Consider the following 112448-nt stretch of genomic DNA (forward strand, 5'->3'; position numbering starts at 1 on the left):
TGACGGGTTTCGTGAAGAACCGATTCAATCGCAGACATCGACTACCCCTTGGTGAACATGAATCCTCTGCATGGCGGCGCGATCATGCGCGCCGCGTGTCTTGGCCGGCGCATGCGCGCCGCTGTCTCCCACCCACCCGCACGCGGCCACGAAGGCTGCGCACGATGCTGCACCGCACCACATCACGCGAACGTGACCATGCGGCCCGGCAGTGTCCACGATAAGCGCTCGAACTTACCCGTCACTTACGCGGCAAGGTCGTTTCGTGCACCGGACGACATCGCATGACGGCCAGCTTTACGCTGTTACAACCGCGACCCTACAATCGTAACTGAACTCGCCTTCCGGATTCCAGCTTGAATCGCTACGCCCTCTTCCTCATCCTGTCGATGCTGTTCGTCGGCAGCAACGTCGGTATCGGTAAATCCATCGTTGCATTCGTCCCCGTCGCCATCCTCGCCACGCTGCGCTTCGTGATCGCGATCGCCGTGCTGTGGCCGCTGTTCAGCCCCGTGAAGATGCGCGCGGTCAAGCGCGGCGAGTGGCTGAACCTGTTCCTGCAGGCCTTCTTCGGCACCTTCATGTTCACGCTGCTGATGCTCAACGGCGTGCAGCGCACGAGCGCGGTGGCGGCCGGCGTCATCACGAGCACGATCCCGGCGATCGTCGCGCTGTTCGCGTGGCTGATCCTGCGTGAAAAACCGAACGGCCGTGCGCTCGTGTCGATCGCGCTCGCGATCGCCGGCGTCGTGACGATCAACCTCGCCAACGGCGGTGCAACCGGGCATGGCGCCCACGGCGACGCTTCCGGCTCGCTGACCGGCAACCTGCTGATCCTCGGCGCGGTGTGCTGCGAATCGATCTACGTGATCCTGTCGCGCCGGCTCACGCAGACGCTCGCGCCGATCGACATCTGCGCGTATACCCATCTGTTCGGGCTGTGCCTGATGCTGCCGCTCGGCGCGACGGCCCTGTGGCATTTCGATTACGCGAGCGTGCCGGCCAGCACCTGGGCGCTCGTGGTCTGGTACGGCCTGTCGGCCAGCATCTTCTCGTTCTGGCTGTGGATGAAGGGCATCCGCCACGTGCCGGGCAGCCTCGCCGGCGTGTTCAGCGCGGTGCTGCCGATCGCCGCGGCCGCCTACGGCATCGCCTTCCTCGGCGAGCGCCCGACGCTCGCGCACGGCATCGCGCTCGCCTGCGTCGTCGCCGGCATCGTGCTCGCGAGCCTGCGCGTGAAACGCGTGCCGGCCGCCGCGTCCTGATCCGTCCCCGGCACCGCCGGCGCGTCGCTGCAGCCGCGCCGGCCGACGCGTTACAATAGCGCGCCTTTTCAAGATTACCCCCGATACCTGCGCACCGCGCCCGCACCGCCATCATGTCCGCCCCGCATTCGCCCGGCCGCCCCGCCCGTCGCCCGCTTCGTCCGCTTCCCGCCTTGATTTTCATGAGCCGCTGGCTCCAGGTTCCGCTTTACCTCGGCCTGATCGTCGCGCAGGCCGTCTACGTGTTCCTGTTCCTGAAGGAAGTCTGGCACCTGCTGTCGCATGCGACGGGCCTCGACGAAATCAGCGTCATGCTCGCAGTGCTCGGCCTGATCGACGTGGTGATGATCTCGAACCTGCTGATCATGGTGATCGTCGGCGGGTATGAAACGTTCGTGTCGCGCCTCGGCATCGAGGGCCATCCCGACGAGCCCGAGTGGCTCGACCACGTGAACGCGGGCGTGCTGAAGGTCAAGCTGTCGATGGCGCTGATCAGCATTTCGTCGATCCACCTGCTGAAGACCTTCATCAACCCCGACCAGCACACGATGCACGCGATCATGTGGCAGGTGATCATCCACGTGTCGTTCCTCGTGTCGGCGCTCGTGATGGCGTGGGTCGACCGCCTGACGACGCACACGCACCCAGCCCATTTCCACGAGACGCATGCGCCCGTCGCGGCTGCGTCCCGCAAGACGGCCGAAGCAGCCGTCAACGCATAAACGCATTCCCCACAGTCCTCACAGAGTCTCAGCCATGACCGTCATCAAACAGGAAGACCTGATCCAGAGCATCGCGGATTCGCTGCAGTACATCAGCTACTACCACCCGCTCGACTACATCCAGGCCCTCGGCCGCGCGTACGAGCTGGAAGAGAGCCCGGCCGCGAAGGACGCGATCGCGCAGATCCTCACGAACAGCCGCATGTGCGCGGAAGGCAAGCGCCCGATCTGCCAGGACACCGGCATCGTCACGATCTTCGTGAAGGTCGGCATGGACGTGCGCTGGGACGGCGCGACGATGGGCCTCACCGACATGATCAACGAAGGCGTGCGCCGCGGTTACACGCACCCGGACAACGTGCTGCGCGCATCGATCGTCAATCCGCCGGAAGGCGCCCGCAAGAACACGAAGGACAACACGCCGGCCGTGATCCACTACGAGATCGTGCCGGGCGACAAGGTCGACGTGCAGGTCGCGGCGAAGGGCGGCGGCTCGGAGAACAAGTCGAAGTTCGTGATGCTGAACCCGTCCGACTCGATCGTCGACTGGGTGCTGAAGACGGTCCCGACGATGGGCGCCGGCTGGTGCCCGCCCGGCATGCTCGGGATCGGCATCGGCGGCACCGCCGAGAAGGCGATGCTGATGGCGAAGGAATCGCTGATGGAGCCGATCGACATCCAGGAAATCATCGCGCGCGGCCCGAAGGACTGGGTCGAGGAACTGCGCGTCGAGCTGCACGAGAAGGTCAACGCGCTCGGCATCGGCGCACAGGGCCTCGGCGGCCTGGCAACCGTGCTCGATGTGAAGATCATGGCGGCACCGACGCACGCGGCCTCGAAGCCGGTCGCGCTGATCCCGAACTGCGCGGCCACGCGCCACGCGCACTTCGTGCTCGACGGTTCGGGCCCGGCCAAGCTCGAAGCGCCGTCGCTCGACGCCTGGCCGAAGGTCCAGTGGGAACCGAACACGGAAACCAGCAAGCGCGTCGACCTGAACACGCTGACGCCGGAAGAAGTCGCCAGCTGGGCACCGGGCCAGACGCTGCTGCTGTCGGGCAAGATGCTCACCGGCCGCGACGCCGCACACAAGCGCATCGCCGACATGCTCGCGAAGGGCGAGAAGCTGCCGGTCGACTTCACGAACCGCGTGATCTACTACGTCGGCCCGGTCGATCCGGTGCGTGACGAAGTGGTCGGCCCGGCCGGCCCGACGACGGCCACCCGCATGGACAAGTTCACCGAGACGATGCTCGCGCAAACGGGCCTGATCTCGATGGTCGGCAAGGCCGAGCGCGGCCCGGTCGCGATCGACGCGATCAAGAAGCACAAGGCTGCATACCTGATGGCGGTCGGCGGCGCGGCGTATCTCGTGTCGAAGGCGATCCGCGGCGCGAAGGTGCTCGCATTCGAAGACCTCGGCATGGAAGCGATCTACGAGTTCGACGTACAGGACATGCCGGTGACGGTCGCCGTCGATTCGTCGGGCACGTCGGTGCACCAGACCGGTCCGAAGGAGTGGCAGGCGAAGATCGGCAAGATCCCGGTCGCGACCGCTTAAGCGCGATCGAACGAAAGGCCGGACGGAAGTCCGGCCTTTTTACTTCTCATTCTCATTATTGTGTCCGGCCGGTCATTCGAGGCTGATTCTCATTACACGCAAAAGGCAGGCCAGACAAGGCTTTGAGGCTTGGCTTTTCTCGTTCGAGCGATTATCGTTCGGTTTCTGAAGCCCCACTGAACAAGGAACAGCCATGCAAGGCGACAAGAAAGTCATCGAATATCTGAACGCCCAACTGAAGAATGAGCTCACGGCGATCAACCAGTACTTCCTGCATGCCCGCATGTACAAGCACTGGGGCCTCGAGAAGCTCGGCAAGCACGAGTACGACGAGTCGATCGGCGAAATGAAGCATGCCGACTGGCTGATCGAGCGCGTGTTCATGCTCGACGGCCTGCCGAACCTGCAGGATCTGCACAAGCTGCTCGTCGGCGAGGAAACCGAAGAGATCCTGAAGTGCGACCTGAAGCTCGAGCAGATCTCGCAGTCCACCTGCAAGGAAGCGATCGCCTACTGCGAATCGGTTCGCGACTACGTGTCGCGCGAGATCTTCGAAAAGATCCTCGACGACACCGAAGAGCACATCGACTGGCTGGAAACGCAGATCGACCTGATCGGCAAGGTCGGCCTGCAGAACTACCAGCAAACGATGATGGGTTCGGCCGAGTAATCGGCCCGTCCGCCGCGCACCGTCCGCATGACGATGACGAACCATCCAGCCGCTCCCGCGATGCGCGCCGCCGCTCCTGTCGGAATCTTCGACTCGGGGATCGGCGGCCTGTCGGTGCTGCGCGCCGCGCGCGCGCACCTGCCCGGCGAGTCGTTCGTCTATACGGCCGATACGCGCTACATCCCGTACGGCGAACGTGACGACGCGTTCATCACCGAGCGCACGCTCGCGATCGGCGAATGGTTCGTCCGGCAGGGCGCGAAGGCGCTCGTGGTCGCCTGCAATACGGCGACGGCCCAGTCGATCGCGGCGGTACGCGAGCATCTCGCGATTCCGCTCGTCGGCGTCGAGCCGGGCATCAAGCCGGCCGTCCAGCAATCCGCGAGCGGCGTCGCCGGCGTGCTCGCCACCCAGTCAACGCTGCGCAGCGCCCGGTTCCAGACGCTGCTCGAGCGCCATGGCGCCGGTTGCCGCTTCATCTGCCAGCCGGGCCACGGGCTCGTGCAGGCGATCGAGAGCGGCGACACGGACTCGCCCGCGCTGCGCGCGCTGCTCGACAGCTATCTGCAACCGATGCTCGACGACGGCGCCGATACGGTCGTCCTCGGCTGCACGCACTACCCGTTCCTCACCGCAACGATTCGCGACATTGTCGGCGACCGCATGGCGATCATCGACACGAGCGACGCGATCGCACGCCAGCTCGTGCGCGTACTCGACCAGCATGGCCTGCGCGCACCTGCCGGCACGCCGGTCGCCCCGCCCCGCTTCTGCTCGACCGGCGACGGCCGGCAGTTGCAGGCGCTCGCGTCGACATTGCTCGGCCTCGATGCGCCGGTCGAATCCGTCACCATTTCCTCGCCGAACGCGCAAGCCTGCGCAACCGCCTGACGCGGGCCCGCACGCCCGCTCCTGCCGCGGCTCCGCCGCTCCCCGCCGTTTCAAGGGTCCGATGACCTTAAAAAAAGCCCGACCCAGGCTTGTCAACGCCCGCAAATTTAATGATAATAATTCGCATTAACGTTAGCTATCGCAACTCACCATGATCGTCTGCGTGTGCAAGTCTGTTTCCGATCGCAAGATTCGCGCGTCCCTCGCAGAGGGCGTGAACTCTTTCGATGAACTCCAGTTCGAGCTCGGCGTGGCCACGTGCTGCGGCAAGTGCGAGGAGTCCGTACGCGACCTCATGGCCGAACAAGGCGTCTGTGCGAGCCGGTGTGGCGTCGAGCATCACGCTCATCCGATCCCGGTCACCTTCTACGAACGCAAGGCTGCCTGACCCGCGCCGAGTGTGCGCATGCGGCCCAGGCCGCATTTTTTGTCTTGACCGTCAGCAAGCCATCGTCTGCGCGAGCCAGCGGCTTACCTGCCAAGGAGCCTGTCATGGAATTGCTGATCGGATTTGTGACCACCGTTTGCATCTCGCTGCTGATCTTCCGCAAGTGATGCCGATTCACCCGCCGCGCCCCGGGTGCGACATCGTTCTTTCAAGCTAACATGCAGGCTTCGCATCTCGCTCCTGCCGGCGCCTTGCCGGCTGCACCACGTATGAATCCCCGAGTGATCGTCGTCGCGGTCGGTGTGCTTGCCGCACACGCGATCATGCTGACGGCCGCCTGGCTCCATCGCAACGCGCCGCCACCGAAATCGGTCGAGGTCCAGACGATCACCGCGCAGCTCATCACGCCGGCGCCGATCGCCCAGCAGGTCGCGGCCGAATCGATTCCGCAGCCTACGCCGCCGAAGCCGACACCCGTCAAGCAGAAGGTCCAGCCAAAGCCGGTACCGAAAGTCGCAAAGCCGACGCCTCAGCCGGTCACCCCATCGCCGACCCCGTCGCCGACGCCCGCACCAGCGGCCGCCGATCCGACGCCTGCCCCGGCCGCCCCCGCTCCTGCGGCGCCGGCCGCGACGCCCGCCCCGGCACGCGAAACGATGCAGGTCAGCGCGCCGAAGAACGTGCCGACGCTCCAATGCAACTTCGTGAAGCCCGACTACCCGTCGATGTCGCGCCGCCGCGGCGAATCGGGTACGGCCTATGTCCACTTCGTCGTCGGCGTGACCGGCAAGATCGAAAGCATCGATCTGCAGAAGAGCAGCGGCTACCCGCGCCTCGACGATGCCGCACTCGACGCGATGCGCTCGACCACCTGCCGTCCGTACATCGAGAACGGCCAGGCGATCCGCGCCGCCCGCACACAGCCCTACAGCTTCGGGCTCACCGACTAACCTGCCTCATCCGGAAGATTCAAAGGAAACAAAAAAATGCAAAGCTACGGTATCGCGCACGTCTGGGCGCAAGGTGATTTCGTCACGCGCGCCATCGCGATCACGCTGCTCGTGATGTCGGTCCTGTCGTGGATGGTGATCGTCATCAAGGGCTGGAACGTGATCCGCCTGAACCGCCTCACGAAGAATGCCGAACAGGCGTTCTGGCATTCGGACGATTTCGACGACGGCATCAAGAAGCTCGGCCTCGCCGCGTCGACGCCGAACGACAACCCGTTCCTCGCGCTCGCGCTGTCGGGCAAGGAAGCCGCCGACCATCACCACCAGACGCAACCGCACCTGCACGACCGCATGGACGTGTCGGACTGGGTCACGCGCTGCCTGAAGGACACGATGGACGAAGGCATCTCGCGCATGCAGAGCGGTCTCGCGATCCTCGCATCGATCGGCAGCACGGCACCGTTCGTCGGCCTGTTCGGCACGGTGTGGGGCATCTATCACGCGCTGCTCGCGATCGGCGCCACCGGTCAGACGTCGATCGACCAGGTTGCGGGCCCCGTCGGCGAGTCGCTGATCATGACGGCCTTCGGCCTGTTCGTCGCGATTCCGGCCGTGCTCGGCTACAACGCACTGACCCGCGCGAACAAGGGTATCGTCAGCAAGCTGCGCCGCTTCGCGCACGGCCTGCACGCATACTTCGTGACGGGCGCGAGCCTCGCATCGTCGTCGACGCGCGACGGCCTGCGTCTCGCGACGCGCGCCAGCTGAGACGAGGTGAACCATGGCCATGAACACCGGTTTCAGCGACGATGACGACGATGCCGTGATGAGCGAGATCAACATGACGCCGCTCGTCGACGTCATGCTCGTACTCCTGATCATTTTCCTCGTGACGATCCCGGCGATGCAGCATGCGGTGAAAATCGACCTGCCGCACGCCAGCAGCCAGCCCGTCGACGAAAAGCCGCAGACAGTCGACGTCGCAATCCAGGGCGACGGCACGATCCTGTGGGACGACCACACGGTCACACGTGAACAGCTGCAAGCCCGCATCGCGGAAGCCGCGAAGCGCACGCCGCAGCCCGAGCTGCACCTGCGCGCGGACCGCAAGGTTGCCTACGAGCACGTCGCGGAAGTGATGTCGGATGCGCAGGCCGGCGGCCTGACGAAGCTCGGCTTCGTGACGGAGCCGGGCGCGAAAGCGAAGTAACGCGCGCACGTCTTGCGGTGACGCACGCCGGCCGCACCTCGCCGGCCGCACCTCGCCGGCCACACACAAAGTAAAAGGCCTTCATCGCCAGATGAAGGCCTTTTTTCATGCGCACGCGGGCGCCTTCGGGCGGCGGGCTCTTTGGCGGTATCGGTTGCGCCTCGAGCAACGCAAATGCGACTCTGCCGTGGTCTGCACGGACTGCGCGTTCTGCCCTATCTGGCTCACAATATATGCGGCCACCTGATTTCGCTCAGAACTTCCTTCACGAAATGGGATTTCAATATAGGCCCGCGCGCGCGCGCATTCAAGGTTCCGGCGATTGAAACTTGCGATTGCAGGCGACGCTTCAATGACAAAACAAATTTGCGTCGCCGTGCACGCCGTGTTCAGGTCGCCGAAACATCGGCCGCAGCTTCCTTCTTCGCGCGCTCGGGGCAACCGGGTTCCTTGTACGCGCCGTGGTCGAGCTTCTCGACCAGGTAGTCGACGAACGCACGCACCGCGGGCGGCATCCCCTGCCGCGACACGAACACCGCATACAGCTGCGGCACCGGCAACGTCCAGCCCGGCATCACGGGCGACAGCTGCCCCGCACGCAGCGCGTTGCCGTACATCATCTCCGGCAGTGCCGCGATGCCCAGGCCGTCGAGCACGGCCTCGCGTATCGTCATCAGGTCGGCCGTCACGAGCCGCGGCTCGTGCTCGTGCACGTGACGCGTCCCGTCCGGTGCAATCAGGTTGAACACGTGCCGCCCGTCGACGCTCGGCGTATCGAGCGTCTCGAAGCCGGTCAGATCATCCGGCACCAGCGGCGGCGCATTCTGGCTCAACAGGCTCGGTGCGCCGACCAGCATCTGCTCGGTGCGCCACAGCGGCCGCACGACGATGTTGGCGTTCTGCGGCGGCTCCGAGCGCACGCGCAACGCAACGTCGATCGAATCCTCGAACAGGTCGATCACGCGATTCGTCACGCGGACGTGCACCCTCACCTCGGGATAGCGGCGCAGGAATTCGGGCAGGATGCGCGACAGCATCGTCTGCGACAACGTCACCGGCACGCTGACCCGCACCGAGCCGCGCGGCGACGCGCGCAACTGCTGCACGGCGTTCATCGCGGCCTGCGCTTCGGCGAGCATCGCCTGGCAATGCTGGTAGAACAGTTCCCCCGCCTCGGTCAGCGCGAGCTTGCGCGTCGAGCGCTGTAGCAGGCGCACGCCGAGCGCCGCCTCGAGCTCGGTCAGGCGCCGCGACAGACGCGATTTCGAGATGCCCAGCACGCGCTCCGCGGCCGAGAAGCCGCCATGTTCGACGACCTGCGAAAAGTACATCAGGTCGTTCAGGTTATGTGCATCGATATTCATCTCATCGTTCCAATTTCAGAACAATCCATTGCGGAGCACCGCAAATCGAACGGTAAAACGCCCAATATAATAGCGCTATGTTTCAAAAATAACGCTATTCCGACGATTTCGAGGGCTTCCCCATGACGACCGCTCGCTCGCTTGACCGTACCTACCCCGCCCTTCGCACGACCGAAGGCGGTGGCTTCGTGGTTCACCGTCCGTTCCCGACGCGGCTGCTGATGGATTTCGATCCGTTCCTGCTGCTCGATGAAATGGGCCCCGTCGACTACGCGCCCGGCGAAGCCGTGGGCGCGCCCGACCATCCGCATCGCGGCTTCGAGACCGTGACCTATGCGCTCGACGGGCGCTTCCGTCATCGCGACTCGTCCGGTCATGCGGGCACGCTCGGCCCCGGCGACGTGCAGTGGATGACGGCCGGCGCCGGCGTCGTGCACAGCGAGATGCCCGATCCCGCGTTCGCGCAGACAGGCGGCCGCTCGCACGGCTTCCAGCTGTGGGTCAACCTGCCGCGCCGCGACAAGATGATCGCACCGCGCTACCAGGAGATCCCGGCCGGCCGCATCCCGACCGCGACGTCACCGGACGGCCGCGCGCGCGTCCGCGTGATCGCCGGCGAAGCATTCGGCGTCCAGGCCGCGATCGAGACGCGCACGCCGATCCTCTACCAGCATTTCACGCTGGAACCCGGCGCAACGGTCACGCAGCCCGTGCCGGCCGGCTATCGCGTGTTTGCCTATCCGATCGACGGAACGGGCCTCTACGGGCCCGACAGGCAGGCTGTCGACGCACGGCACATGATCGTCTACGGTGACGACGGCGACACCGTCGCGTTCGCCGCTGGCGACACGTCGCTCGACCTGTTGCTGATCGGCGGCGTGCCGCTCAACGAACCGATCGTCCGCTACGGCCCGTTCGTGATGAATACCGAAGAAGAGATCCGGCAGGCTGTCGTCGACTACCAGACGGGCCGCATGGGCCGCATCGAAGCATGACGCCCGATCGGGGACGGCAGGTGCCGCGAAACGAGTCGTTTTGCGTCACAATAACTTCTTGAACCATGTGGCCGCCCGCCACCAGAAGGAACCCGTCCCCTTGAACTTCGAACATCTGATCCAGATCAACGCCGACGATCCGGCCGTGCCGACCCTCACCCGCGACCAGCTCTGGGAAGGCCTCGTGCTGCGCGCCGAACAGCCGCAGCTGTTCGTGCTCGGCCTCGACAGCTGCGTCGTCCTTGAACGGACGGACACGACGCTCGAACGTGAACTGCACTACGGCCATGCGACCGTGCGCGACCACGTGACGTTCACGCCGAACCAGCAGGTCCGCTACGACATCCTTGCGGCCGACGGCGAGATCGGCGGTTCGCTGACGATGACGATCGAGGAGCGCGACGACCACGAGCTGTTCCTGCGCTTCGAGTACCGCACGACGCTGACCGTCACGGACGACAGCGAGGACGCGCGACAGACGCACGGGATCGTCAAGGAGGCGTACCGCACGTCCGACATCGACACGGTGCGCCTGATCCGCGAATACGCGCAGGGCCGCAAGGCGCCCGATCCGCTGCACTGAACCCGGCGGCGGCCTGCGGGCCGCCCCTTTGATTCAAACTATCAAGTCTGATGTTTCGATCGATAAAGAGTTTTTGTAAATGGGAATAGTTATCATTTAGAATTCATTCCATCGTATCGACAGTCACCGATCAAACCGAATGACCGACACCATGCGCCCGACCACGCTGACCCTGCGCCGCACGACCGGCACTGCAGCCAGCAGCCGTCAGAAGACGGCAGCGGTCACCACGCCGGCGAAACCCGCCGGCAACCGCGATACAGGCACGCGGGTCGTGAACAGCGACGCGCTGTTGCAAGGCCACAGCCACATCAGCATCGCGCATAACGGAGAGACGTATCAGTTGCGCGCCACACGGCTCGGCAAACTGATCCTGACGAAGTAAGACAGCGTATTGTGGGGACCACCTCCCTGAGAGGTGTTGGGCAGTAGCCAGCGTAACGGCTTGCACGCGAGATCTAGACCCCTTCGTGCAAACACACTCAAGCAGCCGTTGCAGCAAGCCAAGCCACTTTTTTTGGTTCTCGCACAAGGTAGGAAAAAAAGCGGCACGTCGAAGGACGTGCCGCTTTTTTGTTTGGGCGGCCCATGCGTGAAGCATGCCGCCCGTGTGCGTTACTGCATCGATGCGTGACAACCGAAGCGGCATACGAGCCGCTTCAGAACCCCCAGAACATCAACCACCATGCGCTGTCGACGACGGCCAACCCGGCGGCAAAGCACGCGAATGCCGCCAGCCGGCGCGGCCATGCCGCGTAGCGCCCCGTCACTTTCCACGCGAGCCACGCACTCCACGTGTTGGCGCCGACCAGGATCGCGACGCGCACATCGGTTGCCCAGCCGAGCGGCACATGCTCGGCGCGCAGCAACGACAGCGTCGTGGCCGACAGCCCGAGGAACACGCCTGCGCCCGCGATCGGGATCAGCGCCTGCGCGAGGTGATGCAGCCGCACGCGATCGAAGCGGCCGAGCATCAGCGTGGCGCCGGCCAGCAGCACCAGCAGCGCCGTGCCGTACACGAGCCCCGTCCCGACGATGTAGCTGACGACCAGCCCGCCATCGAGCCAGGAGAACACGTCGTTGCGATCCGGATAGTGCGTGAGCAGGAACCACGGTGCATTGGTTTCGAGCGGCCACGTGATGTCGCGGTCGATCAGCCAGCCTGCGAGCCACTGCTTGATCTGCACGAACCACGGGCTGACGGTCCAGTGGAATGCGCCGATCGCAACGCCGAGCAGGCCGTACAGGATCAACGCGGTGTCCCACGGGTTCGCCTGCTGCGCACCGAGGTTCACGACTTCGTCGGACGGCGAGCGCAGCGACAGCGAGATCGCGTCGCGGTGCCCGCTGCAGCGGCCGCACATATGGCAATCGGCCGCGCCCTTCATGTTGCGCAACGGCACGAGCGGCGCGCAGTTGATCGGAATCACGCGATGGCCATGCTCGCCGTTCTTGTACGAACGGCGCCACGCATCCTCGTCGACCTTGTAGCGCATCGGCGCGAGCCGCGCGAGCAGCCCGAACACGCCGTTCACGGGGCACAGGTATTTGCACCACACGCGCTTCTCGCGGCCGTACAGCACGCCGATCACGATCGCGCCGACGGTCGAGCCGCCGAGCACGAACAGCACCGCGAGCGGGTACTGGTACACGCTCACCATCTGCCCGTAGATCGTCGTGATCCCGAACGCGACGAACGGCCAGCCGCCCCACCGGATCCAGCGCGGGATCGGGCCGCCGCGGCCGAACTTGCTCGCGTATTCGGTGAGCGCGCCTTCCGGGCACAGCACGCCGCACCAGACGCGGCCGAGCATCACCATCGACAGCAGCACGAACGGCCACCAGATGCCCCAGAACGCGAACTGCGCGATCAGCGTGAGGTTGTTCCACAGATGCGCGGAATCGTCCGGCAGCGGCAACACCGCCGGCACGATGATCAGGAATGCGTAGACCGCGACGACGATCCACTGGATACCGCGGATCAGCGCGCCGTGGCGCTGCATCCACTGGCCGGCCTGTGCAAGCCAGCCCGGCTTGGCTGCGGCGACTACGCTCATGCCGCGCGGCCTGCGGCAACGGCCGGACGACGGCTCGCGCGCTTCATCAGCAGCCAGACGACGGCCCAGTACACCGCATATGCGACCAGGTTGGTCAGCGCCGGGTGCGCGCGATAGCCGGTCAGCGTCGCGACGAGCGAGCCGAAGGTGCCCGAGTCATCGAGGATCGCGGACGTATCCCACACCTGCGAGATGCCGAGCGGCAGGATTTCCTTGTCGATCAGCTTGTCGACACCGGTCTGGAACAGGCCCGCGCCGAGGAACAGCAGCATCACTTCGGTGACGCGGAAGAAATGCCGCCACGAGAAGTACTTGCCGCCGAGCTGCAGCAGATAGAACGTGAAGAACGCCAGGCCGAGACCGATCAGCACTGCGAGCATCTGGCTGCCGTCGACGTGACCCGACTGGCCGAAACCGAGGCCGTACAGGAAGATCACCGTCTCGCTGCCTTCGCGCGCGATCGCGAGCGCGACCAGCACGGCGACGCCCCACCAGTTCGAATCGCGCGTGCTCTGCTGCAGCGATTGCTCCATGTCGCGCTTCAGCGTGCGGCCGTGCCGGCGCATCCACAGCACCATCTGCACGATCAGCACGCATGCGATCAGCACCATCGCGGTCTGGAAGTAGTCCTGCGCGTCGCCGGACAACACTTCGGTGAACCCGACCAGCGCGGCGCCGAGGCCGACGGCCATCAGCAGGCCGACACCGACGCCGGCCCACAGGAAAGGCAGGCCGCGGCGCGCGTCGTCGTCGCCGTTTTTCAGCCATGCATAGAGAATGCCGACGACGAGCAGCGCTTCGACGCTCTCCCGCCAGACGATGAACAAGATCTGACCCATCGATACCTCCTGACGCGCGGAGCAAGGGACTGGTGCGCCCGCGCGCAGATAAAACGCGTTACTTCGCGACGATCACGCCCTGTGCCTGCTGGTGGAAATCGTCGAAAAACTTGTATTCGCCCGGCGACAGCGGAGCGACGACCACGAACGAATCGGCACCCGGTGCGAGCACCTTCTCCTTGCGCAACTGCACGCTCTCGAATTCGGCGGCGCCCTTGCCGGTGTTCTTGATCTCGATCTTGAAACGCTGGCCGGCCGGCACTTCGATGCGGGCGGGATTCAGCTTGCCGTCCGTCATCTCGAGCTTGAACGTCGGCAGGTCGGCAGCATGCGCTGCGCCGGCAAGCCACAGCGCAGCGGCTGCGGCAACGATTTTCTGGGGAATTTTCATTCTGGGTTCTCTACGCCAACGGCGCGCCGAAGCGCGCCGTTCGTGATGCCACCGATCAGTAACCGCCCTTCTTGCCGATACCGGCGAACGGGAAGTCGTACTCGAGCGTAACGGGCTTGAACCACGCGCCCACGCCCGTTTCCTTGTCGATGTGACGGCCGAACGCCATGTGGCCCGACTGCATCGGCGGCTTGACGACCATCGTCAGGTGATACTTGCCCGGGCCGTTCAGCTTCACGTTGTCGCCATAGTGCGGGCCGTCGCTCGCGACCATGCCCATCAGGTCGCCTTCAGCCTTCCACTTCGTGTCGCCCTGCTTCGTCAACTTGTACGTGACCTGCAGGTACGGCATCCAGTCGCCTTCCGCGAAACCCGTCGGGTTGTTCTTGACCGCATGGATGTCGGCCTCGAGGTGGATGTCGGAATCCGACGCCTTGCGCATCATCCCTTCCGGGTCCATCGTGATCGGCTGCAGGTACACCGCGCCGATTTCCATGCCGCCCTGGATCTGCTGCTTGCCGATCGGATATTCGGCAGCCGAGGCCGACATCGCGGCAAGCGCCGCCGCTACCGCAACCGTCGTGCGGATGAACGAAGAACCCAACATGGACACTCCTTGTTATTTGTCTGACTATCTTGACGACACGCGGGCCGCCGCCGGGGCCGCCCGCTGGAAACACTAACGCGACGAAGAACGTTAATGCGAACAATTCTCAATAATTGCGAAGTTTAGCACCGAACCGGTTTCGGAACAAACGAAGAGCCGTGTAAACCCCTGATCCGACAAGGCTTACAGGCTCGTTACCAACCCGTTTCGGTGACGCTTGGACAGATTTACCGGCCGCCGCTGATGTGGTCGCCGACGTTCGCGCCGAACACGCGCTCGCGCAGCACCGCAAGCTGGTCGCGGGTCGCGGCCGCCTTCTCGAACTCGAGGTTCTTCGCGTAGTCGGCCATCTGCTTCTCGAGACGCTTGATTTCCTTCGCGAGCTGCTTTTCCGACATGTCCTCGAATTTCGCGCGCTGCTGCGCCTCCTTCAGCTCCGCGCGCGCCTCGTCCGCGTTGTAGACGCCGTCGATGATGTCCTTGATGCGCTTCACGACGCCGCGCGGCGTGATGCCCATCTTTTCGTTGAAGGCCATCTGCTTCGCGCGGCGGCGCTCGGTCTCGCCGATCGCGCGCGTCATCGAATCGGTCATGTTGTCCGCGTAGAGGATCGCCTTGCCGTTCACGTTCCGCGCGGCCCGGCCGATCGTCTGGATCAGCGAGCGCTCGGCGCGCAGGAAGCCTTCCTTGTCCGCGTCGAGGATCGCGACGAGCGACACTTCCGGAATGTCGAGGCCCTCGCGCAGCAGGTTGATCCCGACCAGCACGTCGAACGTGCCGAGCCGCAGGTCGCGGATGATCTCGACGCGCTCGACCGTGTCGATGTCGCTGTGCAGGTAGCGCACCTTGACGCCGTGGTCGGCCAGGAACTCGGTGAGCTGCTCGGCCATGCGCTTCGTCAGCACGGTGATCAGCACGCGCTCGCCGGCCTTCACGCGCGCATTGATCTCAGTCAGCACGTCGTCGACCTGCGAGCTCGCCGGGCGCACCTCGATTTCCGGATCGACGAGCCCCGTCGGCCGCACGACCTGCTCGGCGATCTGCCCCGTCACGCGCTTCTCGTAGTCGGCCGGCGTGGCCGACACGAACACGACCTGGCGCATCTTGCGTTCGAACTCGGGGAATTTCAGCGGCCGGTTGTCCAGCGCCGACGGCAGGCGGAACCCGTAATTGACGAGGTTTTCCTTGCGTGCGCGGTCGCCGTTGTACATGCCGTTCAGCTGGCCGATCAGCACGTGCGACTCGTCGAGCAGCATCAGCGCATCGGGCGGCAGGTAGTCGACGAGCGTCGGCGGCGGATCGCCTGGCTCCGCCCCCGAGAAATGCCGCGAGTAGTTCTCGATGCCCTTGCAGAAGCCGAGCTCCTGCAGCATCTCGAGATCGAAACGCGTGCGCTGCTCGAGGCGCTGCGCCTCGACGAGCTTGCCGTCGCGGTGGAAGTACTCGAGGCGTTCGCGCAGTTCGTCCTTGATCGTCTCGACCGCCCGCATCACGGTATCGCGCGGCGTCACGTAGTGCGACGACGGATACACGGTGAAGCGCGGAATCTTCTGCCGCACGCGCCCCGTCAGCGGGTCGAACAGTTGCAGCGTCTCGACCTCGTCGTCGAACAGTTCGACGCGCACGGCCATTTCCGCGTGTTCGGCCGGGAAGATGTCGATCGTGTCGCCGCGCACACGGAACGTGCCGCGCTGGAAATCCTGCTCGTTGCGCGTGTACTGCATCGCGATCAGCCGCGCGATCACGTCGCGCTGGCCGAGCTTGTCGCCGGTGCGCAGCGTCAGGATCATCTGGTGGTATTCGGACGGGTTGCCGATACCGTAGATCGCCGACACCGTCGCGACGATCACCACGTCGCGGCGCTCCATCAGGCTCTTCGTCGCCGACAGCCGCATCTGCTCGATGTGCTCGTTGATCGACGAATCCTTCTCGATGAACAGGTCGCGCTGCGGCACGTAGGCCTCAGGCTGGTAGTAGTCGTAGTACGAGACGAAGTACTCGACCGCGTTGCGCGGGAAGAACTCGCGGAACTCCGCATAGAGCTGCGCCGCGAGCGTCTTGTTCGGCGCGAACACGATGGCCGGGCGGCCGAGCCGCGCGATCGTGTTGGCCATCGTGAAGGTCTTGCCCGACCCCGTCACGCCGAGCAGCGTCTGGAACGACAGGCCGTCCTCGACCCCTTCGACGAGCGTTGCGATCGCGGTCGGCTGGTCGCCTGCGGGCGGATACGGCTGGTACAACTGGAAGGGCGACCCTTCGAAGGTAGCGAATTTGGATTCGTCGAGCGCGTCGCCGACTTCAGCATGATGTTCGGACATGGAATGCGGCCGGAGCAAGGGCAAAGAAAGCATTCTAGCGCTTCGCGGCCGCGCGAACTGCTGCCGGCTCCTGACGCGCGACGGCTGCCCGAAATCGCGAATCGCCGCCGAATCGCGACGGATTCACCGCCCCCGCCAGCACGAATTCGCTACAATATCAGGCTGCTGCGCTTTCCGGCGTCGTGCCGTTGGCGCGCGGTCCGCTGCGCCCGCCCCGCCGGCTGAAAGCCTGACCCTCTTTTCACTACTGCCGAATCATCATGTCGCTCTTCTCCGCTGTCCAGCTTGCCCCCCGCGACCCGATCCTGGGCCTGAACGAAGCCTTCAACGCCGATGCGCGTCCGACCAAGGTCAACCTCGGCGTCGGCGTGTACACGAACGAAGAAGGCAAGATTCCGCTGCTGCGCGCGGTCCGCGAAGCCGAGAAGGTGCGTGTCGAGGCCGGCCTGCCGCGCGGCTACCTGCCGATCGACGGGATCGCCGCCTACGATGCGGCCGTGCAGAAACTGCTGCTCGGCAACGATTCGCCGCTGATCGCAGCGGGCCGCGTGGTCACGGCCCAGGCACTGGGCGGCACGGGCGCACTGAAGATCGGCGCCGATTTCCTGCGCACCGTGAACCCGAACGTGAAGGTCGCGATCAGCGATCCGAGCTGGGAAAACCACCGCGCGCTGTTCGAAGCAGCCGGCTTCGAAGTCGTCGCGTACCCGTACTACGACGCGGCCACCAACGGCGTGAACTTCGAAGGCATGCTGTCGGCGCTGAACGGCTACGAAGCCGGCACGGTCGTCGTGCTGCACGCGTGCTGCCACAACCCGACGGGCGTGGACCTGACCGAAGCGCAATGGCAGCAAGTCGTCGACGTCGTGAAGGCGCGCAACCTCGTGCCGTTCCTCGACATGGCGTACCAGGGCTTCGGCGAGAACATCGAAGCCGATGCCGCCGCCGTGCGCCTGTTTGCCTCGGCCGACCTGAACGCATTCGTGTCGTCGTCGTTCTCGAAGTCGTTCTCGCTGTACGGCGAGCGCGTCGGCGCGCTGTCGATCATCACGTCGAGCAAGGAAGAAGCCACGCGCGTGCTGTCGCAACTGAAGCGCGTGATCCGCACGAACTACTCGAACCCGCCGACCCATGGCGGCGCCGTCGTCGCTGCCGTGCTCGCGTCGCCGGAACTGCAGGCTTCGTGGGTGCAGGAACTCGGCGAGATGCGCGATCGCATCCGCGCGATGCGTAACGGTCTTGTCGAGCGCCTGAAGGCGAGCGGCGTCGATCGCGACTTCAGCTTCATCAACGCGCAACGCGGGATGTTCTCGTATTCGGGCCTGACCTCGGCGCAAGTCGATCGCCTGCGCGACGAGTTCGGCATCTATGCGGTCGGCACGGGCCGGATCTGCGTCGCCGCGCTGAACACGCGCAACCTCGACGCGGTCGCCAACGCAGTCGCAGCCGTCCTGAAGTAAAGCGGCGCCGGGCGGCCGCCGTCACCGGCTCCGCCCTGCCGACATGAAAAACGCGCTCCACGGAGCGCGTTTTTTTTTGGCCATTCGACAGCGGGCAGCGACGCCGCCCGCGCCGGCGTTACTGCATGAACCAGCCGTGGCTGACGACGACCGACTGCCCCGTGAGCGCGGCGCTCGGGAACGCCGACAGGAACAGCACCGTCTGCGCGACGTCCTGCACCGTCGTGAACACCCCGTCGACCGTGTTGCCGAGCATCACCTTCTTCACCACTTCCTCTTCGCTGATGCCGAGCTCCTTCGCCTGCTCCGGAATCTGCTTGTCGACCAGCGGCGTGCGCACGAAGCCCGGACACACGACGTGCGAGCGCACGTTGTGCTTCGCGCCTTCCTTCGCCAGCACCCGTGCCAGACCGAGCAGGCCGTGCTTGGCCGTCACGTATGCCGATTTCAGCGGCGACGCTTCGTGCGAGTGCACCGAACCCATGTAGATCACGACGCCGCCGCGATCGTCCTTGTACATGTGCTTGAGCGCGGCCTTCGTCGTCAGGAACGCGCCGTCGACGTGGATCGCCTGCATCTTCTTCCAGTCGGAGAACGCATAGTTCTCGATCGGGTTGACGATCTGGATGCCCGCGTTCGACACGAGGATGTCGACCGAGCCGAACGTTTCGGCAACCTTGTCGATGCCGCTGTTCACGGCTTCCTCGTTCGTCACGTCCATCGCGACGCCGATCGCCTTGCCGCCTGCCTTGTTGATCTCGTCGGCGACCGCGTTCGCGCCGTCCTGGTTCAGGTCGGCGATCGCGACGGCCGCGCCTGCCTTGGCGAGCTCGAGTGCGATTTCCTTGCCGATGCCGCTCGCGGCGCCCGTGACGACTGCGGTCTTGCCGCTCAGATCTGCTGCCATGTCCGTCTCCTCCCGTTTGTCGGATCGATAAATCATGCGCCCGCCGCATCCGCGCTCGTCGCGAACTCGTAACGGCGTGCCAGCCGTCATTGTGCACGATCGGCCCCGCCGTTCGCGCGCAAAACGTCTAAGCTTAAGGTCGGTTCCGTTACGCAGGAGATTCGCATGCACTATCGACGGCTAGGCCGCTCCGGCCTGCAGATCAGCGAGCTTTCCCTCGGTTCGTGGGTGACATACGGCAACCAGGTCGACCAGCGGGTCGCGCGCGAATGCCTCGCCGCGGCACGCGATGCGGGCGTCAATTTCTTCGACAACGCCGAGGTCTACGCCGGCGGCAAATCCGAGGAAATCATGGGTCAGGCGCTCAAGTCGCTCGACTGGCCGCGCGTCAGCTATATCGTGTCCACGAAGTTCTTCTGGGGGCTCGCGGAAGCGCCGAACCAGTACCACACGCTGAACCGGAAATACCTGTTGAATGCACTCGACGGCTCGCTGCGCCGGCTGCAGCTCGACTATGTCGATCTCGTCTATTGCCATCGCCCCGATCCGAACACGCCGATCGAGGAAACCGTGTGGGCGATGAGCGACATGATCGCGCGCGGCAAGGCGCTGTACTGGGGCACGTCGGAATGGAGCGCCGACGAGATCCGCGCCGCATGCGAGATTGCCGAGCGGCATCACCTGCGCAAGCCGGTCGTCGAACAGCCGCAGTACAACCTGTTCCACCGCACGCGGGTGGAGCAGGAATATGCGCGGCTCTACGACGATTACGGTCTCGGTCTCACGACCTGGAGCCCGCTGGCATCGGGCCTGCTTACCGGCAAGTACCGCGACGGCGTACCGACCGGCAGCCGCGCGCAGTTGCAGGGCTACGACTGGATGCGTGAACGCCTGACCGACCGGACCGCCAACGACATCGTCGAACGGCTCGGCGGGATCGCGGCCGAACTCGGCTGCAGCACGGGCCAGCTCGCGATCGCGTGGGTGCTCGCGAATCCGCGCGTGAGTTCGGTCATCACCGGTGCATCGCGGATCGAACAGATCGGCGACAACATGCGCGCGATCGACGTTGCCGCGAAGCTGACGCCGGATGTGAAGCAACGCATCGAGGAACTGGTCGGCGACGCATACGAGTAAGGCGACTTGCGGCCACTCGCGTACAATACGCGGCCGCATCGGCGCCCGGCCTGACGGCCGCGCACGATCGACCGCTTTCATCGATTCACCTTTCGTTTCAGGCAGCCAGCCATGCTCAGTTATCGTCACGGTTTTCACGCAGGCAACCACGCGGACGTGCTCAAGCACGCCGTCGTCGTCCAGCTGCTGCGCTACCTGAACAAGAAAGACAAATCGTACTGGTACATCGATACGCACGCAGGTGCCGGCGTGTACTCGCTGCGCGACGGCTACGCGGCGAAGACGTCGGAATTCGACACCGGCATCGGCCGGCTGTGGAACGAAAGGAATCTGCCGGAAGCGCTGGGCGAGTATGTCGACGAAGTCCGCGCGCTGAACGACGATGGCGAGCTGCGCTTCTATCCGGGTTCGCCGTACATCGCATGGAGATCGATGCGCGAGCAGGATCGCATGCGCCTGTTCGAAATGCACACGACCGAAATCGACGTGCTGCGCCACAATTTCCGCGACGCGGGACGGCGCGCGATGATCTTCGCCGGCGACGGTTTCGAAGGGATCAAGGCGCTGCTGCCGCCGGCGCCGCGACGTGCACTCGTGCTGATCGACCCGTCCTACGAGGACAAGAAGGACTACGCGCGCACGGTGAGCTGCGTGACGGAATGTCTGAAGCGATTCGCAACGGGCTGCTATGCGATCTGGTACCCGCAGGTCACGCGGCTGGAGTCACAGCGCTTTCCCGAGCAGCTGAAGCGCCTGCAACCGAACAACTGGCTGCACCTGACGTTGACGGTATCGAATCCACCGACGGATGGCTTGGGCCTCTTTGGCAGCGGGATGTTCATCCTGAATCCGCCGTACACGCTCGCGCAGAGCATGAACGAGGCACTGCCCTATCTGGTCGAGACGCTGGGACAGGATAGCGGCGCCCGCTTTCAGATCGAGCAACGCGGCAACTGACCGGGCAACCGGCCGTTACTGCGGCCTCGGCGCGAGCCTCGGCTGGTTGGCTGGCTGCCCGCCCCATGCGGGAACGTTGATATACGGCGCGACGAACAGCGGAACCGACGTGTTCGGCGCCTGCCCGGCCGGGGCGCGCATGCCCGCCGGCTCGACGATCGGCTCCGAGGACAACGGGGCCGTCTGCAACACCAATCCGCCCTTGCCGTCCTGGATACCACGTTGCGTATCGAGAACCAGCGGTTTGGACGACGTCGCGGCACCGGCCGCGAGGCCATGGACAAGCACGGCCGCGCCCAGCACGAGACGCGCGCGGGCACGGCGACGCACATCGAGACGCAAACGCATGATCGTGTCCTTCAGGATGAAAAGCAGGCTCATACCATAGCGCTGCACTGACGATTTCGCCAGATCCGGCGCACAAAAAAACAAAGCCCCGTCAAATACGGGGCTTGCTTATCGTTCGGTGCCACACGGCACCTGACGGTGACTCCGATTACAGCGAGTAGCCGTTGGTTTCGAGCGAGCGGATGCGGCTCTCGAGCTGGACGATGTCCGACGACGTGGCGAGGTAAGCCTCACGGCGCTCACGTTCTGCGGATTCGAACCAGTTGCTCAGCTTTTCGACGATGTAGGCAATCATGACATTCTCCAAGGAAGAGGGACCCCTGGTGAACCGAGATTCAGGGATTTCCCGTATAGGGTTATCCCGAATTATAGCGATGCCGCACCAAGATGCTAGTGAAATACTTGCATGGAAACCATTCCAGAATGGAATGATCGCCCATCAACACACTGTAACCCATTGATTTTTATAGCTATTGAATCGAAGCCCATTTTGAGGCTCGAGGGCGCGCACTAATTTGGTTCAACGATGGGGTCGGCGAGGCGCGCCAAAATCGGGCATTCGGGCCGTCCGTCACCATGGCAGTGCGCGGCCAGGTCGGCCAGCGTGTCGCGCATGTCGCTCAGCTCCGCGATGCGTTTGTCGAGTTCGGCCACGTGCTCGAGGGCGATCGACTTCACTTCGGCGCTCGCGCGGGAGCGATCCTGCCAGAGCATCAGCAGCTTGCGGATATCCTCGACGAGAAAGCCAAGCCGCCGGGCCTGGCGAATGAAGCGCAGGATGTGGATTTCGTCCGCGCCATAGATCCGATAGCCGGCATCGGTCCGCTTGCTCGGTGCAAGCAGGCCAACCTGTTCGTAGTACCGGATCATTTTTGCGCTGACTCCGGATTCGCGCGACGCGTCGCCGATATTCATTCCCTGCCCTCTCCATCAAGCCCCGGTTTCGACCGTGAACGTCGACGAATGCAATCGCCGACGACACTTCGATCGTATCAAATCACGTGACTTCGTTCCGCGATGAAGGCCGGCAAGCAGGATGGAAGGTGGTCGAATGTGGCGCGTGGCGTGGATGCGACCCTCGGTCCGAATCGACGCCCGTCGGCGCCGCAGCGCCGGGCGCATTTCGCGTGGCCGGCATCGCACATTTCTGTCGCTCAAATGCAAAAACCCCCGCCTTTCGGGCGGGGGTTTCTGGCTTAGGGAGCCTGACGATTACCTACTTTCACACGGGAATCCGCACTATCATCGGCGTAGAGTCGTTTCACGGTCCTGTTCGGGATGGGAAGGGGTGGGACCGACTCGCTATGGTCATCAGGCAAAGAGGGTTGTTGTGCTGGCTTCGCAGCACAACCAATCTTGGAAGAAGCAGTAATTTTGAGTTGTGTGTATCACACACGAGAATCCAACTTGTCTCGTCTTGCTACGCAGGTCGCCGGCACTTCAACCGGCGCTCCGCATCGATCAGCTTCGCTGCTCGATGCTCTGCGTGGGATGCTCGTAAGTGCTGAAGCACTAACGATCATCGACACAAGGCAGACTTGTTATAGGATCAAGCCTTACGGGCAATTAGTATCAGTTAGCTGAACGCATTACTGCGCTTACACACCTGACCTATCAACGTCCTGGTCTCGAACGACCCTTCAAGGGGATCTAGTCCCCAGGGATATCTCATCTTAAGGCGAGTTTCCCGCTTAGATGCTTTCAGCGGTTATCTCTTCCGAACATAGCTACCCGGCGATGCCACTGGCGTGACAACCGGTACACCAGAGGTTCGTCCACTCCGGTCCTCTCGTACTAGGAGCAGCCCCCTTCAAATATCCAACGCCCACGGCAGATAGGGACCAAACTGTCTCACGACGTTTTAAACCCAGCTCACGTACCTCTTTAAATGGCGAACAGCCATACCCTTGGGACCGGCTACAGCCCCAGGATGAGATGAGCCGACATCGAGGTGCCAAACACCGCCGTCGATATGAACTCTTGGGCGGTATCAGCCTGTTATCCCCAGAGTACCTTTTATCCGTTGAGCGATGGCCCTTCCATACAGAACCACCGGATCACTATGACCTGCTTTCGCACCTGCTCGACTTGTCGGTCTCGCAGTTAAGCACGCTTATGCCATTGCACTATCAGCACGATTTCCGACCGTACCTAGCGTACCTTCGTACTCCTCCGTTACGCTTTGGGAGGAGACCGCCCCAGTCAAACTGCCTACCATGCACTGTCCCCGACCCGGATCACGGGCCAAGGTTAGAACCTCAAACAAACCAGGGTGGTATTTCAAGGACGGCTCCACCGAAACTAGCGTTCCGGTTTCATAGCCTCCCACCTATCCTACACAGATCGGTTCAAAGTCCAATGCAAAGCTACAGTAAAGGTTCATGGGGTCTTTCCGTCTAGCCGCGGGTAGATTGCATCATCACAAACACTTCAACTTCGCTGAGTCTCGGGAGGAGACAGTGTGGCCATCGTTACGCCATTCGTGCAGGTCGGAACTTACCCGACAAGGAATTTCGCTACCTTAGGACCGTTATAGTTACGGCCGCCGTTTACCGGGACTTCAATCAAGAGCTTGCACCCCATCATTTAATCTTCCGGCACCGGGCAGGCGTCACACCCTATACGTCCACTTTCGTGTTTGCAGAGTGCTGTGTTTTTATTAAACAGTCGCAGCCACCAGTTTATTGCAACCCCTTCACCCTTTGCCCGCAGGGGCATCAAGCTACAAGGGCGTACCTTATCCCGAAGTTACGGTACCAATTTGCCGAGTTCCTTCTCCCGAGTTCTCTCAAGCGCCTTAGAATACTCATCTCGCCCACCTGTGTCGGTTTGCGGTACGGTCATCGTTAGACTGAAGCTTAGAGGCTTTTCTTGGAACCACTTCCAATTGCTTCGCTCCCTAAGGAGCTCGCGCCACACCCTTGAATTCCGCGCCCGGATTTGCCTAAGCGCCTTCTCCAATGCAGCGACCGGGACTTCCAACACCCGGACAACCTTCCGCGATCCGTCCCCCCATCGCATCTAACAATGGTGCAGGAATATTGACCTGCTTCCCATCAGCTACGCATTTCTGCCTCGCCTTAGGGGCCGACTCACCCTACGCCGATGAACGTTGCGTAGGAAACCTTGGGCTTACGGCGAGGGGGCCTTTCACCCCCTTTATCGCTACTCATGTCAGCATTCGCACTTCCGATACCTCCAGCACGCTTTTCAACGCACCTTCGCAGGCTTACGGAACGCTCTCCTACCATGCGTGCAAAGCACGCATCCGCAGCTTCGGTATATAGCTTAGCCCCGTTACATCTTCCGCGCAGGACGACTCGATCAGTGAGCTATTACGCTTTCTTTAAAGGGTGGCTGCTTCTAAGCCAACCTCCTGACTGTTTTAGCCTTCCCACTTCGTTTCCCACTTAGCTATATTTGGGGACCTTAGCTGGCGGTCTGGGTTGTTTCCCTCTTGACACCGGACGTTAGCACCCGATGTCTGTCTCCCGTGATTGCACTCTTCGGTATTCGGAGTTTGCTATGGCGGGGTAATCTGCAATAGACCCCCCAACCATGACAGTGCTCTACCCCCGAAGGTGAGACACGAGGCACTACCTAAATAGTTTTCGGAGAGAACCAGCTATTTCCAAGTTTGTTTAGCCTTTCACCCCTATCCACAGCTCATCCCCTAACTTTTCAACGTTAGTGGGTTCGGACCTCCAGTACGTGTTACCGCACCTTCATCCTGGCCATGGATAGATCACTTGGTTTCGGGTCTACGCCCAGCAACTGAACGCCCTATTCGGACTCGCTTTCGCTACGCCTGCCCTATACGGTTAAGCTTGCTACTGAACGTAAGTCGCTGACCCATTATACAAAAGGTACGCCGTCACCCCTTACGAGGCTCCGACTGTTTGTATGCATGCGGTTTCAGGATCTATTTCACTCCCCTCCCGGGGTTCTTTTCGCCTTTCCCTCACGGTACTGGTTCACTATCGGTCGATCACGAGTATTTAGCCTTGGAGGATGGTCCCCCCATCTTCAGACAGGATTTCACGTGTCCCGCCCTACTTGTCGCACACCTAGTTCTTTCATACTGTTTTCGCCTACGGGGCTATCACCCGCTATGGCCGCACTTTCCAGAGCGTTCGGCTAACAATACAAATAAAGAGTGCAAGGCTCATCCCATTTCGCTCGCCACTACTTTGGGAATCTCGGTTGATTTCTTTTCCTGCGGTTACTTAGATGTTTCAGTTCACCGCGTTCGCTTCGCATGGCCTATGTATTCAGCCATGGATACTCCAAAAGGAGTGGGTTTCCCCATTCGGACATCTACGGATCAAAGCTCGTTTGCCAGCTCCCCGTAGCTTTTCGCAGGCTACCGCGTCCTTCATCGCCTGTGATCGCCAAGGCATCCACCACATGCACTTGTTCGCTTGACCCTATAACGAGTCTGTCTCATCTTTCGACGCTACAGTCGCTACAGGTTGAGTTCTCGCATTTGTGCCGTATTCCAATTGAGTCAAACATAGAGTTCGAATCATCTTGAGATACATCGATACAATCACAACCCGGATAGTTTTCACGTCCATCTCAAGACGCTTCCGCTATCCAAATTACTTACTTCTTCCAGATTGTTAAAGAACGACAGCCGATATCTATTGATATCCTCTGACTGGCTCAATCGCCAATGCAAAGCGCTCGCTGAATTTTCAGCAAACTCTTAGCATTGAGGATTGGTGGAGGCAGACGGGATCGAACCGACGACCCCCTGCTTGCAAAGCAGGTGCTCTCCCAGCTGAGCTATGCCCCCATGTACAGATGACCTCAGGTACCTACAGTCAGACAAGACATTGGTGGGTCTGGTTGGATTCGAACCAACGACCCCCGCCTTATCAAGACGGTGCTCTAACCGACTGAGCTACAGACCCCTGAGTCTGTCTTTAAATTTACAGCCGATAAGCGTGAGCGCTCAACTTTGCGAGAAGCTCTAGAAAGGAGGTGATCCAGCCGCACCTTCCGATACGGCTACCTTGTTACGACTTCACCCCAGTCATGAATCCTACCGTGGTGACCGTCCTCCTTGCGGTTAGACTAGCCACTTCTGGTAAAACCCACTCCCATGGTGTGACGGGCGGTGTGTACAAGACCCGGGAACGTATTCACCGCGGCATGCTGATCCGCGATTACTAGCGATTCCAGCTTCATGCACTCGAGTTGCAGAGTGCAATCCGGACTACGATCGGTTTTCTGGGATTAGCTCCCCCTCGCGGGTTGGCAACCCTCTGTTCCGACCATTGTATGACGTGTGAAGCCCTACCCATAAGGGCCATGAGGACTTGACGTCATCCCCACCTTCCTCCGGTTTGTCACCGGCAGTCTCCTTAGAGTGCTCTTGCGTAGCAACTAAGGACAAGGGTTGCGCTCGTTGCGGGACTTAACCCAACATCTCACGACACGAGCTGACGACAGCCATGCAGCACCTGTGTATCGGTTCTCTTTCGAGCACTCCCACCTCTCAGCGGGATTCCGACCATGTCAAGGGTAGGTAAGGTTTTTCGCGTTGCATCGAATTAATCCACATCATCCACCGCTTGTGCGGGTCCCCGTCAATTCCTTTGAGTTTTAATCTTGCGACCGTACTCCCCAGGCGGTCAACTTCACGCGTTAGCTACGTTACTAAGGAAATGAATCCCCAACAACTAGTTGACATCGTTTAGGGCGTGGACTACCAGGGTATCTAATCCTGTTTGCTCCCCACGCTTTCGTGCATGAGCGTCAGTATTGGCCCAGGGGGCTGCCTTCGCCATCGGTATTCCTCCACATCTCTACGCATTTCACTGCTACACGTGGAATTCTACCCCCCTCTGCCATACTCTAGCCTGCCAGTCACCAATGCAGTTCCCAGGTTGAGCCCGGGGATTTCACATCGGTCTTAGCAAACCGCCTGCGCACGCTTTACGCCCAGTAATTCCGATTAACGCTCGCACCCTACGTATTACCGCGGCTGCTGGCACGTAGTTAGCCGGTGCTTATTCTTCCGGTACCGTCATCCCCCGACCGTATTAGGGCCAAGGATTTCTTTCCGGACAAAAGTGCTTTACAACCCGAAGGCCTTCTTCACACACGCGGCATTGCTGGATCAGGCTTTCGCCCATTGTCCAAAATTCCCCACTGCTGCCTCCCGTAGGAGTCTGGGCCGTGTCTCAGTCCCAGTGTGGCTGGTCGTCCTCTCAGACCAGCTACTGATCGTCGCCTTGGTAGGCCTTTACCCCACCAACTAGCTAATCAGTCATCGGCCAACCCTATAGCGCGAGGCCCGAAGGTCCCCCGCTTTCATCCGTAGATCGTATGCGGTATTAATCCGGCTTTCGCCGGGCTATCCCCCACTACAGGACATGTTCCGATGTATTACTCACCCGTTCGCCACTCGCCACCAGGTGCAAGCACCCGTGCTGCCGTTCGACTTGCATGTGTAAGGCATGCCGCCAGCGTTCAATCTGAGCCAGGATCAAACTCTTCAGTTTAAACCTGTTACTGTTTTCGGTTCAGTTAAGAACCGGTCGCTCACTCAAAGCTGACAGGAATATGAATCACTTCATAAACCTGACTTACTTTAGTGTGAGACTCTTGATACTTTCGCTATCTGATCCGAGGATCAGCTCGCTTCCATCAAGCGCCCACACTTATCGGCTGTTAATTTTTAAAGAGCATTTCTGCGAGGAACTTCGTGTTTCCCGGCAGCGCTGCGTTTTCAGCAGCAGAGAAGCGAGATTATGAACCGTGTTTCGCAGCTCGTCAACAACTTTTTTACTACATCGTTGCGACTGCGGGGCTCAACTTCCTGCACCGCCGAGGCCGCTACCACCGGACCTCAACAGCACTGCTTCCCTTCCTCCCGCGCCGCGTTTCCGTTAGCGCGAAAGAGGCGTGATTCTATGCAGCTCACGCCAATCGCGCAAGGGGTTCGACGCAACTTTTTTACGAACGCTGCAAATTCGGCCGCCCTGCCTTGCCCGGGCACGAGACCGCTTATGGTGCAAAGAACGGACTAGAATATGAGGTTCTTCGCCTCCTTCTATATACGTCTTTAATATGCGCCAGCGAATCGCCAAACGCCTCCCCCCCGATGCCGACAAACTAGTCGGTCTGTCGCTTGCGCTCTTCGCCTCGGGCAGCCGCATCGAGGATCGCTTCTGGGAAGCGAAGCTCGATGCGCTGCTCGCCAAGATTGTCCGCAACGGCAACCAGACCACGCTCGACGCAGCGCTCGACCATCTTCAGCAGAATCATCCCGATGCCTATGGCGCACTCGCCGACATGGCGGAAACGCACAGCGAGTCGCTGGTGATCGAGCACGACGGCCAACCGTACGATGCACTGCTGGTCGCCGTTCCGGTTCTGGCCTGGACGCGCTATATGATCCCGTCGGGTCCGCTCAAGGGCGACGTCGCCGACGCGCTGCGCACGCATCTGCAGGCCCACGTGCTTGCGAACGGCACCCTGGTCGGGCTTGCGCCGTTCCTCTACAGCATCGACCAGTTGCCGCGGCACCACGTGGAAACCTACCGGCTTGCCCAGCAGCTCGCGCATGCGGCGATCAGCCAGCACAACCCGAAGCTGAGCTTCGGCGATCTGCCGGAAACCTCGCCGATCCTGGCCGACCCGCGCTTCCTGCTCGCAGTCGTCGCCGCGCCCGCCGGTGCGTCGCTGTTCCGCTGGCAAGAAGAAGAAAACGGCAGCCGGATCGAGCGCGGCCAGTGCCTCGAGCAATGGACGGCACAAGGCGGCCCGAACCTGTCGATCGCACTGCCCGGCTGCGAGTTCGAATGCCTGCTTCCGGACGCGTACTACTCAGCCTGTCGGGATGCAGACGAGCGCATTCGTCCGCACACCGTTCGAACCGCCATTCGTTATCTTTTCGACACACTTGGTGCGGCGCCGCAGGAGCTGCGCGCGGTGGTCGCCGGCTTCGGCGAACGCCGTATCGACGAGTATCGTGTCGGCTTCACGCGGCGTGCCAGCAACGACGTGATCTACGGTGTCGTGTGGCCGCTCTACGGCCGTGAAAACGGCGACGTCTCGATGGACAGCGCGACGCTCGAGGGCGAAGCGCCGATCGAAGGGCCGCTCGAGGAAATCGTGAGCCTGCTGAAGGAATGCGGCGTAACCGACGTCCGACGGCACGCGGGCCGCTTCGAACCCGAATACTGCGACGACTGCGGCGTGCCGCTCTACGCGGATCCGCTCGGCGAAATCGTCCATGCGGAAATGCCGGAAGACGCATCGCCCGCCCAACCGCACTTCCACTGATCCGCACCGCAGGCCCTGACAGCCTGCCCGCCCGAAGCCGCTTCCGGTTCCTGCCGAAGCGGCTTTTTTCTTGTCCGATCCACCGCCGCCCGAAATTTCGAACATTTCCTAAGCCTTTCAGCCGAGCAGACATCGTGTAAGGTCTTTGTCATTATCGGGGCCAGCACATACCCGACAGCAACTCAATGACTCACCCTTACGGAGGTTGAATATGCGGTTCTTGGTGCTTAACTCAGATGCCGAGCGGCGTGACGGACTGAAGGCCCTGTTGCGGCAGATCGACCGGCACGCCAGCATCAACGATGCGCCGGACAGTTTCCAGGCGCGCCGGCTGCTGCGCACCCAGCGTTTCGACCTCGTCGCGATCGACTGGCTCGACGTGGGCCGGCTCAGCGAGCTTCAGGCGCTCTGCAGTGCGTGCTCGCCGACACCGGTCGCCGTCCTGGTCGACGAGGTGTCGCCTGAAGCGATTCAGCGCTTCTTCCACTACGGGGTCGCGGGCGTGATTCCGCATTCCACGCGGCCACACCTGATCGTGCGCGCGCTCGAGATCGTGCTGCTGGGTGGGCACTACATTCCGCCAGGCGCGCTCAGCCTGTTGCCCTCGGCGGCTGCGGCGCGACACGATGCCCATTTCCAGACGCTCGCCGGCTCGCTTCCCCGTCGCCCGCCGAGCGGCCTCCTGTCGCCGCGGCAAGCGCAGATCATGCGGTTCGTCCACATGGGCAGCACGAACAAGATGATCGCCCGTACGCTCGGCATCAGCGAAGGCACCGTGAAGATCCATCTCGCCAGCATCTTCCAGCAGCTTGGCGCCGCAAACCGCGCCGCCGCGGTCGCGATCTACAACGGCTGGCTGTCACCCCATCTCGAGGTACTACTGGCGAACCGCAGCCGAGCCCGCAAGCCGGCCATCGGCGAACACGGCCCGGCTCCGCTGCGTACACAACGGAACGACCGTCCCTATCCGTTGCCTGCCGCCAATACAGGCACGCAGGACTTGGCGCTCGCTGCCGAGCCGCCTGCACGATTCCGGCGCGGACGCTAGGCAAACAGTCTCGATATTGCGACGGTCGGCATGTGCGGATTCCCACCTTTGATGCTCAACGAGTAATATGAACGCATGGGTTTTCTTTTCACACCGCTTCCGCTCTGGGTTGGCATCGGTGGCTGGATCGCTGCCGTGGCCTTGCTCGCGCTCGCGATCTGGAATCGTCCCTTCGTACGCCTGCAAGACGCCACGCTCCAGCACGTGTGGCTCGCGCTCGTCACCGCGATCGCGGTCCTCTGGGCCTCGAATGCGTGGCTCGAAGATGGCATCGTCATGCATCTGCTTGGCGCAACGCTGCTCGTCACGCTATTCGACTGGACGCTCGCACTGATCGCAATGGGCGCCGTCACGGCGGTTGCCGCGATCATCTTCGACGCGCCGTGGCAAGGCATTGGCCTGACCTATCTGATCTACGGCGCACTGCCTGTCGCTGTGTCGGCGTTGCTGCAGCGCGCCGCGCTCGCATGGCTGCCGCACAACCTCGCGTCATTCATCACCGGCCAGGGCTTCCTGTCGCCGGCCATCGCGATCGTCACAGTCGCCGCCGCGGCCGCCGGTGTTCAGCTCGCGCTCGCGGATGGCGTGCCCGTCGTGATCCCGGCCGGCTATCTGCTGAACACCGCGCTGCTCGCACTCGGCGAAGCGTGGTTCACCGGCATGGCAACGGCACTCATCGCCGTCTATCGCCCCGCCTGGGTCACGACCTTCGACGTCCGACGCTATCGCCTCGGCGGCCCGCGCGCCTGAATTTCCCTCCCGATCGGGGCACCGTCGACGCACGCCCCTTCGACGCATTCCGCAGCGCGGCAGAATACGTGATCTACTGCCGCACAACTTTTTTACGCTAAGATTGAACTCCTGTTCTTCATCGGGCATCTATACGTGCCCGATGTCTCCTTCGCTCCTCACCAATAACCAGATGGACAGCTCTCCTGCCTCGCTCCGGATTTTCCGGGCGCTCGGCAAGCTGGCAGCCTGTATCGCGGGCCTGTCGCTTGCGCTTCCCACACCGGCACTCGCCGACCTGCTCGACCAGCGCTCCGAACTGATCAACAAATTCGTCAACGAGATGCATGCCGATCCGCTCGCCGCCGATTGTGCCGCGCACGGCAGCTTCATCGCCAGCACGTCGACGGCATTCGATCGCGTCGACTTCGCACCGAACGCATTCGACAGCGGCAACGCGACGATCACGCCATGGAACGACTCGTTCGACCAGGGCAAGCAGCGCGTGAAGGTCGACAACATCGTCACGGTCGACGGGCTCGGCATCCACACCGATGGCAGCGATCCGACGCCGCTGAAATTCCGCTGCGGCTATGTCGGCCAGCAAATGCTTGCGTTCAGCTGGAACGACCCCGTTCCGCCGCTGAAGCCGCGCGTCGAGCGCTCGTCGTCGTCGAAGAAGTTCAAGGGCAAGTCGCATCGCGGCAAGGCCAAGGCGAAGGCATCGGGCCGCACGAGCAAGAAGGCCGTCGCCACGAAGAAGTCGAGCGGCCAGAAGAAAGCCGTCAAGAAAAAAACCGCGAAGAAGTCCTGATACGACGGAGCGGCAACGACAGCCGCAAAAAAGAAAGCCGGAGCATCCTGAGATGCCCCGGCTTTTTTTCATGCGCCAACGGATGCGCTTACGCGAACGTGTCGACGTGCACCAGGATCGCCGCCAGCATCGCCGCGCCGAGCGCTGCGCTACGCTCACCGTTCCAGCCGACGCGCTCGTCGGGCAGGTTCGCGTTGTCCTTGAACGGCATCTCGAGCGTCAGCGACAGGCAACCGAACTGATGGCCGATGTACTTCGACGCGAGCTTGAGCGCATCTTCCTTGTACTTGCTCGCTGCGTAGCCATGCTCGGTCTGGAAGTCGGGGCTCGCGACCTTGAACGCGTCGATGAATGCGGTCTGCTCCTTGCCCTGCTGCTCGGTGAAGCTCGGCAACATCTCCGAACCGGCGACGAACACGTACGGCAGATCCTCGTCGCCGTGAATGTCGAAGAACATGTCGCAGCCGATCGCATGGATCGCATCGCGCACGGCCAGCACTTCGGGGCTGCGCTCGGCATCGGGCGCCATCCACTCGCGGTTCAGGTTCGCACCTGCCGCATTAGTGCGCAGGTTGCCGTGCACGCTGCCGTCCGGGTTCATGTTCGGAACGATGTAGAACGTCACGTGATCGTAGAGCTTGCGCGCGACCGGATCGCCGGCCCAGTCACCCCATCCGGCCAGCCGCTTGACGAGCCCCTCGACGAACCACTCTGCCATCGACTCGCCCGGATGCTGACGCGCGATGATCCACACCTTCTTCTTCGGCGCACCATCGGCTTCCGGCGTGCCGAGCGTCAGCAGCGACATCGGACGGCCTTCGACCGTGCGGCCGAGCTCGACGACGCTCGCCTGCGGCAACTGCTGTACCGCACCGAGAAACGCTGCGTGACGCTCCTCCGAATACGGTTCGAAATACGCGTAGTAGATACTGTCGAACTCCGGCGTATGGTCGATGGTCATCGTCTTGCCGTCGAACGTCGTCGGCACGCGGAACCAGTCGACCCGATCATAGCTCGCCACCGCGTGGTAGTTGCGCCAGCCCGACGGATACGCGCATTCGGCCGCGTTCTCGAACGTCATCACGCATCGCTCGCCGCGCGCGCCCGTCAAGCGGTAGTAAAACCATTGCGCGAATTCCGAGCGATTGTCGCCGCGCACGCGCAGGCGGATCGCGTCGGGGCTGTCGCACGACACGACGTCGATTGCGCCTGCGTCGAAATTGCTGGTGATCGAAAGGGTCATCTGTCTCTCCTTGGGCGACCGGTTCGGGCGGTGTGCCGCCTGCCCGGCCTCATGCATGCGCCGGCCGTCTCGTGAACGGCCGGCTGGGTCACTCGCCGACGCGCCGGCGATATACGTAAGTCGAATCGTTCGACGCAGCCGCATCGAACGCATAGCCTTCCGTCGCGAATTCCTTCAGCGCCTTCGGGTCGGTAATCCGGTTCTCGACGACGAAACGCGCCATCAGGCCGCGCGCGCGTTTCGCGTGGAAGCTGATGATCTTGTAGCGGCCGCCCTTCCAGTCCTCGAACACCGGCGTGATGACCGGCGCGGCCAGCAGCTTCGGCTTGACCGACTTGAAGTATTCGGTCGACGCGCAGTTGACCAGCACGCGTGCCGCGCCGCTGCGCGTCTCGAGCTGCTCGTTCAGCGCCCGCGTGATGCGGTCGCCCCAGAACGCGTACAGATCCTTGCCGCGCGCGTTCGCGAAACGCGTGCCCATCTCGAGCCGGTACGGCTGCAGCAGGTCGAGCGGACGCAGCAGCCCGTACAGGCCCGACAGCACGCGCACGTGCTGCTGCGCGTAGTCGAGATCGGTGGACGACAGCGTTTTTGCGTCGAACCCCTCATAGACGTCGCCGTTGAACGCGAGCACGGCCTGCTTCGCATTGGCCGGCGTAAAGGTACGCGACCAGTCGGCGTAGCGCTGGAAATTCAGGCGTGCGAGCGGATCGGAAATATCCATCAGCGTCGCGATGTCCTGCGGTGAAAGCTTGCGCAGGCCGTCGATCAGCTCCGACGCGTCGTCGACGAATGCAGGCTTCGTGTAAGACTGGACGTGCGCGGGCGTATCGTAGTCGAGGGATTTGGCTGGAGAGAGAACGATTATCATAGAGGCTCGCTGGCACGCCGTGCCTTGCGGTCAGACGAAAACCACCGATTGTAACGAATGACCCGCTCTCTCGCCCCGCATGCCGCACACCGCGTCGTGCTCGACTCGAACGTCTGGATCGACATCCTCGTATTCGACGACCCCGCTACACGCCCGATCCGCGCTGCGCTGGAGCGCGGTACGCTGGCTGCCGTGATCGACAGCCGCTGCCTGACCGAACTCGAGTACGTGCTCGATTATCCGCAATTCCAGTCGCGCGCGATCGACAAGGCGGCCGCCCTCGCAACCGTTGCCCGCCTCGCAAGCCTCGTCGAACCGCCGCCCGTCGACGCCGACGCGCCGCCGCTGCCGAAGTGCAAGGACCGCGACGACCAGAAGTTTCTCGAACTCGCCCGTGCCGCGCAGGCCGAGTGGCTCGTGTCGAAAGACCGCGCGCTGCTGAAGCTCGCGAAGCGCACCGCACGCGACTTCGGCTTCCGGATCGCGCAGCCTGCGCCGTTTACCGAGGCCTGCGCACTCGACGCCACGCCGGCCTGACGCATACCAACCGATTTCGACCGTATCGATGAACGCTCCTTCAGACATGCCAACGACTCCCGTTTTCCCCTCGCGCCTGCCGAACGTCGGCACGACGATCTTCTCGGTCATGAGCGCGCTTGCCGCCGAAAAAGGGGCGGTGAACCTCGGCCAGGGCTTCCCGGATTTCGATTGCGACCCGCGCATCGTCGACGCGGTCGCGGCCGCGATGCGCAACGGGCACAACCAGTATCCGCCGATGGCCGGCGTCGCGCCGCTGCGCGATGCGATCGCCGACAAGATCGCGCAGGTCTACGGCCGGCGTTACGATCCGGCTACCGAAATCACGGTGACGGCCGGCGCCACGCAGGCGCTGCTAACGGCGATCCTGTGCGCGGTGCATCCGGGCGATGAAGTGGTCGTCGTCGAGCCGACCTACGACAGCTACCTGCCGTCGATCGAACTCGCGGGCGGCAAGCCCGTGTTCGTCACGCTGGAAGCACCCGACTACGCGATCCCGTTCGACCGTCTCGCGGCCGCGATCACGCCGAAGACGCGGATGATCCTGATCAACACGCCGCACAACCCGACCGGTACCGTGTGGCGCGAGGCGGACATGCGCAAGCTCGAGGACATCGTGCGCGGCACCAACGTGCTGATCCTGTCGGACGAGGTGTACGAGCACATGGTCTACGACGGCGCGCGCCACGAGAGTGTCGCGCGCTACCCGGAACTCGCCGCACGCAGCTTCATCGTGTCGAGCTTCGGCAAGACCTATCACGTGACGGGCTGGAAGGTCGGCTACGTCGCGGCGCCTGCCGCGCTGACCGCGGAGTTCCGCAAGGTCCACCAGTTCAACGTGTTCACGGTGAACACGCCGATGCAGATCGGGCTCGCCGACTACCTGCGCGACCCGGCGCCGTACCTGTCGCTGGCCGGCTTCTACCAGAAGAAACGCGACTTCTTCCGGGCCGGCCTCGAGCGCTCGCGCTTCAAGCTGCTGCCGTGCCCGGGCACGTACTTCCAGTGTGTCGATTACTCGGCGATCAGCGACCTGCCCGAAGCGGAATTCTCGAAGTGGCTCACGTCGGAGATCGGCGTGGCTGCCATTCCGGTCTCGGCGTTCTATCACGAGCCGCACGAATCGGGCGTCGTGCGCTTCTGCTTCGCGAAGCAGGAAAGCACGCTCGCGTCCGCGCTCGAACGACTCGCCCGCCTGTAAGGCCCCGCACGGGCGGCCGCACGCCGCCCTGCGGAAACCGCGCTTACGAACGCGCGACGCTCGTCGCTTCGATGTACGCCTTGCGCTCGGCGGCCACGCGCTGCGCGGCCGGACGCTCGGCAACCTGCTTCGCATGCGCCTTCCAGTCGATGCCGGCGTCGAGCAGGAAATCGCGCCCGAATATGGCCTTCGTCGCCATCCCGATGACCGGCAGATGGACCCACGCGGCGATGTCCGCGAGGCCGAACGAGCCGCCGAGAACATACGGCGAAAACTGCGTCATCTGCTTGAACGCATCGATCGCACGCGGCAGGCGCTTCTCGACGTGCGCCTTCATCCCGTCGCTGACCTTGCCGCCGAAAAACGCTTCGGTATAGACCTCGCGCGCCATCCATTCGAGATACAGCTCGAGCGTCTCGACCAGTTCGCGCACCTTCGCGGCCGCGAACGGGCTCGCCGGGAAAATGCCTTTCTCGGGATAGCGCGCCGCCAGGTATTCGATGATCACCTGCGACTCGAACAGCGCGCCTTCTTCGGTCTTCAGAAAGGGAATCTTGCCGAGCGGCGAATCGGCGAGTTGAGCCGCGTCGCTGATCGGCAAACCGCATACCGCTTCCTCGAACGGAATGTCGTGCTCGAGCAGGACGAACTTCACCTTGTTGTAGTAGTTGGACAACGGAATACCGCACAGCTGTAGCATCGGAGTCTCCTTCCTTGCTGAAGCGCAGCCGCAACGGTGCCGGCCGCATCGGGATTCATCGCGCTGAAAAGCACGTTCGTGCTAGTCTAAAGCAAGTTTTGCGTTCGTCACGACAACATTACATCCGCTGCGGCTGCAGCTCCGCCTGCCCGTGCAACACACCCGGCGCCGCAGCCCCGCCATCCGATGGAGACACACTCGCATGAGTGCTGAACTGCTGGCCTCGCGTCCGCCCGAGAGCGAATCGACGCTCGTCCTCACGCTATCCAATCCCGGCGCGCGCAACGCGCTGCATCCCGACATGTACGCGGCCGGCATCGAAGCGCTCGCCACCGCCGAGCGCGATCCGGCGATTCGCGCCGTCGTGCTGACCGGGGCCGATCGCTTCTTCTGCGCAGGCGGCAACCTGAACCGGCTGCTCGAGAACCGCTCGAAAGACCCGTCCTACCAAGCCGACAGCATCGACCAGCTCGCCGCATGGGTCACGGCGATCCGCGCATCGACGAAACCGATGATCGCGGCCGTCGAAGGCGCCGCGGCCGGCGCGGGCTTCTCGCTCGCGCTCGCGTGCGACCTGATCGTCGCCGCGCACGACGCGAAATTCGTGATGTCGTATGCGCGCGTGGGCCTCACGCCGGACGGCGGCGGTTCGTGGTTCCTCGCGCGCACACTGCCGCGCGCGATGGCAGCCGAGATCCTGTTCGAAGGCAAGCCGGTCACGGCCGAACGCCTGCATGCGCTCGGCGTCGTCAACCGGCTCGCCGTGCCCGGCACGGCACTGAACGACGCGCTCGCCTGGGCCGACGCACTCGCCGGCATCTCGCCGAATGCGCTCACGCGCATCAAGTCGCTGCTCGACGACGCGACGGCGCAACCGCTCGATGCGCACCTCGTCACCGAGCGCGATCATTTCGTCGCCTCGCTGCATCACGCGGACGGCCTCGAAGGCATCACCGCCTTTCTCGAGAAGCGTCAGCCGCACTACAAACGCTGATCCGCCCCACCGCCCATCGCAACGACGCAACGCCGCCGCATCCGGACGATGGGGCGCGCAGCGTCGACGGCGACCTTCCGCTGCGGCTGCACGCGCCCGTCTGCCCGCTCGTTTCGGTCGCCAGCAGCCCGCGTCGATCCATGCTCTAATGGCCGCCTGTCGCGGCGCTGCCGGCGCCGTTTTCGCGCATGCCACCAAGGAGTTGACGATGATCGACGTCTATAGCTGGGCGACCCCGAACGGCCACAAGGTGCACATCATGCTCGAGGAAACTGGCCTCGCGTATCGTGCCCATCCGGTCGATATCGGTGCAGGCGACCAGTTCCAGCCCGAGTTCCTGAAGATCAGCCCGAACAACAAGATCCCCGCGATCGTCGATCCGGACGGCCCCGGCGGCCGGCCGATCTCGCTGTTCGAATCGGGCGCGATCCTGATCTACCTCGCGGAGAAAACCGGCAAGTTCCTGCCGGCCGATCCGGCCGCGCGCTATGCAACGCTCGAATGGCTGATGTTCCAGATGGGCGGTGTCGGCCCGATGCTCGGGCAGGCGCACCACTTCCGCCTGTATGCACCGGAGAAGATCGAGTACGCGGTCAACCGCTACACGAACGAAGCGAAGCGTCTGTACAACGTGATGGAGAAGCGCCTCGGCGAATCCGAATATCTCGCAGGCGACACGTACACGATCGCGGACATTGCGACGTTCCCGTGGACGCGCTCGTGGCAAAACCAGGGCATCGTGCTCGACGAATTGCCGAACGTGAAGCGCTGGCACGACGCGATCGCCGCGCGACCGGCCGTGCAACGCGGCGTCGAGGTACTCGCATCGATGCGCAAGCCGCTGCAGGACGACAAGGCACGCGAGGTGCTGTTCGGCGCAACGCAATACGCGAAGCACTGACACGTGCGTGACGCGCGGAGCGGCAGCCGTACCTGCCGCTCCGCCCTTCAGAAGTAGTGCAGCGTGATGAACTCCGCCGCGCATACCGGCCGCGGCGTATCGGGATGCTCGACCTCGATCGACACCGACCACGTCACCTGCATGCCGCCCCGCGCGGCCTCGGCCGTTTCCCTCACCGCGAACAGCGCGCGCACGCGCGCACCGACCGGCACCGGCTTCAGAAACCGCACGCGGTTCAGCCCGTAGTTCACCCCCATCTTCTGCTCGAAGCGCATCGCGTCGGTCATCAACGCGGGAATCAGCGACAGCGTCAGGAACCCGTGCGCGATCGGCCCGCCGAACGGCGACTCGCGCCGCGCGCGTTCGGGATCGACGTGAATCCATTGATGATCGCCGGTCGCGTCGGCAAAGCCGTCGACGCGCGGCTGGTCGATCTCGATCCAGTTGCTCGCGAGCGGCGCCGCACCGACTCGCGCCTGCAGCGCCTGCGCCGATGCGATCAGTGGCAAGGTCGCATCGGTCATGCGTTCGCCCGTCCCGGATGGCGCAGCCCGAAGAGCACCTTCGTGTGCACGCTGATCACCGTCTCGCCGGCTTCGTTCACGCCGACCCACTCCGTCGACACGATGCCGCGGTCGGGCTTGCTCTCCGACACGCGCTTGTCGTGGACCTTCTGGTACATCGTGATCGTGTCGCCGGCTCGCACCGGCTTGAGCCAGCGGATCGAGTCGATGCCCGGCGAACCCATGCTGGTCGAATCCGGCCCGAGCTTCTTGATGAGCAGGCTCATGAACACCGAGCACGTATGCCAGCCGCTCGCGACGAGCCCGCCGAAGTGCGATGCCTTCCCGGCTTCCTCGTCGAGATGGAACGGCTGCGGGTCATAGCGTTTCGCGAACGCCTTGATGTCGTCGGGCTCGAACGTGTAGCTGCCCACTTCGGTGGTGCTGCCGACCACCAGGTCTTCGTAACTGATACCCACTTGCAAGTCTCCTTGTCTGGCGCGCTCGCGCGTCGCCGTCATGCCGCGTCGGCCTGCGCGAAATCGGGCAGCGCCGCGATGCGGGCCAGATGATGATCGGTATCGCCGAGCGTCGTCTCGATGATCGTCAGCCGCTTGAACAAATGCGCGGCGGCGACCTCGTTGGTCACGCCCATGCCGCCGTGCAACTGGACGGCCTGCTGGCCGACGAAGCGCGCGGCCGCACCGACACGCGCCTTCGCGGCCGACACGGCCTTGCGCCGCGCGTCGGCGTCGCCGCTCGCGTAGCGCACCGCCGCCAGATAGGTCAGCGAACGCGCCTGCTCGGCGTGAATCAGCATGTCGACCATCCGGTGCTGCAACGCCTGGAAACGCGCGATCGGCACGCCGAACTGCTCGCGCGTCTTCGTGTATTCGACCGTCGCGCGATTCAGCTCGTCGAGCGCGCCGACTGCTTCCGCGCACAGCAGGAACGTCGCGTAATCGGCAATCTGCTCGAGCGCCGCCGCGTCGCGTGCACCGCCCGACAGCAGCCGGGCCGGCGTTTCGTCGAATTCGAGCGTCGCGGCACGCTGGCCGTCGATCGTCCGGTAGTCGGCCACCTTCGCGTTCGCTGCGTCGCGTTCGACGACGAAGAGGCCGATGCCGCCGCTGTCGACACGCGCCGGCACGATCCACGCGTGCGCCTGTGCGCCATGCTGGACGACCGACTTGGTACCGGTCAGCCGGTACGTGCCGCCCTGCTCGCGTGCGTGCGTGTCGAGTTCGTACAGGTCGTAGCGCGCGCGCGGTTCGTGGAATGCAACCGCGACACGCTTCTGTCCTTGCGCGACCGCCTCCAGCAGCGCGGCATCCTCGCCTGCGCCGGAGCCGGCGACGCGCAATGCCTCGACGCCGACCGCCGTGGCCCAGTACGGCTCGATCACGAGCGCTCGGCCCAGCTCCTGCATCACGACCAGCATGTCGACCGGGCCGCCGCCGAAGCCGCCCTGTGCGTCGGGCACGGGCAACGCGGTCAACCCCAGTTCGGTGAAGGCGCTCCACTGCGTGTCCGATACGCCCGCGTCGCTGCGTACGATCGCCTGGCGCGCTTCGAAGCCGTATTGCTCGCCGAGATAACGGCGCAGCGCGTCCGTGAACTGCTGCTGCTCATCGGTAAAGCTGAAATCCATGGTTGTCTCCGTTGCCTGATCACAGCCCCAGAATCATCTGCGCGATGATGTTTTTCTGGATCTCGTTCGAGCCGCCGTAGATCGACGTCTTCCGGTAATTGAAGTAGTACGCGGCAAGCGGCGCCGCATCGTCGTCGCCCGCGATGCTGTGCTCGCGCTCGCCGTCGAGGAACGGCACGTCGAACGGTGCAGCGAGCGGGCCGATCGCTTCGACCATCAGTTCGGTGAGCGCCTGCTGCACCTCGGTGCCCTTGATCTTCAGCATCGATGCTTCGGGGCCGGGCCCCTTGCCGCTCGTCTCGCGGCTGACGACGCGCAGCACCGTCACCTCGAGCGCCATCAGCTCGACTTCGAGCGCCGCGACCTTCGCGGCGAACACCGGATCGGCGAGCAACGGCTTGCCGTTCTTGCGGTGGTTCGACGCCACGCGCTTCAGGAACGCGAGTTCGCGCTTCGACGCGCCGACGCGCGCGATGCCGGTGCGTTCATGACCGAGCAGGTATTTCGCGTAGGTCCAGCCGCGGTTCTCGTCGCCGACGAGATTCTCGACCGGCACCTTCACGTCCTCGAAGAACACCTCGTTGACCTCGTGGTCTTCGTCGAGCATGACGATCGGGCGCACCGTGATGCCGGGCGTCTTCATGTCGATCAGCAGGAACGAGATGCCCTCCTGCTTCTTCGCGGCCGGATCGGTGCGCACGAGACAGAACATCATGTCCGCGTACTGGCCGAGCGTGGTCCAGGTCTTCTGGCCGTTGACGACGTAGTGGTCGCCGTGGCGCTCGGCGCGCGTGCGCAGCGACGCGAGATCGGAGCCGGAACCCGGCTCCGAGTAGCCCTGGCACCACCAGTCCGAGCCGTCGAGAATGCGCGGCAGGTAATGGCGTTTCTGCGCTTCGCTGCCGTATTTCATCAGTACCGGCGCGACCATCGACACGCCGAACGGCAGCACGGTCGGCGCACCGATCCGTGCGCACTCCTCGTCCCAGATGTGCCGCTGCGTCTCGTTCCAGCCCGGGCCGCCGTATTCGACGGGCCAGGCAGGCGCGGACCAGCCGCGCTGGCCGAGAATCCGGTGCCAGCTCGCGAAATCCTCGCGGTCGAGTCGTTTGTGATCGAGTACCTTGGCGCGCAGTGCGTGAGGCAGGTTGGCCTCGAGCCAGGCGCGAACGTCAACGCGGAACGCGTCGTCGGCGGGGGAATAATCCAGATCCATGCGCAGTGTCTCCTGTCGACCGGAGTTCGCGCTTTAGCGGTTACTCCGGTCCCATGCAGACGCTCGCCGCGGTCGTTCAGCCGGGCAAGGACCCACTGCGTACGTCATTGCAGCGGTTCTTTCAGCGCGGCGGGAATCGGCAGCGGCATCACGTCGATGCCTTCTTCGGCCAGGGATTGCGCATCTTCCGGCGTCGTGACGCCACGAATGCTGCGCGCGGGCGCCTCGTTGTAATGGATGCGCCGCGCTTCCTCGGCGAAGCGCTCGCCCACGTTCTCGGTCTTCTCCAGCACCTCGCGCAGTGCGCGCATCACCTGCGCCTGCAGCGCACGCGGATCGGCCGGCTGGGCCTGCGACGCGCCCGACAGGTTCAGGCGCGGCGCCGACGGCAGACGGTTGACCTCGGTCGTCCCGCACACCGGACATTCGACCAGCTTGCGGGACAACTGCGCTTCGAATTCATCGGCAGAAGCGAACCAGCCTTCGAACCGATGACCGTGCGGGCACTGTAAATCGAGGACCTTCATGTTGAATCAGGGCGTGTGACGAGTGTAGCGCAAAATGCGGTTTTGTGAACGATCGTGCTAAATCCAGATCGCGCGACGCGAACGCGCCGCATCGAGGGATTGTAACGCCGCGCCCCACCCGCCGCTGACGCGACGCTCAGGGCGTCTGGATCGGCCCGAGCGGCCACGTGCCGGACAGCACCTTGTCGAGCCACATCGTGCCGATGATCGTCTTCACGTCCGAGATCTGGCCCGTGCGCACCCATTCCTGCAGGTCGGCCAGCGTCGCGGTGAAGGTTTCGAGGAATTCGCCCTCGTCGAGCTTGCGCTCGCCGGCCGTCAGCCCGCGCGCAAGGTACAGGTCGATGAATTCGGTCGAGTAGGAAATGATCGGGTGAATGCGGGCCAAAAACACGTACTCGCGTGCCGTGTAACCCGTTTCCTCGCGCAGTTCGCGCACCGCGCATGCGAGTGCGCCTTCGTTCGGATCGAGCTTGCCGGCCGGGAATTCGGCCATCACCTTGCCGATCGGATAGCGAAACTGGCTTTCCATCAGCACGCGGCCGTCGTCGAACAGCGGGATCACCATCACCGCGCCCGGGTGCTGGACGTATTCGCGCACGGCCTTCTTGCCGTCCGGCAGACGGACGGTGTCGCGCTTGAGCTTGAGGAACGCGCCTTCGAAAATCGCCTCGCTCTCGAGGCAGGTTTCGGTCAATGCGGCGTCGTGATTGGGTAGTTCGGCCATCGGCGGCTCCAAAATTGAGCGCGACGGCCAAGGGCCTGTCCGCGCTAATAACGAGCTTGCGCTGGCCGCCAGAAGGGCCGAGCGCAAGGATTGCGACGAAGCGGATACTCGACGTATTCGCAAGGAGCATGACGCCGCGATCGGCCCTTCTGTCGGCCAGCCCCGCGAATGATTTTTCCCAATCAGGGGAACGCGCCTTGCCGGCCGCCCTGCGGCGTCGATCGTCGCTTGTTTGGCGCGGCCAAACGGCGCTCACCACTCCTTGCATTGCAGCCGGCAAGGCGCATTCGCAAGCTCGTTATTAGCGCGAACAGGCCCTTGTCAGCGTCGTTTGACGAGATACTGGAACGTGAAGCCGGGGAACGCGAACACGATGAAGAGACTGAACGTGATCGCGTAAAACTGCCAGCCCTGTTCGAAGCGGTTGCCGGCGCGCGACTCGAGCCAGAAGCCGAGCGCACCGACGATGAAGTACAGCACGATCAGCTCGCCGATCCGCACCCACGCGCTCTTCTTCGCCGCGCCGAACGGCACGACGGCGAAGAGGCGTTGGTTCAGGAACGGCAGGTTGGCGCACACGAGCGCCAACAGCACGATAAACCAGCCGGCTGCCGACATTACAGCGGCAACGTGTTACGGATTGCCTGCAGGCAGGCCGTCAGCAGCGGGCTCGGGATCAAGCCGAGCACGACGACCGCCAGGCCGTTCAGCACGAGAATCGTGCGCTTGCAGAAGTCACCCGAGATCGGCGTCGCATCCTGCGGCGCATCGAAGTACATCAGCTTCACGATGCGCAGGTAGTAGAACGCGCCGAACAGCGACGTGATCACGGCCAGCACGGCCAGCCACGTCAGGCCCGCGTTGACGGTGGCCTCGAGCACGGCCAGCTTCGCGTAGAAGCCGACGGTCGGCGGGATGCCGGCCAGCGAGAACATCATGACCATCATCACGAACGCGAACACAGGGCTGCGCTTGTTGAGGCCCTTGAAGTCGTCGATCGTTTCCGCTTCGAAATCGCGGCGTGCGAGCAGCATCACCACGCCGAACGAGCCGAGCGTCGTGATCAGGTAGACGATCGCGTAGAACATCGCCGAGCTGTAGGCGTTCGCCGGTGCCGACGCGTCGCCCTTCACGATGCCCGCGAGCAGGCCGAGCAGCACGAAGCCCATGTTCGAGATCGCCGAGTACGCGAGCATCCGCTTGATGTTGCGCTGGACGATACCGGTGATGTTACCGACGATCAGCGACAGCGCAGCGAGGATCACGAGCGCGGTCTGCCAGTTCTGTGCGAGCGGCAGCAGGCCCATCACCAGGAAGCGCAGGCCCCACGCGAACGCGGCAACCTTCGGACCGCCGCCGACGAACAGCGTCATCGCGGTCGGTGCGCCCTGGTAGACGTCCGGCACCCACATGTGGAACGGCACGGCGCCGAGCTTGAACGCGATACCGGCGACGATGAAGATCACGCCGAACATCAGCACGGCTGCGTCGGTATTGCCGCCGACTGCCTTGTACACCTCGCCCAGCTCGAGCGAGCCGGTCGCGCCGTAGAGCATCGAGATGCCGTACAGCACGAAGCCCGACGCGAGCGCGCCCAGCACGTAGTACTTCATCGCTGCTTCGCTCGACTGCGCGGCGTCCTGGCGCAGCGCGATGACCGCGTACAGCGACAGCGACATCAGTTCGAGACCGAGGTACAGCGTCAGGAAGTTGTTGCCCGACACCATGACCAGCTGACCGAGCAGCGAGAACATGCCGAGCAGGAACACGTCGCCGCGGAACATGTCGCGATCTTCGAGGTACTTGCGCGAGTAGACGAGCGAGACCGCGAAGCCGAACGACACGACCGCCTTCATCGTGCTCGCGAACGAGTCGACGACGATCATCTTCGAGAAGAAGTAGTACTGATGCGGGTCGAGCGCCTGCACCGAGAACCACACGCCGGCGACGACCGACGAAACGACCGCGATCAGATAGGTCAGGCGGCGGCCGGAAGCACCGGTAAAGGTATCGTTCAGCCATGCGACGACGATGGCGGCCATCACCAGCGCGTCAGGCAACAGGACATTCATAGGAGCGTTCATGATCTTGAGTTCCTCCGCTCGCGATTACTGGGCCAGCGGCAGCTTCGACTGCGCGACGTGGGAGAGGAGGTTTTCCACGGAAACGTGCATCACGTCGGTGAAAGGCTTCGGATACAGGCCCATCAGCATCGTGAACGCGGCAAGCACGGCCAGCATCAGGAATTCGCGACGGCCGATGTCCTTCAGCTTGGCAACGTGATCGTTCGCCACCGCGCCGAAGTACACGCGCTTGTACATCCACAACGTGTAAGCCGCGCCGAGGATCAGCGTGAACGCCGCGCCGAAGGCGATCCAGAAGTTGTACTGGACGGCCGCGAGAATCACCATGAACTCGCCGACGAAACCCGAGGTACCCGGAAGACCGCAGTTGGCCATCGAGAACAGCATCGCAAACGCCGCGAACTTCGGCATCACGTTGACGACGCCACCGTAATCGGCGATCTGGCGCGAGTGCACGCGGTCGTACAGCACGCCGATGCAGAGGAACATCGCGCCCGACACGAAGCCGTGCGAGATCATCTGGATGATCGCGCCTTCGACGCCGAGCTGGTTGAAGATGAAGAAACCCAGCGTGACGAAGCCCATGTGCGCGATCGACGAATACGCGACCAGCTTCTTCATGTCGGACTGCACCATCGCGACGAGGCCGATGTAGATCACCGCGATCAGCGACAGCGTGATCACGACCGGTGCCAGGAAGTGGCTCGCGTCAGGCGTGATCGGCAGCGAGAAGCGCAGGAAACCGTACGCGCCGAGCTTCAGCATGATCGCAGCCAGCACGACCGAGCCGCCCGTCGGCGCTTCCACGTGCGCGTCCGGCAACCACGTGTGCACCGGCCACATCGGCACCTTCACCGCGAAGGCGAGGAAGAATGCGATGAACAGCAGGATCTGCGGCGTCATCGCGATCTTCGCGTTCTGCCACGTCGCGAGGTCGAACGAGTGCGTTTCCGTGTACAGGTAGATCAGCGCGACCAGCATCAGCAGCGAGCCGGCCAGCGTGTACAGGAAGAACTTGAACGCCGCATACACGCGGTTCGGGCCACCCCACACGCCGATGATGATGTACATCGGGATCAGGGTCGCTTCGAAGAACACGTAGAACAGCAGGCCGTCGGCCGACGAGAACACGCCGATCATGATCCCGGACAGGATCAGGAAGGCCGCGAGGTATTGCGCGACGTTCTCGGTGATCACCTCCCACGCGGCGATCACGACGATCACCGTGATCAGCGCGGTCAGCACGACGAACCACATCGAGATGCCGTCGACGCCGAGGTGATACGCGATGTCGAAACGTTCGATCCAGGTCGACTTCTCGACGAACTGCAGCGCAGCCGTGCTCGAGTCGAAGCCCGTGATCAGCGGGATCGTGACCGCAAGACCGAGCAGCGAGCCGATCAGCGCGACCCAGCGGGCCGTCCCCGGATTTTTGTCGTTACCCACCGCAAGCACGAGGAGGCCGAAAACGATCGGCAGCCAGATCGCGGTACTGAGAATCGGAAAAGCGTGCATTAGTTGTCCCCCGCCTTATTTGCCGCCGAGCGTTACAAACAGGGTCAGGAGCCCCAGCATGCCGATGATCATGGCGAACGCGTAGTGATAGATGTAACCGGATTGGAGGAAGCGGATCACGCCGGCGAACCAGCCGATGAACCGGGCGCTGCCGTTGACGAGGCCGTCGATCACGACGACGTCGCCTTCCTTCCACAGGCCGCGGCCGATCGCCACCGAACCACGGGCGAACACCACTTCGTTGATCTTGTCCATGTAGTACTTGTTGTCCAGCAGCGTGTAGATCGGGCCGAACGCGCGGCGGATCGACGCCGGCAGTTCCGGACGCTTCAGGTACAGGAACCAGGCGACGACGACACCGGCGAGCGCGAGCCAGACCGGCAAGCCCGACACCGAGTGCAGGCCCATGCCCACCCAGCCGTGGAACTCTTCGGCCATCTCGGCCAGCGCCGGATGGTTTTCGCCGATGAAGATCACCTTGTCGAACGCGACGCCGTGCTGGAAGAAATCGCCGAACAGCATCGGGCTGATCGCGAATGCACCGATGATCACCGACGGGATCGCCAGCAGGACCAGCGGCACCCACACGACCCACGGGGTCTCGTGCGGCTCGTGCGCGTGGTCGTCATGACCGTGGCCATGACCGTGGTCGTCGTGGCCGTGCGCGGCCGCCATGCCCATCGGCGATTCCGGATGCTTCGGCTTGCGGAACCGCTCTTCGCCGTGGAACACCAGGAAGTACATGCGGAACGAATACAGCGCCGTGACGAACACGCTCGCGACGACCGCGAAGTACGCGAAGCCCGAACCCGGCAGGTGCGACAGCTTCACCGCGTCGATGATCGAGTCCTTCGAGTAGAAGCCCGAGAAGAACGGCGTACCGATCAGCGCCAGCGAACCGACGAGCGACGTGATCCACGTGATCGGCATGTACTTGCGCAGGCCGCCCATGTTGCGCATGTCCTGGTCGTGGTGCATGCCCATGATGACCGAGCCGGCGCCAAGGAACAGCAGCGCCTTGAAGAACGCGTGCGTCATCAGGTGGAACACGGCGACCGGGTAAGCGGACACGCCGAGCGCGACGGTCATGTAGCCGAGCTGCGACAGCGTCGAGTACGCGACCACGCGCTTGATGTCGTTCTGGACGATGCCGAGGAAGCCCATGAAGAGCGCCGTGATCGCGCCGATCACCGTGATGAACGACAGCGCGGTGTCCGACAGCTCGAACAGCGGCGACATGCGCGACACCATGAAGATACCGGCCGTCACCATCGTCGCCGCGTGAATCAGCGCCGAGATCGGGGTCGGGCCTTCCATCGAGTCCGGCAGCCACACGTGCAGCGGGAACTGCGCCGACTTGCCCATCGCGCCGATGAACAGGCAGATACAGGCAACCGTCAGCAGGCCCCAGTCGGTACCCGGGAAGTGCAGGCTCGCGAGTTCCGCGCGCTTCGCGAACACTTCGCCGTAGTTCATCGAGCCGGCGAACGCGAGCAGCAGGCCGATGCCGAGCAGGAAGCCGAAGTCGCCCACGCGGTTCACGAGGAACGCCTTCATGTTCGCGTAGATCGCGCTCTCACGCGTGAAGTAGAAGCCGATCAGCAGGTACGACACCAGACCCACCGCTTCCCAGCCGAAGAACAGCTGCAGGAAGTTGTTGCTCATCACGAGCATCAGCATCGAGAACGTGAACAGCGAGATGTACGAGAAGAAGCGCTGGTAGCCGTCTTCTTCCGCCATGTAGCCGATCGTGTACACGTGCACCATCAGCGAGACGAAGGTCACGACGACCATCATCATCGCGGTCAGCGAATCGACGAGGAAGCCGACTTCGAGTTTCAGCGAACCGACGTTCATCCATTCGTAGACGGTCGCGTTGAAGCTTGCGCCGCCCATCACGTCGAAGAAGACTTTCGCCGACAGGAGGAACGCGATCATTACGCCGAGGATCGTGATCCGGTGTGCGCCCTTGCGCCCGACTGCGTTCCCGAACAGCCCCGCAATCAGCGAGCCGGCCAGCGGAGCGAGCGGAATCGCCAGCAGCAGGTTTTCATTGAGTGTCGTTGACATAACAGCGTTGCCTGAAATTAACCTTTGAGCTGATCGAGATCCTCGACATTGATCGTGTCGAGCTTACGGAACAGGGTCACCAGAATCGCGAGACCGATCGCGGCTTCCGCTGCGGCGACCGTCAGCACGAAGAACACGAAGATCTGGCCGTGCACATCGCCGAGGTAATGCGAGAACGCGACGAAATTGGTATTCACCGCCAGCAGCATCAGTTCGATCGACATCAGGATGATGATGATGTTGCGGCGGTTCAGGAAGATCCCGACGATCGCGATCGCAAACAGGATCGCGCCGAGCACGAGGTAGTGAGCAAGAGTCAGCATGATTTTCTTTTCCTCCGCTTAGCCGTTGGTGCCCGAACCGGCTTCGCTCTGCGCCGCTTCCGGCTGCGGCTTTTCCGCTTCCATCTTCACGAGGCGCACGCGGTCGTTGCGTTGCACCTTGACCTGATCCGACACGCGCTGGCGCTTGCTGTCCTTGCCCTTGCGCTCGGTCAGCCCGATCGCGGCAATGATCGCGACCAGCAGCACGAGGCCGGCGATTTCAAACGCGAAGATGTAGTCGGTGTAGATCACCTTGCCGATCAGGCGCGTGTTCGACCAGTTGGCCATCTCGCCCGTCGCCATCGCGTGCACCGTGTGCGTGTCGCCGTAGCCGCGCCACAGGATCAGCGCGGTCTCGATCACGATGATCGCGCCCACCACGGTCGCCATCGGTACGAACCGCTTGAAGTCGCGGCGCAGGTAGTCGATGTTGATGTCCAGCATCATCACGACGAACAGGAACAGCACCATCACGGCGCCCACGTAGACCAGCACCAGCAGGATCGCGAGGAACTCCGCTTCCAGCAGCATCCAGATCGCGGCGGCGTTGAAGAACGCCAGCACAAGGAAAAGCGCAGACGCCACCGGGTTGCGCGAAGTGATCACCTTCAGCCCTGATACCACCAGGAGCAGCGCGAAGATGTAGAACAGTACGGTCGTGAATTCCATGATTACCGGTTCATCGTTAGGCCATAGTCAGGCGCGGCTTGCGGGACACTCTCGCGTGCCGCACCCGTCGCGGCGGCTCGGCCCGTGCTTCGGGCCGGCACTGCAAACACAATCAACGATACGGCGCGTCGGCGGCCTTCGCCGCGGCGATGTCCTTCTCGTAGCGATCGCCCACCGCGAGCAGCATTTCCTTCGTGAAATACAGGTCGCCGCGCTTTTCGCCGTGGTACTCGAGAATCTGCGTCTCGACGATCGAATCGACCGGGCAGCTCTCTTCGCAGAAACCGCAGAAGATGCACTTCGTCAGGTCGATGTCGTAGCGCGTCGTGCGGCGCGTGTTGTCCGCGCGCGTTTCCGATTCGATCGTGATCGCCATGGCGGGGCACACGGCCTCGCACAGCTTGCACGCGATGCAGCGCTCCTCGCCGTTTTCATAGCGGCGCAGTGCATGCAGCCCGCGAAAACGCGGCGAGATCGGGGTCTTCTCTTCCGGGAACTGCACGGTGACCTTGCGCTTGAACGTATAACGACCGGTCAGCGCGAGCCCTTTCAGCAGCTCGGTCAGGAAGAAAGTCTTAAAGAAGTGTTGGATAGCCGTCATGATTTCGTCCTTACTTCACCCAGATGTTCAGCGGCGACATCATCCAGAAGCCGACCACGATCACCCAGATCACGGTGACGGGAAGGAACACCTTCCAGCCCAGACGCATGATCTGGTCGTAACGGTAGCGCGGGAACGTCGCGCGGACCCAGATGAACACCGACAGCAGCGCGAAGACCTTCAGCACCAGCCAGAAGATGCCCGGGATGAACGACAGGAATTCGAACGGTGCATCCCAGCCGCCGAGGAACAGCGTCGCAGCCAGCGCCGAGATCACGATCATGTTGATGTACTCGGCGAGGAAGAACAGCGCGAACGCCATACCCGAGTAATCGATCATGTGACCCGCGACGATCTCCGACTCCCCTTCCACCACGTCGAACGGGTGGCGGTTCGTTTCGGCGATGCCCGAGATGAAGTACACGACGAACGCCGGCAGCAGCGGCAGCCAGTTCCACGACAGGAAGTTCACGCCGTGACCCGCGAAGAAGCCGTGCTGTTGCGAACCGACGATTTCCGACAGGTTCAGGCTGCCGGCCGTCATCAGCACCAGCACCAGCGCGAAGCCCATCGAGATTTCGTACGACACCATCTGTGCCGCCGCGCGCATCGCGCCGAGGAATGCGTACTTCGAGTTCGATGCCCAGCCCGCGAGAATCACCGCGTACACGCCGATCGACGAGATCGCCATCGCGTACAGCAGGCCCGCGTTCACGTTCGCGAGGACCGCTTCGGCCTGGAACGGGATCACGGCCCACACGGCGAACGCCGGCACGACGGTCATCACCGGCGCAATCAGGTACAGCCAGCGGCTGGCGGCGCTCGGCTGAATGACTTCCTTCAGCAGCAGTTTCAGCACGTCGGCGATCGGCTGCAGCAGGCCGCCGGGGCCGACGCGGTTCGGGCCGAGACGCACGTGCATCCAGCCGATCAGCTTGCGTTCCCACAGAATCAGGTACGCGACGCACAGCAGGATGACGACGGAGACGACGAGGATGCGCACGACTGCCCACACCGTCGGCCATGCGAAGCCGAGAAGCTCGGCCCCGCCCGCGTTGATCGTATCGAACAAGCTCATTTACGCCTTCTCCACCACCAGTTCACCGGACAGGCTGCCGAGCGCTGCGCCGGCAGGCGTCGCCGCCGACACGCGAACGACCGTCTCCGCAAGATTCGCGTCGCGCACGGCCGGCAACTGCACCGCACGCTCGCCCTGGCGCACGCGCACGGCGTCGCCTTCCTTCAAGCCCAGCTTGTCGAACAGCGCGGCCGGCAGGGCTGCGGCATTCGCCGCCTTCGCAGCGGTCGTCAGGTGCAGCGCACCTGCACGGCGCACGAGCGCGTCGGCGTGATAGATCGGCACATCGGCCAGGCGCTCGAAGCCGCCGTTCGCGGCATTCGCCGCGGCACGCACCGGGGCGACCGACGTCTGGTTCGACAGGCGGCCTGCAACGCCGGCGTCGCCGAGCGCGGCGAGACGCACTTCTTCCGAGGTCTCGTATTCGAAGTTCGGCAGGCCCAGCAGGCTGCCGAGCACGCGCAGCACCTTCCAGCCCGGACGCGTGTCGCCGAGCGGGCGCACGACGCCGTTGAAGCTCTGCACGGTGCCTTCGGCGTTGACGTACGTACCGGCCGTTTCCGTGAACGGCGCAACCGGCAGCAGCACGTCGGCGTAGTCGAGGCCGTGCTTGAACGGCGACATCACGACGACCATTTCCGCCTGGTTCAGCGCGGCCAGGGCCTGTGCCGGATCGGCGGTATCGAATTCCGGTTCGACGTTCAGCAGCACATAGCCCTTGCGCGGCTGCGCGAACGCTTCGCGTGCGTTCAGGCCGCCTTCGCCCGGCAGTGCGCCGACGACGTGCGCGCCCACCGTGTTCGCCGCTTCCGTCAGGAAGCCGAACGTGGCGCCGGTGTTGTCGGCGATCCACTTGGCGACGGCATGCAGCTTCGCGAATGCCGGATGGCGGACCGCGACGTTGCCGAGCAGCACCGCGCGGCGTTCGCCGTTCGACAGCGACTGCGCGACAGCCTGCGCGGCCGGCGATGCGGTGACGCCTGCCAGTGCGTCGGGCAGCGCGACGCCGCGCAGTTGCGCGACGGCCGCGGCGATGCCGGCGAGTTCGTCGAGCCATGCGGACGGTGCAGCAACGATGCGCTGCGCGGTCGGGATCAGTGCGTCGTCACCGGTCGCGTGCAGGAAGTGCAGCTTCGCGCCGTTCTTCGCAGCCTGACGCAGGCGCGACGCAAACAGCGGGTGGTCGCGACGCAGGAACGAACCGACGACGAACGCGGCGTCCACGTTCGACAGGTCGGCGATCGGCATGCCGAGCCACGGTGCGCCCTGGACCGGCGCCGAGAAATCCTGCTGACGCAGACGGAAGTCGACGTTCGGCGTCTTCAGCTCATTGGCGAGCTGCTTCACGAGGAACAGCTCTTCAGCGGTGCTGTGCGCGCTCGCGAGCATCGCCAGCGCGTTCGCGCCGTGATCCGCGGCGATGCCCTTCAGGCCCTTCGCGACGTATTCGAGCGCGGTCTGCCAGTCGGTTTCGATCCACTGGCCGCCCTGCTTCAGCATCGGCTTCGTCAGGCGCTCGTCGCTGTTGAGGCCTTCATACGAGAAGCGGTCCTTGTCCGAGATCCAGCATTCGTTGATCGCTTCGTTCTCGAAAGGCAGCACGCGCATCACGCGGTTGTTCTTCACCTGCACGACGAGGTTCGCGCCGACGGAATCGTGCGGGCTCACCGACTTGCGGCGCGACAGTTCCCACGTCCGGGCGCTGTAGCGGAACGGCTTGCTGGTCAGCGCGCCGACCGGGCACAGGTCGATCATGTTGCCCGACATTTCGGAATCGACCGTCTTGCCGACGAACGTCGTGATTTCCGAGTGCTCGCCGCGGCCCAGCATGCCGAACTCCATCACGCCGGCGATTTCCTGGCCGAAGCGGACGCAGCGCGTGCAGTGGATGCAACGCGACATTTCTTCCATCGAAATCAGCGGGCCCACGTTCTTGTGGAACACCACGCGCTTTTCTTCCGAGTAGCGCGACGACGACTTGCCGTAGCCGACCGCCAGATCCTGCAGCTGGCATTCGCCGCCCTGATCGCAGATCGGGCAATCGAGCGGGTGATTGATGAGGAGGAATTCCATCACCGACTGCTGCGCCTTCACGGCCTTGTCGGACTGCGTGTGGACGATCATGCCGGCCGACACGGGGGTCGCGCAGGCAGGCACGGCCTTCGGCATCTTCTCGACTTCGACGAGACACATCCGGCAGTTGGCCGCAACCGACAGTTTCTTGTGATAGCAGAAGTGAGGAATGTACGTATCCGCCTTGTGCGCAGCCTGGATCACCATGCTGCCTTCGGGCACCTCGACCTTCTTGCCGTCTATTTCAAGTTCAACCATGATGGTGAATGGTCCTTAACCTATTTCCGCCCGTTCGCGCCTTCGCCCGACCGTGCGCTCAAATTCCGCAACCGGGTTCGCTTCAGGCCGCCGCCGCGTGCGCGTGGCCGCCGACCATGCAGTGCTTGTGCTCGACGTGGTACGCGAATTCGTCCCAGTAGTGCTTGAGCATCCCGCGTACCGGCATCGCCGCCGCATCGCCGAGTGCACAGATCGTACGGCCCATGATGTTCTCGGCAACCGAGTTCAGCAGGTCCAGATCTTCCTGGCGCCCTTCGCCGTGCTCGATACGATTCACGACGCGATACAGCCAGCCGGTGCCTTCGCGGCACGGCGTGCACTGACCGCACGATTCCTCGTAATAGAAGTACGACAGGCGCAGCAGCGAGCGCACCATGCAACGCGTCTCATCCATCACGATCACCGCGCCGGAGCCGAGCATCGAGCCGGCCTTCGCGATCGAATCGTAGTCGAGATCCGTCTGCATCATGATGTCGCCCGGGATCACCGGCGCCGACGAACCGCCCGGAATCACGGCCTTGATCTTCTTGCCGCCGCGCATCCCGCCGGCGAGCTCCATCAGCGTCGCGAACGGCGTGCCGAGCGGCACTTCGTAGTTGCCCGGACGCTCGACGTCGCCCGATACCGAGAAAATCTTCGTGCCGCCGTTGTTCGGCTTGCCGATCTCGAGGTAATTCTGCGGCCCGATGGACAGCAGGAACGGCACCGCGGCGAACGTCTCGGTGTTGTTGATCGTGGTCGGCTTGCCGTACACGCCGAAGCTCGCCGGGAACGGCGGCTTGAAGCGCGGCTGGCCCTTCTTGCCTTCGAGCGACTCGAGCAGCGCCGTTTCCTCGCCGCAGATGTACGCGCCGTAACCGTGGTGCGCGTGCAGCTGGAACGAGAATTCCGAGCCCATGATGTTGTCGCCGAGGAACCCGGCTGCGCGCGCTTCATCGAGCGCGGCTTCGAAGCGTCGATACACTTCGAAGATTTCGCCGTGGATGTAGTTGTAGCCGACGGTGATGCCCATCGCGTACGCGCCGATGGCCATGCCTTCGATCAGCGCATGCGGGTTCCAGCGCAGGATGTCGCGATCCTTGAACGTGCCCGGCTCGCCTTCGTCCGAGTTGCAGACGAGGTACTTCTGCCCCGGGAACTGGCGCGGCATGAAGCTCCACTTCAGGCCGGTCGGGAAGCCCGCACCGCCCCGGCCACGCAGGCCCGACGCCTTCACGTCGGCGATCACCTGCTCGGGCGGAATCTTTTCTTCGAGAATGCGGCGCAGCTGCTTGTAGCCGCCGCGCGCAACGTAATCTTCGAGATGCCAGTTCTCGCCGTTCAGACCAGCGAGGATCAGCGGTTTGATGTGACGGTCGTGGAGGGACGTCATTTCGAGAGCTCCTCAAGCAGCTGGTCGATCTTCTCGCGGCTCATGAAGCTGCACATTCTGTGATTGTTCACCAGCAGCACCGGCGCATCGCCGCACGAGCCCATGCATTCGCCTTCCTTCAGCGTGAACTTGCCATCGGGCGTGGTCTCGCCGAAGCCGATGCCGAGCTTCTGTTTCAGGTAGTCGGCAGTCGCTTCCGCGCCACCGTGCGGGCCAAGCTGGCACGGCAGGTTCGTACAGAGCGTGATCTTGTGCTTGCCGACCGGGTTGAGCTCGTACATCGTGTAGAACGTCGCGACTTCCTGCACGGCAACGGCCGGCATGCCGAGATAGTCCGCGACGAACTGCATCAGTTCGGGCGACAGCCAGCCGTGCTCTTCCTGAGCAACGGCCAACGCCGACATCACGGCGGACTGTTTCTGATCGGCGGGATACTTCGTCAACGCTCGATCGATTTCCTTCAGGCCTTCAGCTGAGATCATTTTCAGACACGACTCTTTCAATTCCTACCGAACGAACAACCTGCCGCACACTGGGGTGCATGGACGGCAGACCTGGCGCTCACTCTGTTGACAGCTTGCGAAGCCGCGCCGGTTCAGCGCGCATCGCGTGTGATTGGCTGCTCACCGCCCGCTCGCGCGGGCGGCGCAACCATTAGCGATCGATCTCGCCGAACACGATGTCCTGCGTACCGATGATCGTGACGGCGTCGGCGATCATGTGACCGCGCGCCATTTCGTCGAGGGACGCCAGGTGAGCGAAACCCGGTGCGCGAATCTTGAGGCGATACGGCTTGTTGGCACCGTCCGACACGAGGTAGATGCCGAACTCGCCTTTCGGATGCTCGACCGCCGCGTACGCTTCGCCTTCCGGCACATGGAAACCTTCGGTGAAGAGCTTGAAGTGGTGAATCAAGTCTTCCATGTTGGTCTTCATGCCGACGCGCGACGGCGGGGCAACCTTGTGATTGTCCGTCATCACCGGGCCCTGATTCTTGCGGAGCCACTCAATACACTGTTTCGCGATGCGGATCGACTGGCGCATTTCTTCGACGCGCACCAGATAGCGGTCGTAGCAATCGCCGTTCACGCCGACCGGCACGTCGAAATCCATGCGATCGTACACTTCGTACGGCTGCTTCTTGCGCAGATCCCATGCGATACCCGAGCCGCGCAGCATCGGGCCCGTCAGGCCCATCTGCAGCGCACGTTCGGGGCTGACCACGCCGATCCCGACCAGACGCTGTTTCCAGATCCGGTTGTCGGTGAGCAGCGTTTCGTATTCGTCGACGCACTTCGGGAAGCGCGTGAAGAAGTCGTCGATGAAGTCGAGCACCGAGCCGCTGCGCGCTTCGTTCATCTTCGCGAGCGCCTTCTCGTTGCGAATCTTCGACGCCTTGTATTGCGGCATTGCGTCAGGCAGGTCGCGGTAGACGCCGCCCGGACGGTAGTACGCGGCGTGCATCCGGGCGCCGGACACCGCTTCGTACACGTCCATCAGGTCTTCGCGTTCGCGGAAGGCGTACAGGAACACCGCCATCGCGCCGACGTCGAGTGCGTGCGCGCCGATCCACATCAGGTGGTTCAGCACGCGCGTGATCTCGTCGAACAGCACGCGGATGTACTGCGCGCGCTCGGGCACTTCGATGCCGAGCAGCTTCTCGATCGCAAGCACGTAGCCGTGCTCGTTGACCATCATCGACACGTAGTCGAGACGATCCATGTAGGGCACGGACTGGATGAACGTTTTGGATTCCGCGAGCTTTTCCGTCGCGCGGTGCAGCAGGCCGATGTGCGGATCGGCACGCTGGATGACTTCGCCGTCGAGCTCGAGCACGAGGCGCAGCACGCCGTGCGCTGCCGGGTGCTGCGGGCCGAAGTTGAGCGTGTAGTTCTTGATTTCTGCCATGACGCCCCCTTAATGTTTCAGACCGCCATAGCGATCCTCGCGGATCACGCGCGGCGTGATTTCGCGCGGCTCGATCGTCACCGGCTGGTACACCACCCGCTTCTCTTCCGGGTCGTAACGCATTTCGACGTAGCCCGACACCGGGAAGTCCTTGCGGAACGGGTGGCCGATGAAGCCGTAGTCGGTGAGGATGCGGCGCAGGTCGGGGTGGCCTTCGAACACGATGCCGTACAGGTCGAACGCTTCGCGCTCGTACCAGTTCGCGGAGGTCCAGATGTCGACCAGCGACGCAACGATCGGCAGGTCGTCGTCCGGCGCGAATGCGCGCAGGCGCAGGCGCCAGTTGTTCGTGACCGACAGCAGATGCGACACGGCCGCGAAGCGCGGGCCGTCGTAGGCACCGTCGCCGAAGGTCTGGTAGTCGACGCCGCAGAGATCGAGCAGCTGCTCGAAGCGGAGCTTCGGATCGTCGCGCAGCGTCTTTGCGACTTCGAGGTAATCGCTCGCCTTCACGACGAGCGTCAGTTCACCGATTGCTTCGGTGAGGCTCACCACGCGCGCGCCGAGCGCGGCTTCGAGGTTTGCCTTGAGGGTCTCGATTTTGCTTGCCATATTGAGGGGACGCTCGGGGCTTTATTGACGGGCGATGGTATTGGTGCGGCGGATCTTCGCCTGAAGCTGGATCACGCCATAGACCAGCGCCTCGGCCGTGGGCGGACAGCCCGGCACGTAGACGTCGACCGGCACGATCCGGTCGCAGCCGCGGACCACCGAGTACGAGTAGTGGTAGTAGCCACCGCCGTTCGCGCACGACCCCATCGAGATCACCCAGCGCGGCTCGGCCATCTGGTCGTACACGCGGCGCAGCGCGGGCGCCATCTTGTTGCACAGCGTGCCGGCGACGATCATCACGTCCGACTGACGCGGACTCGGACGAAACACGACGCCGAACCGGTCCAGGTCATAACGGGCCGCGCCCGCATGCATCATCTCGACGGCACAACACGCGAGCCCGAACGTCATCGGCCACAGCGAGCCGGTACGCGTCCAGTTGATCAGCTTGTCAGCCGTCGTGGTGACAAACCCTTCCTTCAAGACCCCTTCGATACTCATTTGCTTTCCACTCCAGACGAGCGACCGAGCGTGGCCGCCCATGCAAACCGGCGATTAACCCATCACTCCCAGTCGAGCCCGCCCTTCTTCCAGATATAGGCAAAGCCCAGCAGGAATTCGAGCAGAAAAATCATCATTGCGATGAAACCCGGCCAGCCGATGTCCCGGAGCGCGACGCCCCACGGAAACAGGAATGCGGTTTCGAGATCGAAGATGATGAACAGGATGGCGACGAGGTAATACCGGACGTCGAATTTCATCCGGGCGTCTTCAAAGGCTTCGAAGCCGCACTCGTACGGTGCGTTCTTCTCGACGTCCGGCTTGTTGGGACCAAGGAGCTTGCCGATGCTGACCAGCGCTATACCTAAACCAGTGCCCACGAGGAGGAACAACAAGACGGGGTAATAGGCTGCGAGGTTCAAGGCAATCCTCTATCGGTTGGTTCTGAGCGTCCGGAGAATACCACTATCCGGCGGAAGGGATCATTTCGGAGTGCAGGCGATCGCAAGACAACCGCAAGCACACCCCAGAAATGAAAAATGCCAGCCACTAGAAGCGGCTGGCATTGAGTAACTTTGGTGCCGACGGCGAGACTCGAACTCGCACAGCTTTCGCCACTACCCCCTCAAGATAGCGTGTCTACCAATTTCACCACGTCGGCACTGCATGCAACTCGGGTTGTGTTGCTTGTTTCCCGCGAATCGCTTCAAGAATTAAATTCTAACCCGAGTTCCAGATTTGTTCAACGCACAAACGCGAAAAATTTAACTTTTTATTTCGGGACGTCCTGGCCCGGCGCGCTCGCAGCCGAGCCCGCAGCGGCAGCGGATGCCGCGACAGCCGGTGCCGATGCTGCAGGCGCCGATGCCGGTGCGGTCGCTGCCGCGCCGAGCACGCCGGCCGACGGCGTCGACTTGTACGAACCGAGGTAGGTCAGCGCGAGCGTCGCGACGAAGAAGATCGTCGCGAGGATGCCCGTCGTACGCGACAGGAAGTTCGCCGAGCCCGTCGCACCGAACAGGCTGCCCGACGCGCCGCTGCCGAACGCAGCGCCCATGTCGGCACCCTTGCCGTGCTGCAGCAGCACGAGACCAATCACACCGAGTGCAGACAACACCTGCACCACAATAATCAGCGTCTTGAATAACAGCATCACACCCACCCGATTGGATCGGGCGACCGGACCGTCCGGCCGCCGTCATGGTTCAATTCGATCTCGGACCGCTTATCGCGCGGCCCGGCAGATCGCCAGGAAATCTTCCGCCTTCAGCGACGCGCCGCCGATCAGGCCACCGTCGATGTCCGGTTGCGCGAACAGCTCTTCCGCGTTGTCCGGCTTCACGCTGCCGCCATACAGCACGGACACGTCCGCCGCCCCCTTCGCCGCGAGACGCGTGCGCAGGAACGCGTGCACGTCCTGTGCCTGCGCCGAGGTCGCGCTCTTGCCCGTCCCGATCGCCCAGACCGGCTCGTACGCGACGACGATGCGTACAGCCTCGTCGGCCGTCAGCGCGGCCAGTACCGCATCCAGTTGCGCACCGACGACCTGCTCGGTCGCACCCGACTCGCGCTCGTCGAGCGTCTCACCGACGCACACGACCGGCGTGAGGCCGGCTGCGAGCGCGCGCTGCGCCTTCGCCGCGACCGTCTCGTTGCTTTCGCCGTGATACGCGCGACGCTCCGAGTGACCGACGATCGCATAGCGTGCGCCGAACTCCGCAACCATCGCGGCCGCCACTTCGCCGGTGAACGCGCCCTGTTCGTGCGCGGACACGTCCTGCGCGCCCCAGGCGACACGGCCGCCGTCGAGCTGCGCGTGAACCTGCGCGAGATACGGGAACGGCACGCACACGCCGACCGACGTTTCGGCCGCCACCGCGCCCGCGCCCTGCACCACTTCGTTCAGCAACGCCTGGTTGCCGGCCAGCCGGCCGTGCATCTTCCAGTTGCCGATCACCCGCTTAGTTCTCTGTTTCGACATCGTGTCTGTCTCGTCACCGCTGTGTCATTAACGCGCCGGAAACCGGCCGTCAGGTTTGATCTGGCGAAGCAAACCCGCGATTTTACTGCGCACGGCTTGAACCGGTCAAACCGCGCATGTCAAGCCCGGCCACACGGGCCGTCACGCGTTCGTACCCCAATCGAGGACGATCTTGCCGGTGTGCTCGCTGCTTTCCATCAGCGCATGGGCCTGCGCGGCGTCCGCGGCCGGCAGCACGCGATAGATCACCGGCTTGATGCGGCCTTCGGCGATCAGCGGCCACACGCGCGCCTTCAGTTGCGCAGCGATGCGCGCCTTGAACTCGACCGGACGCGGGCGCAGCGTCGAACCCGTGATCGTCAGCCGGCGGCGCAGGATCTCGCCGAGGTTGACGTCGGCCTTCGCACCGCCGAGCAGTGCGATCAGCACGAGACGGCCGCCGTCCGCGAGCGCGGACAGCTCGCGCGGCACGTACGAACCGGCCACCATGTCGAGAATCACGTCGACGCCGCGATCGTGCGTCAGCGACTTCACGACCTCGACGAAGTCTTCGGTCTTGTAGTTGATCGCGCGCTCGGCGCCGAGCGCCTCGCACGCGCGGCACTTGTCGGCGGTGCCGGCCGTCGCGAACACGCGAAAGCCGAGCGCATGCGCGATCTGGATCGCCGTCACGCCGATGCCGCTCGAGCCGCCCTGCACGAGCAGCGTCTCCTGCTCGCCGCCCTCGCCCGCGCCGAGCTGCGCACGGTCGAACACGTTGCTCCACACGGTGAAGAACGTTTCGGGCAGCGACGCGGCCTCGATGTCGGTGAGCCCGTCGGGCACCGGCAGGCACTGCGGCAGCGGCGCAACTGCGTATTCGGCATAGCCGCCGCCTGCGAGCAGCGCGCACACGCGATCGCCCAGCTTCAGGCCGAACGGGTTCAGCGCGGCATCGGACAAATCGCCGCCGACGATCTCGCCCGCCACCTCGAGCCCCGGCAGATCCGACGCCCCCGGCGGCGGCGCATAGGCGCCCTTGCGCTGGAACACGTCGGGCCGGTTCACGCCGGAAGCCGCCACCTTGATCAGTACCTCGCCGCGCTTCGGTTCGGGGCGCGGACGCTCCGCAAGCTTCAGCACGTCGGGGGCGCCGAATTCGGTGATTTCGATGGCTTTCATGGTGAGGTGGGCTCCAGGAACGGAATCGGATGGTACGCACGCACGCACGCACGCGCGCGCACGGCGCGGGCGCGTCGCCGGCGCTGCTGCGCCGCACAACGATGCTACAGAAAAAACGGCCGGCACGCTTTCGCACTGCCGGCCGCTGGTCCGCCTGTCCGCTTACTGCTGCGGCGGCGTATCCGACTGCGTTGCCGCGGCTGCTTCGTTCAGCAGCGCCTTGGCGGACAGTCGCACACGACCCTTCTCGTCCGTCTGAATGACCTTGACCTTAACCTGCTGACCTTCCTTCAGGTAGTCGTTGATGTCCTTCACACGCTCGTTGACGATTTCCGAGATGTGCAGCAGGCCGTCCTTGCCCGGCAGCAGGTTCACGATCGCGCCGAAATCGAGCAGCTTGAGCACCGTGCCTTCGTACACCTGGCCGACTTCGATCTCGGCCGTGATTTGCTCGATGCGCTTCTTCGCTTCGGCCATGCCGTCGCTGTTCGTGCTCGCGATCGTCACGACGCCGTCGTCCGAGATGTCGATGGTCGTGCCCGTTTCTTCCGTCAGCGCGCGGATCACCGAACCGCCCTTGCCGATCACGTCGCGGATCTTTTCCGGGTTGATCTTGATCGTGATCATGCGCGGCGCGAATTCCGACAGTTGCGTGTTCGCACCCGAGACTGCCGACGTCATCTTGCCAAGGATGTGCATGCGGCCTTCCTTCGCCTGCGCGAGCGCGACCTGCATGATTTCCTTCGTGATGCCCTGGATCTTGATGTCCATCTGCAGCGCCGTCACGCCTTGTTCCGTGCCGGCCACCTTGAAGTCCATGTCGCCGAGGTGATCTTCGTCGCCGAGGATGTCGGTCAGCACCGCGAACTTGTTGCCTTCGAGGATCAGGCCCATCGCGATACCCGCGACGTGCGCCTTCATCGGCACGCCGGCGTCCATCAGTGCGAGGCAGCCGCCGCACACCGATGCCATCGACGACGAACCGTTCGATTCGGTGATTTCCGACACGACGCGGATCGAGTAGCCGAATTCGTCGGCGCTCGGCAGGCACTTGACCAGCGCGCGCTTCGCGAGACGGCCGTGGCCGATTTCGCGGCGCTTCGGCGAGCCGACGCGGCCCGTTTCGCCGGTCGCGAACGGGGGCATGTTGTAGTGGAGCATGAAGCGCTCGCGGTATTCGCCTTCGAGCGCATCGATGATCTGCTCGTCACCCTTCGTGCCGAGCGTCGCGACGACCAGCGCCTGCGTCTCGCCGCGCGTGAACAGCGCCGAGCCGTGGGTACGCGGCAGCACGCCGGTGCGGATTTCGATCGGGCGCACGGTGCGCGTGTCGCGGCCGTCGATACGCGGCTCGCCGTTCAGGATCTGCGAACGGACGATCTTTGCTTCGATGTCGAACAGCACGTTGCCGACGGTGGCCTTGTCGGCCGCGACCGTACCGGCCGCCTGTGCGTCTTCCTCGAGCTTCGCCGACGTTGCCGAGTAGACTTCCTTCAGCTTCGCCGAACGCGCTTGCTTGTCGCGGAGTTGGTAAGCGGCGAGCAGGTCGTTCTGCGCCAGCTCGGTCACGCGTGCGATCAGCGGCTCGTTCTTCGGCGCCGGCTGCCAGTCCCACTCGGGCTTGCCGCCTTCGCGCACCAGTTCGTGGATCGCGTCGATCGCGATCTGCATCTGCTCGTGACCGAACACCACGGCGCCCAGCATCACTTCTTCCGACAGCTGGTCGGCTTCCGATTCGACCATCAGCACGGCGCGTTCCGTACCCGCGACGACGAGGTCGAGGCTCGATGCCTTGATCTGGTCACGCGTCGGGTTCAGCACGTATGCGTTGTCGATGTACGCCACGCGTGCGGCACCGACCGGGCCGTTGAACGGCAGGCCCGACACGGCGAGCGCAGCCGATGCGCCGATCAGCGCGGGGATGTCCGCCGGGACTTCCGGGTTCACGGACAGCACGTGGATCACGACCTGGACTTCGTTGTAGAAGCCTTCCGGGAACAGCGGGCGCAGCGGACGGTCGATCAGGCGCGACGTCAGCGTCTCATGCTCCGACGGACGGCCTTCGCGGCGGAAGAAGCCGCCCGGGATCTTGCCGGCCGAGTAGGTCTTCTCGAGGTAGTCGACGGTCAGCGGGAAGAAATCCTGGCCCGGCTTTGCCGACTTCGCGCCGACGACGGTTGCCAGCACGACGGTATCTTCGACGTCGACGATCACCGCACCGCTCGCCTGGCGAGCGACTTCACCGGTTTCGAGGCGCACCTTGTGCTGGCCCCACTGGAATTCCTTCACGACCTTGTTGAACATGGACATGGTTGCTCCTTTGAATTCATGCATTTCATTCGCCGCGCCGGCCATCCGGCACGGCGGCGTCCCGACCGAATCACCCGGAGCAAGGTGTGTTTTTTATGCCATTCCAGCGCGGCGCTCATGCAGCGACGCGCTGGAATGACACAAATCCTGCCCCGGTATCAGTCGTTGCGGCAGCCCCGCACAAACGTGCCGGACAGCCTGCGATGCGCGTGACGCTACGCACCGCGCAAAAACAAAATGCCTGTATCAGCGGACTGACACAGGCATCTTGCTGGCGGCAATCGCCTCGATTACTTACGCAGACCCAGCTTCTCGATCAGTGCGCGGTAACGGTCGGCATCCTTGCCCTTGAGGTAGTCGAGCAGCTTGCGGCGGCGGCTCACCATGCGCAGCAGGCCGCGGCGGCTGTGGTGATCCTTCGCGTGGGTCTTGAAGTGACCCGTCAGTTCGACGATACGTGCGGTCAGCAGTGCGACCTGGACTTCGGGCGACCCCGTGTCGTTGGTAGCGCGGGCGAACTGGGCAACGACTTCCGACTTCTTGATATCTGCAACAGACATGTGATTTCCTTTCTAACTGAACAGGCGGACACGGAAGAATGGCCGTGCCGTGACTTACAACCGGCGGGCATTGTAGCACAACTCCGCGCCGTTCTTACCGCCCCCTGTCACGGGCGCGTCATCGAGCACGTCGACGGCATTTCCGTACGCGGCGCCGGCACCGCCAGCACCGTCCGGAAGCCATAGCCCGACCCCTCGTTGTCGAAGCGCACGCCGGGCGTGCCGGCCTTGTCCATCTCCATCACGTAAAGGGGCTGGATCAGCTGGTGATCCTGCGCGCGCATCCGCGACGCATGGAAGCCGTCGTCGAACGACAAACCCTCGAGCGCTCGTGCAACCGCAACGGGGTCGGCCGAACCCGCGCGGCTCATCGCCGCGGCCAGCATGTCGATCATCAGGCTCATCCGCCGCACCGGATAATCGTCCTGCGCGGCCGGGAAACGGGTCCGGAACGCGCGGTAGAACGCGTCCGATTTCGCGCCGCCCGCATTCGGGTGCCAGTCGGCCACGGCCACGACGCGTCCGACACCGGCGTCGCCGAGGGCCGCCGGCGCGCCGAGGCTGTTGCCGTAGAACGTATAGAACTTCGCGTTCAGCCCCTGTTCGCGCGCGGCCTTCACGAGCAGCGTGAGGTCGTTGCCCCAGTTGCCGGTCACGACGGCGTCAGCGCCGCTCGCACGGATCTTCGCGATATACGGCGCGAAATCCTTGATCCGGCCGATCGGGTGGAATTCGTCGCCGGCGATCGTCACGTCCGGGCGCCGCGCCGCCAGCGCCTGTCGCGCGAGCGTGCTGACGTCGTGGCCGAAGCTGTAGTCCTGGTTCAGCAGATAGACCTTGCGCAGCGCGCGATCGCGCGCCATCACGTCCGCGAGCGCGGCCATCCGCATGCCGGCATGCGCATCGAAACGGAAATGCCAGAAGCTGCAGCGCGCGCCGGTCAGCGCCGGATCGTCGGCCGAATAGTTCAGGAACAGCATCCGGTTGTCCGGGTCGCGTGCGTTCAGCTTGTCGAGCGCTGCGACGAGCGCGGCCGCGACGGCCGAGCTGTTGCCTTGCGCAACGAAGCCGATATGCCGGTCGGCGGCCGCGCGCAACTGCACGAGCGCCTCCTCCGGGCTGCCCTTGCTGTCGAGCACGACGAGTTCGAGCGGGTGCGCGCCGTCGCGCAGCTTCACGCCGCCCGCCGCGTTGACCTGCTCGACGCCGAAGCGCAGGTTGCGCTCGACGGCCGCGCCCGCATTCGCGAACGGGCCCGACATCCCTTCGATCAGCGCGATCCGCACCGGCTCGCCGCCGGCAAACGCGGACGACACCAGCATCCACCCTGCGCTCAGCGCGAGCGCGCACCGCTTCCAGCCCTGCATCGGCCACCTGCCCTTCAAATCTGCCCGAGAAGCGCGGATCATAGGCCGGCGCACCCGTCGCCCGCAAGCGTGGCCATGCCGGCGATCCGCACCGATTTTTTCCGCACAATGCGCCGTCGCGCGCCGTCCGTGATAAAACGGGACTTGTTTCCGTGTTCTGGAGAATCCCCATGCGCATTCGCATTTCCGCGCGCCTGCCGGTGCTGGCCGCCTGCGCCGCCGCGCTGCTGGCCGGTTGCGCGCAACCGTGGCAGCAATACCAGGCCGGCCAGGACGAGTCGGCGATCGTCGCGCGCATGGGCCCGCCGCGCGAGATCTACGACCTGCCCGGCGGCGGCAAGCGCCTGATGTGGCCGACCCAGCCGATGGGCGAAGTCACGGTCGCAGCCGACGTCGACGCGGCCCACAAGATCGTCAACGTGCGCCAGGTGCTGCAGCCGAGCGAGTTCTATCGCGCCGAGATCGGCAAGTGGACGAAGACTGACGTGCTCGTCAATTTCGGACGCCCCGTCGAGACGTCCTACTTCCCGCTGATGAAGCGCGAGGTGTGGACGTACCGGTATCTCGAGGACAACGTCTGGTACATGATGTACAGCTTCTACTTCGATCCGCAGGGCATCCTGCGCATCACGCAGAAAACACCGGATCCGCTGCACGACCCCGATCGCCGCAACCTGTTCTGACCGATTACGCATTTACGCGCAATGTTCACAATGGCCATTCACGAATTATTGCGTGAATGGCCATTTCTTTTTTTCCGTTTAATTATTTAACCCGTGAAATAAGACGGAAAAGTTTTCCGGTCGATGACAGCCCGATGGCAATTCGCTGAGCGCCCCGTCATGCGGGCCTTTACGCGGAAACAGGCACGCGCAGTGCATGTCATGCGTCGGCTTGGTGCATGCAATGCACTCTGCCAAATCAATTTGAAACAATTTGTTTCAACACCCCCGGAGTGCTAGGGCATACCCCTAATATCAGTCCAAATCGAACCTTTCAATTTAGAAAGCTTGCAATTGCGTCATTTCGGCCGATATTTATTTGCCTTCATCACAAAGGAGTCCTCATGAATCGCCCCAAGAGCATGCTGGTTGCCAACATCGCCTGGGCCCGCGAAACGCGTGAACACACGCCCGGCTTCTTCGACGCGCTCGCGCGCGGCCAGAATCCGCGCGTCCTGTGGATCGGCTGTGCGGACAGCCGCGTGCCGGCCGAAACCATCACGCACTGCGCGCCCGGCGAACTGTTCGTCCATCGCAACATCGCGAACCTGTTCCACCCTGACGACGACAACTCCGCCAGCGTGCTCGAGTACGCAGTGCGCGTGCTGAAGGTCGACCACGTGATCGTGTGCGGACACTACGGCTGCGGCGGCGTGCGCGCATCGCTGCTGCCGCCGCCGGCCGACCTGCCGCACGTCGCGCGCCGCATCGCGCCGCTTTGCGCGCTCGCGCGCCGCCATCGCGACACACTCGACGGGCTCGACGACACGGCCGCCGCCGACCGCCTCGCCGAGCTTAACGTGCTCGAACAGGTTCGGCTGCTGCGCGCGTCGCTGATCGTGCGCGGCCGCGAACGGCCGCCGCTCGTGCACGGCTGGATCTTTTCGCTCGCCGACGGCCGTCTTCTGGAGCTCGATTCCGGCTACGCGGCGCCGCCCGCCGACGTCGAACCCGCGCTGGCCGCCGCCGCGCTCGGCTGATTCATCCCCCGCCCCAACGCCAATGAAATCGCCCCAACCATGAAACTGAACGAGCGCCTGTCCACCCTGCCGCGCGACATCGTCGCCGGCATCGTCGTTTTCCTCGTCGCGCTGCCGCTCTGTCTCGGCATCGCCAATGCCTCCGGCGTCGAGCCGTTCGCCGGGCTCGTGTCCGGCATCGTCGGCGGCATCGTCGTCGCGCTGCTGAGCGGCTCGTCGCTATCCGTCAGCGGGCCGGCCGCCGGTCTCGTCGTGATCGTCGTCGAAGGGATCGCACAACTCGGCAGCTTCTCCGCGTTCCTGCTCGCTGTGCTGCTGTCCGGTGTGCTGCAGTTCGGGTTCGGCATGCTGCGCGCCGGCCGCTTCGCCGCCTACGTGCCGTCGCCCGTCATCAAGGGCATGCTCGCCGCGATCGGCCTGCTGCTGATCGTGAAGCAGATTCCGTTCGCGTTCGGCATCGGCGGCTCGGCCGCGCAATCGTTTGCGAACTGGCCGAACCTGCCGGTCGCATGGGCCGCCACGGCCATCGCGCTCGCGTCGCTCGCACTGCTGATCGCGTGGGACACGCCTGCACTGCGCCGCTTCGCGCTAGTACGCTCGGTGCCCGCGCCGCTCGCGGTCGTCGTGCTCGGGATCGGCGCGACGCTCGTGCTGGGCTTCGTCGCGCCAGCCGTTGCGCCGGGCGCCGCCCATCGCGTGACGCTGCCCGAACTCGGATCGTTCGCGGCGTTCGCCGCTTCGCTCAAGCACGCGGAGCTCGGGCCGAACTTCGCGCAGCTGGTCAATCCGGACGTGTGGCGCGTCGCGATCACGCTCGCGGTCGTCGCAAGCCTGGAAACGCTGCTGAGCCTCGAAGCGGTCGAGCAGATCGACCCGAAGCGCCGGCCGACCCAGCCCGACCGCGAACTGAAGGCCCAGGGTGTCGGCAATCTGGTCGCGGGTGCGGTCGGCGGCCTGCCGATCACGTCGGTGATCGTGCGCAGCTCGGTGAACGTCAATGCGGGCGCGCAAAGCCGGATGTCGGCCATCGTGCACGGGATGCTGCTGCTCGCGAGCGTGTTCGCGCTCACCGGCCTCATCAACCTGATCCCGCTCGCGAGCCTGGCCGCGATCCTGATCCACACCGGCTTCAAGCTCGCGAAACCGGCGCTGTTCCGCTCGGTGATGAAACAGGGGCCGGCGGCATTCGTGCCGTTCGCCGCGACGATCGTCGGCGTGCTCTCGGTCGACCTGCTGTTCGGCATCGCGCTCGGCCTCGCGTGCAGTGTGCTGGCGGTCGCCGTCGCGAACCTGAAGAGTCCCGTCACGCTCGCTCAGCATGACGACCACTTCCTGCTGTCGTTCCGCAAGGACGTGTCGTTTCTCGGCAAGGTGCAGGTCAAGCATCACTTGCGGCACATTCCGGACCGCGCGGCGGTGATCATCGACGCAACGCGCGCCGACTACATCGATCACGACGTGCTCGAATTGCTCGAGGCGTTCGTCGCCGATGCGCCGCGGCGCGGGATCGCCGTCGAGTTCCGCCGGCGCAGCCCGGCGCCGCGCCCGGCTACGCGCCGCTGGCTGTTCCGCGCGCCGGCCGCCGAATGAGCGACAGATGAAAAAACGCCCCGGCGGCGCAGGGCCGCACGGGGCGTTCCGGTCATGCGCAGCGCGCGGCGCTTACGAGCGCTGCGGGTTGAGTTTGTCGTCCTTCGAATGCAGCTTGTTGAGCGCGGAGATGTACGCCTTCGCCGATGCGGCAACGATGTCCGGATCGGTGCCGACGCCATTGACGATCCGCCCGCTCTTCGACAGCCGGACGGTCACTTCGCCCTGTGCCTGCGTGCCGGTCGTGATCGCGTTCACCGAATACAGCAGCAGTTCGGAACCGCTGCCGACTTCGCCCTCGATCGCGTTGAAGGTCGCGTCGACCGGGCCGTTGCCGCGCGCCTCGCCGGTCACTTCCTTGCCTTCGACCGCGAACACGATCTTCGCCTGCGGCTGCTCGCCCGTTTCCGAACGCTGCGACAGCGACACGAACTTGAAGTGTTCCTGCTCGTGCGCGAGCGCCGATTCCTCGGACACGATCGCGATGATGTCCTCGTCGAAGATCTCCGCCTTGCGGTCGGCCAGATCCTTGAAACGCATGAACGCGGCGTTCAGTTCGGTTTCGCTGTCGAGCGACACGCCGAGCTCCTGCAGGCGCTGCTTGAACGCGTTGCGGCCCGACAGCTTGCCGAGCACGATCTTGTTCGCGGTCCAGCCCACGTCTTCCGCACGCATGATCTCGTAAGTGTCGCGCGCCTTCAGCACGCCGTCCTGGTGGATACCCGACGCATGCGCGAACGCATTCGCGCCGACCACCGCCTTGTTCGGCTGCACGACGAAACCGGTGATCTGCGACACGAGCTTCGACGTCGGCACGATCTGCGTCGTGTCGATGCCGACGTCGAGGCCGAAGTAGTCCTTGCGCGTCTTCACGGCCATCACGATTTCTTCCAGCGACGTGTTGCCCGCGCGCTCGCCGAGACCGTTGATCGTGCATTCGATCTGACGCGCGCCGCCGATCTTCACGCCGGCGAGCGAGTTCGCGACGGCCATCCCGAGGTCGTTATGGCAGTGCACCGAGAAAATCGCCTTGTCCGAGTTCGGAATGCGCTCGCGCAGCGTCTTCACGAGGTTGCCGTAGAGCTCCGGCACGCCGTAGCCGACGGTGTCGGCAATGTTGATCGTGGTCGCACCTTCGGCGATCACGGCTTCCAGCACGCGGCACAGGAAGTCGAGATCGGAGCGGCTGCCGTCTTCCGGCGAGAACTCGACGTTGTCCGTGAACTTGCGCGCGAAACGCACTGCGAGGCGCGCCTGCTCGAACACCTGGTCGGGCGTCATCCGCAGCTTCTTTTCCATGTGCAGCGGCGACGTCGCGATGAACGTGTGGATCCGGAAGCTGTTGGCCGGCTTCAGCGCGTCGGCCGCGCGCTGGATGTCCTTGTCGTTGGCCCGCGCCAGCGAACAGATCGTGCTGTCCTTCACGAGACCGGCGATCGTGTGGATCGCGTCGAAATCGCCGTTCGAGCTGGCCGCGAAGCCGGCTTCGATCACGTCGACCTTCATCCGCTCGAGATGCTTCGCGATGCGGATTTTCTCTTCCTTCGTCATCGACGCGCCGGGCGATTGTTCGCCGTCACGCAACGTCGTATCGAAAATGATCAGCTTGTCTGTCATGGGGGGCTCCAGGGCTCTTTATACGGAAGTCAAACGTAATGAGATCGCGCCACCGCTGGCGACGCTCAACAACAGACGAGGCTTGAGACGGGGGGCGAGAACGGTCAGCGCGGCAGGCGCGCCAAAGCTAGCGCGCGTAGCGGCGCACCGGCTAGAAGGAGGGAGAGGCGGGACAATGCAGTCATGCCGAAGACTATAGCGGCATTCCGTTGGGTGCGCAATCGGACGGCACCCGGGAATTCCGGCGCTCGGGCCGAATAAGGGGCAAATGAAAACGGCGGCCCCGAGGCCGCCGTTTCCGCGCAGATCGCGCGTCAGTGATCGCGTTGCGACGAGCGCGCCGGATTCGCGCGCCCGCGGATCGCCATGTAGGCCCAGAACACGTAGCCCGACAGCCCGTACAGCACGAACAGGCAGAACAGCATCAGCGGCGGATCGGACGACACGAGCACGAACGCGACGACGACCAGCAGGATCGCCGCGAACGGCACGCGGTGCCGCACGTCGAGCGCCTTGCCGCTGTAGAACGGCGCGTTCGACACCATCGTCACGCCCGCGTAGATCGTCAGCACGAACGCGACCCACGGCAGCCAGCCGAGCTTCATCGGCACGCGGTTGTCGGTCGCGAGCCACACGAAGCCCGCGATCAGCGCGGCGGCGGCCGGACTCGGCAGCCCCTGGAAGAAGCGCTTGTCGACCACGCCGATGTTCGTGTTGAAGCGCGCGAGACGCAGCGCGGCGCCCGAGCAGTAGACGAACGCGGCGAGCCAGCCCCAGCGGCCGAGATCCTTCAGCACCCACTCGTACATCACGAGCGCGGGCGCGACGCCGAACGAGACCATGTCCGACAGGCTGTCGAACTGCTCGCCGAACGCGCTCTGCGTATGCGTCATGCGTGCGACGCGCCCGTCCATCCCGTCGAGCACCATCGCGACGAAAATCGCGATCGCGGCAATTTCGAAACGGACGTTCATCGCCTGCACGACCGCGAAGAAGCCGCAGAACAGCGCGGCGGTCGTGAACGCGTTCGGCAACAGGTAGATGCCGCGCGTCTTCAGGAACCGCTGGCGCGCGGCGCGGCGGCTCTCGAGCGGCGCCGGATCGGGCGCCATCACCTTGTTGCGGCGAAACGGACGTGGCGTCTGGCCGGAGCCGTTACGCGGCCGACGCGGTTTGAATGCGGCCATCGTGCGCCCCGCCGCTTACTGCTCGAGCTCGGCGAGGATCGTCGACGACGCGTAGACCTTCTCGCCGATCGACACCTTCGCGCGGCTGCCGAGCGGCAGGTACACGTCGACGCGCGAACCGAAGCGGATGAAACCGTAGCGCTGGCCGCGCGACAGCGGCTCGCCGGCACGGACGTAGCAGAGAATCCGGCGGGCCACGAGGCCTGCGATCTGCACGGCGGTGACGGTCTTGCCGCTTGCCGTCTGGATCACGACCGCATTGCGCTCGTTCTCGGTCGACGCCTTGTCGATCGCCGCGTTCAGGAATGCGCCCGGGAAGTACTCGACCTTGGTGATCGCGCCATCGACCGGGGAACGCTGCGAATGGACATTGAATACATTCATGAACACGCTGATCTTCAGCGCTTCACGGTTCGCGTACGGGTCTTGTGCGGTCTCGACCGCGACGATGCGGCCGTCTGCCGGGCACAGCACCGCATTCGGCTGCGCGGGGATCGGGCGCTGCGGATCGCGGAAGAACTGGACGACGAAGACGAGCAGCAGCCAGAACGGCCACGCGAAGCCGAAGCCCCCGACGGCGTGGATCAACAGCGCGATGACGGCAGCAATCGCGATGAACGGCCAGCCTTCGCGCGCGATGATCGGATGAGGATAGTTCATGGATTCGTTCTGTGTTCGGTGAATTGCAAAGCCCGTAGGATAGCAAAAGCCGCCCGGGGCACTGCTGCCTTCGGACGGCTTTTTGATACCGACCCTCCTCTCGAAGGGCCGGAACAGCACGCGGTGCTTAGTTCTTCGTCTGGTCGACGAGCTTGTTCTTCGCGATCCACGGCATCATCGCACGCAGCTTCGCACCGACCTGTTCGATCTGGTGCTCGGCCGTCAGGCGACGGCGCGACTGCAGCGTCGGTGCGCCTGCCTTGTTCTCGAGAATGAAGCTCTTGGCGTACTCGCCCGTCTGGATGTCGGTCAGGCACTGCTTCATCGCCTTCTTCGTCTCTTCCGTGACGACGCGCGGGCCCGTCACGTACTCGCCGTACTCGGCGTTGTTCGAGATCGAGTAGTTCATGTTCGCGATGCCGCCTTCGTAGATCAGGTCGACGATCAGCTTCAGTTCGTGCAGGCACTCGAAGTACGCCATTTCCGGCGCGTAGCCTGCTTCGACCAGCGTTTCGAAGCCAGCCTTGATCAGCTCGACGGTACCGCCGCACAGCACGGCCTGCTCGCCGAACAGGTCGGTTTCGGTTTCTTCACGGAAGTTCGTCTCGATGATGCCGGCACGGCCGCCGCCGTTCGCTGCCGCGTACGACAGCGCGATGTCGCGTGCCGCGCCCGACTTGTTCTGCGCAACCGCGATCAGGTGCGGCACGCCGCCACCTTGCGAGTACGTGCCGCGCACGGTGTGGCCCGGTGCCTTCGGCGCGATCATGATCACGTCGAGGTCGGCGCGCGGGATCACCGCGCCGTAGTGGACGTTGAAGCCGTGCGCGAACGCCAGCGCTGCGCCCTGCTTGATGTTCTCGTGAACTTCCTTCGCGTACACGTCGGCGATCTGCTCGTCCGGCAGCAGCATCATGACGACGTCTGCGCCCTTCACCGCTTCCGCGACTTCCTTGACCGACAGGCCGGCGTTCTCGGCCTTGCTCCACGACGCGCCGCCCTTGCGCAGGCCGACCGTCACGTTCACGCCGCTGTCCTTCAGGTTCAGCGCGTGTGCATGGCCTTGCGAGCCGTAGCCGATGATCGTGACTTGCTTGCCCTTGATGAGGGAGAGGTCAGCGTCTTTGTCGTAGAAAACGTTCATGATGGTTCCTTCGCTAATTCAAAAATTCAACAATTCGTTCGGATGGAGTACTGCGGGCCGGGACATGACGGCGCACCCGGCGTGCCTTTGGGCATCACACCTTCAGGATGCGCTCGCCGCGTCCGATGCCGGAGCTGCCGGTGCGCACGGTCTCCAGGATCGCGCCCGCGTCCAGCCCCTGGATGAATGCGTCGAGCTTGTCGCTCGCGCCCGTCAATTCGATCGTGTAGGTCTTTTCGGTCACGTCGATGATGCGGCCGCGGAAAATATCCGACATCCGCTTCATTTCTTCACGCTCCTTGCCCACTGCACGTACCTTGATCAGCATCAGCTCGCGTTCGATGTGTGCACCGTCGGTCAGGTCCACCACTTTCACCACCTCGATAAGGCGGTTCAGATGCTTCGTGATCTGTTCGATCACGTCGTCGGAGCCAATGGAAACGATGGTGAGCCGCGACAGCGATTGGTCTTCGGTCGGCGCCACCGTCAAGGTTTCGATGTTGTAGCCGCGTGCGGAAAACAGGCCGACCACGCGCGACAGCGCGCCCGGTTCGTTCTCCAGCAGGACGGAAATGATGTGTCTCATGTTCGCTTCTTCCAGAATGTGTCCGTGTCGATTCACTCGCGCCGCGCGCCGCCGCGTGCCGCACCGCCCTTCGTGAAGGCGGCCGCATCCGGGCCCAAGCGCGCGTCGCGCCGTTACAGATCTTCCGATCCGAGCAGCATCTCGGTGATGCCCTTGCCGGCCTGTACCATCGGCCAGACGTTTTCGGTCGGATCGGTCTGGAAGTCGAGAAACACGGTGCGATCCTTCAGGCGCAGCGCTTCCTTCAGCGCCGGCTCCACATCCGAAGTCTTTTCGATTCGCATCCCGACATGGCCGTACGCTTCGGCGAGCTTCACGAAATCCGGCAGCGCATCCATGTACGAATGCGAATAGCGCTTGCTGTATTCGATCTGCTGCCACTGGCGAACCATGCCGAGGTAGCGGTTGTTCAGCGAAATGATCTTCACGGGCGTGTCGTACTGCAGGCAGGTCGACAGTTCCTGGATGCACATCTGGATCGAGCCTTCGCCCGTGATGCACAGCACGTCGTCGTCCGGGTGCGCCATCTTGACGCCCATCGCTGCCGGCAGGCCGAAGCCCATCGTGCCGAGGCCGCCGGAGTTGATCCAGCGACGCGGCTTGTTGAAACGGTAGAACTGCGCAGCCCACATCTGGTGCTGGCCGACGTCCGAGCACACGAACGCATTGCCGTCCGTCAGCTCCCACGCCTTCTCCACCACGTACTGCGGCTTGATGATCTCGCTTTCGCGATCGAACTTCAGGCAGTCCTTCGAGCGCCAGCCCTCGATGTCCTTCCACCATTGCGCGAGCGCCTCGGTGTCGGGGCCATGCTCGGCCGTCTGCAGCTGTTCGATCAGCTCCTTCAGCACTTCCTTCACGTCGCCGACGATCGGGATGTCAACCTTCACACGCTTCGAGATCGACGACGGGTCGATGTCGATGTGGATGATCTTGCGCGGACGCGACGCGAAGTGCGCCGGGTCGCCGATCACGCGGTCGTCGAAGCGGGCACCGATCGCGATCAGCACGTCGCAGTGCTGCATCGCCATGTTCGCTTCGTAGGTGCCGTGCATGCCGAGCATGCCGAGGAATTTCTTGTCCGACGCGCGATAGCCGCCGAGGCCCATCAGCGTGTTCGTGACCGGGTAGCCGAGCAGGTCCGCGAACTGGTTCAGTTCACGCGACGCGTCGGCGAGGATGATGCCGCCACCCGTGTAGATGTAAGGACGCTTCGCCGTCAGCAGCAGCGACACGGCCTTGCGGATCTGGCCCGAATGGCCCTTCGTGACGGGGTTGTACGAACGCAGCGACACGCTCTTGACGGGCTCGTACTGGCACGGCGTCTTCGAGATGTCCTTCGGGATGTCGATCAGCACCGGGCCCGGACGGCCGGTACGGGCGATGTAGAACGCCTTCTTGACGGTTTCCGCGAGGTCGCGCACGTCCTTCACGAGGAAGTTGTGCTTCACGCACGGACGCGTGATGCCGACGGTGTCGCATTCCTGGAAAGCGTCCTGGCCGATCGCGGCAGTCGGCACCTGGCCGCTGATCACGACCATCGGGATCGAATCCATGTAGGCCGTTGCGATGCCGGTCACCGCGTTGGTGACACCGGGGCCCGACGTCACGAGGCAGACGCCGACATTGCCGGTGGAGCGCGCATACGCATCGGCTGCGTGCACGGCCGCCTGTTCATGGCGCACCAGCACGTGCTGAATCTTGTCTTGCTTGTACAGCTCGTCGTAGATGTAGAGAACCGAGCCGCCGGGGTAGCCCCAGATGAATTCGACGTTTTCGTCGGCCAGTGCCTTCATGAGCACGGTACCGCCGATGGAGTCGCTATCGGGAGGGGAAAGGGGTTCCGACGTGGAGAATTCCGCGCTGGGCATGTTCATTTTGACCTTTCGAATTTTCGGCAAAAAATTGATCGGGTGCTCTCTGCCGGGCTTGTGGCTCGGGTTCAAGCGGCGCGTCCAGTTTGAAGGGCGGGCTTCTTGGGCCAGCCTCAAATGAGACCATCACTTCATGTTGCGAATCATTGACGATAGCGGGTCGCGATGGGGTCGTCAAGCAAAATATCCCGCACCGCATCATGCGCGCCGCCCGGCGCCCCGCCGCCGCGGCTCGCGCGCAACGTGCCGCCCCCAACCCGGTGCCAAGCGGCACGAAAATTTGATAGCATCCGCGGGTTTTACGAAATTTTTCGACCTTTTACACCACGCAGCGGCCCGCAGCGCATACCTTCACGGAATGGCATCAGACAAGGAACTCGCCGACTTTCTGGCGGGCGTCGAAAGGCGCGCGTTCAAGCAGGCTGCGTACGCCGTGCGTGACGACGATGCGTCGCTCGACATCGTGCAGGACGCGATGATCAAGCTCGCAGAGAAGTACGGCGACCGGCCGGCGGCCGAATTGCCGCTGCTTTTTCAGCGGATCCTGCAGAACGCGATCCACGACTGGTTCCGCCGGCAGAAAGTCCGCAATACGTGGGTGACGCTCTTCTCGTCGCTGAACAATACCGACGACGACGACTTCGACCCGCTCGAAACGCTCGAATCCGCGGACGACAACGCGGGCGTCGAGAGCAGCGAGCACCGCCTCGAAAGAGAGCAGGTTCTGGCCCTGATCGACGAAGAAATCCAGAAACTTCCAGCGCGTCAACGGGAAGCGTTCCTGATGCGTTATTGGGAAGATATGGATGTCGCCGAGACTGCCGCCGCAATGGGGTGCTCCGAAGGCAGTGTGAAAACGCACTGCTCTCGCGCCACTCACACGCTGGCGCACGCGCTCAAGGCCAAAGGAATCACGCTATGAGCTCCGCTCCCGAAAACCGAGAACACGAATTCGCGCTGAAGGTGCGCCGCGCGCTCGACGAGCGCGCGACCGCCCTGCCGGCCGCGACCACCGACCGTCTGGCCGCCGCCCGCCGGGCTGCGCTCGCGCGCAAGAAGCCCGAAGCCGCGACCGCGCCGGTGTTCGTGCCGGCCTTCGCCGGCGCGGCCGGTGCGTACGGCACGGCGCCCTTGAACCGCCCGCAAGGGTCGTTCGCGCGCCGCCTGCTGCGCGCGTGGCCGCTCGCGCTGCTGCTCGCGGGGCTCGTCGGCATCGCCTACTGGGAAGACATGCAGCGCACCGCCGAACTCGCCGACATCGACGCGGCGATGCTCAGCGACGACCTGCCGCTCAACGCGTATCTCGACCACGGGTTCAACGCGTATCTTTCGCGCGCCCACTAACAGACAAGAACGAGGGGATCGCACGGGTGAGTCAGAAGCGCGGCCTGGCCGTATTTTTCGGATGCGTGATCGCAATCGCCGTTTCCTACGTCGCCACCTATCCCCGATTCCACCCGGCCCCCGCGACGACCACCGTCGCGGCCAACAGCCCTGCCGCGCCCGCTTCGGCCGCGACCGGGCTGACCACCGAACTCCCTGCGCTGCCCCTGCCGCTGCCGGCCGCCAACGGCCCGCTGTCGTGGGCGCGCCTCACGCCGGCGCAGCGCGCGGCACTCGCGCCGTTCGCCGACCAGTGGGACGGCTTCAGCGACGCCCGCAAGCGCAAATGGCTGAAAATCGCATCGCGTTTCGCGAAGTTGTCGACCGATGACCAAAAGCGCCTGCAGGACCGGATGGCCGAATGGGCCAAGATGACGCCCGAGCAGCGCCGCGTCGCGCGCGAGAACTACCAGAGCGCGAAGGAGCTGTCCGCGCAGGCACGCGAGCGCGCGTGGAAGGCCTACCAGCAACTCCCCGAGGAGCAGAAGGAACGTCTCGCGGCCGCCGAGCGCCGTCGCAAGCCGAGCGTCGTCAGCGCACCGCCGACCGTCGCCGACCGTGACGTCCGCCGCCTCGTCAATTCGCACGAACACCCGGCAAGCGGCGCGACCACCGCACCGGCGCCCGCCTCGGCCGGCGCCGCCGCGCAGCCGGTGCCCGCGTCGTCGACCTCTGGCGCGGCGTCCGCGCCGGCCGCCGTGGCGCCGGTATCGCCCGCCGACGCGCCTTCGCTGTTCAAGGGCTCCTGAGCGGCCGTGGCAGACGCCCACGTATCCGGGACCCCGACCGCCGCGCCGTCCGTGCGGCGGCGCCTCGCTGCGCTGCTCTACGAAGGCGTGCTGCTGTTCGGCGTCGTGTTCTTCGCCGGGCTCGCATTCAGCCTCGCGACCCAGCAACGCAACGGCCTCGTCCATCACAACCTGCTTGCCGCGTGGATCGCGCTCGTCGTCGGCGCGTACTTCGTGTGGTTCTGGACGCATGGCGGCCAGACGCTGCCGATGAAGACCTGGCGGCTGCGCCTCGAATCGTCGAGCGGCCGGCCGCTGAGCGCCGGCCACGCGCTCGTCCGCTATGCGCTCGGCTGGCTGTGGTTCCTGCCGCCGCTCGCGCTGCACCCGCTCCTCGGCCTGTCGGTGCCCGTCACGCTCGCGCTCACGGCCGCGTGGATCGTCGTCTGGGCCGGCGCCGCCCGGCTCCATGCCGGCCGCCAGTTCCCGCACGACCGGATCGCGCGCACGCGCGTCGTCGCGATACCGCGCTGACGCACCGCATTCGCCAGACGAAAACCGCTCTTCCCGCCCTCCGTCACCCGGCCCGGCGGCCTTGCCGGACAACCATCAACCGTTCCGTGCGGCAGGTTACGCAACGCCGTTTCATTCACTGCTAAACACCCTACAACGGTCGTAATAAGAACGTCTCGTGACTGTCACGGCACAGTCACGCCCGCATGGCGGAATGCCGGTAATGTCAACCGGCGCGAGTCATGCATGGGCCAGAAAACGTCCGCGACCTCACTGTTCCGTCACCCCATCGGCGCCCGCGCCGCCACTGCCTTCCTGTCCGGCTCGGCTGCAAGCGACAGCCTGGCGTCGCAAGAACCGCCTGCCGCGCATTCCACGCAGCACGAGGACCCCGACGCGCCCGCCCATCGCTACCGCACCATCTGGCTGTCCGACATCCACCTCGGCTCGAGCGGTTGCCAGGCGCCGTACCTGCTCGACTTCCTGCGCCACAACGATTCGGAATACCTGTACCTCGTCGGCGACATCATCGACGGCTGGCAGCTGAAGAAGGGCTGGTACTGGCCGCAGGCGCACAACGACGTCGTGCAGAAGATCCTGCGCAAGGCGCGCAAGGGCACGCAGGTCGTCTACATCCCCGGCAACCACGACGAAGGCGCGCGGCAGTTCTGCGACCTCGCGTTCGGCGACATCCAGGTGCGCGGCGAGGCGTTCCACACGACGCTTGCGGGCAAACGTTTGTGGATCGTGCACGGCGACCTGTTCGACGGCGTGATCCAGCACGCGAAATGGCTCGCGTATCTCGGCGACACGCTCTACACGCTGATCCTCGTGCTGAACCGCTGGTTCAACCGGATCCGCAGCCGGCTCGGCTTCCAGTACTGGTCGCTGTCGCAGTACCTGAAGCACCAGGTCAAGAACGCGGTCAACTTCATCTCGCAGTTCGAGACCGTGATGACCGACGAGGCGCGCCGCCGCGGCTGCGACGGTGTCGTGTGCGGCCACATCCACAAGGCCGAGATCCGCGACATCGACGGCGTGCTGTATTGCAACGACGGCGACTGGGTCGAAAGCCTGTCCGCGCTCGTCGAAACGATGGAAGGCGAACTGAAGATCGTCTACTGGACGGTGATGCGCACCGCGCCGTCGGAGACCACGTCGCGCAAGGCCAAGGCCACTGCCTGACACAACCCTACTTACAGGACACATGCCGCGATGAAGATCATGATCGTCACCGACGCGTGGGAACCGCAGGTCAACGGCGTCGTGCGCACGCTGAAGAGCACGTCGCGCGAACTCACGGCGCTCGGCCACCGCGTCGAAATGCTGACGCCGCTGGAATTCCGCACGGTGCCCTGCCCAACCTACCCCGAGATCCGCCTGTCGATCCTGCCGTACCGCAAGCTGCGCGCGCGGATCGATGCGTTCGCACCCGACGCGCTGCACATCGCGACCGAAGGCCCGCTCGGCCTCGCCGCGCGACGCTATGCGCGCGCCCGCAAGCTGCCGTACACGACCGCGTACCACACGCGCTTTCCGGAATACGTGCAGGCGCGCTTCGGCATCCCGCTCGCCGCGACCTACCGCTTCCTGCACTGGTTCCACGGCCCGTCGCTCGCCGTGATGGCGCCGACGCCGGTCGTCAAGCAGGACCTCGAGAAATTCGGCTTCACGAACGTCGTGCTGTGGACCCGCGGCGTCGACCTCGACGTGTTCCGGCCGATGGAATCGAAGGTGCTCAACACGGCGCGGCCGATCTTCCTGTACGTGGGCCGCGTCGCGATCGAGAAGAACGTCGAGGCGTTCCTGCGCCTCGACCTGCCGGGCTCGAAGTGGGTCGCGGGCGAAGGCCCCGCGCTCGCGGAACTGAAGTCGCGCTATCCGGAGGCGAACTATCTCGGCGTGCTGTCACAGGCCGAGCTTGCGAAGGTGTATGCTGCGGCCGACGTGTTCGTGTTTCCGAGTCGCACCGACACGTTCGGCCTCGTGCTGCTCGAGGCGCTCGCCTGCGGCACGCCGGTGGCCGCGTATCCCGTCACGGGCCCGATCGACGTGCTCGGCGGGGGCGATGCCGGCGCGATGCACGAGGACCTGCAGGAAGCCTGCCTCGAGGCGCTGAAGATCGAACGCACGACTGCGCGCGCGTGGGCCGAACGCTTCTCGTGGCGCGCGGCATCCGAGCAGTTCGCGTCGCATCTGAAGCCGCTGCCGAAGACCGCGTACTCGCCAGCCGAAGGTGCCGCCGTTTGAAACGAGACCTGAACGACAAGACCCCGCCCCCCGACGCCACGCCGCAACGGCACCGCCCGTTCGACGAGGAAGAGCCGCACGCCGAAGCGGACGTGCACGCGCACGAGCCGCTCGGCCCCGACGATCAACTGTCGCCGCTGCCGCCGAACCCGTACAAGCGCCATCGCGGCATCACGCGCGCGTGGTTCGCCCTCAAGCATTCGCTGAACGGCTTTCGCGTCGCGATCCGCGAGGAAAGCGCATTTCGCCAGGAGCTCACGCTGGCCGCGCTGATGCTCCCGATCGGCGCATTCGCGCCGGTGCCGGCCGCGTCGCGCGCGCTGCTGATCGGCTCGGTGCTGCTCGTGCTGATCGTCGAGCTGCTGAACTCGAGCGTCGAAGCCGCGATCGACCGCATCTCGCTCGAGCGCCACGAACTCTCCAAGCGCGCGAAGGACCTCGGCAGCGCGGCCGTGACGGTCGCGCTGTTCGCGTGCGTGACGACGTGGGGCTTCGTGCTCGGCCCGGTCGTCGCACGCTGGCTCGGCTTCTAGCCGACGACCGCCCGGCAAACGCCTTTCGCCCCGCCCGCGTGCGGCGCTGCACCATGCGCCGCGCGGGGCCGCGATCACGAAATGCGCCCGATGTGGCGAAACCCCGGTTTATAATCGTCCGCTAGACATAGAACAGCAACCCGCGCCGGACGAATCACGCAGCATCGATTGCAGCGCCCGCCAGTCCGGCACACACAGGGCCGGACGACATGGAAGCGAAACCTCCCCGCCGCACCCGCGAACGGATTCTCGAGTTGTCGTTGAAACTCTTCAACGAGATCGGCGAGCCGAACGTCACGACCACGACGATCGCCGAGGAAATGGAAATCAGTCCAGGCAACCTGTACTACCATTTCCGCAACAAGGACGACATCATCAACAGCATCTTCGCGCAGTTCGAGCAGCAGATCGAACGGCGGCTGCGCTTTCCCGAAGATCATCGTCCGACGATCGACGAAACCTGGTCGTACCTGCAGTACATGGCCGATTTCATGTGGACCTACCGGTTCCTGTATCGCGACCTCAACGACCTGCTCGCCCGTAACCGCACGCTCGAGACGCACTTCAAGCAGATCATCAGCCACAAGGTGCGCTTCGCGCACGACATGTGCGAGCTGCTCGTGTCCGACGCGGAAATGGTCGCGACGCCCACCGAGATCGAAGTCATCGCGACCAACATGGCCGTCATCTCGACCTACTGGCTGTCGTATCAGTACGTGATGCATCCGCGCAAATACAACGACCAGGACGCGATCCGCGAGGAACTGCACCAGGTCAGCATGCACGTGATCTCCGTGATGGCGCCGTACCTGCGCGGCCGTTCGCGCCAGCTGTTCGACGACCTGGTCTCCGGCAAGCTGCCCAAGCGCCAGTTCACCGACTACCTGCCGCCGCGCGACGGCTCGCCGCGCCCGGCCGGCAGCCCGGTCACCACCGGGCAGCCCCCCGCCAAGGATTCCAAGCAATGAAGGCAGTCTGTGTTTACTGCGGCTCGTCGCCCGGCGTGCGGCCCGTCTATGCCGACGCCGCGCGCGCCTTCGGCCGCGCGCTCGTCGATGCGGGCCTCACGCTCGTCTACGGCGGCGGCCGCGTCGGCCTGATGGGCGTGATCGCCGACGAAGTGATGGCGGCCGGCGGCCGTGCGGTCGGCGTGATCCCCGAACTGCTCGTCGACAAGGAAGTCGGCCATACGGGGCTGTCGGAACTGCACGTCGTGCCCGACATGCACCACCGCAAGAAAATGATGGCCGACCTCTCCGACGCGTTCGTCGCGATGCCCGGCGGCGCCGGCACGCTCGAAGAGCTCTTCGAGGTCTACACGTGGGCGCAGCTCGGCTATCACCGCAAGCCCGTCGCGGTCTACAACATCGATTCGTTCTACGATCCGTTGATCTCGCTCTTGCGTCATACGGTCGACGAGGGCTTCATGCGTCCGGCCTATTTCGACGCACTGTGCGTCGAATCCGATCCCGTCGAACTGATCGAGCGGCTGCGCAGCTACCAGCCGCCCGCCCACGACAAGTGGGCGCCCGACGCAGCGAAGTAACCGTCACCCGAACCCGCGCACCATGACCGCACCGTCCGATCGCAAGGCAGTCCTCATCACCGGCGCAAGTCGCGGCATCGGCCGCGCGACCGCCGTGCTCGCGGCCGAACGCGGCTGGGACGTCGGCATCAACTATGCGCGCGACGCGGCAGCGGCCGAACTGACCGCGCAAGCCGTCCGCGACGCGGGCGGCCGCGCGTGCATCGTCGCGGGCGATGTCGCGAACGAGGCGGACGTCGTCGCGATGTTCGATACCGTTGCCGCCGAGTTCGGCCGTCTCGACGCGCTCGTCAACAATGCGGGTATCGTCGCGCCGTCGCTGCCGCTCGCCGAGATGCCGGTCGACCGGCTGCGCCGGATGTTCGACACCAACGTGCTCGGCGCGTATCTGTGCGCACGCGAAGCCGCACGCCGGCTGTCCACCGACCGCGGCGGCCACGGCGGCGCGATCGTCAACGTGTCGTCGATCGCGTCCCGGCTCGGTTCGCCGAACGAGTACGTCGACTACGCGGGGTCGAAAGGCGCGGTCGACTCGTTGACGATCGGTCTTGCGAAGGAACTCGGCCCGCACGGCGTGCGCGTCAACGCGGTGCGCCCCGGACTGATCGAGACCGAAATTCACGCGAGCGGCGGCCAGCCGGGCCGCGCGGCCCGCCTCGGCGCGCAAACGCCGCTCGGCCGCGCCGGCGACGCGCAGGAGATCGCCGAGGCGATCGTCTGGCTGCTCGGCGACGCGGCGTCCTACACGACGGGCGCCCTGCTCGACGTCGGCGGCGGCCGCTAACCTGACGCACGGCGCAACAAATTCGCCGCGGAAAACAATCTGTCGTCACGGCACCACAAATCTCCACAATTTCGTGACGGTTTCAGTAAACATCCGTAATAGTTCCGTGCTCTACTAGCGACCAGTCAGACAGGCGTCATAAACGTCTGTTCTTTGCCGCCTTGATGCGGCCCTTAATGGTCCGACCCATGTCGCCGGACCACCTCGACTCGACCCGAGATCTTTTCCATGCCTGGAACCGCAGCGCCCAGCCGGCGACGCACGCCCGTGCCCGCCTCGGCCGCGCACACCCGCTCGACCGCCGACACCGACGTCACCGCGACGCTCGACGCCGCCGGCACGCCCGTCGTGGCCTCGACCACCTCCGCCAGCACCGCGCGCGACCGCTCGCTCCTGCTCGGCTGGCGGGCCTGGCTGTTCGTCGCTGCGCTGGTGTGTGCGTATACGCTGCCGGGCGTGCTCGGCCACGATCCGTGGAAACAGGACGAAACCTACACGTTCGGCATCATCCAGCACATGCTCGAGACCGGCGACTTCGTCGTGCCGACCAATGCCGGCCTGCCGTTCATGGAAAAGCCGCCGCTTTATGCGTGGGTCGCGACCAGCCTCGCCTGGCTGCTGCAGCGCGTGATGCCGCTGCACGACGCGGCGCGGCTCGCGAGCGCGCTGTTCGCCGCGCTCGCATTCGGCTGCATCGCGCGCGCGGCGCGCGTGGCCAGCCGCGCGGACTCCTGGTTCGACCTGCGCGTGATCGGGCCGGTCGTGCTGAGCGCAGGCACGCTCGTCGTCATCAAGCACGTGCACGACATGATGACGGACGTCGCGTTGTTCGCGGGCACGGCGATGGGGTTCTGCGGGCTGCTCGAACTCGTGACGCAGCAGGTCGCGCGCGCGCAGCAGATGCGGCACGGGCTGCCGGTACGCCCGTCGGCCCGCTGGGCCGCGCCGATCTTCGGCGCGGGCGTCGGCATCGCGCTGATGACAAAGGGGTTGTTCGTCCCGCTCGTGTTCGCGGCCACGCTCGTCTGCACCCTGCTGCTCTACCCGGCCTGCCGCACGCGCTCGTTCGCACGCAGCCTCGGCATCGCCGCGCTCGTGTTCGCGCCGTTCGCGCTGATCTGGCCGACCGCGCTGTTCCTGCGCTCCGAACCGCTGTTCATGACGTGGTTCTGGGATAACAACGTCGGCCGCTTCTTCGGGTTCTCCGTTCCCGAACTGGGCGCGGAAAACGACAAGCCGTTCTTCATCCTGCGCGCGTTCCTGCTCGTCGGCTTCCCGGTCGCACCGCTCGCGATCGTCGCGCTGGCCCGCGGCGCATGGCGCGACTGGCGCACGCCGCGCATCGCGCTGCCCGTACTGTTCACCAGCATCGGGCTCGTGGTGCTGCAAGTGTCCGCGACGTCGCGCCAGCTCTACATCCTGCCGTTCTTCGCGCCGCTCGCGCTGGTCGCCGCGCAGGCGATCGAACGCCTGCCGCGCCGGCTGCATCTCGCGTGGGATTACTTCAGCCGCGTGCTGTTCGGCACGACCGTCGCGCTCGCGTGGGCGATTTGGGCCGTCATGGCCGATCCGGCCGCGTCGCGTGCGGATCTCGCGTGGCTCGGCCGCTGGCTGCCGCTCGACTGGACGATGCCGATCCAGCCCGCGCTCGTGATCGGCGCGCTTGCGCTGACCGTCGGCTGGCTGACGCTGCTGCCGAAGCTGCGCACCACGGGCATGTGGCGCGGCGCGCTGTCGTGGGGCGCCGGCGCGCTCGTCGCATGGGGCCTCGTCTATACGCTGCTGCTGCCGTGGCTCGACGTCGCGAAGAGCTATCGTTCGGTGTTCGACGACCTGAACGCGCATCTCGCACTCGAATGGAACGACGGCGATTGCATGGCGAGCCTGCACGGGCTCGGCGAATCGGAAGCGCCGATGCTGTACTACTTCTCCGGCATCCAGCACACGCCGATCGACGACGCAAAGTCGACGCGCTGCACGTGGATGATCGTCCAGGGTGTGCGGGCCGTCGATCCGGCGCCCGGCAGCGAATGGAAACTGTTCTGGACGGGCGCCCGCCCCGGCGACAACGAGGAACTGCTGCGCGTGTACGTGCGTACGCCCGAACAGCACCTGCAGTGACGCAGGACGGCGCGATGCGCCGTCCTGCTTGCCTTCGACTTTCGCCGCGGTAGCCCGCTCCCGTCCGACCGGTGCGCAACCCTTGCGCGATACCCGTCCTTGAGGCACCCGCGTCAATCCGCGGGTTCGCTCCCCTCTTTACACCACTGCCCGAATCGTCAGAACGACGAACCGGGCTCGCGCAGAAACGCGGTTTCCTCGTCGGTCGATGCACGACCGAGAATCGCGTTCCGGTGCGGAAATCGGCCAAAGCGCTCGACGACGGCCGCGTGCAGCAGCGCGAAGCGGTGATAGCTCTCGCACCCGGCCTCGTCGCGAATGCCTGCGCACAGGCGCACGGCTTCACTTTGGCTCTCGATCGATTCATCGTGCTCGAACGGCAGATACGCGAACGCGCGGTGATGCCCGCCCGGCAACTGCGCATCCCAGCCGGCCGCGACGACGCGGCGTGCGAGCGCCAGCGCCTTCGGATCGGCGGCAAACGCGCGCGGCGTGCCGCGATGGATGTTACGCGAGAACTGGTCGAGCACGACGATCAACGCCAGCGCACCCGACGGCGACCCGGCCCAGTGATCGCACGCGCCGTCGCACGCAGCGTCGAGCAGCGCGCCGTAGCGCGTGCGCAGCACGTCGTCGAACGCCGCGCCGCCGTTGAACCACACCTTGCGTTCCTGCCCGAATTCGGCCGAACCCGGCTCGCCGAACCAGAAATCCAGAATCTCCCGTGCTTGCGGATCGAGCGCTGCCGCGCCCGTTTTCCCGGTATCGATCGTCATGCAAACTCCAGTACGAGGCGCCGTGTACGCGCACTCTTCTTTTCCAGTTTCGCGACCCGCAGCCCGCCGATTTCGGACGTGTTGCGCACATGCGTGCCGCCGCACGGCTGCAGGTCGACGCTTTCGATGCGCAACAGCCGCACGCGGCCGAGGCCCATCGGCGGCTTCACGCTCATCGTGCGCACGAGTTCGGGCCGCTCGGCCATCTCGTCGTCGGTAATCCATTCGGTCGTGACCGGATGCGCGCCGCCGACCAGGCCGGCGAGACGCCGCTCGACGTCGTCGCGGTCGATCGAATCGGACGTCGCGAAATCCAGCCGCACGTAGTCGGCCGTCACGCTGCAGCCGTCGACCGCGTACGGCAGCACCGCGCACATCAGGTGCGCGGCCGTGTGCAGGCGCATGTGCCGGTAGCGGCGCAGCCAGTCGATCTCCGCGACCACCCGCGTGCCGGGCGCGAGCGTCGCGACGCTCGCTTCCTGCCCCGGCGCCGGCACGTGCACGGCGTCGTCGGGCGTCGCGCCGTCGAACTTCGCCTTGCGCGTATCGGCGATCGCGATCGTGCTGCCGTCGGGCAGCGTCAGCGTGCCGGTGTCGCCGGCCTGGCCGCCGCCGAGCGGATAGAACACCGTGCGGTCGAGCCGGATGCCGTCTTCGCCGACGGCCTGGACGACCGCGTCGCATTGCGTGAGGTACGCGTCTTCGCGAAACAGCGCTTGTGTCGTCATCGGGCGAGCCTCGTATCGATTGGGGAAAACGGCCAGTGTCGCGCCGGGCTGCACGCGCGCCCAGACGCAGATCGTCCCGCGTACGGGCAGCGGCGTACCGGTCGATCAACCGGGCCGGTTGCGCATCCAGTCGGCCGTGTCGTAGAACGAATGCATCAGCCGCTCGCGCAGCGGCTCGGGCAACCCGACATCCTCCATCGCCCACGCCATGCAGCGCAGCCACTGGTCGCGCTCGACCGACGCGATCGGGAACGGCAGGTGCCGCGCGCGCAGCCGCGGATGGCCGAACCGGCTGATGTAGTGGTCGGGGCCGCCAAGCCAGCCGCACAAGAACCAGAACAGCTTGTCGCGCGAGCCGTCGAGCGACTGCGGATGCAGCGCGCGAATCTCCGCAAACTCGGGCTCGAGGTCCATCAGGTCGTAGAAGCGGTCCACCATTTCGCGCACGCGGGCTTCGCCGCCCACGAGCTCGAACGCCGTCGGCTGGGACGGCGCATCGTCATTCACATCGGTCATACGGATAGTCGGAAAACAGGATCGTCGGGGCCGCCGGCGACGCTCATGCGTCGCGCAGCGACTGCAGCGCGGGGCGCCGCAACACATTATGCAGGCTCAGCCAGCCGGCCGCACCGGCGCAGGCAACGCCGGCCGCGATGCCGGCCGGCACGAGCCACGGATCGACGGCAAGCTGGAAGTCGAATACGCGCGACGCAAGCACCCAGCCGACCGCGATCGCGCCCGCCGATGCGAGCACGCCGGCCAGCGCGCCGACCACGACGAATTCCGCGCGCTGCACCGCATTGACCTGCGCGCGCGACGCGCCGAGCGCGCGCAGCAGCGCGGCCTCGCGTACGCGCTCGTCGCGCGAGCCGGCGAGCGCCGTGTACAGCACGAGCACGCCGGCCGCGAGCGTGAACGCGAACAGGAACTGCACCGCGCCGACCACCTGCAACATCATCCGCTGCAATTGCGCGAGGATCGGCGCGACGTCGATCGCGGTCAGGTTCGGATAGCGCGCGATCAGTGGATCGAGCAGCGCGGCATTCGATGCGGGCAAATGGAAGCTCGTCAGGTAGACGGCCGGGAAATCCTTCAGCACCGGCGGCGGCATCAGCACGAAGAAATTGACGCGGAACGAGCCCCAGTCGAGCTTGCGCACGCTCGTGACCGGCGCATCGACCGTCAGCCCCGTCACGTCGAAGCGCAACGTGTCGCCCGGCTTCACGTTCAGCGTCTTCGCGAGGCCGGCCTCGATCGAGATCTGCGGCGTGGCCGCGGTGCCGAACCAGTCGCCTTCGACGATCCGGTTGTCGGACGGCAATTCGGTCGTATACGACAGGTTGAACTCGCGGTCGACGAGCCGGCGCGCCTCCTCGGACGGATACGCATCCGGATTCACCGGCTTGCCGTTGATCGCGACGAGGCGGCCGCGCACCATCGGCGCGGGCACCGCGTCGCGCACGCCGTGCGCGGCCAGATAGGTGGCAACGTCGTCGCGCTGGTCGGGCTGGATGTCGATCAGGAACTGATTCGGCGCGTCGGGCGGCGTCGACTGCCGCCAGCCCGCGACGAGATCGTTGCGCGTGATCGCGATCAGCAGCAGGCACATCAGGCCGAGCGCCAGCGCGGTGATCTGCAGCGCGCTGGCCGTGCCGCGCCGGTGCAGCGACGCGAGCGCGTAGCGCCAGCCGACGCCGGCGGCCACGCGCGCGTTGCGTACCGCACGGGCGGCCGCGAACAGTACGAGCCGCGCGATCAGCGCAAAGCCGACCAGCGCGCCGGCGAAGCCGCCCGCGACGATCAGGCCAAGCTTCAGGTTGCCGGCCGCGACGATCAGCAGCCCCGCGAACAGCACGACGCCGATCGCATACGCAGCCCACGCGGTGCGCGACGCATCGCCCCACTCGCGTCGCAGCACACGCACCGGCGGCACGCGCGTGAGCGGCACGAGCGGCGGCAGCGCGAAGCCGAGCAGCAGCACGAGCGCGGCGCCCATGCCGATCAGCGCCGGCCACAGCGTGGGCGGCGGCAGCGCGACGTCGATCAGGCTGCCGAGTGCGGCCAGCAACGCCCAGTGGCCGCCGTAGCCGAGCACCGCGCCCGCCGCGCCCGATACGATGCCGATCCCGGCGAATTCGAGTGCAAACAGCGCGCCGAGCGTGCGGCGGCTCACGCCGAGGCAGCGCATCGTCGCGCAGCCGTCGAGATGGCGCCGCATGTAGCGTTGCGCGGCCATCGCGATCGCGACCGCCGCGAGCAGCGCGGTCAGCAGCGCGACGAGCGTCAGGAAATGGCGTGCGCGATCCAGCGTCTGCCGCACCTGCGGCTGGCCTTCCTGCAACGACTCCAGCCCGACGCCGCGCAGTTTCCCGCCGTCGACGCGTGCATGCGCAAACGCTTCGAAACGCGCGACGGCCGGTGCGTCGCCGGCGACCAGCAGCCGGTAGGTGACGCGGCTGCCATAACCGGTGAGCCCCGTCGCAGCGAGGTCGTCCGCGCGCATCATCAGCCGCGGCGAAAAATTGACGAACGAAAAGCCGCGATCGAGCTCGCGGGAAATCGACGCGGCGACCGTGAACGTGCGTAACCCGACGCGCACCGTATCGCCCGCCTTCAGGTGTAGCGCATCGAGCAGCGCGGGGTCGGCCCACACGGTGCCGGGCGCGGGAATTGCCGCGGCCTTCTGCGCGACGGTGGCGCCAGCCGGCACGATATCCACCGCACCGCGCAGCGGATAGCCGGGCGACACGGCCTTCACGGCCGCAAGACGCGACGGTGCGGCATCGGCTGCCTGCCCGCCCGCGGCGGCCGCGATCATGCTGGGGAAAATGGCGGTCGTCGCGGTACGCAGGCCGAGCGCCTGGGCCTGCCGGCCGAACGATGGATCGACGGGGCGATCGGCGCGCACGACGAAATCGGCGCCGAGCATCTGGCGCGCATCGCGTTCGAGCCCCTGACGCAGCCGGTCGGCGAGAAAACCGACGCTCGTGAGCGCCGCGACCGCGAGCACCAGCGCGAGGACGAGCAGCGTCAACTCGCCCGCGCGCCAGTCGCGCGCGGTCATCCGGACAGCCTGGCGGATCAGGTCGCGCAGGCCGAAGCGGCCGGCCTGCGCGCGCCCGTCATGGCCGGATTGTCCGGCCGGCGGCTGCGCCGCGTGTTGCGGCCCCTTCAATCGCGCTTCCCTCCGATCGAATTGAGCCGCGACACCATGTGGTTCGCCATCCCGCGAAAACCACCCGACACGCCGCGCCACAGGCGCGGCAGCGCCCACGCCGACGCGGCGATGAACGCGGCGAGCAGTACGAGGAACGCGAGCGGAACGAAGAATGCGAGGACAAGCCCGCCGACCACGAGGCCGTCCTCGGTCGACGACGCGACCCAGTTCGAAATCGGTTCGGGAGACAGGTTGATCAAGGCGCGCGTACCGGCCTTCGCGACGTGCGCGGCGCCGGCCAGCGAGCCGCCGGCGAGCCCCGCGACCGCGAGCACGGTCGGATCGGCATGGCCGAGTGCACCGGCTGCCAGTACGGCGCCGGCCGGAATGCGGATGAAGGTATGCACGGCATCCCACAGCGAGTCGAACGCGGGGATCTTGTCGGCCAGGAATTCGGTGAGGGTGAGCACGGCCGCCGCGCCGATGACCCACGGCGACATCAGGACGGCCAGCGTATCGGGCAGATGGAGCCAGCCGACCCGCGCGAGCACGCCGGCGATCAGCACCGTCAGGTACAGGCGCAGCCCGCTCGCCCACGCGAGCCCCGCGCCGAGCGAAATGGCTTCGATCATCGCCCTCTCCTTGCACTTTCCGTGCGTTTTGCCGATTGACCGGATCGGGTCGGACAGACCGGCCGCGCGGCGCGTGGCGACCGGCACCGTGTGCCGCGAGAAGCACGACGGTATTCAGGCCCGAATGCGTTCCATTATAGACAGGCTATCCGGGTGACCGGCGCAATTCCGCGGTGCGGCACCCGGGGCGCATGCGCGCCCGGGATGCCGATACCCGGATGCCGGCGTCAGGCGGCCGACGACAGCTTGAGGCCGATCAGCCCTGCGACGATCAGCGCGGCGCTCGCGACGCGCGCGGCGGTCAGCGCCTCGCCCATCATCACGATGCCGAACACGAACGCGCCGACCGCGCCGATGCCCGTCCACACCGCGTACGCGGTGCCGAGCGGCAACTGGCGCATCGCCACCGCGAGCAGCCCGAAGCTGGCCAGCGCCGTCACGATCGTAAATACCGACGGACCGAGCTTCGTGAAGCCATCCGACGATTTCAAGCCGGCCGCCCAGGCCACTTCCAGCAAACCGGCGATCAACAACCATACCCACGCCATCTCGACGTACTCCGTATCGGATGGGGCCGTCCCCGTTGAAACGAATGACCCGGGGTCGTCCCCGGGCGGCGCCGAGTATAACAAGATGCTTACGGACACGCCGGCTGCGGGCCACGCCGGTGGCCGATCCGGGGCGCGATCGGCCGGGCCCGGTCAGTTCGACACGCGCTTCGGCGCGACACCGCCGACGCAGCGGTCGTCGCGGTACAGCGCCCACTCCTCGCAGACGCGGCCATCCTTGAACATGCACATCCCGACCTGCCCGCTCGGCAGGCTGCGGACCACGTGGCGGCCGCCGAGCTTCTCGCAGTTGACCGACGCGGGATTGGCCATCGCCGCCTGCGCGGGCGGCTGCTGCGCGGGCGGCAGCGGTTGGGCGAACGCGCCGGGCGCAGCGAGCGCCAGCGCACAGATGACGACCAGACGGACGGACATTGCACGCTCCTCGTTTTTGTTCGCGGAACGGTCAGGATAACGGGGAATGAGCGCGGAGTGTGCAAGGCCGGCGCAGGTCGCGAGACTGTCGCGCCGACGCAACCCTGCCGGCGCGCGACGTCATGTGCCGGTATGCCGCTGCCGCCCGGCCCGCTCCGTCACGCGGCGCCGACGAGCCGGTAGCCGACGCCCGTTTCGGTGACGATGTGCTCGGGCTGCGCGGGGTCGAGCTCGAGCTTCTGGCGCAGGTGCGCCATGTAGATGCGCAGGTAGTGATGGCTTTCGACGTGCGAAGGCCCCCACACGTCGCGCAGCAATTGGCGGTGCGTGAGCACGCGCCCCGCGTGACGCACGAGCGTCGCGAGCAGCCGGTATTCGAGCGGCGTCAGGTGCACGATCTCGTTGTCGCGCCACACCTGGCGCAGCGCGAGATCGACGGTCACCGTGCCGAAGGTCACCTTCGGCGATTCGTTCGCGCCGCCCTGGTTGCGCCGGCGCAGCTGCGCACGAATCCGCGCGCGCAGTTCGGACACGCCGAACGGCTTGGTCAGGTAGTCGTCGGCGCCCGCGTCGAGCGCGGCGACCTTCTCCTCTTCCTGCGTGCGCGCGGACAGCACGATCACCGGCACCTCGGACCAGCCGCGCAGTTCGCGGATCACGTCGAGGCCGTCGGTGTCGGGCAGGCCGAGGTCGACGATCACGAGGTCGGGCTTGCGCGTCGCCGCGTCGATCAGCCCTTGCTTGCCCGTCTCGGCCTCGAACACCGCGATGTCCTCCTCTTCGAGCGCGGCGCGCACGAAACGGCGGATCTGCTTTTCGTCCTCGATCAGGACGACGGTCAGGCTGGGTTCACTCATGGTCTGGCAATGACTCGGATGGGGACGATGCGCCCGGCACATCGGATTCTTCGTCGGGCACGGCCGGCGCGGCCGGTGGCGTTTCGACCGGCAGCGTGAACCAGAAGCGCGCGCCCGTCACGTGGCCGTCGGGCGCGGTGCGGTTGAGCGCGCCGATTTTACCGCCGTGCGCTTCGACGATCGCACGGCAGATCGCAAGGCCCAGGCCGATGCCCGGCGTCGCCGATTCCTTTTCGCCGCGCGTGAATTTGTCGAAGATGCGCGTTTCCATTCCGGCCGGCAGGCCCGGGCCGTGATCGTCGACATGGACGCGCACGAACGGCAGCCCGTCGTCGGTCACGCGTTCCGCGCCGATGTCGATCGGCGTATCGGGCGGCGTGTACTTCGCCGCGTTCTCGAACAGGTTGGTGAACAGGCGCTCCATCAGCACCGCGTCCATCTGCAGCAGCGGCAGGTCGGCCGGCAGCGTGACGCGCGCCGGATGACGCGCAAGCACACGCTTGCATGCGGCGAGCGCGGCGCCGACGGTTTCCTCGAGCAGCGACCACTGGCGCTTGAGCTGCAGGCTGCCGGCCTGCAGCCGCGCCATGTCGAGCAGGTTCGTGACGATGCCCGTCATGCGCAGCGCCTCGTCGTGGATGGCGTCGACGAGTTCGCCTTCGCGCTGCGCGAACCGCTCGGCCGCCGTGGCGTCGCCGCCCTGCGCGGCCGCGCGCCCGTTCGCGAGCATCGACGAGAAACCGACGATCGTCGTGAGCGGCGTGCGCAGGTCGTGCGAGATCGCCGACAGCAGCGAGTTGCGCAGCCGTTCGGACTCCATGTTGACGAGCGCATCGCGCGCGATGTCGACGTAGTGCACGCGTTCGAGCGCGAGCGCGATCTGCGCGGCGAACGCGTCGAGCATCCGCTGCTGCTCGGGCACCTCGAGTTCGCGCGGCTCGCGCGACGCGACCGCGAGCACGCCGCGCGTACGCATCGGCGCCCTCAGCGGCAGGTACAGCGCGGCCGTCGCGGGCAGCGTGTCGGTGCCGCGGCCGGCAGGCTTCTGCTGGTCGTACACCCACTGGCCGACGTCGCTGTCGAGATCGGCGCCCGTCAGCGTGACGGCCGCGTCGGGGTCCTCGATCTTCTGCCGCACCTTGTCGGCGCTGTCGGGCAGCAGGAATGCGACGCGCGCGCGAAACACCTCGCCCACGTGGCGGCTGCCGATCTCGACGATCTGCTCGGTCGTCAGCGCCGCGCCAAGCTCGCGCGCCATCGCATAGATCGCGCCGGTGCGGCGCTCGCGGCGCTGCGCGACGCTTGCCTGGCGCGTCAGCGTCGACGTCAGGTGGCTGATCACGAGCGACGTCAGCAGCATCCCGAAGAAGGTCAGCAGGTATTGCGTGTCGCTGACCGAGAACGACATGCGCGGCGGCACGAAGAAGTAATCGAACGCGGCCACCGACAGGAACGACTGCAGCACGCCCGGCCCGCGCCCGAGCCGCACGGCCGAGAACACCACGCCGAGCAGGTACAGCATCACGAGGTTCGTCAGGTCGAGCCGCTCGGATACGAGGTTCGCGACAACGGTGATCGCCGCGCAGATCGCGGCGGCATACGCGTAGTGCCGCGGCGGCGAACGATGCGTGCCGAACTGCGCAAACGCATCGCGCCAGTCGCGCACCCGCGCATCGAGCGGCGCGGCGCGCGCCTCGTCGCTCGCGGACGCACGGATCAGCATCAGGTCGACATCGCCCGCGCGTTCGGCGAGCTGCTCGCCGAACGGCCGCGCGAGGCGGCGCACGAGTCCGGCCTTCGGCGAGCCGCCCGCGACGATCTTCGATACGTTGCGCACCTTCGCATAGCCGATCAGCGCGGCCACCGCGTCGGCGCCGGCGAGCGTGGCCGTCTCCGCGCCGAGTTCGGCCGCGAGCTTCAGCGCATCGAGCGTGCGCTGGCGCCGCGCATCGGGCAGCCGCTGCAGGCGCGGCGTCTCCACGTACACGGCGAGCCAGTCGGCCTTCAGGCTCGCGGCGAGCCGCGCGGCCGCGCGCACGAGCGTCGGCGCTTCGGGGCCGGGCCCGACGCACACGAGCAGCCGCTCGCGCGCCTGCCAGATGCGCTGGATCGAACGGTCGGCGCGGTATTCGCGCATCTGCGCGTCGACGCGATCGGCCGTGCGCCGCAGCGCCAGTTCGCGCAGCGCGATCAGGTTGCCCTTGCGGAAGAAGTTGCGCACCGCGCGCTCGGCCTGCTGCGCGAGATAGACCTTGCCGTCGCGCATCCGCTCGAGCAGCTCCTCGGCCGGCAGGTCGACGAGCGTGACTTCGTCGGCCGCATCGAACACGCGGTCGGGCACGGTCTCCCACACGCGGATGCCGGTGATCGCACCGACCACGTCGTTCAGGCTTTCGAGATGCTGGACGTTGACGGTCGTATAGACGTCGATGCCCGCGTCGAGCAATTCGTAGACGTCCTGCCAGCGCTTCAGGTGCCGCGCGCCCTGCACGTTCGAATGCGCGAGCTCGTCGACGAGGATCAGTTGCGGCTCACGCGCAAGCGCGCCGTCGAGATCGAATTCAGCGAGCGTGCGGCCGCGATAGTCGATGCGCGCGAGCGGCAGCACGTCGAGGCCGTCGAGCAGCGCGGCGGTTTCGCTGCGGCCGTGGGTCTCGACGATGCCGACGACGACGTCGACGCCTTCCTGCAGGCGCTGGCGCGCGGCCTGCAGCATCGCGTAGGTCTTGCCGACACCGGCGGAAGCGCCGAAGAAGATCTTGAGCTGGCCGCGCCGCTGCTTTTCTTCGTCTCGCTGCAGCTTGTCGAGGAGTTGGTCTGGATCGGGACGGTTCATGCGTCAGGAAAGCGGAGCGCCCGGATGCGCGCGAGTACGAGCATTGTTGTTCCAAATCGCCGCAAAAGGCAAAGACGGCGCATGCGCCGTCGGGAAAAAAGCATGTCCGGCGCGGATCGTGCCGCGCCGGACGCCGGTTGCCACCGGAAGCCCGGCCGCGCGCTCAGTGCGCGGCCTGCGCCGCGTCGAGTGCGAGGTTCAGCTTCAGCACGTTCACGCGCGGCTCGCCGAGCACGCCGAACTGGCGGCCCGTCGTGTTCGCGGCCACGAGCTGCGCGACCGCATCCGGCGCCAGGTTGCGCGCCTTCGCGACGCGCTCGACCTGGTACGCGGCGGCGGCCGGCGTGATTTCCGGATCGAGGCCGCTCGCCGACGCCGTCACGAGATCGACCGGCACGGGCTTCGACATGTCGGTGCCGGCATCGTGCAGCGCGGCGATGCGCCCCTTCACCTGGTCGGCGAGCGACGGGTTCAGCGGGCCGAGGTTCGAGCCGCCGGAGCCGGTCGCGTTGTACGGCATCGGCGACGTGGCCGAGAGCCGGCCCCAGAAGTACTTCGGCGCGTCGAACGGCTGGCCGATCAGCGCGGAGCCGACCGCCTTGCCGTCCTTCTCGATCAGGCTGCCGTTCGCCTGCGACGGGAACACGGCCTGGCCGAACACGGTCATCACGGCCGGGTAAGCGAGCCCCGTCACGGCGGTCAGGACGACAAAGAGCACGACGAGCGGGCGAATCAACGTTTTCATGATGTTTCCTTCAAATGCGGCCGGCTCAGGCCCAGCCGAGTGCGGCGAGCGTCATGTCGATCAGCTTGATGAACGGGAATGGCAGCAGCACGCCGCCGAGGCCGTAGACCAGCAGGTTGCGGCGCAACAGCGACGCGGCGCCGAGCGGCCGGTACGTGACGCCCTTCAGCGCGAGCGGAATCAGCGCGACGATGATCAGCGCGTTGAAGATCACCGCCGACAGGATCGCCGACGCCGGCGACGTCAGGTGCATGATGTCGAGCACGCGCAGCTGCGGGTAGGTCGTCACGAACGCGGCCGGGATGATCGCGAAGTACTTCGCGATGTCGTTCGCGATCGAGAAGGTCGTCAGCGAGCCGCGCGTCATCAGCATCTGCTTGCCGATCTCGACGATCTCGATCAGCTTCGTCGGGTTCGAGTCGAGGTCGACCATGTTGCCGGCCTCCTTCGCCGCCTGCGTGCCGGTGTTCATCGCCACGGCCACGTCGGCCTGCGCGAGCGCCGGCGCGTCGTTGGTGCCGTCGCCCGTCATCGCGACGAGCCGGCCGGCCGCCTGGTGCTCGCGGATCGTCGCGAGCTTGGTTTCCGGCGTCGCTTCCGCGAGGAAGTCGTCGACACCCGCCTCCGCCGCGATCGCCGCGGCCGTCAACCGGTTGTCGCCCGTCACCATCACGGTCTTGATGCCCATCTTGCGCAGTTCCGCGAAGCGCTCCTTGATGCCGCCCTTCACGATGTCCTTCAGCTCGATCACGCCGAGCACGCGCGCCGCCCCTTCATGCAGGTCGGCCACCACGAGCGGCGTGCTGCCGCGGCGCGCCACCTCGTCCACCGCGCGGCGCACTTCTTCCGGGAAGCGGCTGCCGTGCGTCTCGACGTAGCGGCGGATCGCGTCGGCCGCACCCTTGCGGATTTCACGGCCCGGCAGGTCGACGCCGCTCATCCGCGTCTGCGCGGAAAAGCCGATAAACGCCGCATGCAGCTGCGCCATGTCGCGCTGGCGAATGTTGAAGCGCTCCTTCGCGAGCACCACGATGCTGCGGCCTTCGGGCGTTTCGTCGGCAAGCGACGACAGTTGCGCGGCATCGGCCAGCGCTTCCTCGGTCACGCCCGGCGCCGGCACGAACGTCGACGCCTGGCGGTTGCCGAGCGTGATCGTGCCGGTCTTGTCGAGCAGCAGCACGTCGACGTCGCCGGCCGCTTCCACCGCGCGGCCCGACGTCGCGATCACGTTCGCCTGCATCATCCGGCTCATCCCGGCCACGCCGATCGCGGACAGCAGGCCGCCGATCGTCGTCGGGATCAGGCACACGAGCAGTGCGACGAGCGCGGTGATCGTCACCACGTGGCCGGCCTTCATCGCTTCGACCGAGAACATCGAGAACGGCAGCAGCGTTGCGGTGGCCAGCAGCATCACGATCGTCAGCGCAACGAGCAGGATCGTCAGCGCGATCTCGTTCGGCGTTTTCTTGCGCTTCGCGCCTTCGACCATCGCGATCATCCGGTCGAGGAACGCCTCGCCGGGGTTCGCGGTGACCTTGACGACGATCCAGTCGGACAGCACGCGCGTGCCGCCCGTCACCGACGAAAAATCGCCGCCCGATTCGCGGATCACCGGCGCGGATTCGCCGGTGATCGCCGATTCGTCGACGGATGCGACGCCGTCCACGACCTCGCCGTCCGCCGGGATCACGTCGCCGGCCTCGACCAGCACGACGTCGCCACGGCGCAGCTCGGTCGCGGTCGTGATGCGGATCGGCGACTTCGGATGCGGCTCGTTGAGCTTCTTCGCCATCACGTCCTTCTTCGCGCTGCGCAGCGATGCGGCCTGCGCCTTCGAGCGCCCTTCGGCGAGCGCTTCGGCGAAGTTCGCGAACAGCACGGTGAACCACAGCCACAGCGCGATCGCGAGGATGAAGCCCGCGGGCGCCTCGGCCTGGCCGGCGAGCGCCGCGATCCACAGGATCGTCGTCAGGATGCTGCCGACGTACACGCAGAACATCACCGGGTTGCGGAACTGCGTGCGCGGCGTGAGTTTCTTGAACGAGTCCACGATCGCCGGGCGCAGCAGCGCCGGATCGAACATGGACCGTGTTGCGGAATGTTGAGTCATTGCGATCTCTTCAATCTCTTCAGTCTTTTCAAGGTGTCGCCATGCGGGCGCGCGTTACGCGCCCAGCCACATCATCAGGTGCTCGACGCCCGGGCCGAGCGCGAGCGCCGGCACGTAGGTCAGCGCGCCCACCAGCAGCACGGTGCCGAGCAGCAGCACGACGAACAGCGGACCGTGCGTCGGCAGCGTGCCGCTCGTCACCGCGATGCGCTTCTTCGCGGCGAGCGAACCGGCGATCGCCAGCACCGGCACGATCGTGCCGAAGCGGCCGAACCACATCGCGATCGCGGTCATCCAGTTGTAGAACGGCGTGCCGACCGTCAGGCCCGCGAACGCGCTGCCGTTGTTGTTCGCGGCCGAGCTGAACGCGTACAGGATTTCCGAGAAGCCGTGCGGGCCCGGGTTCGCGATGCCGGCCTTGCCCGCATCGGCAAGCACGGCGATCGACGTGCCGACCAGCACGAGCAGCGGCGTGAGCAACACGACGATCGACACCATCTTCATCTCGTACGCTTCGATCTTCTTGCCGACGTATTCCGGCGTGCGGCCGATCATCAGGCCGGCGACGAACACCGCGAGCAGCGCGAACACGAGCATCCCGTAGAGGCCCGAGCCGACCCCGCCGTAGACCACCTCGCCCAGTTGCATCAACAGCATCGGCACGAGGCCGCCCAGCGGCGTCAGCGAATCGTGCATCGTGTCGACCGCACCGCACGACGCGGCCGTCGTCGCGACCGTGAAGATGCCGGTCTGCGCGATGCCGAAGCGCGTTTCCTTGCCTTCCATGTTGCCGCCCGGCTGCAGCGCGCTCGCCGACTGGTCGACGTGCAGCGCGGCGAGCGTCGGGTTGCCGCCCTGCTCGGCGCTTACCTCGACACCGATCGCGATCACGAACGCGACCGTCATCGCCGCAAGCACCGCGATGCCCTGCCGGCGGTCGCCGATCACGCGGCCGAACACGAGACACAGCGCGGCCGGGATGATCAGGATCGCGAAGATCTGGATGAAGTTCGCGAACGGCGTCGGGTTCTCGTACGGGTGCGCGGAGTTCGCGTTGAAGAAGCCGCCCCCGTTGGTGCCGAGCATCTTGATCGCTTCCTGCGACGCGACCGGGCCCATCGCGAGCGTCTGCTTCGCGAGCGGGGTCGGCACCGTGACCGCATTGCCCTTGTCGTCCTTCACCGGGTTGCCCTGCGCATCGAGCTTCGGCGCCGCGTAGGTGCTCGCCTGCAGCACCGGCACGTCCTGGTACGCCTTCATGTTCTGGATCACGCCCTGGCTCATCAGCAGCGCGGCGATCACGACCGACATCGGCACGAGCACGTACATCGTCACGCGCGTCAGGTCGACCCAGAAGTTGCCGATCGTCTGCGCGGTGTGACGTGCGAAGCCGCGGATCAACGCGATCACGACGACGATGCCGGTCGCCGCCGACAGGAAATTCTGCACAGTGAGGCCGAGCATCTGCGTCAGGTAGCTGACGGTCTGCTCGGGCGTGTAGTCCTGCCAGTTCGTGTTGGTGACGAAGCTGACGGCCGTGTTGAATGCGCCGTCGACCGTCATCGGGCCGAACTGCTGCGGATTGCCCGGCAGGAAGCCCTGCAGGCGCAGCAGGCCGTAGAGGAACAGTGCGCCGAGCGCGTTGAACGCGATCGTCGCGATCGCATACTGCTTCCAGTTCATCTCGCTGCCGGCGTCGACGCCGGCGATGCGGTACAGCACGCGTTCGAGCGGCCCGAACACGCGCACGACCCGCGAGCTGCCGTCCATCACCGCCGACAGGTAGCGCGCGACCGGCACGGCCGCCGCGAGCAGCACGACGATGAACAGCAGCGTCTGCAACAGGTTGTTCGCGTTCATTCGATGTCCTCCGCGCGCAGCAGCGCAAAGACGAGATACGCAAACAGCAGCGCCGTCGAGGCGCCCGCCAGCCAAAGCATCCAGGTCATGCTCGCCCCCCGCGACCGTATTGCACAAGCTTGTCGCAACCGGCGACCAAACCGAGGATCAACGCGGTGAAGAGCACCAGAGCGCCGATGAAAACCCCATCCATTTTTGTGTTCTCCGTCGTCGAAATCAGACGACTAGAACCTTATGGGAACGCACGTAAAGGACGGGTCAAAGGTATCGGGGCGGATATAAAAAACGTGTAAACGCGCGGACGGGGCAAACCGGGAGGCGGGACGGACGGCGCCACGGCGCCGCCCGCGGGGGTGCGTGCCGGCATGGCGCCGGCACGGGGGGATGGATCAGGGAACGAGGATCGTCGAGCCGGTGGTCTTGCGCGCTTCGAGATCGGCATGCGCGCGGCCGACTTCCGCGAGCGGATAGCGCTGGTTGATGCTGGTCTTCACCTTGCCCGACAGGATCACGTCGAACAGCTCGGCGGCCGCGGCTTCGAGATCGGCGCGCTTCGCGATGTACGAGAACAGCGTCGGCCGCGTGAAGAACAGCGACCCGCGCGACGAGAACTCCTTCGAGTCGATCGGCGGCAGCGGGCCCGACGCGTTGCCGAAGCTGACGAAGTAGCCGAGCGGCGCGAGGCAGTCGAGCGAGCCGATGTAGGTATCCTTGCCGATCGAATCGTAGACGACCGGCACGCCGGCGCCGTTCGTGATCTCCTTCACGCGCTGCGTGAAGTTCTCGCGCGTGTAGACGATCGGGTGATCGCAGCCGTGCGCCTTCGCGAGTTCGGCCTTTTCGTCGGAGCCGACCGTCCCGATCACGGTCGCGCCGAGCGCCTTCGCCCACTGGCACACGAGCAGGCCGACGCCGCCGGCCGCCGCGTGGATCAGGATCGTGTCGCCGGCCTTCACCGGATACGTGCGGCGCAGCAGGTAGTGCGCGGTCAGGCCCTGCAGCATCACCGACGCGGCATCGTCATAGCTGATGCCGTCGGGCAGCTTCACGAGCCGCTCGGCCGGCATCACGCGCTCCTGCGCGTACGCCCCCGGCGGCTGCCCGACATACGCGACGCGGTCGCCGGCCTTGAGCGCGGTCACGCCGTCGCCGACGGCCGTCACTTCGCCGGCCGCCTCCATCCCGAGGCCGCCGGGCAGCGGTTGCGGATAAAGGCCGGTGCGGAAATACACGTCGATGTAGTTGAGCCCGACCGCGTGCTGCCGGATGCGGACCTCGCCCGCCTTCGGCTCGCCGACCTCGACATCGACCCACTTCATCACGTCCGGGCCGCCCGGCTGGTCGTATCGGATTGCTTTCGGCATCGTTTCGCTCCTCGTCTGTCAATCGGTCAGGAAAAATTCCGGGTCGCCGATGCGCGGGCCGGCCGATTCATGCGGGAACCGGGCCGCGGGCGCGTATCGCGACGCACGATTCTCGCGCGTCGCCGCCGTCCGTGCATGGCCCTGCCGCGAACAGGGGCAATCGGGCGCGGCGCGCGCCTAACAAACGTCCTGCATGTTGCGCGCCAGATCGTCGAGCAGCATCCGCGCGGTGGCGACGTTGGTCGCAACCGGCACGTCGTGCACGTCGCATGCGCGCACGAGCGCGGTGATGTCGGGGTCGTGCGGCTGCGCGGTCATCGGGTCGCGCAGGAACACGACGATGTCGACGCGGCCCTCGGCCAGTTCCGCGCCGATCTGCAGGTCGCCGCCGAGCGGCCCCGACAGCTTGCGCTCGACCTCCAGCCCGTGCGCGGCTGCGATGCGGCCGCCCGTCGTGCCGGTCCCGACCAGCCGGCATTGCGCGAGCGTCGCGCGGTATTCGCCCGCGAGCGCGACGATCTCGTCCTTCTTCGCGTCGTGCGCAATCAATGCGATGCGGGGTTTGCTCATCTCCAGTTCCTTCGTCGTTCGGTTGTTGTCGTGATCGTGAAGCGAAACGCGCGGGTCAGAACGTACCCGGGTACGCACCGCCGTCGAGCAGCCAGTTCTGCCCGGTGATATAGCCGGCATGCACGCTGCACAGGAACGCGCAGGCCGCGCCGAATTCCGCGCGCGTGCCGAGGCGGCCGGCCGGGATGTCGTTCGCGCGCCGCGCGCGCATTTCGTCGACCGTCACGCCCTGCGCCTTCGCCGAGGCGGCGAGCGTCGTCGCGATCCGGTCGGTGTCGAACAGCCCCGGCAGCAGGTTGTTGATCGTCACGCCCTGGCCGGCGACCTTGCGCGACAGCCCCGCAACGAAGCCCGTCAGCCCCGAGCGCGCGCCGTTCGACAGCGCGAGCACGTCGATCGGCGCCTTCACGGCCGAACTGGTGATGTTGACGACCCGGCCGAAGCGGCGCGCGATCATCCCGTCGAGGGTCGCGCGGATCAGCTCGATCGGCGTCAGCATGTTCGACTCGAGCGCGCGGATCCAGTCGTCGTGCGAGAAATCGCGGAAGTCGCCGGGCGGCGGGCCGCCGGCATTCGTCACGAGAATGTCCGGCTGCGGGCAGGCGGCGAGCGCGGCCGCGCGCCCGTCCGGCGTCGTGATGTCGCAGGCGACTGCCGTGACCGACACGTTCGCGCCGGCGCGGATCTCCTCCGCGGTCTCCTCGAGCGTGTCGCGCGTGCGCGCGACGATCACGAGGTTCACGCCCTCGGCGGCCAGCGCTTCCGCGCAGCCGCGCCCGAGACCCTTGCTTGCCGCGCATACGAGCGCGGTCTTTCCTTCGATACCGAGATCCATCGTCGACTCCCTGGTGGCGACGCGCGCCGGGACGGCCCCGCGCCGCCGGGGGGCGGGCGAACGGGCGGGCGCGGCGCGCGGATTGTCGTGAGACGTCGATAATATCCGGATCATGCGGCGCGCCTTGGTAAAATTGCGGCCATAAGCGACGGCCGGCTTGCGCCCGCCGCCGCCCCCCGATCCCCTTTTGCCGCCAAGGCGCCCCCGTCATGAAACAGGACAGCCGTTTCCCGAATCTCTTCATCACCGATCACCCGCTGATCCAGCACAAGCTCACGCACATGCGCGACAAGGACACGTCCACGCGCACGTTCCGCGAGCTGCTGCGCGAGATCACGCTGCTGATGGGCTACGAGATCACCCGCAACCTGCCGATCACGACCAAGCGGGTCGAAACCCCGCTGGTGGCGGTCGACGCCCCCGTGATCGCGGGCAAGAAGCTCGCGATCGTGCCCGTGCTGCGCGCGGGCATCGGGATGTCGGACGGCCTGCTCGACCTGGTGCCGTCCGCGCGCGTCGGCCATATCGGCGTGTACCGCGCCGACGACCACCGCCCGGTCGAATACCTGGTGCGCCTGCCGGACCTGGAAGACCGCATCTTCATCCTGTGCGACCCGATGGTCGCGACCGGCTATTCGGCCGTGCACGCGGTCGACGTGCTCAAGCGCCGCAACGTGCCGGCCGCGAACATCATGTTCGTCGCGCTGGTCGCCGCGCCCGAGGGCGTCCAGGTGTTCCAGGACGCGCACCCCGACGTGAAGCTGTTCGTCGCGTCGCTCGATTCCCACCTGAACGAGCACGCGTACATCGTGCCGGGCCTCGGCGACGCGGGCGACCGCCTGTTCGGCACCAAGAACTGAGTGCCGGCACGGCCGCGCGGCGCGCGGCCCGGTCCGCGACGGCCTGCCCGGCCGTTCGGCCAGATGCGGCGGCCCCGAACCGGCGGTCGCCGCGTGATAAAATCACGCTCCACTCGACACGCGCGGCCCCGCGGCTTCATGCCCGCCGAAACGGCCGCCGATTCAACGACACATTGAAACAATCGCCCGCGCTGCGCGCCCGGGCACGGAGAAAGGTATGGCTGGTCATTCGAAATGGGCCAACATCAAGCATAAGAAGGCAGCGGCCGACGCGAAGCGCGGCAAGATCTGGACCCGCCTGATCAAGGAAATCCAGGTTGCGGCGCGCCTCGGCGGCGGCGACGTCAACTCGAACCCGCGCCTGCGTCTCGCGGTCGACAAGGCTGCCGACGCGAACATGCCGAAGGACAACGTCAAGCGCGCGATCGATCGCGGCGTCGGCGGCGCGGACGGCGCGAACTACGAAGAGATCCGTTACGAAGGCTACGGCATCAGCGGCGCGGCGATCATCGTCGACACGCTGACCGACAACCGCACGCGTACGGTCGCGGAAGTTCGCCATGCATTCTCGAAGTTCGGCGGCAACATGGGCACCGACGGCTCGGTCGCGTTCATGTTCGATCACGTCGGCCAGTTCCTGTTCGCGCCCGGCACGTCGGAAGACGCGCTGATGGAAGCCGCGCTCGAAGCCGGCGCGAACGACGTGAACACGAACGACGACGGCTCGATCGAAGTGCTGTGCGACTGGCAGGAATTCTCGAAGGTGAAGGACGCGCTCGAAGCCGGCGGCTTCAAGGCCGAACTCGCCGAAGTGACGATGAAGCCGCAGAACGAAGTCGAATTCACCGGTGACGACGCGGCGAAGATGCAGAAGCTCCTGGACGCGCTCGAGAACCTCGACGACGTGCAGGACGTGTATACGAACGCCGTCATCATCGAGGAATGAGATGCCGGCCGCCGCGAGCCTGTCGCGGCGGTGGCCTGACCGATTCCGCGGCCGGCGCGCCTGAGCGTGCCGGCCGCCCTGTTTTCTAGTCTGCGGGGAATCCCATGAAACTACTCGTCGTCGGTTCCGGCGGCCGCGAACATGCGCTGGCGTGGAAGCTCGCGCAGTCGCCGCGCGTCCAGATGGTCTACGTCGCGCCCGGCAATGGCGGTACGGCGCAGGACGAGCGTCTGAAGAACGTCGATATCACGTCGCTCGACGAACTCGCCGATTTCGCGGAAAGCGAAGGCGTCGCGTTCACGCTCGTCGGGCCGGAAGCACCGCTCGCGGCCGGCATCGTCAACCTGTTCCGCGCACGCGGCCTGAAGGTCTTCGGCCCGACCCGCGAAGCCGCGCAGCTCGAAAGCTCGAAGGATTTCGCGAAGGCGTTCATGAAGCGCCACGGCATCCCGACGGCCGACTACGAAACCTTCGCCGATGCGGCGGCCGCCCACGCGTACATCGACGCGAAGGGTGCGCCGATCGTCGTGAAGGCCGACGGCCTCGCGGCCGGCAAGGGCGTCGTCGTCGCGATGACGCTCGAAGAGGCGCATGCGGCCGTCGACATGATGCTGTCGGGCAACAAGCTTGGTGACGCCGGCGCGCGCGTCGTGATCGAGGAGTTCCTCGACGGCGAGGAAGCGAGCTTCATCGTGATGGTCGACGGCAAGCACGCGCTGGCACTGGCTTCCAGCCAGGATCACAAGCGCCTGCTCGACGAAGACCGCGGCCCGAACACCGGCGGCATGGGCGCGTATTCGCCCGCGCCGATCGTCACGCCGCAGATGCATGCACGCGTGATGCGCGAGATCATCATGCCGACGGTACGCGGGATGGAGAAGGACGGCATCCGCTTCACGGGCTTCCTGTACGCGGGCCTGATGATCGACAAGGACGGCAATCCGCGCACGCTCGAGTTCAACTGCCGGATGGGCGACCCGGAAACGCAGCCGATCATGGCGCGCCTGAAGAGCGATTTCTCGAAGGTCGTCGAGCAGGCGATCGCGGGCACGCTCGACACGGTGGAGCTCGACTGGGACCGTCGTACCGCGCTCGGCGTCGTACTGGCCGCGCACGGCTATCCGGACGCGCCGCGCAAGGGCGACCGCATCAACGGGATCCCGGCCGAGACCGAACAGGCCGTGACGTTCCACGCAGGCACGACGCTCGGCGACGGCGACAAGCTCGTGACGTCCGGCGGCCGCGTGCTGTGCGTGGTCGGCCTCGCCGATTCGGTGCGCGAAGCCCAGCAGCATGCGTACGACACGATCAACCAGATCAATTTCGAAGGCATGCAGTACCGCCGCGACATCGGTTTCCGCGCGCTCAACCGCAAGAGCGTGTGACGTCGCAACTGCCGCCCCGCCCCAGCGCGGTGGCGGCCCCTCTGCCGGGGTTCGATAGAATGCCCGGCAGATGCCTTTTTTACGGCCCCCGCTTCGGGCGGGGGCACCCAGTCCAGACATGACCGATTCGACCTACGACGTGGCGCGCGTGCGCACGTACCTCCAGGGCCTGCAGACACGCATCGCCGACGCGCTCGGCGCGCTCGACGGCACGCCGCTCGCGACCGATGCGTGGCAGCGCGGGCCGGCCGAACGCCTGCGCGGCGGCGGCTGCACGCGGATTCTCGAAGGCGGCCGCGTGTTCGAACGCGCGGGGATCGGCTTTTCCGACGTCGCGGGCGACGCGCTGCCGCCGTCGGCGAGCGCGGCGCGCCCGCAGCTCGCGGGCCGCGGCTTCGAGGCGCTCGGCGTGTCGCTCGTGCTGCACCCGCGCAATCCGTATTGCCCGACCGTCCACATGAACGTGCGGATGCTGATCGCGACGAAACCGGGCGAGGAGCCCGTGTTCTGGTTCGGCGGCGGCATGGATCTGACACCGGTTTACGGTTTCGAGGACGACGCGCGGCATTTTCACCAGACCTGCAAGGATGCGCTCGACCCGTTCGGCGTCGCGCTCTATCCGCGCTTCAAGAAGTGGTGCGACGAGTATTTCTTCCTGAAACACCGCAACGAGATGCGCGGCATCGGCGGGATCTTCTTCGACGATTTCTCGGAACCCGGTTTCGAACGCTCGTTTGACATGATGCAAAGCGTCGGCGATGCGTTCCTGCAGGCGTACCTGCCGATCGTCGAGCGCCGCGCCGAGCTGCCGTACGGCGAGCGCGAGCGCGACTTCCAGGCATACCGACGCGGCCGCTACGTCGAATTCAACCTCGTGTTCGACCGCGGTACGCTGTTCGGCCTGCAAAGCGGCGGCCGCACCGAATCGATCCTGATGTCGATGCCGCCGGTCGCGAACTGGCGCTACAACTGGCAGCCCGAGCCGGGTTCGCCGGAAGCGCGCCTGTACAGCGACTTCATCGTGCCGCGCGACTGGGTCTGAGCCCGCGCGCCCCGCTGCCCCAAGGAAAGGACGCGTTTCTGGACACCACCGCCCGCCCCGCCCCGCTGCCGCGTCGTATCGGCTTGCTGGGCGGTACTTTCGACCCGATCCACGACGGCCATCTCGCGCTCGCGCGCCGGTTCGCCGAACTGCTCGGCCTGACCGAACTCGTGCTGCTGCCCGCCGGGCAGCCGTACCAGAAGCGCGACGTATCGGCCGCCGAACACCGGCTCGCGATGACGCGCGCGGCCGCCGGCTCGCTGTCCGTGCCGGGCGTGACCGTGACCGTCGCCACCGACGAGATCGAGCACACCGGCCCGACCTACACGGTCGAGACGCTCGCGCGCTGGCGCGAGCGTCTCGGTCCGGATGCGTCGCTGTCGCTGCTGATCGGCGCCGACCAGCTCGTGCGCCTCGATACGTGGCGCGACTGGCGCAAGCTGTTCGATTACGCGCACATCTGCGTGTCGACGCGCCCGGGTTTCGACCTGGGCGCGGCGCCGCCGGACGTTGCGCAGGAAATCGCCGCGCGGCAGGCCGGCGCCGACGTGCTGAAGGCCACGCCGGCCGGCCGCCTGCTGATCGATACGACCCTTTCGTTCGACATCGCCGCGACCGACATCCGCGCCCACCTGCGCGAATGCATCGCGCGCCATGCGCAAATGCCCGATGCGTCGGCCGAACATGTGCCGGCCGCCGTATGGGCCTATATTCTTCAACATCGCCTCTACCATTCCTGAATCCATGGATATTCGCAAACTGCAGCGCGTGATCGTCGACGCCCTCGAAGACGTCAAGGCGCAAGACATCAAGGTGTTCAACACCAGCCACCTGACCGAACTGTTCGACCGCGTGGTCGTCGCCTCGGGCACCTCCAACCGCCAGACCAAGGCGCTCGCGTCGAGCGTGCGCGACAAGGTCAAGGAAGCCGGCGGCGACATCGTCAGCTCCGAAGGCGAAGACACCGGCGAATGGGTGCTGGTCGACTGCGGCGACGCAGTCGTGCACATCCTCCAGCCGGCCCTGCGCCAGTACTACAACCTCGAGGAAATCTGGGGCGACAAGCCCGTGCGGATGAAGCTCGGCGGCGGCAAGGCCAACGGCTTTGCCACGGCCAGCGAAGGCGACGAAGACGAAGAGGAAGCCGCACCGGCCCGCCCGGCGCGCAAGACGGCCGCCCGCCGCCGTTAAGCCGTCGCGCGTCATCCGATGAAGCTTTTCATCCTCGCGGTCGGCCACAAGATGCCGGGCTGGATCGCATCCGGCTTCGACGAATACACGAAGCGGATGCCGCCCGAGCTGCGCATCGAGTTACGCGAAATCAAGCCTGAACTGCGTTCGGGCGGCCGCAGCGCCGAAAGCGTGATGGCGGCCGAGCGGCAGAAGATCGAGGCTGCGCTGCCGAAGGGCGCGCGCCTCGTCGCGCTCGACGAGCGCGGCCGCGACTGGACCACGATGCAGCTCGCGCAGGCACTGCCCGGCTGGCAGCAGGACGGCCGCGACGTCGCGTTCGTGATCGGCGGCGCCGACGGGCTCGATCCGGAACTGAAAGCGCGCGCCGACGTGCTGCTGCGCATCTCGAGCATGACGCTGCCGCACGGGATGGTGCGTGTGCTGCTCGCCGAACAGCTTTACCGTGCGTGGAGCATCACGCAGAATCACCCCTACCACCGCGCATGACGTGTCGTCCTCGAGACGGGCGCCGTGCGCGCCCAACGAGATAACGACACCATGCCGTCCAGCACGCCCCCCGCGCTTTTCCCGACCCTTTACCTCGCTTCGCAAAGCCCGCGCCGCCAGGAGCTGCTGCAGCAGATCGGCGTACGCTTCGAGCTGCTGCTGCCGCGCCCCGACGAGGATGCCGAAGCGCTCGAGGCCGAACTGCCCGGCGAAGCCGCCGATGCGTACGTGCGGCGCGTGACCGTCGCGAAGGCCGAAGCCGCGCGTGCGCGCCTCGTCGCGAGCGGCAAGCCGGCCGCGCCGGTGCTGGTCGCCGACACGACCGTGACGATCGACGGCGCGATCCTCGGCAAGCCGGCCGACGCCGACGATGCGCTCGCGATGCTCACGCGCCTCGCGGGGCGCGAGCACGCGGTGCTGACCGCCGTCGCCGTCATCGACGCCGGCGGCGAACTGCTGCCGCCCGCGCTGTCGCGCTCGCTGGTGCGCTTCGCGGCCGCGTCGCGCGACGACTATGCGCGCTACGTCGAAACGGGCGAGCCGTTCGGCAAAGCCGGCGCGTACGCGATCCAGGGGCGCGCGGCAGAATTCATCGAGCGAATCGACGGATCCCATTCAGGTATCATGGGTCTGCCCCTTTTTGAGACCGCCGCGTTGCTGCGCACCGCACGCGTCTCCTTCTGAACTGCACCCATGAACGAAGAAATCCTGATCAACCTCACGCCGCAGGAAACGCGGGTCGCACTCGTCCAGCAAGGCGCGGTGCAGGAGCTTCACGTCGAGCGCACGCTGTCGCGCGGGCGGGTCGGCAACATCTATCTCGGCAAGGTCGTGCGCGTGCTGCCCGGCATGCAGTCGGCGTTCATCGACATCGGCCTCGAGCGTGCGGCATTCCTGCACGTCGCCGACATCTGGCATCCGCGCCTCGCGGGCGAGCCGCAGTCGGGCACGCCGCACCAGCCGATCGAGAAGATCGTGTTCGAGGGCCAGACGCTGATGGTCCAGGTGATCAAGGATCCGATCGGCACGAAGGGCGCGCGGCTGTCGACGCAGGTCAGTATCGCGGGCCGCACGCTCGTCTACCTGCCGCAGGAGCCGCATATCGGCATCTCGCAGAAGATCGAGAGCGAGGCCGAGCGCGAGGCCGTGCGTGCGCGCCTGACGGCCGTGATCCCGCCGGACGAGAAAGGCGGCTACATCGTGCGCACGATTGCCGAGGATTCGACCTCCGACGAACTGGCCGGCGACGTCACGTACCTGCGCAAGACGTGGGCGACGATCGTTGCTCAGGCGCAGCGGCTGCCTGCGACGAGCCTGCTGTACCAGGATCTCGATCTCGCGCAGCGCGTGCTGCGCGATTTCGCGAACGACGACACGACGCGCATCCAGGTCGATTCGCGCGAGACGTACCAGCGCCTCGCGGAATTCGCGGGCGAGTTCACGCCGGCCGTGAGCCCGAAGCTGCACCACTACACCGGCGAGCGGCCGCTGTTCGACCTGTACAACATCGAGACGGAGATCCAGCGTGCGCTGTCGCGCCGCGTCGACCTGAAGTCGGGCGGTTACCTGATGATCGACCAGACCGAGGCGATGACGACGATCGACGTGAACACGGGCGGCTACGTCGGCGCGCGCAACTTCGACGACACGATCTTCAAGACCAACCTCGAGGCCGCGCACACGATCGCGCGCCAGCTGCGGCTGCGCAACCTCGGCGGGATCATCATCATCGACTTCATCGACATGGAGAACGCCGAGCATCGCGATGCGGTGCTGTCCGAGCTGAAGAAGGCGCTGTCTCGCGACCGCACGCGCGTGACGGTCAACGGCTTCTCGCAGCTCGGCCTCGTCGAAATGACGCGCAAGCGCACGCGCGAATCGCTCGCGCACGTGCTGTGCGAACCGTGTCCCACCTGCCAGGGCAAGGGCCAGGTGAAGACGTCGCGCACCGTGTGCTACGACATCCTGCGCGAGATCCTGCGCGAGTCGCGGCAGTTCAACCCGCGCGAATTCCGCGTGATCGCCGCGCAGCAGGTGATCGACCTGTTCCTCGACGAAGAGTCGCAGCATCTCGCGATGCTGATCGACTTCATCGGCAAGCCGGTGTCGCTGCAGGTCGAGTCGAATCTGAGCCAGGAGCAGTACGATATCGTGCTGATGTAACGGCCGTTCGAGTGCGAATGCGCGAAATCCCCGGGCGCGGTACGGATTTCGCGCATCCTGCATGCATCTGCGGACGACTATTCGTCGCGAGTTGCTTCCCGTGCAAAGCGCTCGATCGCATCGGTATCCCATCGGCCGATGCGCATCGCTTCCTCCAGCATGCCGAGCGTAAGCGGCACGAGTTCCGGGGCACGATATTTCGACGACAACAGGCCAACGAACGTTCGGACCATATCCAGCGTGTCCGGACCGATGTATCGCCGATACGGGAAATGCTCGACGTCGATCCCGAAAGTCTCGCGCCACTTGTCGATGAATTCGATCGCGTCGATTTCCGTGATGCGGAGGTCCTCTTCCATCCGGCTTGAACGTGACAGCTTCAACGGACCGCCAAAGAGCGGGCGCCCAAGTTTCTCACGCGCGAACGCTTCGAGCCGATCCCATGCCGTGCCGGTCATATCAGAGCACCCTGTCTTCCGGTTTTGCAATGCTGTTGTAGACCTGCACCGTGTTCCACATGACGACTGCCGCACCGGTGGCAAGCACGGTAGCGCCGACAACCGGCACTGCACGCCCGACGAACGCACCGAGGTTACGGGTCGTCGCGATTCGCACACCACCTGCACCGGCTTTCGTAATGGCCGGCAGCCGAATTCCGAC

110 protein-coding genes, 3 tRNA genes, 3 rRNA genes and 1 pseudogene (2 of these 117 cut by a window edge) are annotated in these 112448 nt (G+C 65.2%); 46 read left to right on the forward strand and 71 right to left on the reverse strand.

Annotated elements, in window-relative coordinates; all coding sequences use genetic code 11:
• On the reverse strand, positions 1–38 hold the 5' end (the start) of the coding sequence (gene acs / locus ACWMMN_RS11625; RefSeq protein WP_059233641.1) for an acetate--CoA ligase. 1945 nt of this gene lie to the left of the window's left edge; only the first 38 of its 1983 coding nucleotides appear in the window; its start codon is at positions 36–38; the stop codon falls past the left edge of the window.
• Between the two features lie 318 nt (positions 39–356).
• Between acs and ACWMMN_RS11630 the strand changes: the two genes are divergently transcribed.
• From ACWMMN_RS11630 to ACWMMN_RS11670, 9 genes are all read left to right on the forward strand, one after another.
• Complete coding sequence (locus ACWMMN_RS11630) at positions 357–1265, forward strand: DMT family transporter (RefSeq protein ID WP_486422682.1); 909 nt, start codon at positions 357–359, stop codon at positions 1263–1265.
• A 113-nt stretch (positions 1266–1378) separates the two neighbouring features.
• Entirely contained in the window at positions 1379–1987 is a 609-nt protein-coding gene (locus tag ACWMMN_RS11635; protein WP_059233639.1) for a TIGR00645 family protein, read from the forward strand.
• 34 nt (positions 1988–2021) lie between these two features.
• Complete coding sequence (locus ACWMMN_RS11640) at positions 2022–3545, forward strand: fumarate hydratase (protein ID WP_006762441.1); 1524 nt, start codon at positions 2022–2024, stop codon at positions 3543–3545.
• A 193-nt stretch (positions 3546–3738) separates the two neighbouring features.
• Entirely contained in the window at positions 3739–4215 is a 477-nt protein-coding gene (bfr, locus tag ACWMMN_RS11645; protein WP_043188739.1) for a bacterioferritin, read from the forward strand.
• A gap of 27 nt (positions 4216–4242) precedes the next feature.
• On the forward strand, positions 4243–5106 hold the full coding sequence (gene murI / locus ACWMMN_RS11650; RefSeq protein WP_059233638.1) for a glutamate racemase: 864 nt from the start codon (positions 4243–4245) through the stop codon (positions 5104–5106).
• Between the two features lie 151 nt (positions 5107–5257).
• Positions 5258–5494, forward strand: a complete 237-nt coding sequence (locus ACWMMN_RS11655; protein ID WP_039370093.1) for a (2Fe-2S)-binding protein — start codon at positions 5258–5260, stop codon at positions 5492–5494.
• A gap of 218 nt (positions 5495–5712) precedes the next feature.
• Positions 5713–6444 carry an energy transducer TonB gene (locus ACWMMN_RS11660; protein ID WP_059233637.1) on the forward strand — a complete coding sequence of 244 codons (732 nt, stop codon included), beginning with the start codon at positions 5713–5715 and terminating at the stop codon, positions 6442–6444.
• 36 nt (positions 6445–6480) lie between these two features.
• Positions 6481–7212 (forward strand): MotA/TolQ/ExbB proton channel family protein, encoded by a 732-nt coding sequence (locus tag ACWMMN_RS11665; RefSeq protein ID WP_059233636.1) that lies wholly within the window; start codon positions 6481–6483, stop codon positions 7210–7212.
• A gap of 13 nt (positions 7213–7225) precedes the next feature.
• The gene (locus ACWMMN_RS11670; RefSeq protein ID WP_006478310.1) at positions 7226–7654 is read left to right on the forward strand and encodes an ExbD/TolR family protein; all 429 of its coding nucleotides are present in this window, start codon (positions 7226–7228) and stop codon (positions 7652–7654) included.
• A 389-nt stretch (positions 7655–8043) separates the two neighbouring features.
• Here ACWMMN_RS11670 and ACWMMN_RS11675 read toward each other — a convergent pair whose 3' ends face one another.
• Positions 8044–9018 (reverse strand): LysR family transcriptional regulator, encoded by a 975-nt coding sequence (locus ACWMMN_RS11675; RefSeq protein ID WP_059233635.1) that lies wholly within the window; start codon positions 9016–9018, stop codon positions 8044–8046.
• A gap of 122 nt (positions 9019–9140) precedes the next feature.
• Between ACWMMN_RS11675 and ACWMMN_RS11680 the strand changes: the two genes are divergently transcribed.
• The 3 genes from ACWMMN_RS11680 (at position 9141) to hemP (ending at position 10981) form a co-directional block, all read left to right on the forward strand.
• On the forward strand, positions 9141–10013 hold the full coding sequence (locus ACWMMN_RS11680; RefSeq protein ID WP_059233634.1) for a pirin family protein: 873 nt from the start codon (positions 9141–9143) through the stop codon (positions 10011–10013).
• Positions 10014–10113: 100 nt separating this feature from the next.
• Positions 10114–10596 (forward strand): SRPBCC family protein, encoded by a 483-nt coding sequence (locus ACWMMN_RS11685; RefSeq protein ID WP_059236679.1) that lies wholly within the window; start codon positions 10114–10116, stop codon positions 10594–10596.
• Between the two features lie 139 nt (positions 10597–10735).
• On the forward strand, positions 10736–10981 hold the full coding sequence (gene hemP / locus ACWMMN_RS11690; RefSeq protein ID WP_034190354.1) for a hemin uptake protein HemP: 246 nt from the start codon (positions 10736–10738) through the stop codon (positions 10979–10981).
• 274 nt (positions 10982–11255) lie between these two features.
• Here hemP and ACWMMN_RS11695 read toward each other — a convergent pair whose 3' ends face one another.
• The 5 genes from ACWMMN_RS11695 to uvrB all read right to left on the reverse strand — a co-directional run bounded on the left by ACWMMN_RS11695 (position 11256) and on the right by uvrB (position 16808).
• Entirely contained in the window at positions 11256–12653 is a 1398-nt protein-coding gene (locus ACWMMN_RS11695; protein WP_486422683.1) for a 4Fe-4S binding protein, read from the reverse strand.
• Positions 12650–13492: an FTR1 family iron permease gene (locus ACWMMN_RS11700; RefSeq protein ID WP_059233632.1), complete on the reverse strand. Its 843-nt coding sequence runs from the start codon at positions 13490–13492 to the stop codon at positions 12650–12652. The genes ACWMMN_RS11695 and ACWMMN_RS11700 overlap by 4 nt, the downstream gene beginning before the upstream one ends.
• Positions 13493–13550: 58 nt before the next feature.
• The gene (locus tag ACWMMN_RS11705; RefSeq protein WP_034190351.1) at positions 13551–13883 is read right to left on the reverse strand and encodes a cupredoxin domain-containing protein; all 333 of its coding nucleotides are present in this window, start codon (positions 13881–13883) and stop codon (positions 13551–13553) included.
• A 55-nt stretch (positions 13884–13938) separates the two neighbouring features.
• A complete protein-coding gene (locus ACWMMN_RS11710; protein WP_059233631.1) occupies positions 13939–14490 on the reverse strand; it encodes an iron transporter in 552 nt (183 codons plus the stop codon).
• A 227-nt stretch (positions 14491–14717) separates the two neighbouring features.
• Complete coding sequence (uvrB, locus tag ACWMMN_RS11715; RefSeq protein WP_174994541.1) at positions 14718–16808, reverse strand: excinuclease ABC subunit UvrB; 2091 nt, start codon at positions 16806–16808, stop codon at positions 14718–14720.
• Between the two features lie 260 nt (positions 16809–17068).
• Here uvrB and ACWMMN_RS11720 point away from each other — a divergent pair, with 260 nt between their 5' ends.
• Positions 17069–18268 (forward strand): amino acid aminotransferase, encoded by a 1200-nt coding sequence (locus tag ACWMMN_RS11720; RefSeq protein ID WP_059233629.1) that lies wholly within the window; start codon positions 17069–17071, stop codon positions 18266–18268.
• 118 nt (positions 18269–18386) lie between these two features.
• Here ACWMMN_RS11720 and ACWMMN_RS11725 read toward each other — a convergent pair whose 3' ends face one another.
• The gene (locus ACWMMN_RS11725) at positions 18387–19175 is read right to left on the reverse strand and encodes a 3-hydroxybutyrate dehydrogenase (RefSeq protein WP_256085088.1); all 789 of its coding nucleotides are present in this window, start codon (positions 19173–19175) and stop codon (positions 18387–18389) included.
• 165 nt (positions 19176–19340) lie between these two features.
• Between ACWMMN_RS11725 and ACWMMN_RS11730 the strand changes: the two genes are divergently transcribed.
• Positions 19341–20312: a potassium channel beta subunit family protein gene (locus tag ACWMMN_RS11730; RefSeq protein ID WP_059233627.1), complete on the forward strand. Its 972-nt coding sequence runs from the start codon at positions 19341–19343 to the stop codon at positions 20310–20312.
• Between the two features lie 111 nt (positions 20313–20423).
• Entirely contained in the window at positions 20424–21269 is an 846-nt protein-coding gene (locus ACWMMN_RS11735; RefSeq protein ID WP_059233626.1) for a 23S rRNA (adenine(2030)-N(6))-methyltransferase RlmJ, read from the forward strand.
• Between the two features lie 15 nt (positions 21270–21284).
• On the opposite strand, the gene ACWMMN_RS11740 is transcribed toward ACWMMN_RS11735, so the two are convergent.
• The 8 genes from ACWMMN_RS11740 to ACWMMN_RS11775 form a co-directional block, all read right to left on the reverse strand.
• On the reverse strand, positions 21285–21650 hold the full coding sequence (locus ACWMMN_RS11740; RefSeq protein WP_174994544.1) for a hypothetical protein: 366 nt from the start codon (positions 21648–21650) through the stop codon (positions 21285–21287).
• Between the two features lie 115 nt (positions 21651–21765).
• Complete coding sequence (locus ACWMMN_RS11745) at positions 21766–21912, reverse strand: DUF3563 family protein (RefSeq protein ID WP_006478295.1); 147 nt, start codon at positions 21910–21912, stop codon at positions 21766–21768.
• A gap of 215 nt (positions 21913–22127) precedes the next feature.
• Positions 22128–22532 (reverse strand): Cu(I)-responsive transcriptional regulator, encoded by a 405-nt coding sequence (gene cueR / locus ACWMMN_RS11750; protein ID WP_059233625.1) that lies wholly within the window; start codon positions 22530–22532, stop codon positions 22128–22130.
• 288 nt (positions 22533–22820) lie between these two features.
• A 5S ribosomal RNA gene (gene rrf / locus ACWMMN_RS11755) occupies positions 22821–22933 on the reverse strand.
• 229 nt (positions 22934–23162) lie between these two features.
• Positions 23163–26044 (reverse strand): 23S ribosomal RNA (locus ACWMMN_RS11760).
• Positions 26045–26339: 295 nt separating this feature from the next.
• A tRNA-Ala gene (locus ACWMMN_RS11765) sits at positions 26340–26415 on the reverse strand.
• Between the two features lie 41 nt (positions 26416–26456).
• Positions 26457–26533: transfer RNA gene (locus tag ACWMMN_RS11770), tRNA-Ile, on the reverse strand.
• A gap of 63 nt (positions 26534–26596) precedes the next feature.
• Positions 26597–28129, reverse strand: a 16S ribosomal RNA gene (locus ACWMMN_RS11775).
• The 16S, 23S and 5S rRNA genes sit together here with 2 tRNA genes alongside, the layout of an rRNA operon.
• Positions 28130–28697: 568 nt before the next feature.
• Between ACWMMN_RS11775 and ACWMMN_RS11780 the strand changes: the two genes are divergently transcribed.
• From ACWMMN_RS11780 to ACWMMN_RS11795, 4 genes are all read left to right on the forward strand, one after another.
• Positions 28698–29915 carry a DUF2863 family protein gene (locus ACWMMN_RS11780; RefSeq protein WP_486422684.1) on the forward strand — a complete coding sequence of 406 codons (1218 nt, stop codon included), beginning with the start codon at positions 28698–28700 and terminating at the stop codon, positions 29913–29915.
• Between the two features lie 211 nt (positions 29916–30126).
• A complete protein-coding gene (locus ACWMMN_RS11785) occupies positions 30127–30963 on the forward strand; it encodes a LuxR C-terminal-related transcriptional regulator (protein ID WP_486422685.1) in 837 nt (278 codons plus the stop codon).
• Positions 30964–31038: 75 nt separating this feature from the next.
• Positions 31039–31713: an energy-coupling factor ABC transporter permease gene (locus tag ACWMMN_RS11790; protein WP_059233622.1), complete on the forward strand. Its 675-nt coding sequence runs from the start codon at positions 31039–31041 to the stop codon at positions 31711–31713.
• 142 nt (positions 31714–31855) lie between these two features.
• Complete coding sequence (locus ACWMMN_RS11795) at positions 31856–32506, forward strand: BspC domain-containing protein (protein WP_174993831.1); 651 nt, start codon at positions 31856–31858, stop codon at positions 32504–32506.
• A gap of 88 nt (positions 32507–32594) precedes the next feature.
• On the opposite strand, the gene ACWMMN_RS11800 is transcribed toward ACWMMN_RS11795, so the two are convergent.
• Positions 32595–33749, reverse strand: a complete 1155-nt coding sequence (locus ACWMMN_RS11800) for a M14 family metallopeptidase (protein ID WP_059233620.1) — start codon at positions 33747–33749, stop codon at positions 32595–32597.
• A gap of 88 nt (positions 33750–33837) precedes the next feature.
• Positions 33838–34620, reverse strand: coding sequence for a peroxide stress protein YaaA (gene yaaA / locus ACWMMN_RS11805; protein ID WP_059233619.1), 783 nt, complete (start codon positions 34618–34620; stop codon positions 33838–33840).
• Between the two features lie 57 nt (positions 34621–34677).
• Here yaaA and ACWMMN_RS11810 point away from each other — a divergent pair, with 57 nt between their 5' ends.
• Positions 34678–35157 (forward strand): putative toxin-antitoxin system toxin component, PIN family, encoded by a 480-nt coding sequence (locus tag ACWMMN_RS11810; protein ID WP_342702609.1) that lies wholly within the window; start codon positions 34678–34680, stop codon positions 35155–35157.
• Positions 35158–35185: 28 nt separating this feature from the next.
• A complete protein-coding gene (locus tag ACWMMN_RS11815; RefSeq protein ID WP_174993829.1) occupies positions 35186–36358 on the forward strand; it encodes a pyridoxal phosphate-dependent aminotransferase in 1173 nt (390 codons plus the stop codon).
• A gap of 43 nt (positions 36359–36401) precedes the next feature.
• On the opposite strand, the gene ACWMMN_RS11820 is transcribed toward ACWMMN_RS11815, so the two are convergent.
• Positions 36402–37058, reverse strand: a complete 657-nt coding sequence (locus tag ACWMMN_RS11820) for a glutathione S-transferase family protein (protein ID WP_174993828.1) — start codon at positions 37056–37058, stop codon at positions 36402–36404.
• A 202-nt stretch (positions 37059–37260) separates the two neighbouring features.
• On the opposite strand from ACWMMN_RS11820, the gene ACWMMN_RS11825 reads away from it, so the two are divergent.
• Positions 37261–38052 (forward strand): oxepin-CoA hydrolase, alternative type, encoded by a 792-nt coding sequence (locus ACWMMN_RS11825; RefSeq protein ID WP_486422686.1) that lies wholly within the window; start codon positions 37261–37263, stop codon positions 38050–38052.
• A 208-nt stretch (positions 38053–38260) separates the two neighbouring features.
• Positions 38261–38953 (forward strand): glutathione binding-like protein, encoded by a 693-nt coding sequence (locus ACWMMN_RS11830; protein ID WP_059236675.1) that lies wholly within the window; start codon positions 38261–38263, stop codon positions 38951–38953.
• A 47-nt stretch (positions 38954–39000) separates the two neighbouring features.
• On the opposite strand, the gene ACWMMN_RS11835 is transcribed toward ACWMMN_RS11830, so the two are convergent.
• From ACWMMN_RS11835 to ACWMMN_RS11970, 28 genes are all read right to left on the reverse strand, one after another.
• Positions 39001–39477 carry a MaoC family dehydratase gene (locus tag ACWMMN_RS11835; protein ID WP_486422687.1) on the reverse strand — a complete coding sequence of 159 codons (477 nt, stop codon included), beginning with the start codon at positions 39475–39477 and terminating at the stop codon, positions 39001–39003.
• Complete coding sequence (locus ACWMMN_RS11840; protein ID WP_059236673.1) at positions 39474–39935, reverse strand: MaoC family dehydratase; 462 nt, start codon at positions 39933–39935, stop codon at positions 39474–39476. Before ACWMMN_RS11840 ends, ACWMMN_RS11835 begins: the two co-directional genes overlap by 4 nt.
• A 38-nt stretch (positions 39936–39973) precedes the next feature.
• A complete protein-coding gene (locus ACWMMN_RS11845; RefSeq protein ID WP_340624318.1) occupies positions 39974–41107 on the reverse strand; it encodes an acyl-CoA dehydrogenase family protein in 1134 nt (377 codons plus the stop codon).
• A gap of 19 nt (positions 41108–41126) precedes the next feature.
• Positions 41127–42323: an acyl-CoA dehydrogenase family protein gene (locus ACWMMN_RS11850; RefSeq protein WP_486422688.1), complete on the reverse strand. Its 1197-nt coding sequence runs from the start codon at positions 42321–42323 to the stop codon at positions 41127–41129.
• Between the two features lie 104 nt (positions 42324–42427).
• Positions 42428–42850, reverse strand: a complete 423-nt coding sequence (locus ACWMMN_RS11855; RefSeq protein WP_059233611.1) for a DUF1178 family protein — start codon at positions 42848–42850, stop codon at positions 42428–42430.
• Positions 42851–42986: 136 nt separating this feature from the next.
• On the reverse strand, positions 42987–43577 hold the full coding sequence (locus ACWMMN_RS11860) for an NUDIX domain-containing protein (protein ID WP_174993824.1): 591 nt from the start codon (positions 43575–43577) through the stop codon (positions 42987–42989).
• A 321-nt stretch (positions 43578–43898) separates the two neighbouring features.
• Positions 43899–44195, reverse strand: coding sequence for a DUF2818 family protein (locus tag ACWMMN_RS11865; protein ID WP_047898602.1), 297 nt, complete (start codon positions 44193–44195; stop codon positions 43899–43901).
• Positions 44195–45649 (reverse strand): NADH-quinone oxidoreductase subunit NuoN, encoded by a 1455-nt coding sequence (nuoN, locus tag ACWMMN_RS11870; protein WP_174993833.1) that lies wholly within the window; start codon positions 45647–45649, stop codon positions 44195–44197. Before nuoN ends, ACWMMN_RS11865 begins: the two co-directional genes overlap by 1 nt.
• A 36-nt stretch (positions 45650–45685) precedes the next feature.
• Positions 45686–47176: an NADH-quinone oxidoreductase subunit M gene (locus tag ACWMMN_RS11875; RefSeq protein ID WP_059233608.1), complete on the reverse strand. Its 1491-nt coding sequence runs from the start codon at positions 47174–47176 to the stop codon at positions 45686–45688.
• A 15-nt stretch (positions 47177–47191) separates the two neighbouring features.
• On the reverse strand, positions 47192–49246 hold the full coding sequence (gene nuoL, locus ACWMMN_RS11880) for an NADH-quinone oxidoreductase subunit L (protein WP_011352693.1): 2055 nt from the start codon (positions 49244–49246) through the stop codon (positions 47192–47194).
• Positions 49247–49263: 17 nt separating this feature from the next.
• On the reverse strand, positions 49264–49569 hold the full coding sequence (gene nuoK, locus ACWMMN_RS11885; protein ID WP_059233607.1) for an NADH-quinone oxidoreductase subunit NuoK: 306 nt from the start codon (positions 49567–49569) through the stop codon (positions 49264–49266).
• Between the two features lie 18 nt (positions 49570–49587).
• Positions 49588–50238 carry an NADH-quinone oxidoreductase subunit J gene (locus ACWMMN_RS11890; protein ID WP_059233606.1) on the reverse strand — a complete coding sequence of 217 codons (651 nt, stop codon included), beginning with the start codon at positions 50236–50238 and terminating at the stop codon, positions 49588–49590.
• A 112-nt stretch (positions 50239–50350) separates the two neighbouring features.
• Positions 50351–50839, reverse strand: coding sequence for an NADH-quinone oxidoreductase subunit NuoI (nuoI, locus tag ACWMMN_RS11895; protein ID WP_014896508.1), 489 nt, complete (start codon positions 50837–50839; stop codon positions 50351–50353).
• Between the two features lie 10 nt (positions 50840–50849).
• A complete protein-coding gene (gene nuoH / locus ACWMMN_RS11900; RefSeq protein ID WP_059233605.1) occupies positions 50850–51917 on the reverse strand; it encodes an NADH-quinone oxidoreductase subunit NuoH in 1068 nt (355 codons plus the stop codon).
• A complete protein-coding gene (gene nuoG, locus ACWMMN_RS11905; RefSeq protein ID WP_059233604.1) occupies positions 51918–54248 on the reverse strand; it encodes an NADH-quinone oxidoreductase subunit NuoG in 2331 nt (776 codons plus the stop codon). It lies immediately after the preceding gene.
• Positions 54249–54330: 82 nt separating this feature from the next.
• Positions 54331–55641, reverse strand: coding sequence for an NADH-quinone oxidoreductase subunit NuoF (gene nuoF, locus ACWMMN_RS11910; protein ID WP_006478267.1), 1311 nt, complete (start codon positions 55639–55641; stop codon positions 54331–54333).
• Positions 55638–56123 (reverse strand): NADH-quinone oxidoreductase subunit NuoE, encoded by a 486-nt coding sequence (gene nuoE / locus ACWMMN_RS11915; protein WP_006756903.1) that lies wholly within the window; start codon positions 56121–56123, stop codon positions 55638–55640. Before nuoE ends, nuoF begins: the two co-directional genes overlap by 4 nt.
• A 172-nt stretch (positions 56124–56295) precedes the next feature.
• A complete protein-coding gene (locus ACWMMN_RS11920; RefSeq protein ID WP_043188847.1) occupies positions 56296–57549 on the reverse strand; it encodes an NADH-quinone oxidoreductase subunit D in 1254 nt (417 codons plus the stop codon).
• 9 nt (positions 57550–57558) lie between these two features.
• On the reverse strand, positions 57559–58161 hold the full coding sequence (locus tag ACWMMN_RS11925) for an NADH-quinone oxidoreductase subunit C (protein WP_059233603.1): 603 nt from the start codon (positions 58159–58161) through the stop codon (positions 57559–57561).
• 21 nt (positions 58162–58182) lie between these two features.
• A complete protein-coding gene (locus tag ACWMMN_RS11930) occupies positions 58183–58662 on the reverse strand; it encodes a NuoB/complex I 20 kDa subunit family protein (RefSeq protein WP_006398799.1) in 480 nt (159 codons plus the stop codon).
• A gap of 62 nt (positions 58663–58724) precedes the next feature.
• Positions 58725–59084: an NADH-quinone oxidoreductase subunit A gene (locus ACWMMN_RS11935; protein ID WP_006398798.1), complete on the reverse strand. Its 360-nt coding sequence runs from the start codon at positions 59082–59084 to the stop codon at positions 58725–58727.
• Positions 59085–59238: 154 nt separating this feature from the next.
• Positions 59239–59323, reverse strand: a tRNA-Leu gene (locus ACWMMN_RS11940).
• Between the two features lie 111 nt (positions 59324–59434).
• The gene (gene secG, locus ACWMMN_RS11945; RefSeq protein WP_256085097.1) at positions 59435–59815 is read right to left on the reverse strand and encodes a preprotein translocase subunit SecG; all 381 of its coding nucleotides are present in this window, start codon (positions 59813–59815) and stop codon (positions 59435–59437) included.
• Between the two features lie 72 nt (positions 59816–59887).
• Positions 59888–60643 carry a triose-phosphate isomerase gene (gene tpiA / locus ACWMMN_RS11950; protein WP_342702625.1) on the reverse strand — a complete coding sequence of 252 codons (756 nt, stop codon included), beginning with the start codon at positions 60641–60643 and terminating at the stop codon, positions 59888–59890.
• Between the two features lie 141 nt (positions 60644–60784).
• Positions 60785–61804, reverse strand: a complete 1020-nt coding sequence (locus ACWMMN_RS11955) for an NAD(P)H-quinone oxidoreductase (protein WP_059233600.1) — start codon at positions 61802–61804, stop codon at positions 60785–60787.
• 162 nt (positions 61805–61966) lie between these two features.
• A complete protein-coding gene (pnp, locus tag ACWMMN_RS11960) occupies positions 61967–64114 on the reverse strand; it encodes a polyribonucleotide nucleotidyltransferase (RefSeq protein ID WP_059236671.1) in 2148 nt (715 codons plus the stop codon).
• A 290-nt stretch (positions 64115–64404) separates the two neighbouring features.
• The gene (gene rpsO, locus ACWMMN_RS11965; protein ID WP_043188860.1) at positions 64405–64674 is read right to left on the reverse strand and encodes a 30S ribosomal protein S15; all 270 of its coding nucleotides are present in this window, start codon (positions 64672–64674) and stop codon (positions 64405–64407) included.
• Between the two features lie 107 nt (positions 64675–64781).
• Positions 64782–66041: a branched-chain amino acid ABC transporter substrate-binding protein gene (locus tag ACWMMN_RS11970; protein WP_059233599.1), complete on the reverse strand. Its 1260-nt coding sequence runs from the start codon at positions 66039–66041 to the stop codon at positions 64782–64784.
• 170 nt (positions 66042–66211) lie between these two features.
• Here ACWMMN_RS11970 and ACWMMN_RS11975 point away from each other — a divergent pair, with 170 nt between their 5' ends.
• The 3 genes from ACWMMN_RS11975 (at position 66212) to ACWMMN_RS11985 (ending at position 69333) form a co-directional block, all read left to right on the forward strand.
• Complete coding sequence (locus tag ACWMMN_RS11975; protein WP_174993819.1) at positions 66212–66724, forward strand: hypothetical protein; 513 nt, start codon at positions 66212–66214, stop codon at positions 66722–66724.
• A gap of 383 nt (positions 66725–67107) precedes the next feature.
• Complete coding sequence (locus ACWMMN_RS11980) at positions 67108–67743, forward strand: carbonic anhydrase (RefSeq protein ID WP_486422689.1); 636 nt, start codon at positions 67108–67110, stop codon at positions 67741–67743.
• A 39-nt stretch (positions 67744–67782) separates the two neighbouring features.
• A complete protein-coding gene (locus tag ACWMMN_RS11985) occupies positions 67783–69333 on the forward strand; it encodes a SulP family inorganic anion transporter (protein ID WP_059233596.1) in 1551 nt (516 codons plus the stop codon).
• 72 nt (positions 69334–69405) lie between these two features.
• On the opposite strand, the gene ACWMMN_RS11990 is transcribed toward ACWMMN_RS11985, so the two are convergent.
• The 6 genes from ACWMMN_RS11990 to ACWMMN_RS12015 form a co-directional block, all read right to left on the reverse strand.
• Positions 69406–70950, reverse strand: coding sequence for a 2-isopropylmalate synthase (locus tag ACWMMN_RS11990; RefSeq protein ID WP_059233595.1), 1545 nt, complete (start codon positions 70948–70950; stop codon positions 69406–69408).
• A gap of 314 nt (positions 70951–71264) precedes the next feature.
• Positions 71265–72137 (reverse strand): CDP-diacylglycerol--serine O-phosphatidyltransferase, encoded by an 873-nt coding sequence (gene pssA, locus ACWMMN_RS11995; RefSeq protein ID WP_059233594.1) that lies wholly within the window; start codon positions 72135–72137, stop codon positions 71265–71267.
• Between the two features lie 15 nt (positions 72138–72152).
• Positions 72153–72797: a phosphatidylserine decarboxylase gene (locus ACWMMN_RS12000; protein WP_031401923.1), complete on the reverse strand. Its 645-nt coding sequence runs from the start codon at positions 72795–72797 to the stop codon at positions 72153–72155.
• A gap of 127 nt (positions 72798–72924) precedes the next feature.
• Complete coding sequence (gene ilvC, locus ACWMMN_RS12005; RefSeq protein WP_014896490.1) at positions 72925–73941, reverse strand: ketol-acid reductoisomerase; 1017 nt, start codon at positions 73939–73941, stop codon at positions 72925–72927.
• A gap of 94 nt (positions 73942–74035) precedes the next feature.
• Positions 74036–74527, reverse strand: coding sequence for an acetolactate synthase small subunit (gene ilvN, locus ACWMMN_RS12010; protein WP_006398781.1), 492 nt, complete (start codon positions 74525–74527; stop codon positions 74036–74038).
• 113 nt (positions 74528–74640) lie between these two features.
• Complete coding sequence (locus ACWMMN_RS12015; RefSeq protein WP_059233593.1) at positions 74641–76404, reverse strand: acetolactate synthase 3 catalytic subunit; 1764 nt, start codon at positions 76402–76404, stop codon at positions 74641–74643.
• Positions 76405–76759: 355 nt separating this feature from the next.
• Between ACWMMN_RS12015 and ACWMMN_RS12020 the strand changes: the two genes are divergently transcribed.
• The 11 genes from ACWMMN_RS12020 to ACWMMN_RS12070 all read left to right on the forward strand — a co-directional run bounded on the left by ACWMMN_RS12020 (position 76760) and on the right by ACWMMN_RS12070 (position 86259).
• On the forward strand, positions 76760–77323 hold the full coding sequence (locus tag ACWMMN_RS12020; protein ID WP_048249338.1) for an RNA polymerase sigma factor: 564 nt from the start codon (positions 76760–76762) through the stop codon (positions 77321–77323).
• The gene (locus tag ACWMMN_RS12025; protein ID WP_340624320.1) at positions 77320–77745 is read left to right on the forward strand and encodes a DUF3619 family protein; all 426 of its coding nucleotides are present in this window, start codon (positions 77320–77322) and stop codon (positions 77743–77745) included. Before ACWMMN_RS12020 ends, ACWMMN_RS12025 begins: the two co-directional genes overlap by 4 nt.
• Before the next feature lie 26 nt (positions 77746–77771).
• Positions 77772–78533, forward strand: coding sequence for a DUF3106 domain-containing protein (locus tag ACWMMN_RS12030; protein ID WP_340624321.1), 762 nt, complete (start codon positions 77772–77774; stop codon positions 78531–78533).
• Positions 78534–78539: 6 nt separating this feature from the next.
• Entirely contained in the window at positions 78540–79046 is a 507-nt protein-coding gene (locus tag ACWMMN_RS12035; protein ID WP_340624322.1) for an RDD family protein, read from the forward strand.
• A gap of 225 nt (positions 79047–79271) precedes the next feature.
• Positions 79272–80210: a UDP-2,3-diacylglucosamine diphosphatase gene (locus ACWMMN_RS12040; RefSeq protein WP_059233589.1), complete on the forward strand. Its 939-nt coding sequence runs from the start codon at positions 79272–79274 to the stop codon at positions 80208–80210.
• A 30-nt stretch (positions 80211–80240) separates the two neighbouring features.
• Entirely contained in the window at positions 80241–81275 is a 1035-nt protein-coding gene (locus ACWMMN_RS12045) for a glycosyltransferase family 4 protein (RefSeq protein ID WP_059233588.1), read from the forward strand.
• A complete protein-coding gene (locus tag ACWMMN_RS12050) occupies positions 81272–81808 on the forward strand; it encodes a diacylglycerol kinase (RefSeq protein ID WP_059233587.1) in 537 nt (178 codons plus the stop codon). Before ACWMMN_RS12045 ends, ACWMMN_RS12050 begins: the two co-directional genes overlap by 4 nt.
• 209 nt (positions 81809–82017) lie before the next feature.
• A complete protein-coding gene (locus ACWMMN_RS12055; protein ID WP_059233586.1) occupies positions 82018–82776 on the forward strand; it encodes a TetR/AcrR family transcriptional regulator in 759 nt (252 codons plus the stop codon).
• Positions 82773–83354, forward strand: coding sequence for an LOG family protein (locus ACWMMN_RS12060; RefSeq protein ID WP_059233585.1), 582 nt, complete (start codon positions 82773–82775; stop codon positions 83352–83354). The genes ACWMMN_RS12055 and ACWMMN_RS12060 overlap by 4 nt, the downstream gene beginning before the upstream one ends.
• Before the next feature lie 22 nt (positions 83355–83376).
• Positions 83377–84138 carry an SDR family oxidoreductase gene (locus tag ACWMMN_RS12065; protein WP_059233584.1) on the forward strand — a complete coding sequence of 254 codons (762 nt, stop codon included), beginning with the start codon at positions 83377–83379 and terminating at the stop codon, positions 84136–84138.
• A gap of 228 nt (positions 84139–84366) precedes the next feature.
• Positions 84367–86259, forward strand: a complete 1893-nt coding sequence (locus tag ACWMMN_RS12070) for an ArnT family glycosyltransferase (RefSeq protein ID WP_342702638.1) — start codon at positions 84367–84369, stop codon at positions 86257–86259.
• 158 nt (positions 86260–86417) lie between these two features.
• Here the strand turns inward: ACWMMN_RS12070 and ACWMMN_RS12075 are convergent, their stop codons facing one another.
• The 16 genes from ACWMMN_RS12075 to ACWMMN_RS12150 form a co-directional block, all read right to left on the reverse strand.
• On the reverse strand, positions 86418–87035 hold the full coding sequence (locus tag ACWMMN_RS12075) for a DUF924 family protein (protein WP_486422690.1): 618 nt from the start codon (positions 87033–87035) through the stop codon (positions 86418–86420).
• Positions 87032–87763, reverse strand: a complete 732-nt coding sequence (locus tag ACWMMN_RS12080; RefSeq protein ID WP_174993816.1) for an alanyl-tRNA editing protein — start codon at positions 87761–87763, stop codon at positions 87032–87034. The genes ACWMMN_RS12075 and ACWMMN_RS12080 overlap by 4 nt, the downstream gene beginning before the upstream one ends.
• A 105-nt stretch (positions 87764–87868) precedes the next feature.
• Positions 87869–88279: a group II truncated hemoglobin gene (locus ACWMMN_RS12085; protein WP_174993815.1), complete on the reverse strand. Its 411-nt coding sequence runs from the start codon at positions 88277–88279 to the stop codon at positions 87869–87871.
• A 43-nt stretch (positions 88280–88322) separates the two neighbouring features.
• Positions 88323–90938, reverse strand: a complete 2616-nt coding sequence (locus ACWMMN_RS12090) for an ABC transporter permease (protein ID WP_486422691.1) — start codon at positions 90936–90938, stop codon at positions 88323–88325.
• Positions 90935–91552 (reverse strand): DUF4126 domain-containing protein, encoded by a 618-nt coding sequence (locus tag ACWMMN_RS12095; protein WP_034190778.1) that lies wholly within the window; start codon positions 91550–91552, stop codon positions 90935–90937. The genes ACWMMN_RS12090 and ACWMMN_RS12095 overlap by 4 nt, the downstream gene beginning before the upstream one ends.
• Before the next feature lie 227 nt (positions 91553–91779).
• On the reverse strand, positions 91780–92100 hold the full coding sequence (sugE, locus tag ACWMMN_RS12100; protein ID WP_027786846.1) for a quaternary ammonium compound efflux SMR transporter SugE: 321 nt from the start codon (positions 92098–92100) through the stop codon (positions 91780–91782).
• A 153-nt stretch (positions 92101–92253) separates the two neighbouring features.
• Positions 92254–92535, reverse strand: coding sequence for a putative hemolysin (locus ACWMMN_RS12105; protein ID WP_059233578.1), 282 nt, complete (start codon positions 92533–92535; stop codon positions 92254–92256).
• A gap of 158 nt (positions 92536–92693) precedes the next feature.
• Positions 92694–93392 carry a two-component system response regulator KdpE gene (gene kdpE / locus ACWMMN_RS12110; protein ID WP_059233577.1) on the reverse strand — a complete coding sequence of 233 codons (699 nt, stop codon included), beginning with the start codon at positions 93390–93392 and terminating at the stop codon, positions 92694–92696.
• On the reverse strand, positions 93385–96228 hold the full coding sequence (locus ACWMMN_RS12115; RefSeq protein WP_486422692.1) for a DUF4118 domain-containing protein: 2844 nt from the start codon (positions 96226–96228) through the stop codon (positions 93385–93387). The genes kdpE and ACWMMN_RS12115 overlap by 8 nt, the downstream gene beginning before the upstream one ends.
• A 163-nt stretch (positions 96229–96391) precedes the next feature.
• Entirely contained in the window at positions 96392–96973 is a 582-nt protein-coding gene (gene kdpC, locus ACWMMN_RS12120; protein ID WP_059233575.1) for a potassium-transporting ATPase subunit KdpC, read from the reverse strand.
• 25 nt (positions 96974–96998) lie between these two features.
• Entirely contained in the window at positions 96999–99083 is a 2085-nt protein-coding gene (gene kdpB, locus ACWMMN_RS12125; protein ID WP_059233574.1) for a potassium-transporting ATPase subunit KdpB, read from the reverse strand.
• Between the two features lie 54 nt (positions 99084–99137).
• Positions 99138–100943: a potassium-transporting ATPase subunit KdpA gene (gene kdpA, locus ACWMMN_RS12130; protein ID WP_174993813.1), complete on the reverse strand. Its 1806-nt coding sequence runs from the start codon at positions 100941–100943 to the stop codon at positions 99138–99140.
• Entirely contained in the window at positions 100940–101032 is a 93-nt protein-coding gene (gene kdpF / locus ACWMMN_RS12135) for a K(+)-transporting ATPase subunit F (RefSeq protein ID WP_006752209.1), read from the reverse strand. Before kdpF ends, kdpA begins: the two co-directional genes overlap by 4 nt.
• Positions 101033–101332: 300 nt before the next feature.
• On the reverse strand, positions 101333–102307 hold the full coding sequence (locus ACWMMN_RS12140; protein ID WP_059233572.1) for a quinone oxidoreductase family protein: 975 nt from the start codon (positions 102305–102307) through the stop codon (positions 101333–101335).
• A gap of 177 nt (positions 102308–102484) precedes the next feature.
• Positions 102485–102877 (reverse strand): methylglyoxal synthase, encoded by a 393-nt coding sequence (locus ACWMMN_RS12145; protein WP_059233571.1) that lies wholly within the window; start codon positions 102875–102877, stop codon positions 102485–102487.
• A gap of 55 nt (positions 102878–102932) precedes the next feature.
• Positions 102933–103712 carry an SDR family oxidoreductase gene (locus ACWMMN_RS12150; RefSeq protein ID WP_059233570.1) on the reverse strand — a complete coding sequence of 260 codons (780 nt, stop codon included), beginning with the start codon at positions 103710–103712 and terminating at the stop codon, positions 102933–102935.
• 209 nt (positions 103713–103921) lie between these two features.
• Between ACWMMN_RS12150 and upp the strand changes: the two genes are divergently transcribed.
• The 9 genes from upp (at position 103922) to rng (ending at position 111788) form a co-directional block, all read left to right on the forward strand.
• Positions 103922–104572, forward strand: coding sequence for a uracil phosphoribosyltransferase (upp, locus tag ACWMMN_RS12155; RefSeq protein ID WP_006481871.1), 651 nt, complete (start codon positions 103922–103924; stop codon positions 104570–104572).
• A gap of 217 nt (positions 104573–104789) precedes the next feature.
• Positions 104790–105518, forward strand: a complete 729-nt coding sequence (locus ACWMMN_RS12160) for a YebC/PmpR family DNA-binding transcriptional regulator (protein ID WP_059233569.1) — start codon at positions 104790–104792, stop codon at positions 105516–105518.
• A gap of 104 nt (positions 105519–105622) precedes the next feature.
• Positions 105623–106903, forward strand: coding sequence for a phosphoribosylamine--glycine ligase (gene purD, locus ACWMMN_RS12165; RefSeq protein ID WP_059233568.1), 1281 nt, complete (start codon positions 105623–105625; stop codon positions 106901–106903).
• A 118-nt stretch (positions 106904–107021) separates the two neighbouring features.
• Entirely contained in the window at positions 107022–107945 is a 924-nt protein-coding gene (gene hemF / locus ACWMMN_RS12170; protein WP_059233567.1) for an oxygen-dependent coproporphyrinogen oxidase, read from the forward strand.
• Entirely contained in the window at positions 107936–108685 is a 750-nt protein-coding gene (locus tag ACWMMN_RS12175) for a nicotinate-nucleotide adenylyltransferase (protein ID WP_486423226.1), read from the forward strand. The genes hemF and ACWMMN_RS12175 overlap by 10 nt, the downstream gene beginning before the upstream one ends.
• A 4-nt stretch (positions 108686–108689) precedes the next feature.
• The gene (gene rsfS / locus ACWMMN_RS12180) at positions 108690–109136 is read left to right on the forward strand and encodes a ribosome silencing factor (protein WP_059233565.1); all 447 of its coding nucleotides are present in this window, start codon (positions 108690–108692) and stop codon (positions 109134–109136) included.
• 18 nt (positions 109137–109154) lie between these two features.
• Positions 109155–109625: a 23S rRNA (pseudouridine(1915)-N(3))-methyltransferase RlmH gene (rlmH, locus tag ACWMMN_RS12185; RefSeq protein WP_006484265.1), complete on the forward strand. Its 471-nt coding sequence runs from the start codon at positions 109155–109157 to the stop codon at positions 109623–109625.
• Positions 109626–109676: 51 nt separating this feature from the next.
• Positions 109677–110309 carry a Maf family protein gene (locus ACWMMN_RS12190; RefSeq protein WP_059233564.1) on the forward strand — a complete coding sequence of 211 codons (633 nt, stop codon included), beginning with the start codon at positions 109677–109679 and terminating at the stop codon, positions 110307–110309.
• Between the two features lie 9 nt (positions 110310–110318).
• Positions 110319–111788: a ribonuclease G gene (rng, locus tag ACWMMN_RS12195; protein ID WP_059233563.1), complete on the forward strand. Its 1470-nt coding sequence runs from the start codon at positions 110319–110321 to the stop codon at positions 111786–111788.
• Positions 111789–111865: 77 nt separating this feature from the next.
• Here the strand turns inward: rng and ACWMMN_RS12200 are convergent, their stop codons facing one another.
• A complete protein-coding gene (locus tag ACWMMN_RS12200; protein WP_486422693.1) occupies positions 111866–112246 on the reverse strand; it encodes a DUF1493 family protein in 381 nt (126 codons plus the stop codon).
• Position 112247: 1 nt separating this feature from the next.
• A pseudogene (locus tag ACWMMN_RS12205) lies at positions 112248–112448 on the reverse strand (STM2901 family protein) (it continues 230 nt past the right edge of the window).

The sequence above is a fragment of the Burkholderia cepacia complex sp. TUM26381 genome (genome assembly GCF_057439935.1).

Coding starts and splice junctions, on each gene's coding strand:
- ACWMMN_RS11635 (WP_059233639.1), top strand. CDS start 1,379: ATGTCCGCCCCGCATTCGCCCGGCCGCCCCGCCCGTCGCCCGCTTCGT.
- ACWMMN_RS11640 (WP_006762441.1), top strand. CDS start 2,022: ATGACCGTCATCAAACAGGAAGACCTGATCCAGAGCATCGCGGATTCG.
- bfr (WP_043188739.1), top strand. CDS start 3,739: ATGCAAGGCGACAAGAAAGTCATCGAATATCTGAACGCCCAACTGAAG.
- murI (WP_059233638.1), top strand. CDS start 4,243: ATGACGATGACGAACCATCCAGCCGCTCCCGCGATGCGCGCCGCCGCT.
- ACWMMN_RS11655 (WP_039370093.1), top strand. CDS start 5,258: ATGATCGTCTGCGTGTGCAAGTCTGTTTCCGATCGCAAGATTCGCGCG.
- ACWMMN_RS11660 (WP_059233637.1), top strand. CDS start 5,713: ATGCAGGCTTCGCATCTCGCTCCTGCCGGCGCCTTGCCGGCTGCACCA.
- ACWMMN_RS11665 (WP_059233636.1), top strand. CDS start 6,481: ATGCAAAGCTACGGTATCGCGCACGTCTGGGCGCAAGGTGATTTCGTC.
- ACWMMN_RS11670 (WP_006478310.1), top strand. CDS start 7,226: ATGGCCATGAACACCGGTTTCAGCGACGATGACGACGATGCCGTGATG.
- ACWMMN_RS11675 (WP_059233635.1), bottom strand. CDS start 9,018: ATGAATATCGATGCACATAACCTGAACGACCTGATGTACTTTTCGCAG.
- ACWMMN_RS11680 (WP_059233634.1), top strand. CDS start 9,141: ATGACGACCGCTCGCTCGCTTGACCGTACCTACCCCGCCCTTCGCACG.
- hemP (WP_034190354.1), top strand. CDS start 10,736: ATGACCGACACCATGCGCCCGACCACGCTGACCCTGCGCCGCACGACC.
- ACWMMN_RS11695 (WP_486422683.1), bottom strand. CDS start 12,653: ATGAGCGTAGTCGCCGCAGCCAAGCCGGGCTGGCTTGCACAGGCCGGC.
- ACWMMN_RS11700 (WP_059233632.1), bottom strand. CDS start 13,492: ATGGGTCAGATCTTGTTCATCGTCTGGCGGGAGAGCGTCGAAGCGCTG.
- ACWMMN_RS11705 (WP_034190351.1), bottom strand. CDS start 13,883: ATGAAAATTCCCCAGAAAATCGTTGCCGCAGCCGCTGCGCTGTGGCTT.
- ACWMMN_RS11710 (WP_059233631.1), bottom strand. CDS start 14,490: ATGTTGGGTTCTTCGTTCATCCGCACGACGGTTGCGGTAGCGGCGGCG.
- uvrB (WP_174994541.1), bottom strand. CDS start 16,808: ATGTCCGAACATCATGCTGAAGTCGGCGACGCGCTCGACGAATCCAAA.
- ACWMMN_RS11720 (WP_059233629.1), top strand. CDS start 17,069: ATGTCGCTCTTCTCCGCTGTCCAGCTTGCCCCCCGCGACCCGATCCTG.
- ACWMMN_RS11725 (WP_256085088.1), bottom strand. CDS start 19,175: ATGGCAGCAGATCTGAGCGGCAAGACCGCAGTCGTCACGGGCGCCGCG.
- ACWMMN_RS11730 (WP_059233627.1), top strand. CDS start 19,341: ATGCACTATCGACGGCTAGGCCGCTCCGGCCTGCAGATCAGCGAGCTT.
- ACWMMN_RS11735 (WP_059233626.1), top strand. CDS start 20,424: ATGCTCAGTTATCGTCACGGTTTTCACGCAGGCAACCACGCGGACGTG.
- ACWMMN_RS11740 (WP_174994544.1), bottom strand. CDS start 21,650: ATGAGCCTGCTTTTCATCCTGAAGGACACGATCATGCGTTTGCGTCTC.
- ACWMMN_RS11745 (WP_006478295.1), bottom strand. CDS start 21,912: ATGATTGCCTACATCGTCGAAAAGCTGAGCAACTGGTTCGAATCCGCA.
- cueR (WP_059233625.1), bottom strand. CDS start 22,532: ATGAATATCGGCGACGCGTCGCGCGAATCCGGAGTCAGCGCAAAAATG.
- ACWMMN_RS11780 (WP_486422684.1), top strand. CDS start 28,698: ATGCGCCAGCGAATCGCCAAACGCCTCCCCCCCGATGCCGACAAACTA.
- ACWMMN_RS11785 (WP_486422685.1), top strand. CDS start 30,127: ATGCGGTTCTTGGTGCTTAACTCAGATGCCGAGCGGCGTGACGGACTG.
- ACWMMN_RS11790 (WP_059233622.1), top strand. CDS start 31,039: ATGGGTTTTCTTTTCACACCGCTTCCGCTCTGGGTTGGCATCGGTGGC.
- ACWMMN_RS11795 (WP_174993831.1), top strand. CDS start 31,856: ATGTCTCCTTCGCTCCTCACCAATAACCAGATGGACAGCTCTCCTGCC.
- ACWMMN_RS11800 (WP_059233620.1), bottom strand. CDS start 33,749: ATGACCCTTTCGATCACCAGCAATTTCGACGCAGGCGCAATCGACGTC.
- yaaA (WP_059233619.1), bottom strand. CDS start 34,620: ATGATAATCGTTCTCTCTCCAGCCAAATCCCTCGACTACGATACGCCC.
- ACWMMN_RS11810 (WP_342702609.1), top strand. CDS start 34,678: ATGACCCGCTCTCTCGCCCCGCATGCCGCACACCGCGTCGTGCTCGAC.
- ACWMMN_RS11815 (WP_174993829.1), top strand. CDS start 35,186: ATGAACGCTCCTTCAGACATGCCAACGACTCCCGTTTTCCCCTCGCGC.
- ACWMMN_RS11820 (WP_174993828.1), bottom strand. CDS start 37,058: ATGCTACAGCTGTGCGGTATTCCGTTGTCCAACTACTACAACAAGGTG.
- ACWMMN_RS11825 (WP_486422686.1), top strand. CDS start 37,261: ATGAGTGCTGAACTGCTGGCCTCGCGTCCGCCCGAGAGCGAATCGACG.
- ACWMMN_RS11830 (WP_059236675.1), top strand. CDS start 38,261: ATGATCGACGTCTATAGCTGGGCGACCCCGAACGGCCACAAGGTGCAC.
- ACWMMN_RS11835 (WP_486422687.1), bottom strand. CDS start 39,477: ATGACCGATGCGACCTTGCCACTGATCGCATCGGCGCAGGCGCTGCAG.
- ACWMMN_RS11845 (WP_340624318.1), bottom strand. CDS start 41,107: ATGGATTTCAGCTTTACCGATGAGCAGCAGCAGTTCACGGACGCGCTG.
- ACWMMN_RS11850 (WP_486422688.1), bottom strand. CDS start 42,323: ATGGATCTGGATTATTCCCCCGCCGACGACGCGTTCCGCGTTGACGTT.
- ACWMMN_RS11855 (WP_059233611.1), bottom strand. CDS start 42,850: ATGAAGGTCCTCGATTTACAGTGCCCGCACGGTCATCGGTTCGAAGGC.
- ACWMMN_RS11860 (WP_174993824.1), bottom strand. CDS start 43,577: ATGGCCGAACTACCCAATCACGACGCCGCATTGACCGAAACCTGCCTC.
- ACWMMN_RS11865 (WP_047898602.1), bottom strand. CDS start 44,195: ATGTCGGCAGCCGGCTGGTTTATCGTGCTGTTGGCGCTCGTGTGCGCC.
- nuoN (WP_174993833.1), bottom strand. CDS start 45,649: ATGAATGTCCTGTTGCCTGACGCGCTGGTGATGGCCGCCATCGTCGTC.
- ACWMMN_RS11875 (WP_059233608.1), bottom strand. CDS start 47,176: ATGCACGCTTTTCCGATTCTCAGTACCGCGATCTGGCTGCCGATCGTT.
- nuoL (WP_011352693.1), bottom strand. CDS start 49,246: ATGTCAACGACACTCAATGAAAACCTGCTGCTGGCGATTCCGCTCGCT.
- nuoK (WP_059233607.1), bottom strand. CDS start 49,569: ATGCTGACTCTTGCTCACTACCTCGTGCTCGGCGCGATCCTGTTTGCG.
- ACWMMN_RS11890 (WP_059233606.1), bottom strand. CDS start 50,238: ATGGAATTCACGACCGTACTGTTCTACATCTTCGCGCTGCTCCTGGTG.
- nuoI (WP_014896508.1), bottom strand. CDS start 50,839: ATGACGGCTATCCAACACTTCTTTAAGACTTTCTTCCTGACCGAGCTG.
- nuoH (WP_059233605.1), bottom strand. CDS start 51,917: ATGAGCTTGTTCGATACGATCAACGCGGGCGGGGCCGAGCTTCTCGGC.
- nuoG (WP_059233604.1), bottom strand. CDS start 54,248: ATGGTTGAACTTGAAATAGACGGCAAGAAGGTCGAGGTGCCCGAAGGC.
- nuoF (WP_006478267.1), bottom strand. CDS start 55,641: ATGACGTCCCTCCACGACCGTCACATCAAACCGCTGATCCTCGCTGGT.
- nuoE (WP_006756903.1), bottom strand. CDS start 56,123: ATGATCTCAGCTGAAGGCCTGAAGGAAATCGATCGAGCGTTGACGAAG.
- ACWMMN_RS11920 (WP_043188847.1), bottom strand. CDS start 57,549: ATGGCAGAAATCAAGAACTACACGCTCAACTTCGGCCCGCAGCACCCG.
- ACWMMN_RS11925 (WP_059233603.1), bottom strand. CDS start 58,161: ATGGCAAGCAAAATCGAGACCCTCAAGGCAAACCTCGAAGCCGCGCTC.
- ACWMMN_RS11930 (WP_006398799.1), bottom strand. CDS start 58,662: ATGAGTATCGAAGGGGTCTTGAAGGAAGGGTTTGTCACCACGACGGCT.
- secG (WP_256085097.1), bottom strand. CDS start 59,815: ATGCTGTTATTCAAGACGCTGATTATTGTGGTGCAGGTGTTGTCTGCA.
- tpiA (WP_342702625.1), bottom strand. CDS start 60,643: ATGTCGAAACAGAGAACTAAGCGGGTGATCGGCAACTGGAAGATGCAC.
- ACWMMN_RS11955 (WP_059233600.1), bottom strand. CDS start 61,804: ATGAAAGCCATCGAAATCACCGAATTCGGCGCCCCCGACGTGCTGAAG.
- pnp (WP_059236671.1), bottom strand. CDS start 64,114: ATGTCCATGTTCAACAAGGTCGTGAAGGAATTCCAGTGGGGCCAGCAC.
- rpsO (WP_043188860.1), bottom strand. CDS start 64,674: ATGTCTGTTGCAGATATCAAGAAGTCGGAAGTCGTTGCCCAGTTCGCC.
- ACWMMN_RS11970 (WP_059233599.1), bottom strand. CDS start 66,041: ATGCAGGGCTGGAAGCGGTGCGCGCTCGCGCTGAGCGCAGGGTGGATG.
- ACWMMN_RS11975 (WP_174993819.1), top strand. CDS start 66,212: ATGCGCATTCGCATTTCCGCGCGCCTGCCGGTGCTGGCCGCCTGCGCC.
- ACWMMN_RS11980 (WP_486422689.1), top strand. CDS start 67,108: ATGAATCGCCCCAAGAGCATGCTGGTTGCCAACATCGCCTGGGCCCGC.
- ACWMMN_RS11985 (WP_059233596.1), top strand. CDS start 67,783: ATGAAACTGAACGAGCGCCTGTCCACCCTGCCGCGCGACATCGTCGCC.
- ACWMMN_RS11990 (WP_059233595.1), bottom strand. CDS start 70,950: ATGACAGACAAGCTGATCATTTTCGATACGACGTTGCGTGACGGCGAA.
- pssA (WP_059233594.1), bottom strand. CDS start 72,137: ATGGCCGCATTCAAACCGCGTCGGCCGCGTAACGGCTCCGGCCAGACG.
- ACWMMN_RS12000 (WP_031401923.1), bottom strand. CDS start 72,797: ATGAACTATCCTCATCCGATCATCGCGCGCGAAGGCTGGCCGTTCATC.
- ilvC (WP_014896490.1), bottom strand. CDS start 73,941: ATGAACGTTTTCTACGACAAAGACGCTGACCTCTCCCTCATCAAGGGC.
- ilvN (WP_006398781.1), bottom strand. CDS start 74,527: ATGAGACACATCATTTCCGTCCTGCTGGAGAACGAACCGGGCGCGCTG.
- ACWMMN_RS12015 (WP_059233593.1), bottom strand. CDS start 76,404: ATGAACATGCCCAGCGCGGAATTCTCCACGTCGGAACCCCTTTCCCCT.
- ACWMMN_RS12020 (WP_048249338.1), top strand. CDS start 76,760: ATGGCATCAGACAAGGAACTCGCCGACTTTCTGGCGGGCGTCGAAAGG.
- ACWMMN_RS12025 (WP_340624320.1), top strand. CDS start 77,320: ATGAGCTCCGCTCCCGAAAACCGAGAACACGAATTCGCGCTGAAGGTG.
- ACWMMN_RS12040 (WP_059233589.1), top strand. CDS start 79,272: ATGGGCCAGAAAACGTCCGCGACCTCACTGTTCCGTCACCCCATCGGC.
- ACWMMN_RS12045 (WP_059233588.1), top strand. CDS start 80,241: ATGAAGATCATGATCGTCACCGACGCGTGGGAACCGCAGGTCAACGGC.
- ACWMMN_RS12055 (WP_059233586.1), top strand. CDS start 82,018: ATGGAAGCGAAACCTCCCCGCCGCACCCGCGAACGGATTCTCGAGTTG.
- ACWMMN_RS12060 (WP_059233585.1), top strand. CDS start 82,773: ATGAAGGCAGTCTGTGTTTACTGCGGCTCGTCGCCCGGCGTGCGGCCC.
- ACWMMN_RS12065 (WP_059233584.1), top strand. CDS start 83,377: ATGACCGCACCGTCCGATCGCAAGGCAGTCCTCATCACCGGCGCAAGT.
- ACWMMN_RS12070 (WP_342702638.1), top strand. CDS start 84,367: ATGCCTGGAACCGCAGCGCCCAGCCGGCGACGCACGCCCGTGCCCGCC.
- ACWMMN_RS12075 (WP_486422690.1), bottom strand. CDS start 87,035: ATGACGATCGATACCGGGAAAACGGGCGCGGCAGCGCTCGATCCGCAA.
- ACWMMN_RS12080 (WP_174993816.1), bottom strand. CDS start 87,763: ATGACGACACAAGCGCTGTTTCGCGAAGACGCGTACCTCACGCAATGC.
- ACWMMN_RS12085 (WP_174993815.1), bottom strand. CDS start 88,279: ATGACCGATGTGAATGACGATGCGCCGTCCCAGCCGACGGCGTTCGAG.
- ACWMMN_RS12095 (WP_034190778.1), bottom strand. CDS start 91,552: ATGATCGAAGCCATTTCGCTCGGCGCGGGGCTCGCGTGGGCGAGCGGG.
- sugE (WP_027786846.1), bottom strand. CDS start 92,100: ATGGCGTGGGTATGGTTGTTGATCGCCGGTTTGCTGGAAGTGGCCTGG.
- ACWMMN_RS12105 (WP_059233578.1), bottom strand. CDS start 92,535: ATGTCCGTCCGTCTGGTCGTCATCTGTGCGCTGGCGCTCGCTGCGCCC.
- kdpE (WP_059233577.1), bottom strand. CDS start 93,392: ATGAGTGAACCCAGCCTGACCGTCGTCCTGATCGAGGACGAAAAGCAG.
- ACWMMN_RS12115 (WP_486422692.1), bottom strand. CDS start 96,228: ATGAACCGTCCCGATCCAGACCAACTCCTCGACAAGCTGCAGCGAGAC.
- kdpC (WP_059233575.1), bottom strand. CDS start 96,973: ATGAAAACGTTGATTCGCCCGCTCGTCGTGCTCTTTGTCGTCCTGACC.
- kdpB (WP_059233574.1), bottom strand. CDS start 99,083: ATGACTCAACATTCCGCAACACGGTCCATGTTCGATCCGGCGCTGCTG.
- kdpA (WP_174993813.1), bottom strand. CDS start 100,943: ATGAACGCGAACAACCTGTTGCAGACGCTGCTGTTCATCGTCGTGCTG.
- kdpF (WP_006752209.1), bottom strand. CDS start 101,032: ATGACCTGGATGCTTTGGCTGGCGGGCGCCTCGACGGCGCTGCTGTTT.
- ACWMMN_RS12140 (WP_059233572.1), bottom strand. CDS start 102,307: ATGCCGAAAGCAATCCGATACGACCAGCCGGGCGGCCCGGACGTGATG.
- ACWMMN_RS12145 (WP_059233571.1), bottom strand. CDS start 102,877: ATGAGCAAACCCCGCATCGCATTGATTGCGCACGACGCGAAGAAGGAC.
- ACWMMN_RS12150 (WP_059233570.1), bottom strand. CDS start 103,712: ATGGATCTCGGTATCGAAGGAAAGACCGCGCTCGTATGCGCGGCAAGC.
- upp (WP_006481871.1), top strand. CDS start 103,922: ATGAAACAGGACAGCCGTTTCCCGAATCTCTTCATCACCGATCACCCG.
- ACWMMN_RS12160 (WP_059233569.1), top strand. CDS start 104,790: ATGGCTGGTCATTCGAAATGGGCCAACATCAAGCATAAGAAGGCAGCG.
- purD (WP_059233568.1), top strand. CDS start 105,623: ATGAAACTACTCGTCGTCGGTTCCGGCGGCCGCGAACATGCGCTGGCG.
- hemF (WP_059233567.1), top strand. CDS start 107,022: ATGACCGATTCGACCTACGACGTGGCGCGCGTGCGCACGTACCTCCAG.
- rsfS (WP_059233565.1), top strand. CDS start 108,690: ATGGATATTCGCAAACTGCAGCGCGTGATCGTCGACGCCCTCGAAGAC.
- rlmH (WP_006484265.1), top strand. CDS start 109,155: ATGAAGCTTTTCATCCTCGCGGTCGGCCACAAGATGCCGGGCTGGATC.
- ACWMMN_RS12190 (WP_059233564.1), top strand. CDS start 109,677: ATGCCGTCCAGCACGCCCCCCGCGCTTTTCCCGACCCTTTACCTCGCT.
- rng (WP_059233563.1), top strand. CDS start 110,319: ATGAACGAAGAAATCCTGATCAACCTCACGCCGCAGGAAACGCGGGTC.
- ACWMMN_RS12200 (WP_486422693.1), bottom strand. CDS start 112,246: ATGACCGGCACGGCATGGGATCGGCTCGAAGCGTTCGCGCGTGAGAAA.